Genomic DNA, 108,535 nt, shown 5'->3' on the forward strand with positions numbered 1-108,535 from the left:
GAGCGGTACCTCGTCCGCCACGACTGCCTGCTCCTGCCGCCGCTGCGGTACGCCGAGGGCGCGAAGTTCTGCCGCCTGCTCGCGCTCGACTCCTCGGCCCTGACCGGCTGTTACCGCGATCTCGTCGACGACGGGTACGCCGTGAGCGTCGAGACGAAGCGCGAGGTCGACTCGGTGACGCAGGACGGCCCGCTGCTCACGCTCCACGACGCCCTCCCGACGCTCACCCCGCGCCAGCGGGAGGTGTTCGCGACCGCCCGCGAGCGCGGGTACTACCGCATCCCGCGGGAGGTCTCGACGGCCGAGATCGCCGACGCCGTCGGCGTCGAGCGCCGCACCGCCGAGGAGCACCTCCGGCGGGCCGAGAACAAGCTCGTCGACGCGCTGGCCCCGTACCTCTGATAGGGATTATCGTAGCCAGCCGGATGTTCCGAAGCCTGTCCCTGGGTGGTGTCTCTCGGTTCTTCGCCGGGAATTCATGAACCCCTCCGATACTCCCTATGAGCGATCCTCCGCCCGAACGCGAACATCCGGGTCCTCCCTCTCCCGAACGTTCAGAGCAGTCCCAGCGCGTTCACCGCGTGCGTCATCGCCGCGACGAGCGGGACGAGGATGGCGGTCCGCAGGGCGAAGAGCGTCACGAGGTCGCGAAATCTGATCGGAACGTCCCGGAACATGTCCATCATCATCGGTCCGACGCTGGAGAAGAAGATGAGCTGCGAGACGGCGAGCACCGCGACGAAGAATCGCGCCATCGGCTCGGCCTCGGCGACGAGCAGGACCGGCACGTACATCTCCGTGATGCCGACGATCGTCGCCGGCGCGACCGTCTCGGCGTTCGGGATTCCAAGCAGGTCCACGAGGGGGACGAGCGGCGCGCCGAGGATCCGGAACGTGGGCGTGTACGCCGAGAGCAGCACCGCCGCGAGCCCGACCGCCAGGATGGTCCCCAGGATGAGGCTGGTCAGCCGGAGCCCGTCGACGAAGCCCCGGCGCGCGGCGTCGAGGAACGTCTCGCCCTCCTCGGCCTTCCTCACCGCCTCGCTGAGCGCGAAGCGGAGGTAGTCAGCGGTCGAGCCCTCGAACGGCACTTCGGGGTCCGGTTCGGCGACGTACGTCTCGGGGACGGCGCTGATCGGCGGCACCCGGACGAGGATCGCCGCGCAGACGACGACGCAGACGAAGTACGCGAGGAAGATGAGGGGAAAGAGCTCGAGCATGTCGACGGTCGCGGCCACCACGCCGACGAAGCCGATGCTCACCGTCGAAAAGCAGGTGGCGATGGTGAACACGTCCCGCCTGCTGTAGCCGCCGCGCTCGAAGACGTTCCGCGTGACGTAGAGGCCGACGCTGTAGGAGCCGACCCAGGAGGCGAGGCTGTCGAGCGCGGCGCGACCGGGCAGGCGGAACAGCGGGCGCATCACCGGCCGCGAGAGCGTCCCGACGAACTCCAGCCCGCCGAGTTCGACGAAGATCGTGATGAACACCGCGCCGATCGGGATGATGACGCCGACGCTGTAGATCAGCGTCCCCCACATGAACCCGCCGGTCCCCGGCGCGTGCAGCCACTCGGGGCCGAATTTGAAGAACATCACCGGCGCGAGGAGCGCGCCGGCGACGCGGAGGAACCAGAAGGCGGCCGAGCTCTCGAAGTAGGCGAGGTCGACGGGGAGATCCGCGCCGGCGACGCCGACGCCCCGCCGATCGAGTTCCGCGAGGGTCGTCAGCAGGCCGCCGGCGACGATGACCGCGAGGCAGTAGACGCCGACGGCGGTGGGAAACGATTCGGTGACGAGCGACACCGCGACGTCGAAGGGGACCGTCAGCTCCCCGCGCCACGGTACCGGAACGAGGAAGAACGTCGCCCCGATCAGGAAGGCCACGGCGAACTTCGCGACCGGACGGGCGTCGTACTCGGCGAGCGTCACGTCGTCGATGCTCCGCGCGGCGGGTTCCCCCTCCAGCGTCCACGCGTCGTCGTGCGATTCGGTAGCCATGAACGCACTAGTACGGTCGACGACGATGTACGGTCACCCGCCGCACGGCGTACCCTTTATGTCGATTCGGGTGCGGTCGTCTGACAAACCGTTAAGTGGTGAGCGCGACGTAGTGTCGATAGAATGGGCAACAAGAACAAGACCATCTCGTTCCGCGTCAACGAGGACGCGTTCGAGACGCTCCGCGAGATCGCCGAGGAGCGCGACATCTCCCTGTCGGCGGTGTTCCGGGATTACGTGGACACGCTCGTTGCCCACGACGGCCAGGTCCAGGTCGTCCCCGAGCACGAACTGCAGGAGCGACGCGGCGAGGAGAGCTTCCCGCCGACGGTGGAGGTGCCGAAGAGCTTCATCCGCGAGCACGAGCGGCTCGAACTCGAAGCCGACCACCTCCGCGAACAGCTGGAGGAGTACAAGCGGTACGTCACGTACCTCCGCGAACAGCTCGAAGACCCCGAGGAGGAGGAAGTGATCCAGCTGGAGGACTTAGACGGCGAGACGGACGAGCGTCCGTTCCGGCTCGGGTGAGCGGCCCGCCGACTCCCCGTCGACGGTCTCCGCGGTTCCCCGTCCCCTCCTCTAGCCGGAGAGCTCCCTCGCCGCCTCGGCGGCCCGCCGCTCCATCTCGTCGTCGCCCTCGACCTCGGCGAGCGCCTCGACGGCTTCCAGCGTCCGCACGGACTGGTCGAGGAACGAGAGGACGTCGCCCGGGTACGCGTACAGCATGTACTCGTCGGACATCACGTCGACGATGGCGTCCGGTCCGAGTCCCTGCGCTCGGAGTTCGAGCAGGTAGCGGACGAACTTTCGCTCCGGGTGGCCGCAGTAGGGGTTGTTGTCGCAGTCGCAGTCGAGAAAGTCCTCCGCGAAGTCCAGCACGCGCTCGCGGGTGGCCTCGTCCAGCTTCGCGAGTCCGTCGCCGGTGTAGAGCAGATCCAGCGTCGCCCCCTTGAACGCCCCCTTCGGGATGCTCGTCTCCAGTTGCGAGGCGAGCTGCCGGTGGTTTTTGACGTAGATCTTGTCCGTGATCGCCACTGTTGGTCGCCCTACGCGTCCGAGCCCGAAAAACGTCCCGGATGGCTCGGACGACGATCGCGCGGCGGTTCGACCGCTCGGCGACGTTTCGGCGACTCGGCGACGTTTCAGCGATTCGACAGGTTCGACCGAGCCAAACTCGGCCGCGAGTGTCGACCGCGGTTCGGCCGCTCAGGACTCGATCTTCTCGACGATCTGCTTCGCCTGCTCTCTCGCCTGATCTTCGTCGGCGTTGTCCCTGTCGATGAGGACGCTTTCTACCTTCCACTCGTCGCCGTCCTTCTCCTTGCCGGTGCGGACTTCGCTGCCCTCGGAGACGGAGTTCGCCACGTTCGCGGCCCAGTCCGGGGTCCGGATCGTGTCGAACTGGTCGGGGTCGCGGAATCGGACGTGGATGTACTCGTCCTCCGTCTCCACCGCCTGGACGTCCGGGATGTCTGCCATACCCGATGGTGCGACCTCCGAGCGCCTAAACGACGTGCCGGGATATCCCGGCGAACGGCGTCACCGCCTTTTGACGGTGCCGAGCGTCGTCTATTCGCACGCGGGCGAGGCCTTCCCGGGCCCGAAGTCGTAACGTATTTCAGTCGCTCCGAAGTAATGCGACGTGTGTCCGGGTTGGGGTAGTGGTCATCCTTCAGCCTTGTGGAGGCTGAGACGCGGGTTCGATTCTCGCACCCGGACCTTCTGACGACGAACGGACGTGAGGAGTCGAAGGCTCGTCGTAAGAGATCGAATCAGGGAATCGAGCAACCGTCATCCGCGAACGTCACAGAGCCCAGAACGACGATCCGTCGTCGGCGCTCTTAGCTGGCTTGTCACTGCAGCCTTAGAGACTACCCCGCTGGAGGAAATAACTCAATTCGGAGGAATGTCCCCTCGAACAGGTCCTCCGAAAGGGTCGAATACGCGAAGAAATGCCCGAACGCGACCTCCCTCCGAACGCGATCGTAACCTACTGCGACCGCTGTGATCGAAACACGGTTCACGAGGTATCGCTCGAACTCGAATCGACCACGGACGGGGCGGACGTCACCGCCGAGAACGCGAAATTCGCCAAGTCGCCCGCTCGACGGACCGTCTGCTGCGTGTGCGGCGCGCGGGCGCATCGAGAGCGATGCGCCTACGAGTGACGTTCGTCCGGCGTGTCTTTTCTGCAACGGGACAAACACCGTCACGAACGCTTTCTTCCGGGCGAACGTAGGAGCGGACAATGAGCGTCATCGCCGAGTTCACGGTCCCCGCCGAGGAGTTCGCGCTCGGCAGGGCCCTCAAGAGAGACTCGAAGATGGAGATCGAGTTCGAACGCACCGTGCCGTCGCGGACGGACCGACTGCCCTTCTTCTTCGTTTGGGACTGCAGCGATTACGAGGCCTTCGAGCGGGAAGCGCGCAAGGAACCCGAGATCGAGGAACTGGCCCTCGTGGAACGATTCGACGCCGGAGCGCTCTATCGGGTGAAGTGGACCGAACACGTCGACGAGTTCATTCAGGCGATCATGCAGGCCGACGCGACGATCGTGGAGGCGGTCGGAAACGACGAGACGTGGTCTTTCGAACTGCGCTTCCCCGACTCCGAAAACGTCTCGCGGTTCCAGTCGGAGCTGCGGGAGTACGAGATGGGCGTCCGCGTGAACCGGATCGCAACCGAACTCGACGCGAAGTCGGCGGAGAGCTACGGGCTGACGGATCCGCAGCGGGAAGCGCTGCTCGCGGCGTTTCGGCGCGGCTACTTCAGCGAACCGCGGGCCGTCTCGCTGAGCGACCTCGCGGCCGAACTCGGGATATCGAGCGCCGCGGCGACCGGCCGCATGCGGAGAGCGGTCCGGACCCTCATTGCGAACACGCTCCTGAGAGACGACGACGCTTGATCGCGGAGCGGCGGTAGCGGAATGTCTCGCGGGAGCGTCTTACTCGTTTTGCAGCCAACAGCGCTATCTTCGTCGATTACCACGCAGTAGTGCCATGAACACGACGCAAATCCGTCAACTCGACACCGTCGCGCTGGTCGAGCGACTGCTCGTCATCCAGGAGACGCTGGAGGCGATCGACGCCGGAACGTTCGACGGCATCGAAATACGGGATCACGAAAAAGATCGCGTGCGGGAAGCCGTTCTCGCGGCGCTCTGCGCGCCCGCGGTTCTCGCAGAAGCCGAGCGCCGGCAGTTCGGCGGAAGCGCCTATCGCGCCGTCCGGCGGCACCTCTTCCGACAGGGCGCTCCCCCGACGGGGATCTCCACCGGTTGAGAACGACGGCGCGTCGGTTTCGCGCAGCGCAGTCACCCGTCGCTCCCGACCACTTCCTCGTCGGTCACGCGCTGGAGAAGCGTTCTGAGCGCGCGGCGGAGGCGCTCGGAGACGGCCTGACTCGAAACGCCCAGCTCGGCGGCGAGTTCGTTCATGTCGGTCTCGCGCGGAACCGCGAAGTAACCGCGTTCGTACGCGAGCAGTAACGCCTCGTACTGGCTGTCGCTCAGCCCCAGTTTGCGCCTCGGCTCGGCGGCGTCCTCGTGGAGCGACTGCACGTCCACGCGAACCTGCTGGTCACGCAGTTGCGCGTGAAGTCGCCCGATCGTCGCTTTGTCGGGCACGCGAAGGCAGAGCTTCCAGCCCTCCGTCGTAATCGTCCCCGCGACGAGGATCATCGCGGATTCGCGACAGAGGAGCGCGTAGACGGGCGTCGAACCCTCGTCGTTCAGATCGGCTTCGTACAGCCGCTGGTGGTCCGTCGTGAGCGGAGTGAACGAGACTACCGTCGGGTCTTCTTCGACCGCCGCTTCGAACCGTTCGAACGCGTCATCGCCTCGCGTCCAGACGAGCAGCGGTTCGTACGGGACGAAACACTGGCCCGGCTCGAGATGCAGTTCGACGCCCGGGACGCGAGCGAGTGCCGCTCTGAACTGGGAAAATTCCACCGTGACTCGGGCGGTTATCATTGCCGATTATCTCCCTCAGAGGGTGGTCGCCCCTGGATTGCCTAGTCAGAGGGTGTGAGACGAGTTAACAGGACCGGTTACGTCGTTGAGCCGGCCGTTCCGAACCGGGAGGGAGCGATCGTCGGCGGGGTTCGACGTACCGGGCGAGAGGAGCCGCTGCCGTCCGGTCAGTCGAAGACAGTCGCCTAGTGAGGCGGCAGAACGCTCGTTTCCTCCGTGAGGTCGCTGTACACGCTGTGCCCCGTTTCGACGAAGTGATCGATCGCCAGCTTCGACAGCTCCATCGGCGAACGGTCGTTCTTCTCGACGGACCAGTCGCAGGTATCGCACCGGTACTCGGTCGGAGCAACCATTTCATCGCGTTCTAGCGGTACTCCCCCGATAGTTCTCTCCGTTAACGTGATAGCATCTTCTTTACGGGCGGCTCCGCGGGCCTCTCGAGCGGACCCCCGATCGCCTCGTCTCGTGACGGGTGCTCCGGATCCGCCGTTCGCCGCGGAGCGCGGCGTCCGTACTCCTACATAGTCCAACGCTGCGGAATATTACAACCCGAAGATAGTTTTAATATAAAAAATGAAAACTGAACGAATGGGCGATGACGAACCCCATGAAACGAACCTACCGACGACGTTCCGTCCTCCGCGCGGCGGCGTTCGGCGCGGCGGGGACGGCTGTCTCCGGTGTCTCAGCCACCGAACGCTCGGCGGACGGCGAGCGAACCGAAGTGATCACCGGGCACATCGAGGACGACACGCCGAACTGGCGGTACGTCCCGTTCGAGGTGCCCGGCGGAATCGCGGAACTGCACGTCAGCTACGACTACAACGACGTCGAGGGGAACGCCCTCGACATCGGCATCTTCGACCCGGACGGCTACGAACTCGGGAACGCCGACGGGTTCCGCGGCTGGTCCGGCGGCGCGCGGTCGGAGTTTTTCGTCTCCCGCTCTGAGGCGACGCCCGGGTACGTCCCCGGTCCGATCGAACGCGGAACCTGGCACGTCATCCTCGGGCCGTACAAGGTCTCGCCGGCCGGCATCGACTACGAGATCACGATCACGATGCGCCCCGGCGACCCGGGACCGGCGTTCGTCCCCGATCCCGCGCCCACCGGCCCGCTGGACGACGAGACCCGCTGGTACCGCGGCGACATTCACCTCCACACGGTCCACTCGGACGGCGAGTACACGCCCGAGGAGGTCGTCTCCTTCGCGGCGGACGCCGGACTCGACTTCATCTCGCCGACGGATCACAACACCGCGACGGCGAACCTCGTCTGGGGGCGGCACGCCCGCCCGGACCTCCTGGTCATCAACGGCGAGGAGCCGACGACCCGGGCCGGCCACTACAGCGCGATCGGACTCGAACCCGACCAGTGGATCGACTGGCGGTACCTCCCCGAGGACGGCGAACTCCCCCCGATTCGTCGAGGCGGTGCACGACGCCGGCGGCTTCACCGTCGCGCAGCACCCCTTCTGTCCGTACAAGGGTTGCGACTGGCGGTTCGGCTACGACCACGTCGACACGATCGAGGTGTGGAACGGCCCGTGGACCCCGGACGACGAGCGGTCCGTCGAACTGTGGGACGAACTGCTCCGCGACGGGCTTGCGATCCCGGCGGTCGGCGGTAGCGACTCGCACGGCCCCGACCGCGAGATCGGACACCCGCAGATGGTCGTCCGCGCGCCGCGGCTGTCCCCCGACGCGATCCTGCCCGAGCTGAAGGCCGGTCGATCGTACCTCGCCGCGTCGGCCGACGTCTCGCTCGACCTGTCGGCGGCGGCGGGTTCGGACCGCGCGGGCGTCGGCGAACGGCTCGACCCCGGACCGGGCGCGCGGCTCACCGTGCGGCTCGATGTCGGCGGTGCGCGGTGCGCCGTGGCGACGCTCCGCACGCAGGACGGCGTCGTCGAGGTCGCGCCGATCCGCGGGAACGAGGCGACGGTGGTGCACTCGACCGACGCGGGCGAGGTCGACTACGTCCGGGCCGAAGTCCGCGATCCGGACGGGACGATGCTCGCGCTTTCGAACCCGGTGTTCGTCGGCCGCCCGGCTCCCGAGTGATCGAACGGAACCGCAACGCGGTCGGCGGTCCCGCGGTCGACCGCGCCGTCACTCTCGGTCGACGGTTTCGCGTATCGCCTCGACGACGGGTCGCACCGGTTCGTCCGCGTCGAGCGTCATGAACAGCCCTTCGCGGGCGGAAACGTACACGCGGACGAGGTTGAACGCGTCCATCCCCGTGACCATGTACTCGACGCGCTCCGCGACCGGGAACAGGTCGGTGAACAGGTCCATCTCCGCGAAGTCGATGTAGACGTACGAGTGGATCTCCGCGAAGTGCGCGAGCATCCGCTCTTCGTCGTCGTAGAACGCCAGCGCGGCGTCGTCGACGTACAGCGGGTTGAACGAATCGGCGTCGTACTCGACGAGCGCCCAGAGCGATCCGTCGACCGCGTCCCGGATCGCCTCGCGCGCCGCCTCGGCGTCGAACGACACGACCGCGGACGGGTTCGAAAACGCCATCGGTACCGACTGACGGCCGGGCGCGCGCTTAAAACCACCTGTCGAGGCGTCCGGACCGATCCGCCGACGTTCGAGACGGGCCGCCCATCGACGGATCGACGAACCGACGAATCGACGGATAAACGGATAGACGGATCAGCGCGCCTCGACGCTCGGCTCGCGCCGCCGACGGATCTCCTCCGATCCGCTCGTCTGGATGATGTTGAACGCCGTCATCAGGTCCGTCCGCGAGACGATCCCCGCGAGGTCGCCCGCGGTGTCGATGACGGGGAGGCGGCCGACGTTGTGCTCCTGCATGACGGTGAGCGCGTCCATCGCCCCGGCGTCGGGCGTGACGCTGGCGATCTCCCGCGACATGACCTCCTCGACCCGGTAGGCGTCGCGTTCGACCTCCCTGACGGACCGGGCGTCGTTCAGCGTCACCATCCCGACGAGCCGTCCGTCGCGCATCACGGGGTACCCCGTGTGGCGCTCGCGGAACATCCGGTCCATGAGGTCCGAGATGCTCGCGTCCGCCTCGATCGTGTGGAGGTCCTCGCGGGGCGTCATGATGTCGCGGACGGTGACGTCCTGGAACGCCGCCTTCATCACCGTCTGCTGGGCCTCGCTCGACGCGCCGATGTAGATGAAGAAGGCCAGCGCGACGAGAAACAGGTTCTGGAACAGCCCGAAGATGCCGAGGAGGAAGGCGAAGACCTTCCCCACCTCGGCGGCGATCTGGGTCGCCCTCGCGTGGGGGCGATTCCGGGCCAGGAGCGCCCGCAGGACGCGGCCGCCATCCATCGGGAAGCCGGGGAGCATGTTGAACGCCGCGAGGACGACGTTCGTCAGCGCGAGGTAGCCGAGGACGAACTTCGCGGCGGCCTGGCTGCCCGGGAGGGCGAGGAATCCGACGTAGGAGACGACGCCGAGGAGGACGCTCACGATCGGCCCGGCGACGGCGATGGCGAACTCCTGCTTCCAGTCCTCGGGCATCTCGGTGAAGCGGGCCACGCCGCCGAACAGCCAGAGGGTGATGGAGTCGATCTCGTAGCCGTACCGCATCGCCACGAGCGAGTGACCGAACTCGTGGAGGAGCACGCAGAGGAACAGCCCGACCGCCGCGGCGGTCCCGAGGATCCACGGCATCGAGCCCGCGGTGAGCTCGTCGACCGCGATGGCGGAGCCGAACAGGTCGTTGATCACGGCCGCGAGGTTCGCTACGTCGGCGCCGATGAGCCACGCGAAGAGCGGCAGAACGAGCAGGAAGGTGAAGTCGAGCCTGATGGGGATTCCGAAGGCGCTCCCGATCCGAATGCCTCGCATACCGTCCCTTAGTGGCGGAAAGCTCTTAAACTCGGGCCCGTCCGCGCCCCGCTCCAGGTTCGCGTGACCGGGACGCCGCGACGCGAGCGGCGCTCGCACGACAACGCTTACGGGATCGCGGCCGTAGCGACGCCCATGAGCGACCGACCGACTCCGATCGTCCGCCGCGCGAACGAGATCGAGTACGCCGCGGTCGACGCCGCCGAGGGGCTGCGCAGGGGCGTTCTCGTCGACGACTCCGACGGCGCGCCGAACTTCGCCATCCGGCGCTTCACGCTCGACCCCGGCGCGTCGGTGCCGAAACACACCAACGAGGTCGAACACGAGCAGTACGTGCTCGACGGCTCGTACACGGTCGGACTGGGCGACGAGGAGTACGAGGTCTCCGCCGGCGACTCGCTTTTCATCCCCGCCGGTGTCGTCCACTGGTACCGCAACGAGGGCGACGAACCGGGGGCGTTCCTCTGTGCGGTGCCGAACGGGGACGACGCCATCGACCTCGTCGATCCCGGCGGCTCGGACGATTCCGGCGACTGAGCGCTCCGCCCGCGGCTACGGTCGGAGTTCCCGACCGTCTCCGGCGTTTTGATCTCGACCGTCCCCGGCTTCTCGATCCCCACCGTCCCCGGCTTCTCGATCCTCACCGTCTCCGGCGGGTCGCCGAGTTCGCGTCTCGTCAGCGCCCGTCCGATACGTGATCGTCGTCCCGCACTCGGGGCAGTCGTAGGCGGTTCGCGCCCCCCACCGCGTCGTTCGCGGCCGAACCACCCAGTCCCCGTCCGGCGGACTCTCGTGTCCGCACGTCGGGCAGATGAGCAGCGCCTTTCGCGGCGGCGGTGCGCTCGGCGCGTTTTTCTCCCTTGCAGACATATTCGATCGTAGCGACTCGACGGGGATATACGTGCCGGATCGACCGTCTCGACGCGTTTGCGCGTCGTTGACACTCCGAAAGTGCCGGAGGGGAATCACTTCTGGCGCGGGGATCGACCGGGCGGACGGAGGTGCACAATCGGCGGAGAGTCGCCTCCGGGGTGGCGAGCGCCTCCCGCCTCCGGACGGGAAACCGCCACTCCGGACGGTACCGTGCCGCTGAAATACCCCGTCCCCGTACCACGCAACGTGTCACAGCAGGTCGCCCAGGTCGACACCCTGTTCCTCCACGAGACGAACGGGAACTACCTGGTGGTCGTCACCCGCGACGGCGACCGGGTGTTCCGGGGGGTGCTCGAACTGGCGGAGACGAGCGCCGGCCCCCGCCCCGCGAAGTTCCGGGTCAAGCGCGGGTCGAGCGAGGAGCCGCGAAGCCCCGACCAGTTCGTCGAACTGGCCCGCCGAGCGGAGCGGATCCGAATCTCCGAGCAGACCTCGCGGGAGGGCCGAAACGAGCTCCGGGAGATGCTCGACGGCTACCAGCTCGACGCCCTGGTCGTCCGGACGTGTCGGTACTGCGCCTCGGGCGGCCGCTACTCGCCGATCACGGCGGAAACGGCGATCGAGACCAACGGCGAGTACGTCTGCCCCGACTGCGCCGTCCGGGAGCTCGAACGCGAGCTCTCCTTCGAAGGGGGGCTCACCCGGGCCGCACAGGAGCGGCTGGAGGAGCTGCTCTTCGAGGTGCGCGACCTCGACCGCATCACGAACCTCCTGCAGGGGGAGCTCGACCCCGACCTGACGAAGTTCGACGAGATCAGCGCGACCGTCGACGACGTCGACCCCGTCCGCACCGCCGACCTCGACCTCCACCCGAAACTCCAGAAACTCACCGAGAACCGGTTCGAGACGCTCCTCCCGGTCCAGAGCCTCTCGGTTCGCAACGGTCTCCTGGACGGCCGCGATCAGCTCGTCGTGAGCGCGACGGCGACCGGGAAGACGCTCGTCGGCGAGCTCGCCGGGATCGACCGCGCGCTGAAGGGCGAGGGGAAGCTCCTCTTTCTCGTGCCGCTCGTCGCGCTGGCGAACCAGAAGCACGAGGACTTCCGCGAGCGGTACGGCCACCTCGTCGACGTGACGCTCCGCGTCGGCGCGAGCCGCATCTCCGGCGGCGGGGAGCGGTTCGACCCCTCCGCGGACGTGATCGTCGGCACTTACGAGGGCGTCGACCACGCGCTCCGGACCGGCCGGGACCTCGGCGACGTCGGGACGGTCGTCATCGACGAGGTCCACACCCTCAAGGAGGACGAGCGCGGCCACCGCCTCGACGGCATGATCTCCCGGCTGAAACACTACTGCGAGGAGCGGGCGCGGGGGCGGAGCGGGGACGCCGGGACGCAGTGGATCTACCTCTCCGCGACCGTCGGCAACCCGGAGTGGCTCGCAACGCGCCTGGAGGCGACACTGATCGAGTTCGAAGAGCGGCCGGTCCCCATCGAGCGGCACGTCACGTTCGCCGACGGGCAGGAGAAGGTTCGCATCGAGAACCGCCTCGTCAAGCGCGAGTTCGACCGGACGTCCTCGAAGGGCTACCGCGGGCAGACCATCATCTTCACGAACTCCCGGCGGCGCTGCCACGAGATCAGCCGGAAGCTGGAGTACGACTCCGCCCCCTACCACGCCGGCCTCGACTACCGACGGCGCAAGAAGGTCGAGCGGCTGTTCGGCGATCAGGACCTCGCGGCGGTCGTCACCACCGCGGCGCTGGCGGCGGGCGTCGACTTCCCGGCGTCGCAGGTGATCTTCGACTCGCTGGCGATGGGCATCGAGTGGCTCTCCGTCCAGGAGTTCAGCCAGATGCTCGGCCGCGCCGGCCGGCCGGACTACCACGACCGCGGGACGGTGTACATGCTCGTCGAGCCCGACTGCTCGTACCACAACTCGATGGAGATGACCGAGGACGAGGTGGCGTTCAAGCTCCTCAAGGGCGAGATGGAGGACGTCTCGACCGTCTACGACGAGTCCGCCGCGGCCGAGGAGACGCTCGCCAACGTGGCGGTCGCCGGCAGGAGGGCAAAGCGTCTCAACGACCGGATGCTCGGCGAGATACCGACGACCCACGCCGTCGGCAAGCTCCTGGAGTGGGGGTTCATCGACGGCCTGGAGCCGACGCCGCTCGGCCGGGCCGTCACGCGGCACTTCCTCGCGCCGGACGACGCGTTCCGCATCCTCGACGGCATCCGCAACGGGCTGGACCCCTACGACATCGTCGCGGAGATGGAGCTCGCGGAAGACGAACTCTAACCGGGGCTTCGGACGGCGGCCGCAGTCGAGGCCGCGTTTTCGTTCGTCGCCGTCGTTCCGCCCGCGTTTTCCGTCGCCGTCGCGTCCGCCGTCGACGTCGCGGTTTCGCCCTCGCTCCGGTTCTCCGTCTCCGGACGGCTCTCGTTTTCGGCCGCGTGATCGACCCACGCGGGCCGGTGGACCGCGGTCGCCCCCAGCCGCTCGTAGCGGAGCGTCCACGACATCTCGATCGGCGTCCCGTTCAGCGTCGCGTCGTACGAGAGTCGCAGGTCGCGCACGATCCCGCTCTGGCCGACGAACGCCGTGAACGAGAGGTTCGAGGGGTTCGACACCCGTTCGTCGCGGACGAGCAGGTCCGGATGCTCGATCTCTGATCCGCGGATCCGCACCAGTCGGGTTCCGTCGCGGGTCACGGCCTCGACGTCGGTCGCGTTCACCGCCGCGAACGTCCGGTAAAGCTCGGTGCCGGACGTCGAGTCGAACACGAACGCTTCTCGCGGCGGAATCGGTCGCCCGTCCGGTCCGATCATCTCGTTTTCGACCACCACCGATCCGTTCGACGTCGTCCGGCGGAACGCGCGTTCGCCGTCGGCGAACCACTCCATCCGCACGTGATTTCCGCCGTACACCACTAACTTCTCGCCGTCCAGTTCGGTCGTCACGTGGTACCGCGTGCGGTTTTCGTCGATCCGACCGACTACCTCCGTCCGCGATCGGAGCGTCCCGTTCGCGTACCGCGCTTCGTACACTTCCGTCACCGTGTAGGAGATCCTGCCGAGCGCCATCGCGTGGGCGTTCCGGAGCTTCATCGGATCCGTGACGCCGCTCTCGGAGACGCCGGGGGCGGTCACGGGCGATTCCGACGACTCCGACGGCGGGGCGGTCGAGAACACGTCGCCGCAGCCGGCGAGGACGAGCAGGGCCGCGAGGGCGACGGGGAGGAGGGCGCGTCGATGCACGGCCGCCGTACTTTCGCGGCCGACATGTATTTTGTGCCGATCTTCGGTTCGAACGGATCGAACGTCCCGGAATCCTGTATTCTTTTGCCGCGCGCCTCCGTCGGCTCCCGCGTGGTCACGATCACGCCGGGAATCGTCGCCGTCTTCGCCGTCGTCCTCCTCGCGCTCGTTCTCTTCGTCACGGAGCCGGTGCCGGTCGACATCACCGCCATCGGGGTGATGGTGACGCTGCTTTTGATCGCGCCGGCGTCCGAGGCGCTGGTCGCCGTCGGCCTGCTCGGCGAGCCGATCGAGCTGCTCACCTACGAGCAGGGGATCTCGGGCTTCGCCAACGCCGCGACGATCACGGTGCTGGCGATGTTCATCCTCAGCGAGGGCGTCCAGCGGACCGGCGTCATCCAGATCCTCGGGTCGAAGATCGCCGCGCTGACCCGCGAGGACGAGACCCGACAGCTCGGGGCGACGATCGGCGTCGTCGCGCCGATCTCGGGGTTCATCAACAACACCGCGGCGGTCGCCATCCTCCTGCCGATGGTGACGGATCTCGCGGAGCGGGGGCGGACCTCGCCGTCGAAGCTCCTCCTGCCGCTGTCGTACGCGTCGATGTTCGGCGGGATGTTGACGCTCATCGGCACCTCGACCAACATCCTGGCGAGCGATCTGTACGCCCGGATCACCGGCGGACCGCCGTTCGGCATGTTCGAGTTCACCGCACTCGGGGCCGCCGTCACGGTCGTCGGCGCGGCCTACCTCCTTACGCTCGGTCGGTACCTCACGCCCGAGCGGATCAAACCCCGGACCGATCTGACCGAGGAGTTCCAGATGGCCGAGTACCTGACGGAGGTCGTCGTCCGCGAGGACTCCCCGCTCGTCGGCAGGCGGGTCGAGGACGCCCTCGCGGAGACGGCGTTCGACGTGGACCTGCTCCAGCTCATCCGCGGCGACGAGGTGTTCCTCGAACCGCTCGGCCCGAAACAGATCCAGGTCGGCGACGTGTTCGCGGTCAGGACCGACCGCGACGCCCTCTTCGAACTCATCGACGCCGAGGGGCTCGACCTGGTCCCGGTGACGGTCGACGAGCGGGAACTGGAGGCCGCCGACAGGGGGCAGAACCTCGTCGAGGTCGTCATCGGCCCCGGATCGTCGCTCGCGGGCGAGTCGCTCGCCTCCGCGAGCTTCCGCCAGCGGTACGACGCGACCGTCCTCGCGCTCCGCCGCGGCGGCGAACTCATCCACCGCCGGATGGACAACGTCCCGCTCCGCGTCGGCGACACGCTCCTGGTGCAGGCGACCGCCGACAGCGTCGAGCGCCTCGACACGAACCGAGACTTCATCGTCGCCCAGGAGATCGAGCGGCGCGACTTCCGCGAGTCGAAGATCCCGGTCGCCGTCGGCATCGTCGCGCTGGTCGTCGCCGCCGCGGCGCTCGACGTCGTCCCCATCGTCGTTTCGGCGCTCGCCGGGGCGCTGGCGATGGTTCTCACGGGCTGTCTCAAGCCGACGGAGGTGTACGACTCGGTCCAGTGGGACGTGATCTTCCTCCTCGCCGGCGTCATCCCGCTCGGCATCGCCATGGAGCAGAGCGGCGCGGCGACGCTCCTCGCCGGACTCGTCGTGGCGAGCGCCGACCTCCTCCCGCTTCTGGGGGTGCTCGCGGTGTTTTACCTCCTCACCGCGCTGTTGACGAACGTCATCAGCAACAACGCGAGCGTGGTGCTGATGGTGCCGGTCGCTGTCGAGGCGGCGAACGCGCTCGGCGCGAGCCCCTTCTCGTTCGTCGTCGCGGTCACGTTCGCGGCGAGCACGGCGTTCATGACGCCCGTCGGCTACCAGACGAACCTGTTCGTCTACGGGCCCGGCGGGTACCGGTTCAGCGACTACGTCCGCGTCGGCGCGCCGCTGCAACTGCTGTTCGCGGCCGTGACGACCGCCGGTATCGCGGCGATCTGGGGGGTTTAGAGGCTCTGCGCCGCGGAGATAGTCCGACGCTCGTTCGAGGCATCGAGCGAAACGCTTTACAGTCGATGCGCGCAATCGGGTAGTGCGGGACCGTGGGTTAGCCTGGTATACTTCGAGCCTTGGGTGCTCGTGACCCCGGTTCGAATCCGGGCGGTCCCATCTTTTGCGGAGCAAACGTGGGAACACGACGGCGAGTGAAGCGAGTCGTCGGCGGTCCCATTCTCGGCGGACGTCTCGGCGAGCGCCGCGCAGCGAGCACGTCTTGCTCCGGTTCGAATCCGGGCGGTCCCGCCGCGTTTCGCGGCGCGCCCCCGCCCTCGTTCTCCGCCGAAACTATAATATCCTTGTCCGTCGCACGAAACGACAGAGGTCGTCCGATACGAGAACGTCGGACCGTCGCACACGACACCCAGTCGAAACGATCGGAACCGACGACGCGAGCGGGGCCCACGCTTTGCTTCTCAGCTCTCTGTTGTAGTAAGCCCGAACGAAAAATATATTTTACTGAAAGGAAAAGATAAGAATCGAGATGTACGACCTGACTGGATTCCAACGTGACCTGCTGTACGTGATTGCCGGGCTGGACGAACCCCACGGGCTCGCGATCAAGGACGAACTCGAAGGCTACTACGAGACCGAAATTCACCACGGGCGGCTGTACCCGAACCTCGACACCCTCGTCGACAAGGGGCTCGTCGAGAAGGGCGAGCGCGACCGGCGAACGAACTACTACACCCTGACCGCGCGCGGCCGCCGCGAACTCCGGGCGCGCGAGGAGTGGGAACAGCGGTACATCGACGAGTTCGAGACCGTCGAAGCGTAGCGACCGACCCCGGGCCCGGTTCGCGCTGACCCACGAACCCGACCCATCCGCACTTTTCGTCGCGGCAGACCCGCACAGCCGCTGGTCCGACGCGTTCGCCCGTCGCGTCCGTCCCGTCGGTTCGATCGACCGCCACCCGAGCGGCGCGTCCGTCACTCCGGCTCCGCGTCGAGGAAGTTGCCCACGAGCCTCGCGTATCCCCGGCGGAGGCGCTCGGACAGCGCCTGCTCGGAGATGTCCAGCTCCGCCGCCAGGTGGGCCAACCCGGCCTCGCGCGGGATGCTGTAGTAGCCCCGGTCGTACGCGAGCACGAGCGCCTCGCGCTGCGCCGGCGTGAGGGCGTGCGAGAGGTCGGGCTTGGTCCGGCTCGCCGAACCGATGCTCCGGATCTGGAACGAGATCCGCCGCTCGGCGAACCACTCCCAGAGTTCCCGGAGCCCGTCGCGTCCCGGCACGCGCACGTCGACGTCCCAGCCCTGCGACGTACCCACCGCGCGCAGGAGCTTCGCGTCGATGTCGACGAGCTTGTCGTACGCGGACCGCGCGACGCTCTCCGCGGTACCGTCCGCACCGTAGAGCCGAGTCGTGCCGTCGTCGGTCACGACTCTGACGCCGTCGAACGCCGGTTCCGCCTCCAGCGCGGTCTGGAAGGCGGCGAGGTCGTCGCCGGCCGCCCAGAAGAGCACCCGCAGACTGTCGGCCGCCGTGACGAACGTGGCGTCGAGCTCGACGCTCGTCCCCGGGTTCCGTCGGAGCGCGTCGCCGAACAGCGGCGCGTCGGTGGTGAATCTGGCCAGTATCATCTCTCGTCGGCGGGTTCGGGCGTGGCATCACTCGGCGCCGTTCGGACGGCGTCTCCCCTCCCGGCGAACTGTCGTACTCGCAGTGAAATAAAGATTCTATGCGGTACAGTGCGGCCGCGTATAGACGGGACGGTATCTCTTTGTTCCCCTAGTAGACGGTCTCCGAGACGGTACGCCGCTCGAACGCTTTTTCCCCCTTCGCTCTTCGTCCCTCCCGCCGCGGCGCGCCGATCTCTCCGCCCCCCGGCCGCGTCTCCGCGGCCGTCGACCGGCCGATCACTTCCGGGACGAGGCGACACTTCTTACACTATGAGGTGCTAAGATGGGTTCAATGGCTCAGGCGCAGAACCAGGAGCTGACCGAGCGGTTCATCCAGTTCTACCGCAACTACTACCGGGACGCCATCGGTCAGCTCGCGCAGAAGTATCCGAACGAACAGCGGTCTCTGTACGTCGACTACGACGATCTCTACACGTTCGACCCTGATCTCGCCGAGGACTACCTCAGCCAGCCCGACCAGCTCCGGGAGTACGCCGAAGAGGCGCTCCGACTCTACGACCTGCCCGCGGACGTGAGCCTCGGACAGGCCCACGTCAGGCTCCGGAACATCCCCGACAGCATCGACATCCGCGGCATTCGGGTCCACGACAACCACGTCGGCAAGCTCGTGAGCGTGCAGGGCATCGTCCGCAAGGCGACCGACGTGCGCCCGAAGATCACGGAGGCGGCCTTCGAGTGTCAGCGCTGCGGAACGATGACGTACATCCCGCAGGCCGACGGCAGCTTTCAGGAGCCCCACGAGTGTCAGGGCTGCGAGCGCCAGGGCCCGTTCCGCGTCAACTTCGACCAGTCCGAGTTCATCGACTCCCAGAAGCTCCGGATCCAGGAGAGCCCCGAGGGCCTCCGCGGCGGGGAGACGCCCCAGAGCATCGACGTGAACATCGAGGACGACATCACCGGTCGCGTCACCGCGGGCGACCACGTCACCGTCACGGGCGTCCTCCACATCGAGCAGATGAAGCAGGGCAACGAGAAGTCGCCGATCTTCGACCTCTACATGGACGGCGTCTCGATCACCATCGAGGACGAGGAGTTCGAGGACATGGACATCACCGAGGAGGACAAGCGGGAGATCATCGAACTCTCGAACCACCCCGACATCTACGAGGAGATGGTCGCCTCCGTCGCGCCCTCGATCTACGGCTACGACAAGGAGAAGCTCGCGATGATCCTCCAGCTCTTTTCGGGCGTCACGAAGCACCTCCCCGACGGCTCCCGGATTCGCGGGGACCTGCACATGCTCCTGATCGGGGACCCCGGTACGGGCAAATCGCAAATGCTCTCATATATCCAGAACATTGCACCAAGATCTGTTTATACTTCAGGAAAGGGGTCGTCCTCCGCCGGCCTCACCGCCGCCGCCGTCCGCGACGACTTCGGCGACGGCCAGCAGTGGTCCCTCGAAGCGGGCGCGCTCGTCCTCGCCGACAAGGGCATCGCGGCAGTGGACGAACTGGACAAGATGCGACCGGAGGACCGGTCGGCGATGCACGAGGGGCTCGAACAGCAGAAGATCAGCGTCTCGAAGGCGGGGATCAACGCGACGCTCAAATCGCGGTGTTCGCTCCTCGGCGCGGCCAACCCCAAGTACGGGCGGTTCGACCAGTACGAGCCGATCGGCGAACAGATCGACCTCGAACCGGCGCTCATCTCCCGGTTCGACCTCATCTTCACCGTCACCGACCAGCCCGACCCCGACCACGACAGCCGCCTCGCGGATCACATCCTCCGGACGAACTACGCGGGGGAACTCCACACCCAGCGGACGCGGATGCCGCGGTCGAACTTCACGGCGGAGGAGGTCGACGCCGTCACCGAGGAGGTCGCACCGGAGATCGAACCGGACCTCCTCCGGAAGTACATCGCGTACGCGAAGCGGAACGTCTTCCCGACGATGACGCCGGAGGCCAAACAGACCATCAGCGACTTCTACGTCGACCTCCGGGCGAAAGGGGCCGACGAGGACGCCCCCGTGCCGGTCACCGCCCGAAAGCTCGAGGCGCTCGTGCGCCTCTCGGAGGCGAGCGCCCGCGTCCGCCTCTCCGACACGGTCGAACAGGAGGACGCGGAGCGCGCCGTCGACCTCGCCCGGTCCTGCCTCCAGGACATCGGCGTCGACCCCGAGACCGGCCAGTTCGACGCGGACGTGGTCGAGACCGGGCAGTCGAAGACCCAGCGCGACCGCATCAAGAACCTGAAACAGCTCATCGCCGAGATCGAAGACGAGTACGAGGAGGGCGCGCCCGTCGACGAGGTGCTCGAACGCGCCGGCGAGATCGGACTCGACCGATCGAAGGCGGAAGGGGAGATCGAGAAACTCCGCCGCAAGGGCGAGGTGTACGAGCCCCGGCAGAATCACCTCAGGACCACGTAGATGGACCGCATCTCCGCACTCCGGAACGTCGAGGAGGCCCTGCGCGCGTTCGAGGCCGGCGAGGCGGATCTCGAATCGACCGAGCGGCGGGTGGCGACCGTCCTGCGGACGTACGCGACCGAGTTCGAGGACGGCGACCTCGCGGCCTACAGGGCGAGCGGCGAAGGTCGCGCGGACGGGCTTGTCGTCGTCGCCGAATCGCCGACGGACGCCGAGCGCCGCCTCCGCGACCTGCTCGACGCCGAGTCGCTCGACGTCGACCTCGAACGACTCCGGTGACCGGTCGCGCCGCCTTCGTAAACGCTTTAGTCAGATAGCTGCATAGTCAGTTCAACCAACCGCTCGCGGCGGTGCGGGGTGTGACCGTGGAATTCTCCCACTCGAACGTCGAAGAGGCGCTCGCCGACGCGTCGAGCGTGCTGCTTCTCGCGCCGTCGCTCTTCGACGCGGAAAACGACGTCTGTATCGACCTCCTCCGTCCCGGAGACGCCGCGGAGGAAAACGTGCTCTGGGTGTCCTACACGCGGTCTCCCGACGCGCAGCTCCGCCGGTGGCGGGCGCGCGCGGGCGCGCCGCCGGCGAACCTCGGCGTCGTCAGCGTCGGGGAAACGGTGCGATCGACCGGCGCGGTCGCCGGCGAAACCCGCGCGGACGCCCGCCGCGGGGCGCCCGGGCCGATCGAGGCCGTGGCGAACCCGAACGACCTCACGGGGCTGGGAATCGCCATCAACGAGTACCTCCACGGGTGGGAGCACAACGGAAACCGGACCGTCGTCTGCTTCGACTCGCTGACGGCCATGCTCCAGTACGTCGAACTCGAGACCGCCTACGAGTTCCTCCACATCCTCGCCGGCCGGCTGTACGCCGCCGACGCCGTCGCGCACTTCCACATGGATCCGGGCGCGCACGACACGCGGGCGGTCGAGAGCGTCGCGTCGCTGTGCGACGCGGTCGTCGACCTGCGCGAGGACGGCGTCTCGGTCCGTCACCGGTAGCCGAGCGTGCGCTCGGTTCGCCCGGCGCGACCGACGGTACCTTTATGTTCGCGCGCTTCTCACCCGCGCAGGTGCTCCTGGTGGTCACGTATTCGCGGGCGGCGCGACAGACGCTCCGGAACGTCTGCCGCAGCCACGACGAGACGGTCGTCCGACGCTTCGGTCGCGCCGCGCTGTTCGAGGGGACCGAGTTCGGCGCGTTCCTCGCGCTCCGCCTCCGCGAGAAGCACGGCGGAGACGTGCAGATCGAGCGGACGACGCCGCTGAACGAGTTCGAGACCGTTCCCGAGCGGGTTCGGGAGGCCGCGGCCGCGTACGAGGCGCGCGAACACCCGAGCACGCCGTACGCGAAGTTCGCGGCGGGGACCGACCACCCCGGCCCGGAGCGGCTTCGCCGCCGCGAGCTGTGAGGGTCGCCGTCGACGGAGTCGTCCGCCGCGGCCGCGCGGTCGATCTCCGGGACCTCAATCCCGCCCCCGGGGCGGTCCTCGCCGCGATCCGCGCGGCGGGCACCGACGGGCCGACCGACGCCGACGGGCCGACCGACGCCGACGGGCCGACCGACGACCGTTCCGTCCGCGTCGATTGTCCGACCTCGAGCAGCGCCCACGACCGCCTCGGTCACGTCGCTGGCTCGCCCGCTCGGTCTCTGCGCGCGCTTCTCGCCGCGGCCGCCCGCTCCCGCGGACAGCGCGCGCCGCAGCGATCGGAACTGCGGTCGGTCCGCGACGCCCTCGCCGACCTGCACGTCCCCGAGACGGACCTGACCGACGAGCGGCGACGTGCCGCGAACGCCGGACGGGAGGAGGATCGACTCCGCGAGCGGGTGGCGGAGCTCCGCGGTAGGCTGCGGGCGCTCGACGAGACGGGCGCGGAGACGGACGCGGTTCGAGACGACCTTCTGGCCGCGATCGAGCGGCTCTCCGAGGTCGAGACCGAGCGCATCGCCGCGGCGCAGTCGCTCGAACGGGCCGAGCGACGGGCGCGGGAGGCCCGGAGCCGACGGGAGCGACGGCTCGAACTGGAGGACCGGGAGGCGAACCTCGAACGGGCGGCCCGCGCGCACCTGGCCGCCGCGATTTACGACGAGTTCGCGGCGGCGGCGCGCTCGCTTCCGGGCGCGGCCGAGCCGGGTGACGGTCCGGGCGCGTACGACGGCGATCCGATCACCGCGCACCTCGCGGCCGTCCGCGTCGCCGACCTCGACGCGCCGGTCGTGCTCTCCGTCCCGCGGTTCGACGGCGCCGAGGAGGCGTCCGCGCGGCTCGGCGTCCCCGTCATCCGCCTGTGAATTTAAATCCGGAGACGGGGCCAACGGACGTATGGACCTCGACTGGACGATCGATTCGTCGGCCGGCGTCTCGCTCGTCTCCGTGCGGCTGCGCAACCCGACGCCCGTGGACCGCCGGGTGCGGCTTCGGAACCGCCTCGACGGTCCCGCCCTCCCGCCGCGGACCGAGGGCGTCCCCGAGGCGGGATGGGACGCGGACGGATACGAGACGGTCGTGCCGGCCGGCGAACGGGTCGTCGCGGGCTACGCCTGCAGAGCGCCCCCGGCCGATCCGCCCGTCGAAGTGACGCTCGACGAACGCGCCGACGAGGTCGATCCCCCCTCCCCGGCTCCCGCCGACGCCGTCCGCCGGCTCGGCCGCGCCTCGCCCCCGCGCGACGCGGTGCCGGCTTCCGCGTCCGGGCCGGCTACCCGACCGGCGATCGACGCGCCGGACGCGACGGGTTCGGCGGTTGCGTCGGACGCGACGGGCGCGACGGAGACGACGGGCGCGACCAACGTGACGGATACGGACGACGCGGAGGAAACGGAGGACGCGGCTGACGCGATGGACGCGGAACGAACGACGGACGCCACGGACGGGGGAGCCGCGACGGACGCGACGACCGTTCCGGAACCCGTCGCCTCCTGGTTCGACGACGCGGAGGCGCGGATCGAACGCGCCGAGCGGCTGACGGACGCCTCGGTGCCGGAGGCGACCGCGGTGATGGAGGCGATGAACACCGAGTCGACGGTCGGCGGCCTCGACGGGATCGACCGGCTCGCCGCGGGGGTTGCGACGGACGCCGACCTGCTCCGATCCGTCGCCGCGCGCGCGACCGGCCTCGCGGAGCGGGCCGAGGCGGCGGACGTGCCGGTCGACGCGCTCCGGAGGCTGGCGTGATCCTCGCGGTCGCCGGCGGCAAGGGCGGGGTGGGCAAGTCGACCGTCGCGTACAACCTCGGCGCGGCGCTCCCGGCCGTCGTCGTCGACGCGGACCTCGGCATGGCGGATCTCCCCCGGGGCCGCGGACCCGACCTCCACGACGTGCTCGCCGGCCGCGCGGATCCGGTCGAGGCCGTCCGCGGTTCTCCGGTTCGGCTGCTGCCCTGCGGACGCTCGCTCGCCGGCGCGCGGGCGGCGGACGTGACCGCCCTCGCGGACGCCCTGCGCGCGGTCGAGCGCGAGTGCGGCGACGTGGTCGTCGACTGTCCGGCCGGCATGCGCGCCGACGCGGGGGTCCCGCTCGCCGTCGCGGACTGCTGCGTCGTCGTGGCGTCGCCGCGGCCGTTCGCGCTGGCCGACGCGGTCCGGACGCGGGCGCTCGCGCGGGAACTCGACGCCGGCCTCGTCGGGGTCGTCCTGAACCGGACCGTCGACGAGCCGCCGGTCGACGCGGTCGAACGGACGCTGGGCGCGCCGGTGACGACCGTCCCCGCCGATCCCCGCGTCGCCGCGTCAGTCGCGGACCGCGCGCCGGTCGTCGTCGCGGCCCCGGAGAGCCGGGCGGCGGCGGGAATCGAGGCGCTCTCGCGGGCCGTTCAGTCTTGCAGGCCGGCGTAAGTGCTCCGGAGGGTGACCGGCGTGACGCCCGCCACGTCGGCCGCCTCGCGCTGCGTCACCGACCGATCCAGCTCCCGCGCGGCGGCGTACAGGCACGCCGCCGCCACGCCGCTCGGGTTCCGCCCGTTCGCGATGCCCGCCTCGCGCGCCTCGGCGACGAGTTCGCGCGCCCGCCGCTCCGTCGGCGCGTCGAGGCCGAGTTCGCTGGCGAACCGCGGGACGTGCTCGGCGGGATCGATCGGTCCGGTCGGAAGCCCAAGCTCGCGGTTGAGCGCGCCGTAGGCGGCCCGGTGCTCCGCCTCGGTCGCCCTGGCGGCCTCGACCACCTCGTCGACGGTCCGCGAGACAGAGGCGACCCGGCAGGCCGCGTACACTGACGCGGACGCGAACCCCTCCAGCGACCGCCCGCGGAGCAGGTCCTCCTTCTGCGCCGAGCGGAACAGCGAGCAGGCGTGGTCACGAACCCGCTCGGGGAGCGACAGCGCCCCGGTGAGCCGCCGGATCTCGGTGAACGCGTACACCTGGTTCCGCTCGCGTTTCGTGGGGATGCGCGCGCGGTTGTGCTGCCGACGCAGCCTGGTCATCCGCCGGCGCTTTCGCCCCTTGATCCGCGTCGATCGGCCGATCTCGGTCGACAACCCCCGGTCGTGACGCGAGCGGGTCAGCGGTGCGCCGGTCCGCTCGCGGTTCCGCTCGTCGTCCGCGAACGATCGTCACTCCGGGCCGGGATCGATGCGGTTCTCCGCGACGACCAGCCCGCAGTTCGTGCAGACGGTCTCTCCGCCGTCGGCGCTCAGTCGCCCGTCGCACTCCGGACAGCCGCTCGAACGTGCCTGACTCATCACACTTCGAGCTTCGGCCCGATCGGGTATTTAAAGACAGGACGAATCGCCGGAACGACCCCGCCCTTTCGTCGCTGAAGGTACCGGTCACCGGTACCTTCTTTTCGCGCGCCCGCCCCGGATCGCTCTCCGAAAGAGTAATGGTAAGGATGTTGAGGTGTCAACTCACGTCTATGGGGCTGTCGGACATCGCCGCGGGGATCGAGGTCACGATGGAGCAGCGCGACCGCGGCGTCCCCACCGTCGACGGCACCGGCTCCGACCTCGGAGAGCGGCTCGCGTCCAGCGCCGAGTCGCTGCCGTGCGATCCCGGGGCGGCGGCGACGGTGCTCGAAACCCACGCGGCCGGGACGAGCGTCGGCGACAGCGCCCGGGAGGCGAACGTCGCGCCGGTGACGGCGGCGAAGGTCCTCCACCGGTGCGGCGTCGCGGGCGTCTCGCCGCTCTCCCCGGACGCGCGGCGGATCCTGCGCGACTGGCTGTCGGGGGACCTCTCCCGGACGGACGCGCTCGCGCTCACGGGCGCGAGCGACGCGGAGTTCGCGCTCGCGGCGTACATCGAGACGCACGACCAGGTCCCGGCGCTCGTCGAGGCGGTCGAGTCCGGGCGCGTTCCGGCGGCGAGCGCGACCGTCGAAAAGCGGGACGCGCTCCGCGAAACCATGAGCGACGCGACCGACCTCCGCTGAGGGCGACGGAGACCCACGGGCGCTACCGCCGGCCCGATAGGCAGCGTTGAGAGACGCGATTGCAGGCCGGATACCCGGCGCGGGGGCGTTCGAGGCGGTCTCCGTCTCGCTGTCGACTCCAACCCTCTGAGCTGAACAGTACCGGCCCGATACCGGCGAACCGCTATCGCCGATTCGAGACGTACGCCTCCGCGCGCTCCAGCAGTCCCGGCTCCTCGAACTCCAGATCCAGTTCCACGTCGAACAGCTCCGTCGCCGCCGCGGCGACCGCCGGCGAGAGCGGCGCCTCCGGATCGACGCAGACCGGCGCGTCGGCGACGGCGCTCGCCTCGCTCGCCGGCAGGTGCGCGTCGGCGGCGTCCAACTCGCCCCACGTCGAGAGCACGGCGTCCGCGGGCGCGCCCACGTCGCGGAGGCGAGCCCGCGTCCGCTGGAGGGCGTCCGTGCCGCGCGCGGTTGCCGGCGCGACAGCCACGACGCGGTCCGCCGCGTCGACCGCGGCGATCGACTGGTTGGCGGCGACGGGCGGCACGTCGACGAGCACGTGCTCGAACGCCGCGGCGGCCTCGGTGACGCGCTCTTCGAACCGCCGGGCGGCGTCGACCGCCTTCGCGCGGGCCAGCCGCTCGAACGGCGCGTGCGCCGGACAGCAGGCGACTCGACCCGGGATCGATTCGGGAAGCGCGAGCGGGTACAGTCCCGAAGCGAGCGGTTCGTCGGGGAGGTCCGCGAGCAGCGCGGTCGCGTCCGGATCGATCCGCCCCCCGACGTAGTGGGCGAGCCCCTGCGTCGCGAACGCCGCGTCCAGCACCGCCACGTCGCGCCCGTCGCGGGCGAGCGTCGCCGCCAGTTCGACCGCCGATCGCGTCGTCCCCGCGCCGCCGGTCGCGCCGACCAGCGCTGTCGTCGTTCCAGCCATGCGTCGGGATTGTGACCTGTCAGGATTAAAAACTCCCGGTTCGAACTCGACGCCGCCGTCGGACCGATCGGCGGCTCGGCGACGGTCGGCGCGACCGGCGGCGAGGATCGATCCGCGTCGCCGTCTACTCGCGGTGCGTCGCGGAGATCTCCGCCGCGAGGTCGGTGAGGTCGTCGTCCGAGAGGTCCGGCCGCTCGCCCGCGACGGCGTGGATGGGACCGCCGCCGTCACCCTCGAACCGGGGGACGATGTGGGCGTGCACGTGCGGCACCTCCTGGCCCGCCGCCTCGCCGTCGTTTATTCCGACGGTCGTCGCGTCGGCGTCGACGACGCTCTCGACGCGGGGGACGAGTTCGTACACCTCGTGGAACACCTCCGTCGCCACGTCGCTCGGCATGTCGCCCAGGCGCTCGTAGTGATCCTTCGGTACGACGAGGGTGTGCCCCGGCGCGAGGGGGTTCACGTCGAGGAACGCGAGCGTCGCGTCGGTCTCCCGGACGACGTTCGCGGGGATGTCGCCCGCCACGATCTTACAGAAGATGCAGTCGTCGGACATGGGCGAACCGTCGACCGCGCGGCGTAAGAAGATTTCCCGGACCGACCCTGCGCGGGGCCGCCGCCGACCTGATCAGGGGAGGTGCGACGCGATCGCCTCCCGGTACTCCTCGGGCGCGTAGCCGAGCCGGGACAGCCACACCTCCTGGTACGAGGGGTGCAGGATCGGGAGGAGGCGCACGCCGAGCGCGGGGCAGTCGACCGGGTCGAGGACGGCGTCGAGGAAGCCGTCGAGGTCGCGTCCCTCGAAGGCGAGCACCGTCCGCGTCGCGTGCTTGCCGGTGGCGACGACGACGGCCGGGTCGACCGCTTCGATCTCGGCTTCGAGGTGCGTCCGGCAGTTTTCGAGTTCCGCGCGCGTCGGCTCGCGGTTCGACCCGCCGTCGCCGCGCGGGAAGCACTTCACCGCGTTCGTGTAGTACGTCCTGTCGCCGTAGTCCAGGTCGTCGAACAGGGCGCGGATCCGCCGCCCGGAGTGGCGCGAGGTGTACGCGAACCCGGTGTGGTTGCCGCCCTTCCACGTCTCCGCGTCGGGGTCCCCCGCGCCGGGTGCCTCGCCGACGACCATCACGTCCGCGTTCGACGGTCCGTTCCCCCACGAGATGCGGGTCCGCGAGTCGGCCAGGGCGGGACAGCGGGCGCAGCCGGGTTCGAGGACGTTTCGCTCGTCCGAGCGCGGGTGCGTCGGCATCGGCTCACTCCGTGAGCGGAAGCGCGAGGCCGAAGACGAGCGGCGAGAGCAGCCCGATCAGGATGCCGAGCACTTCGAGGTCGAAAAACAGCGTCTCCTCCCAGGCGGGTATCGGCTGCAACACCGCGTGCCCCACGACCTGTCCGAGCACGCCGACGACGAACAGCGCGACGCCGAGGCCGAAGCCGGTTTTCGTCAGACGGGGGTAGTCGAGATTCCCGTAGCGACCGGTCATGCGTGCGTGTCGTCCGCTCCGGGGCAAAACGGTTACGCTCGCGGCCGAGCGAAAAGCTCACAACGCCCCGCGCGTTCCGCTACCCCATGCAGGAACTGCTCGCGGAGCTGCTCTCGGAACTCGTCGCCGTCGTCCTTCTGGCCCTCGGAACGGGCACCCTGACGACGGTCGGTCTCTACCTCGAACGGCTCAGCTTCGAAGCGTTCACCTCCGGAAGAGTCACGTTCGCCCTCTGGGTGGCCGGCATGGGTGCGCTCGCGCTGTACTTCGGCCCGTACCTGATGGGGTACACCGAACTCCTCCCGCGAATCCGCGCGCTCGCGGCCGGCGCGGCGGAGTGACGAAGCGACGGACCGGCCGAAAACTGGCGGGGCGACGGATCCCGCCGAATCGAAACCGAAAATCAGAGGTGCGCCGCGATCGCGGGCGCGACGCTCACGGCGCTCACGTCGCGTTCGATCGTGTCGGTTCCGTAGAGGGCCCGTATCCCCGCGCGTTCGAGCTTCGTCCGGGCGTTGCTCGCGAGCAGCGGATGGACGCAGGTGACGTACACGTTCGCCGCGCCGCGGTCGCGGAGCACGCCGATGGACTCGCTCATCGTCGACCCCGTGGCGATGATGTCGTCGACGAGGACCACGTCCCGTCCCTCGACGGGCGCGCCGCTCGGGCTGATCTCGATCTCCCCGGTGTCGTAGTCCCGCGCCTTCTCGAAGTAGTCGGTGTCGCCGTCGCCGTAGGCGTCGCGGACGGTCTCGGCGATCGAGATCGCCCCCGCGTCCGGCGACAGGAACAGCGGCTCGTCAAGGTCGTCCGGCAGCGGCTCGGCCAGCCGCGACGCGGCGTCGACGGCCTCGCACGGCACGTCGAAGAAGTCGGCGACGGACGGCTCGTGGGGGTTCACGAGCACGACCCGGTCGGCCTCGGCGCTGATCGCGCGGGCGACGGCGCGGGCCGAGGCGGGCTGGCCGGGCCTGAACGCCTTGTCCTGTCTCGCGTAGCCCATGTAGGGGACGACGGTCACCACCTCGTCCGCGCCCGCCTCGCGCGCGGCGTCCTGCAGCTGGAGCAGCTCGACGTGCGCGTCGCTCGTGACCGTCGAGGCGACGACGACCGCGCGGCCGCCGTCGATGTCGACCGGTCGGACGTCCGCTTCCCGCCCCTCCCCTTCGCCGGCGAGCGCGGGCGCGGAGACGAGCAGTTCGCCGTCCGGAAACCGCCGGTACTCCGCGACCGCGAGCGGTTCGTCGCACTCGGTCGCGAGCGTCGCAGCCAGGGCTTGAGAAGAGGACCCGGGGAGTATCATGTGTGAGGGCACTATGTCCGGCGTTAAACCCGTTTTCGTTGGCGCTCGGCTCGCTCCCCGATCGACTTTGACCGTTCGACTGGCGGGCGGTGCCGGTGCCAGCCGTCGCCCGCCGCCCGCGGCCGTCCCGTCACCGGACGGCCAGTCCGCCGACGCCGTCCAGCCCGAGCGCCTGCGAGCGCCAACCATCGCCCGCGTCGAGCAGGAACGTCCCGGCGTCCGTCACCGCGACGGTGGCGTCGGGGGAGTAGTCGACGTCGACGATCGGTTCGTCGACGGGCGGCTCGATCTCCGACCACTCGCCGTCCGTCCGGGCGTAGACGCCGCTCGCGGAGACGGCGTGGGCCCGGTCGCCGCCGTCTGAGCTCACCGCGCGGAAGTCCCCGCGGAGCGCGTCCATCCAGCCGTTGCCGAGCGCGTACAGCGCCTCGCCGGTCGCCGCGAGCGGGACGCCCCGGCCGGCCACGTCGCGCACGTCGTCCAGCCCCGCGTGCCGGAGCTCCCCGCCGGCGACGCGGTGGACGCCGTCCGCGGCGGCGACGACCCCCCCGTCGATGGCCCGGACGCTCCCAGCGGTTCCCAGGTCCGTCCACTCGCCGTCGGACCCGTCGCCGGCGGCCGCTTCGTATCGCGCGACTCGACCGTCCTCGCCGGCCGCCAGCACCCCGCCGTCGCCGTGTCCCACGGCGACCGCCGGGCCGAATCCCGTCCCCTCGAAGCCGTCCCCCGCCGAGACGAGCACGTCCTCGTCGGTCGCGACGACGACCTCGCCGCCCGCGGCCGCCACGTCGCGGGCGGCGCAGCGGCGCTCGACGCCGAATCCGCCGATCAGGTCGTCGGACACCTCCACGACGATGACGCCGATGGCGGCCGCGACGAACGCCTCGGTCTTGCCGCCCTTGTCGCTGTAAACCCGCTTTTCGTCGATCGTGCTCATCGGTCGTCGGGACACGCGCCGACGGCGAAAGCTTTCCGCTCGATCCCTCTCCCCCTCGCGGCGCGCCGACCGCTCGTCGGTAGTTCCCGCCGAGCGAGGTGGCACGGACCGCTCGCGCGTCCGAGTCGGTCGGAGAACGGAATCACTTCGCGCCGGAGTCGCTCACAGGAACTCGCGCACGTCCGAGTACCACATGTCGTGGTGATCGACCTCGCCGACCCGCTCCGCGATGGCGACCGCGAGGACGTGCCAGCACGCCTGCTCCGGATCGGTCGGATCGAGGTTGTACTCGCTGTCCTTGCACGTGCAGCCGCCGCCCTCGACGACGTACTCGTCGTCGTAGCCGACGACGACGGTGAAATCGCGGTACCGCTTCACCCGCCTCTCGGAGACGGCCTCGATGGCGCGGACGCCGCGGGACCCGTGGATGGAGACGATGGCGTCCGCTACCGGGGCGGTCAGCTCCCCGGCGTCTGCGAGCGTCGCGCGCCAGTCGGCCACCTCGCTCACGTCGGGTCGACCTAGCGTCGTCAGCACCAAAACACGTTCGATCGGCGAGCGAGCGGGTCGTATCGGGCGACTTTTCGCCGTCCCGTTCCCACCAGCACGCATGATCATCCGCGAAGGGGGCGTCGAGATCGACGTGCCGTCGGCCCGCGACGGCGCGAGCGAGGGCGCCGGCGACGGGGTGTTCTTCAACCCAACGCAGGAGCTGAACCGCGACGTGACGGTCGCGGCGCTGCGGGCCTACCGCGAGCGCGAGCCGCGCGCCGAGACCTACCTCGACGCGACGGCCGCGAGCGGGATCCGCGGGGTCCGCGCCGCGGCTGAGGGGTTCGACGTGACCTGCGCCGACGTCGACTCCGAGGCGGTCGAACTGGCCGAGGAGAACCTCGCGCGCAACGGCCTCGACGGGCGGACGCTCCGCCGCGACGCGAACGTCCTCATGCACCAGGAGGCGTTCGACGTGGTCGACGTGGACCCCTTCGGCACGCCGATGCCCTTCGCCGACGCGGCGTTCGCCCGGACCCGCAACCTCGTCTGCGTCACCGCGACCGACACCGCCCCGCTCTGCGGCGCGCACCTCAAAAGCGGCGTCCGCAAGTACAGCGCCGTCCCCAGGAACACGGACTACCACGCCGAGATGGGGCTCCGGATCCTGCTCTCCGCGCTCGTCCGGACCGCCGCCCGCCGCGACGTCGCCGCCGTCCCCGCGCTCTCGCATGTCTCCCGCCACTACGCCCGGACGTACCTCGAACTCGACCACCGCGCGACCGCGGCCGACGCCGCGATCGACGAACTGGGGCACCTCTACCACTGCGAGGACTGCCTCGCCCGCCGTCACGAGTACGGGCTCATCGCTCACCCGCCGGAGGAGTGCCCCGAGTGCGGCGGCGGTCGGGTGCTGACCGCCGGCCCCGTGTGGCTCGGGCCGACCGCCGACCGCGCGTTCGCCGATGCGGTCCGCGAGCGCGTCACGGACGACATGGGCGAGGCCAAGCGCGCGCGGAAACTGCTCGCCGCGATCGCCGCCGAGTTCGACGCGCCCACCCACTACGACCAGCACCGGCTCTGCAAGGAGTGGGGGCGGTCGGCGTCGGCGATGGACGAGTTCCTCGGGAAGCTCCGCGAGGCGGGCTACGAGGCGACTCGCGCCCACTACCACGGCACCGCGTTCAAGACGGACGCGACGGTCGAGGAGATCAGGGAGGCGACGCGGTGAGCGTCGTGAGCTCTCTCACGCGCTGAAACCGCCACCCCCCGCGAAACACGAGAGTTCAGCCCGCCAACGGTTACTTGTAGCTGTTCGCCGAACACAGTGGCGTGTCATCGACAGCCGTCAACCGTTCGCCCGGACCAGTCGGGACGGCGAAGTCCGTCGTCCGGGAGGTGCAGGACCGCGAAGTGACGTTTCTGGCCGCGAGCATCTCGTATTACGCGTTCGTCTCGCTCATCCCCCTGCTGGTGCTCTCGTTCGTCGTCGCGCTGTTCGTGGGCGGCGAGGGGCTCCGCGAACAGATCGAAGCGCTGGCCGGCCAGTACCTGCTGCCGACCGGCCAGGAGCTGATCACGGGCGCGGTGCAGAACCAGACGGGGCAGGGCGGCGTCGGCGTCGTCAGTTTCCTCCTCACGACCTGGGGTGCCCTCAAGCTGTTTCGCGGGGTCGACACGGCGTTCTCGCGGGTGTACGGCTCCGAGACGGGGGGGATCGTCGACCAGGTAAAAGACGGCGTCATCGTTCTCACCTCGATCGGGGCGGGCGTCGTCGGCGTGTTCGTCGTCGGCGCAGTCGCCTCGTTCGTCAACCTGCCGTTCATCGGGCTCGTGAGTTCCCTGCTGCTCTTCGCCTCGCTCGTCGTGGCGTTCTTCCCCCTCTACTACGTCTTCCCGGACGTCGACGTCACGCCCCGCGAGGTCGTGCCGGGGACGCTGTTCGCGGCGGTCGGCTGGGCGGTCCTCGCCGGGCTGTTCGGGGTGTACGCCGACGTCGCGGGCGGCAGCGTGGCCGGCGCGCTCGGCGCGATCCTCCTGCTCCTGACGTGGTTTTACTTCGGGGGGACGCTCCTGCTCGTCGGCGCCGTCGTCAACGCGGTTCTCGGTAACCGTCTCGCGGATCGGCAGGTACAACAGGCCGCGGGTAGACGTGAAAGTCAGACGGAGATGAGCGAGGACAGCGAGGATACGCCGGACCGGGAACGGGACGTCGAACCGGCGGGCGCGCCGGACATCAGCCAGCTCGAAGCGCGGGTCGAGGAGCTCCGCGCGGACCTCGACGCGTTCGAGTCCGACGTCGACGCCCGGACGGTGAAGAAGCCGGAACTGGAGTCGGAGCTCAAGCGGTACGTCCGCGCGCGCATGCGCCGCGGGAAAGCCCGCGGCTGGGGGCCGTATCTCGTCCTCCTCTACGGGACGCTCATGACGCTCGGCGCGTTCTTCTACGAGGACGGCCTCGTCGCCATCGGGGCGATGATCGTCATCTTCCTCTCGACGCTCGGGCTGTACGTGCTGTTCGTCATGGTCGGGGTCGGCCTCAACCTGCTCGACGTGCCCGGAAAGGCGGTCGACGCCGTCAAGGACCGCCGGCGATAACGCGGAGACGACGATGCCGACCGCGACACTCCCGCCGGCGGCGGCGACGGTCCGGACGTTCGGCGCGCTCGGTCCGCTCGCGGAGCTGTCGGACGCCGTCGTGTTCGTCTTCGCGCTCGTCACCCAGCTCGGCGACCCGTGGTTCCTGTTCGTCGGACTTGCGCTGCTCTACTGGTTCGGACCCGAGCGGCTCGGCGTGTCCCGACGGACGGGCGCGACCGTCCTCGCCCTCGCGCTCGGCGCGCTCGCGCTGACCGTCGGGCTCAAGAGCTTCTTCGCCTCCCCGCGGCCGCCCGGCGCGGGCCGGATCGTCCCGCCGACGTGGCTGCCCGCGTCGATCGCCCCGGCCTACGCCTCCCTCGCCACCGGCGACGGCTTCGGCTTCCCGAGCGGCCACGCCGTCGGCACGACGGTCGTCTACGGCGGCTGTGCGACGCTTCTGCGCGGCGGCGCGCGCGACCGGCGCTGGCTCGCCGCCGGCGCGGTCGTGGTCCTCGTTGGGCTCTCCCGGCTCGTCCTCGGCGTCCACTACCCGATCGACGTCGTCGTCGGCGTCCTCGTCGGTGCGACCTTCCTCGCGGGCGTCGTTCCGATCGTCCGGCGGCGACCCGACCGCGCCTTCGCCGTCGCGGCGGCCCTCAGTCTGCTTGCCGTGGGAATCGCGGCGGCCGGCGGCCACGCGATGGAGACGAAGGAGGCGGCCGCCGGCTTCGGCGGCGCGCTCGGCGGACTGGCGACGTGTCGCGCCGTCGAGATCCGGGACGGACGGCTCGGCGCGCCGCTCGCGCTCGTCGGCCTCGCCTTCGCCGGCGGCGTCTCGCTCGGGACCTACGTTCTCGCCCCGCCGGTGCCGGTGGCGGCGGGCGCGAACGCGCTCGTCGTCGCCTGCGTGCTCGCGCTGCCGGCGCTCGCGGCGCGGCTCGAAAAAAGCGAAAGCGGATCGGCTCAGAACGTCTCGAGGTAACGGTCCCTCAGAACGTCTCGAGGTAACGGTCCAGTTCCCACTCGGAGACGGAGACGCGGTAGTCGTCGAACTCCTGCGTCTTCGCCTCGACGAACTTCTCGTAGATGTGCTCGCCCAGGGCGCTCTGGACGGTCTCGTCCGTCTGAAGGGCCGAGAGCGCCTCGCCGAGGTTGGACGGCAGCGTGTCGATGCCGTACTCCCTGCGCTTTTCTTCGTCGAACTCGTAGATGTTCTCGCGGACCGGCGCGGGCGCTTCGAGGCCCTGCTCGATGCCGTCGAGGCCGGCGTGAATCATCGTCGCGAGCGCCAGGTAGGGGTTGCAGGACGGGTCGGGCGAGCGGAGTTCGATGCGCGAGGCGGCCGGGACGCGGGCGGCCGGCTTGCGGATGAGCGCCGAGCGGTTGCGGTCGGACCAGGCGACGTAGACGGGCGCTTCGTAGCCCGGCACCAGGCGCTTGTAGCTGTTGACGGTCGGGTTGCAGACGGCCGTGATGGCGGGGGCGTGTTCGAGGACGCCGGCGAGGAAGCTCTTTGCCGTCGCCGAGAGGTTGAACTCGTCGCTCTCGTCGTGGAAGGCGTTCTCGCCGCCCTCGGTGAAAAGCGACAGGTGCGTGTGCATGCCGGACCCGTTGATGCGCGCGATGGGCTTGGGCATGAACGTCGCGTGGAGGTCGTGCTCGGCCGCGATGGCGCGGACGACCGTCCGGAAGGTGGCGACGTTGTCGGCCGTCGAGAGCGCGTCGTCGTACTCGAAGTTGATCTCGTGCTGCCCCTCGGCGACCTCGTGGTGGCTCGCCTCGATCTCGAAGCCCATGCTCTCGAGCCCGTAGATGATGTCGCGGCGGACGTCCGACGCGAGGTCCTTGGGCGCGAGGTCGAAGTAACCCCCGGCGTCGTTCGTCTTCGTGGTCGCGCGGCCCTCCTCGTCCTCCTCGAACAGGAAGAACTCGGGCTCTGGCGCGGCGTTGACCTCGTAGCCCATCTCCGCGGCGCGGTCGAGCGCCTGCTTGAGCACGTAGCGGGGGTCACCCTCGAACGGCTCGCCGGTCGAGGTGTCGATCACGTCGCAGATGAGGCGGGCCGACGCGCCGCCTTCGCGTTTGCGCCACGGCAGGACGGCGAACGTCTCGGGGTCGGGCTTGAGCCGCATGTCGGACTCCTGAATGCGGACGAAGCCCTCGATGCTGGAGCCGTCGAAGTAGATCCCCTCCGTGAACGCTTTCTTGGCCTGCGTGGCCGGCACGGCCACGTTCTTCACCGTGCCGAGGATGTCGGTGAACTGCAGCCGAAGGAAGTCGACGTCCTCCGCTTCGATCTCGTCTATGACCGCCTGCGCTTCGCTGCTCAACCCGCCGTCTGGTACCATGTTTTCGTCCGTCATCTTCTGACCACGCTATGCAAATACACCCAGTATAAAGATTTTATCGACTAGTGCAAACTGCTCCGCCCACTCGGAGGAATTGGATATTCGTAAAATTCTAATGCCCCCAGTGAGTGGGCAACTGTAATGACGTACGAAAACCTGGATGCGAAGCTCATCAACGCGCTGTTAGGAGACGGCCGAGCGAGCCTCAGGAGCCTCGGCGAGAAGCTCGACGTGTCGGTGACGACCGTCTCGAACCACCTCCGCGACCTCGAAGACGAGGGCGTCATCGAGGGGTACACCCCGCGCGTGAACTACGAGGCGCTCGGGTACGACGTGACGGCGGTCATCCAGCTGAAAGTCGAAGGGAGCAAGCTGCCGGACATCACGGAGCGGCTCAGGAACGAAAAGCAGATGATAAGCGTCTACGAGGTGACCGGCGACTACGACGTGATCGCCATCGGGAAGTTCAAGGACACCGACGGCATGAACCGCCAGATCAAGGCGCTGCTCACGGACACGGACATCCGCGAATCCAACACCAGCGTCGTGCTCAACGCCGTCGTCGAGAACGAACAGTTCGAACTCGACATCGGCGAGTAACCCGAACTTCTCCGTCCCGCGCGAAGCGCGGCGCATCGAACGACTAGCGAGTGCGCCGTCGAACGCCCGGCGGGGAATCGTCACGTTCGCCCCCTTATCACCCGTCCGCCTGGGCTTCTCTCGAAGAGCGTTTCTGTGATCACTCTATACTCGAATCTGATTACTCCTATCCCGGATCGTGTCAATATCGACACGGCATTCTGTGAGGAGAATTAATCGTTCGCCGGTAACCACGGCGTAACCGCGAATAGTGGCGATAGGTGGTATTTTCGAGGCCGGAAGGACGGGGGTCGATCAGTCGAGATCTCGGGAGAAACGTTGCAAACGATTCGCCAAAACCCGGAGTTTTGAGGGGGTCACGGGCGATTACTGATATTCGATTGACGCTCGCGGGAACCGGCAGATATTCCCGTGTGTCGCCGCTATCCGGAAAAATCTCCCCGTTCCTTCTGTCATTCCCGAATTGGCCGCCCCGAGGGCGACGCAAACGGTGCTAACGGACCTCACGCTTGAAATAGGGTCGCGGTGTCCACGTCCTGTGGGTTGGTTCGTTCCGCGAATCGATCCCGAGGTTGCGGACGCGACCACGTAGCGCAGGGTAACTGCGTTCACCCCTCGACGAGAGGGATCACTGAAAGGTACAAAGACATGAACCGCAAAATAATGCTACTGACAGTCCTCGTCGTCGTCGGATTGACATTCGGCGGTGCCGGTCTGGCGACGGCGGGCGACAGCTACGACGAGAAAGGCGACGATAGAAAGGGCGACAACAAAGTCGACAAGGACGGGAAAAAGAAGTACTGTGTGATCCACAAGCCGCCGGGCAACCCGGAGAACGCCAAGAAGATCTTCGTCGGCAGTGAGCGGGCGTACAAGGCACACCTCGCACACGGCGACAAACCCTGCAAGAAGTACAAGAAGTAAATCTGTTAGCCGTCACGCGTACCGCTAGCCCGCTCGCAGAACGGCACGGCGAACCGACGCGAAAACATTCAACCGCGACTTTTTGGCTGTCCGCGACAGCTCGTTCGTCGCCTCTTCGTCCGCCGTCGAACGCTAACCCCCCCGGAGTAACACGTTCCGCCGTTTTGTCGCCGTATCGGCAACCGAGCGTATGGACGAGGACATCGACGGAAGCGTGTGCCGGAGCGATCTGGTCCACGAGCGATTCCGCGAACCTCTCGAAGCGCCTGCTGTACGTCGGGTTTCCGACCCCCCTCGGCGGCGGGGTGTTCGTGATGAGCCACGGGCCGACCATCGCCGCCGTGAACGATCCGACCGCGCTCGCGCTCGTCGTCAGCACCGTGGTGACGCTCGTGTTCCTCCCCTTCGTCGTCCTGCTCGTCTACACGTTCCGCATCGCGACGATCGCCAGGCGGACGGCCGACTTCGGTCCGTTCGTCCCGCGGGTCGATCTCGAGGGGTAGCCGACCGTCCCAGTTCCGCCTTTTACTCGCTCGTTCACTCGCTCACTCGTTCACCGCGTTCGCTTGCTCGCAAAAGCCGGACCGAAAACCCGCCGTCCGTTACCTACTCGAAGTCGTCCTCGAACACGAACGTGCCGTCGCGCTGGACTACTTCGCCGTCGACCTCGATGACCGAATCCTCCGACATGTCGACGATCATGTCGACGTGCTCCGCGCTCTCGTTCATCTCGTTCTCCTCGCCGACCGTCTCGGCGTAGGCGCTGCCGACGGCCATGTGGACGGTGTCGCCCATCTTCTCGTCGAACAGCATGTTGTAGGTGAAGCGGTCGATGTCGCGGTTCATGCCGATGCCGAGTTCCCCGAGGTAGCGCGCCCCCTCGTCGGTGTCGAGAATGCCGGTCAGGAGGTCCTCGTTGCGCTCCGCGCTGTGGGAGACGACCTTCCCGTCTTCGAACCGGAGGCGGACGCCCTCGATCTCGCGGCCGTAGCGGTACAGCGGCAGGTCGAAGTGGACCGTCCCGTTCACGCTGTCTCTCACGGGCGCGGTGAACACCTCGCCGCCGGGGAGGTTGTTCTCGCCGTAGTCGTTGATCGTCTCGTTGCCCGCGACGGACATGGTGAGGTCCGTCTCCCCGCCGCTGGCGATGCGGACCTCGTCCGCGCCGTTCACGATCTCGACCATCTGCGCCTGGAACTCCCGCTGTTCGTCCCAGTCCTTGTTGACGGCGTCCCAGACGAAGTTCTCGTACGCCTCGGTGCTCATGCCCGCCAGCTGGGCGTGGCCGGACGTCGGGAACTGCGTGAGACACCAGCGCTTCGAGAGTCGCTCCTGCAGGAGTGGCTTGTCGGCCCGGCGGAACGCGGCGTTCGTCTCCGGGGGCACGTCGCTCTTTTCGGTGACGTTCGCCCCGCCGCGGGCGACGACGTACACGTCCATCTCCTCGTAGAGCGCGAGCTTGTGAGTCGGCGTTTCGAACTCGTCGGCGGCGAGCTGGTACGCCCGCTCGGCGCGGTCGGAGTTGCAGAGGTAGACGGGGTTCGCGCCGCGGTCGCCCGCGAGTTCGTGCAGCGCGACGGCGAGGTCCTCGGCCTCCGCCGGCATGCTGATGACGACGTTGTCGCCGGGCTGGATGTCGGTGGAGTGGTCGGCGATGATCGCTGCGTGTTCGCGGATGCGCGGGTCCATACCCGGCCTTTCTACGGGTGGAGAATACCGCTTTCGGAGTTGGTCGCCGACTCCTCCCGGTCGCCGTCTCGGCGACCGCTCGCCTCGTCGCGTCCGTGGCCGGGACCCGCGGTTATATTCCGCCTCGCTCGAAACCGACGGCGTATGATCGACCTCCGCAGCGACACCGTCACGCGCCCGAACGACGCGATGCGGGAGGCCGCCCGGGACGCGCCCGTCGGCGACGACGTGTACGGCGAGGACCCGACCGTCAACGAACTCGAAGCCCGCGCCGCCGAAACGGTGGGCAAGGAGGCCGCGCTGTACGTCCCGACGGGGACGATGGGCAACCAGATCGCCGCGCGGGTCCACACCGACCGCGGCCAGGAGATCATCGTCGACGAGGAGGCCCACGTCGTGAAGTGGGAGCTCGGCGGGCTGGCGCAGCTGTCCGGCCTGCAGGTCCGCACGGTCGACTGCGGCCCGCGGGCCGTCCCGACGCCCGAACAGGTGCGCGAACGCTACGTCGCCGAAGACCTCCACCGGCCCGGCACCGGCCTCCTCGAACTCGAAAACACGCACAACAGCCGCGGCGGCGTGGCGATTCCCGCGGAGCGCGTCGACGCGGCGGCGGAGGCGGCGCACGAGCTGGGCGTCCCGGTTCACCTCGATGGCGCGCGCCTATTCAACGCGGCCGTCGCCCTCGACGAGGCCCCCGAGCGCCTGGTCGAGAACGTCGACTCGGTGATGTTCTGCCTGTCGAAGGGGCTCGGAGCGCCGGTCGGCTCGGTGCTCGCCGGCTCGGAGGAGTTCGTCGCGCGGGCCCGCCGGGTCCGCAAGCTCTTCGGCGGGGGGATGCGGCAGGCCGGGATCGTCGCGGCCCCGGGGCTGCTCGCGCTGGAGGACGCGGACCGCCTCGCCGAGGACCACGAGAACGCCCGCGCGCTGGCCGCCGGGCTGAACGAGATCCCCGGTCTCTCGGCGCCCGAACCGGATACGAACATCGTCGTCGCCGATTCGGCGGACGCGGGGCTCACGACGGAGGAGTTCGTCGCCGCCTGCGGGGAGCGCGGGGTCGCCTGCGGCGCGTTCGGCGAGTACGTCACCCGATTTTGCACGCACTGGGACGTGGATCGCGACGACGTCGACGAGGCGCTCTCGCGGGTCGAGGCGGCGGTCGAGGGAGCCTGATTCGATCGCGGGAACCTCGTCCGATCGAGGGCGCCGTACCCGGCCGGTCGTTCCGCACCGCCGGCCGCGATCTGCCGACGCTCAGGCGTTCAACCGCCAGAGCTCGTAGTTGAGGACGGCCGCGAACCCGACCCAGAGGAGGTACGGGACGAGGAGCGCCGCGGCCCGCCGGTCGACGCGGGCGAACGCGGCGAGGGTGCCGAGGAGGGCGACGAACAACAGGGCGATGACGCCGAGCCCGAGCGGCGGGCTCTGCAACCCGAAGAACGCCGGGGTCCAGGCGAGGTTGAGCGCGAACTGAACGCCGAACGCCGCGAGCGCGAGCCGGACGGCCCGGTTCGAGGTCCCGCGCCGCCAGACGAGCCAGAGGGCGATCCCCTGGAGGGTGAAAAGCAGCGTCCAGACGATCCCGAACGTCGCGGGGGGCGGGTAGAACCACGGCTTTTCGAGGGCGGTGAACCACGCGCTGCCGGGGCCGGCCACGAGCGACGGGCTCGCGCCGACGACGTTGACGGCGAGGACGAACGCGAGGGCGACGAGCAGTCCCCGCCGGGCCGGCGCGGCGGACCGAAGTGTCGACTCCATGCCGGAATCACGCGCGCGACGCGCCTGAGCCTTTCGCCGGCTCCGCGAGGAACTCGAACCGCGCGCCGCCCTCGGCCTCGGCCGCGTCCGTCGCCCGCACCCGCCAGCCGTGCGCCTCGGCGATCCTGCGGACGATGGCGAGCCCGAAGCCGTTGCCGGCGGCTCGCGTCGTGTAGCCGGTCTCGAACGCCCGATCGCGCTCGTCGGGGTCGATTCCCGGTCCGTCGTCCTCGACGTAGAAGCCGCCGTCGAACCCGCCGAGCCGGACGCGAACGTCGGGGCCCCCGTGCTCGACGGCGTTCCGAAAGAGGTTCGTCAGCAGTTCGGCGAGCCGCTCGGCGTCCGCCTCCAGCGCGCACTCGCTCTCGACCGAGAGCGTCGCGTCGGCGGTCGCGGTGTTCGCCCACGCCCGCCGGGCGACCGTTCCGAGGTCCACCGGTTCGCGCTCGCCGACGATCTGTCCCTTCCGGGCGAGCGTCAGCAGCCCCTCGATGAGGTCGCCCATCCGGTCCAGCGCGTCCGCCGCCCTCCGGAGCGCCGGGTCGTCGCGCTCCTCCCTCGCGAGCGCGAGGTATCCGTCGGCGACGGTAAGCGGGTTTCTGAGGTCGTGAGAGACGATGCTGGCGAACTCGTCGAGCCGCTCGTTCTGCCGCCGGAGCTCCCGCTCTCGCTCCTTCTGCTCCGACAGGTCGGTGTAGATGGCGTACCCGATCGCGCACCCGTCCTGCCGCCGCGCTGGAACGACGTGGAGCAGGAAGTCCTGGCGGCCGCGCTTCGTCAGCCGTTCGACCTCGGCCCGGACGGGTTCGCCGGCCCGCAGCCGCTCGCTGAACGTCCTCGCCTCCGACGCGTGCTCCGGCGGGACGATGTTCTCGTCCATGTCCTCGCCGACGATCTCCTCGGCGGCGTAGCCGAACACGCGCTCGAACGCCGGGTTGACCCGGCGGACGATCGCGGTCTCGCCGTCGAACTCGTAGGCCGCCGCGGCGTCAGGCACGTTCTCGAACAGCGCGCCCAGGCGATCCCGCTCCTCCCGGAGCTCCGCCTCAGCCTCGATTCTCTTCAACGTCTCGCGCGCGTGCGCGACGAGTAATTCGGCGAGCTCCAGGTCTGTCTCGTCGTACCCTCGCGGCCGCGTCGACACCGCCTGAAAGACGCCGCGGTCGCCGATCGGAACGCTGATCCCCGACCGGTAGTCGCTCCGCGTCGGGCTCGCCTCCGGGGTCTCCTCGACGGTCTCCACGAGCTGCGATTCCCCGGTCCGGATCGTCTTCCCCGCGATCCCCTCCGAGACGCGCATCGTCCGGACCGCGTCGCTCGGCGCCGTCTCCGACACCGCCCGGGGGACGATCTCATCGCCCTCGACGAGGCCGACGTAACAGAGGTCGAATTCGAGGATGCGCTCCGCGACGTCGACCGTGCGCGCGCACAGCCCCTCGACGGAGCGAGCCGCCGCAAGCCTCGCGGTCCCGTCGTGGAGGCGGGCGACGCGCCGCCGGTCCTCCCGGAGTTGCGCGCGCTTCCGCTCGTCGACCGCGCGTCGGAGCTCCTCGACCAGTCGGTCGACGCCGTCGGCCGTCCGCCTGACGTGGCCGTCCGCGCCGTCGGTTCCCTCGCCCGCCGAGGCCGGCGCGTCGGCGTAGACGATCACCGGGACCCCCCGGTCGCGGGCGGTGGCCGCCGCGGCCGCGGCGTGCTCGACGTCGAGGACGACGAAGCAGTCTGCGGGTTCCGCGGCGATCGATTCGAGACCGTCCGCGGGGTCTGCGGAGCGCGCGTCCACGCCCTCGACCGCCGCGAGCCGCCGGACGAGGTCGGCCTCGCTCTCCGGGGCGACGACGCGGACGCGGATTCGGTCGACGGCTGTCGGCGGTGGCACGGACGTGCGAGTGTCAGCGATCGGAACTAAAAGGGTTCCGGTGTCGCGAACCGCACGACGCCGCGGCGTCGCCGCGACGCCGGCGGCGGACCGAATCGACCTTTGCGGAACTGTTTTACCGCGTGGTTGGCGACATGATAGACAATGAGCGAACTCGAATCGGAGTATCGCCTCGAGTACTTCGAGGAAAACGATTTCGTCCGAAAGGAGTGCTCCGAGTGCGGGGCGCACTTCTGGACGCGGGACCACGACCGCACCACGTGCGGCGAACCCCCGTGCGAGGAGTACAGCTTCATCGACAACCCCGGGTTCGACGACGAGTACACGATGGAGGAGATGCGCGAGACGTTCCTGTCTTTCTTCGAGGAACACGGCCACGCGCGAATCGACCCGTACCCCGTCGCGGCGAACCGCTGGCGCGACGACGTGCTGCTCACCCAGGCGTCGATCTACGACTTCCAGCCCCTGGTGACCAGCGGGCGGACCCCGCCGCCGGCGAACCCCCTCTGCATCTCGCAGCCCTGCATCCGCATGCAGGACATCGACAACGTCGGCAAGACCGGGCGGCACACGATGGCGTTCGAGATGATGGCCCACCACGCCTTCAACGCCCGCGAGGAGGTCGGCGACCGGTACGCCTACTCGGGCGAGGTGTACTGGAAGGACCGCACCGTCGAGCTCTGCGACGAGCTGTTCGCGTCGCTCGGCGCGGACGTGACGGAGATCACGTACATCGAGGACCCGTGGGTCGGCGGCGGCAACGCCGGTCCCGCCATCGAGGTGATCTACCGCGGCGCGGAACTGGCGACGCTCGTCTTCATGTCGCTCGAACAGGACCCGGAGGGCGAGTACGAACTCAAGGACGGCAACCGCTACTCGCCGATGGACACGTACATCGTCGACACCGGGTACGGCCTCGAACGGTGGACCTGGATGAGCCAGGGGACGCCCACGGTGTACGAGGCGGTCTACCCCGACATGATCGACTTCCTCAAGGAGAACGCGGGGATCGAGCACACCGACGACGAGGAGACGCTCATCCACCGCGCGGCGAAGCTCGCGGGCCACATGGACATCGACGAGGCCGACGACATGGACGCCGCCCGCGACAACATCGCCCGCAAGCTCGACGTGAACAAGCACGAGCTGGAGAGCCTGATGCGGCCGCTCGAGGACATTTACGCGATCGCGGACCACTGCCGCGCTTTGGCGTACATGTTCGGCGACGGCATCGTCCCGAGCAACGTCGGCACGGGCTACCTCGCCCGGATGGTACTCCGGCGGACGAAGCGCCTCGTCGACAACGTCGGCATCGACGCGCCGCTGGACGAACTCGTGGACATGCAGGCCAAGCGCCTCGGCTACGAGAACCGCGACACCGTCCGCGACATCGTCCGCACCGAGGAGCGCAAGTACCGGAAGACGCTCGAACGCGGCGGTCGGCGGGTCAGACAGATCGCCGACGAGTACGCCGGCTCGGGCGAGCCGATCCCGACGGAGACGCTCATCGAGCTGTACGACAGCCACGGCATCCAGCCCGACATGGTGAGAGAGATCGCCGAGGAGCGCGGCGCGACCGTCCAGGTGCCGGACGACTTCTACTCGCTCGTCGCGGCCCGCCACGACTCCGAGCAGGCGTTCGAGGACGCCGACCGGGCCGACGACCGCCTGGCCGACCTCCCGGAGACGGAGAAGCTCTACTACGAGGACCAGGACCGGTCAGAGTTCGAGGCGGTCGTCCTGGACGTGTTCGAGCGCGAGGAGGGCTACGACGTCGTGCTCGACCAGACGATGTTCTACCCGGAGGGCGGCGGTCAGCCCGCCGACCGCGGGACGATCTCGACCGGCGACGTGACGGCCGAGGTCGAGGACGTTCAGATACGCGACGGCGTCGTCCTCCACCGGACGGACCGCGACCCCGGCAAGGGCGAGTTCGTCCGCGGGCAGATCGACGCGAACCGACGCCGGCGGCTCATGCGGCACCACACCGCGACTCACGTCGTCGGTCACGCGACCCGACAGGTGATCGGTGACCACATCCGACAGGCGGGCGCCCAGAAGGGCCTCGAGAGCTCGCGCTTCGACGTCACCCACTACGAGCGGATCACCCGCGAGGAGGTCAAGGAGATCGAGCGCGTCGCCAACGAGATCGTGATGGACAACGTGCCCGTCAAACAGGAGTGGCCGGACCGCCACGAGGCCGAGGAGCGCCACGGCTTCGACCTCTACCAGGGGGGCATCCCGCCGGGCGAGAAGATCCGCCTCATCCACGTCGCCGAGGACGTGCAGGCGTGCGGGGGGACGCACGTCCGGCGGACGGGCGACATCGGCGCGATCAAGATCCTGAACACGGAGCCGGTGCAGGACGGCGTCGAGCGCATCGTCTTCGCCGCGGGCGAGGCGGCCATCGAGGCGACCCAGCGCACCGAGGACGCTCTGTACGACGCGGCCGAGGTGCTCGACGTGAGCCCCCAGGAGGTGCCCGACACCGCGGAGCGTTTCTTCGCCGAGTGGAAGGAGCGCGGCAAGCAGATCGACCGCCTCAAGCGCGAACTCGCCGAGGCGCGCGCGGCCGCCGGCGCAGACGAGGTCGACATCGACGGCACGCCGGTCGTCATCCAGCGGCTCGACGCCGACTCGGACGAGCTCCGGGCGACAGCCAACGCGCTCGTGGACGAGGGGAAGGTCGCGGTGCTCGGCAGCGCCCGGGGCGGTAGCGCGCAGTTCGTCGTGAGCGTCCCCGACGGCGTGAACGTGAACGCCGGCGAGGTCGTCGGACGGCTCGCGGCGAAAGTCGGCGGCGGCGGCGGCGGCCCGGCCGACTTCGCGCAGGGCGGCGGCCCCGACGTCGACGCGCTCGACGAGGCGCTCGACGACGCCGACGACGTGCTTCGAACGGTTCTGAACGCGTAACGCGGCGTTTCCCTCGATTCCCGCGCTCCGGGAATGACGTTCCCGCTTGAAGGGGTCGGCGACCGTACGTTCACCCGTAAGGTGAGCAAAATGACTACCAACAAAGCCTCGGTCGACTGGCTCGGGGCGGAGAAGCCGTTCGAGTACGCCGAGTCGGCGGCGGGATACGTGACGGTGCTGATCAGACTCGTAACCGGGTGGTGGTTCTTCCACGCCGGATACACGAAGCTCGCGTTCGTCGCCGGCGAACCGTTCGACGCGTCGGGCTACCTGCTCAACGCGCCCGCGGCCTCGCCGCTCCAGGGCTTCTTCGCCTGGGCGGCCGGGACGCCCTGGCTGCTGGAGTTCACGAACGTCATGATTCCGGTGGGCGAGACGCTCATCGGCCTCGGCCTGCTCGTCGGGGCGCTGGTCCGTCTCGCGGCCCTGTTCGGCGGGCTCCTGATGGTGTTCTTCTACCTGGGGAACGCCGACTGGGAGCACGGCTTCGTCAACGGGGACCTGTTCGGACTCCTGCTGTTCGTGATCGTCGGCGTGTTCGCCGCGGGCCGGATCCTCGGCGTGGACGCCTACCTCGAACGGACGGAGTTCGTCCGCGAGCGCCCACGGCTGCGCTACCTGCTCGGGTAGCGCCGCGGTCGAACTCCCCGACTGTGTCAAGAGGGGTTCGGTCGAGGGATCCGCCGGGGCGGTCTCGAAAGCCCCGGCGACGGATTCAAATCCCTCCGACGACGATCGGTCGTCCATGAGCGCGAGCGACTGGCCGCGGGCCATCGGCGAACACCGCGTGACCGACCAGTGGGTCTGTGAGGTCTGCGGCGCGGACTTCGACTGCCTCTCGCAGTTCAGGGAGACGCCCTGCGAGCGGTGAGCCCCGCCCGAGATCGGAACCCTCTATCGGGATCGGAGCCGTAGCGTCGGCCATGCCAACCGCGCGAAACGGCGGCGTCTCGCTGTACTACGACACCGACGGGACGGGCGAGACGGTCGCGTTCGTCGGCGACCTCGGCTACGGCGCGTGGCAGTGGGGCTGGCAGCACGCGGCGGTCGCCGGCCCCTACCGGAGCCTCGTGACGGACCTCCGGGGTGCGGGCCGCTCGGACGCGCCCCCTGGTCCGTACACAGTCGGCGAACTGGCGCAGGACCTCGAAGTCGCGCTCGCGGACGCGGGCGTCCGATCTGCCCACGTCGTCGGCGCGGGGCTCGGCGGCGCGATCGCGCTGTGGGCGGCGCTCTCGTCGTCGCGGCCGGCGAGCCTGACGCTCCTCGGCACGGCCGCGTCGGGACGCGGGCTCGATCTCGAACCGCTGTTCGCCCCGCCGGGCGACCGCGACGCCCTCCGCCGGTCGCTCGACGCCGCCTTCTCCGACGCGTTCTTCGACGAGCAGCCCGAGGTCGTCGAGCGGATCGTCGAGTGGCGGGCGGCGGAGGACGCCTCCCGGGAGGCGTGGGAGGCGCAGGCCGCCGCGGCGGAGCGGTTCGACGTCCGGGAGCGGCTCCACGAGGTGACAGTGCCGGCGCTCGTGCTCCACGGCACCGAGGACGCGGTGTGGCCCGAGGCGCGCGGCCGCGAGCTCGCGGAGGGACTGCCCCGGGGGGAGTTCGCCCCGGTCGAGGGCGCGGGCCACCTCGCGCACGTCGAGCACTCCCGCGTCGTCAACGATCTCCTCCTCGACTTCCTGGGCGAGCCCGCCTTCGATTGACCTCTCGGCCTTCCGAACGAGCCCGTTCTCGACCGATTCCCGATCGAGGGGACGGCCGGTCCCTCAGGCGAACACGGTCCGGACGGCGTCGGCCATCGCGTTCACCCTGGTCGCGTGCTCGTACTCGTCGCGGATGCCGTTGGTGACGTACGCCATCGCCAGATCCGCCTCCGGGTCGGCCCAGCCGACGATGCTGCCGAGGCCCCCGTGGCCGAAGACCGCGTCGGGGCTCAGCGTCCCGTACTTGTCCCACGGCGTCCCGGCGCGCTCGAACCCCATCGCGTACCGCCTGGGCACGCCGAGGGTCCCGTCCCGCTCGACCTGGGCCTGCACGGCGGTCGCTCGTTCGACGGTCTCGGAGTCGAGCAGGCGGGTCCCGTCGAGTTCGCCGCCGGCGGCGAGGCAGGCGTAGAAGCGAGCCATGTCCCGGGCCGTCCCCGTGCCGCTGGCGGCGGGGATGACCGCCCGGTGGAACGACTCCTGGTTGAACAGGGCCGCGGCGGCGTCGTTGTCGACCGTGCCGAGGCCGACGTCCGGCTCCCGGCAGCGGTCGAACGCCTCGAAGCCGACGAGGGTGGCGACCCCGTCCGGCTCGTCCTCGGGGATGCCGACGTGGGTGTCGTCCATCCCGAGCGGTTCGAACACGCGCTCGCGGGCGAACTCGTCGATCGGCGTCCCGCTCGCCCGGCGGACGAGCTCGCCGACGACGAACCCGTAGTTGAGGGCGTGGTACGCCGCCGTCTCGCCCGGCTCGAACGAGAGCTCGATCTCCTCCATGGCCGCGACGGCGGCGTCCCAGTCGATCCACCGCGCCGGCTCCTCGTCGAACGGGCCGTGCGGGAACCCGCCCTGGTGGCTCAGGACGTGTCTCACCGTCACGTCCGCCTTCGCCGTCCCCGGCTCCGCGAACGCGGGCCAGTGCTCGCGGACGGCGTCGTCGTAGTCGAGCGCGCCCTCCTCGGCCAGCAGGTGGACGCAGGCACCGGCGTACGGCTTCGTGCAGGAAAAGAGGACGTGCTTGCGGTCGGGCGTCGTCGGCTCGCCGTCGGGGCCGGTCACCCCGCCCGCCAGGTCGAGGACGAGATCGCCCTCGCGGTACACTGCGAGCTGCGCGCCGTGGTGGAGACCCGCGTCGAGCTGGAGGTCGAACAGCTGCTCGATCTGTTCCGGTCCGTCCGCGTCGAAGACTTCGCTCATGCCAGCCAGTTACACGGGGAGTGACATATATTCTCGACCGCGCCGGCCGCGTCGGCCGACGCTGAGCGACGCCGACCGCTGACCACTGACCGCCACCCGCCGACCGTCGACCGCCGCCCGCCGATCGTCGACCGTCGCCCGTCGATCCGCGTTCCGTCGTCGATTCCGCTCCGCGTCCTCCGGCGCACCCGGTCAGTCCGAAAGGCCGGCAGAGCCCTCGCGTAGCGTAAGGTACTTCTCTACGAGTAAACTGTACTCGTACGATGAGTCGGCTGCGCTTCGCTCTCCTCGACGCGTCGCACAACGACGGCGACACGAGGCGGAACTTCCGTCGGGAACTCGACGTCGATCTCGCCGAATTCGACGCGAGCGGCGGCGACCTCCCATCCTCCTTCGACTTCGACGGCGTGATCGTCACCGGCTCGCGCGCGTCGGTCTACTGGGACGAGGAGTGGATCCCGCCGCTCGTCGACTGGGTCGCCGAGGCGGCCGACCGCGGCCTGCCGATCCTGGGCGTCTGTTACGGCCACCAGGTCGTCGCGGAGGCGCTCGGCGGCCGCGTCTCGGGCATGGACGACTTCGAGATCGGCTACCGCGAGGTGCGCCACCGGGGCGGCGACCTGTTCGACGGGATCGACGAGACGTTCACCGCCTTTACGACCCACGGGGACGCGGTCGCCGAACTCCCGCCGGGCGCGGAACTGCTCGCCGAGAACGAGTACGGCGTCCACGCCTTCCGGAAGGGCCACGCCTTCGGCGTCCAGTTCCACCCCGAGTACGACATGGAGACCGCGGAGCGCGTCACCCGCCGCAAGGAGTTCCTCGGCCGGGAGCGCGTCCGGTCCGTGCTCGACGGCATCACCGAGGAGAACTACGCGGCCGCCTGCGAGGCGAAGGCGCTGTTCGACAACTTCGTCGCCTACGCCGAGCGCGTCCGCGCCGAAGCGGCCGCCTGATCGGATCTGCCGCCTCCTCCGCCGTCGACCTGCAACGTTCACGGGACGCGGAGCGGTTCGGAGAGGTCCCACAGGCCGACCGCCGCCTCGCGGGCCTCCCGTTCGGCGCGCGCGAACGCCTCGGCTTCGGGGTGGTCGTCGTCGGTGGCCCGCGCGAGACCGCTCCTGAGGAGTTCGAGGTTCACGTTCGCGCTCGCGTTCGTCCCGCCGGCGAAGACGTAGGCCGGGGAGGAGATCTCCGGGACCCCGCCGTCGGCGTCCGCGTCCCGCGAGCGGATCAGCCGGAGCCCGACCCGCTCCCCGGCGAGCGCTGATCTGACCGCGGCGTCCGCCATCCACGCCCACGCGTAGAGGTACTGCCGCCCTCCGGCCGTGTCCGGGACGCCCTCGAACGCCGCCGGCGACTGCGCGGCCGACAGCTCCGGCGCGTCGACGCCCGCGAGCGACACGATCGCCTCGCTGCCGTCGTCGAGCTCGACGCGGAGCGTGTCGCCGTCGACGACCTCGCGGACCGTCGCGCGCAGCTCCGACCCGTCCGGCGGGACGTCGGCCGGCGTCTGTCCGGGCGTTCCGCTTCCCGGTTCCGACGCGGGCGGCGTCCCGGCCCCCGGTGCGGACGGGTCGATCGGATTCCGGGGCGATCCGTCCGGAGCCGGCGCTGACGAACCCGTCCGCGCGTTCGCGTCCGACCCCCAGCCGCCCCGGTCCGATCCGCGTCGGTCCGATTCGCGGTCGGGTTCTTCGTCCGCGACCGGCGGAGAATCGGCGGTCGACGCCGGCTCCGGCGTCGGGCTTCCGCGGTCCGCCGCTCCGTCGCGCGGCGTCCCGCCGTTCGGCGGCCGTTCGTCCGCCGGCCGTTCGTCCGCCGTTCGGTTTCGATTCGCCGACCGCCGACCGCCGCCGAGCACCTCCGCGCAGCCCGCTTCCGCCGCGCTCGCCGCGACCGCGGCGGCCCCGAGGATCTTGCGCGCGTGTCGACGCATGCGAGCCCCTTCGGGCGGGGACGGTTAAGCGCACGATATGCCGGGGGTGACCGCCGCCGGTATCCGATCGGTAAGCGCGGACGAGTCGTTTCGCCCGTCGAGACCGCCCCAAACGAATCGCTTTTGCGTCGCCGCTCCGGACGGTTGTACATGCTAGATTACGTGGAATTGGAGGCGGACCTGGGCGAGGAGGAGCGGCTGATCCGCGACACCGCCCGCCGGTTCGTCGACGAGAAGGTCCGCCCCGACATCGCCGAGCACTACATCGAGGGGACGTTTCCGACCGAACTCATCCCCGAGATGGGCGAGATGGGGTTCTACGCGCCGAACCTCGACGGCTACGGCCTGCCGGGTGTCAGCGAAACCGCCTACGGGCTGCTCATGCAGGAACTCGAAGCCTGCGACAGCGGTCTCCGCTCCATGGCGAGCGTCCAGGGCGCGCTCGTCATGTACCCCATCCACGCCTTCGGGTCCGACGAGCAGAAGGAGGAGTGGCTGCCGAAGCTCGGGGCGGGCGAGGCCGTCGGGTGCTTCGGACTCACCGAACCGGCGCACGGATCGAACCCGTCGGGGATGGAGACGCGCGCCGAGAAGGACGGGGGGGAGTACGTCCTCCACGGATCGAAGACCTGGATCACGAACTCGCCGATCGCCGACGTGGCGGTCGTCTGGGCGCGCGACACCTCCGCGGAGGGGCGACCCGTCCGCGGCTTCCTCGTCGAGACCGACCGCGACGGGGTGACGACGAACGAGATCAAGGAGAAGCTCTCGCTGCGGGCGTCGATCACGGGCGAGATCGGCCTGAACGACGTCCGCGTCCCCGAGGAGAACGTCCTGCCGGGCGTCGAAGGGATGAAGGGACCCCTCTCGTGTCTCACGCAGGCGCGCTACGGCATCGCGTGGGGCGCCGTCGGGGCCGCCCGCGACTGCTTCGAGACCGCCCGCCGATACGCGCTGGACCGCGAGCAGTTCGGCGGCCCGATCGCGCGCTTCCAGATCCAGCAGGAGAAGCTGGCGGAGATGGCGACGCAGATCACGACCGCCCAGCTGCTCGCCTACCGTCTCGCCGAGCTGAAGGAGCGGGGAGACCTGCGCCCCCAGCACGTCTCCATGGCGAAGCGAAACAACGTTCGCACGGCCCGCGACCAGGCGCGGGTCGCCCGCGAGATGCTCGGCGGTAACGGCATCACGGCGGACTACTCGCCGATGCGCCACATGGCGAACATGGAGACGGTGTACACGTACGAGGGGACCCACGACATCCACTCGCTGATCCTCGGGCAGGATCTCACCGGGATCGCGGCGTTCGAGTAGCTCGGTACGTGAGCCTCTGCGATCGCGGTGAGCAACCGGGACCGCGGCGTTCGGCGCTTCCGGCCCGGGTGCTCCGCACCGCGGCGATCGGACGGAATTCCGTCGCCGGAACCGCGCGCAGTAATACGTTTTTCGGTCCTGTGCGTCGTATGCCAACAATGAACACGCATATATACGCGGGGCACCCTACCTACGCCAAAGTGAGGAACACATGACCGCTTCGGCTCACAACCCCGCAGCACTCGATCTCACCCGCGAAGAGGCGTGGGTCGTTCACGCCGCCGTGCTCGCAGCGATCGAGCGCGAACTCGACGACGGGAACGACGCGCCGGACGAGCTCGCGCTCCTTCGGGCGCTCGAAGCCGACGACGGCTTCGAGCCCGATCAGCTGCGACTGCTCCGCCGCATCCTCTCACAGTATCTGACGGACGCGCCGGACAGGGACGACGAGCCGGGGCGATCGGTTCTGGACGACATCGAACTGGCGCTCAGCTGACGTCCCCCTCTCCGACCGCTCACGCCGACTCTCGGCGCAGAAATTGCCCCCACGTTCCCCGACGCCTCGCGACCCAGTGGTACGCCGCCTCCCGGAAGGAGGGGTAGCCCGGAACCCGCCTGAGGAGCGCCGCGAGCGCGCCGAGGCCGGCGTTCATTCGCGCGAGCGCCTGCTCCGTCGCCTCCCCGCAGGAGTAGACGGCGTCGTCGGTGAGAAGGTGGACGCAGGACTCGTAGTCGTCCGGGAGCCGCGCGCGCTGGTCCGGCGTGAGCTCCCCGAACCCGACGAGTTCGAACCGCCCGCGGCGGTTCGCCAGGGCCGCCGACCACGCGCAGAAGCCGCAGTCGTCGTCGTAGACGAGACGGGGCGGAGCCTCGTCTTCTCGGCTTCGACCGTCGCTCATACGGGCCCTTGGTCCGGCGGCGACAAGAGCGCACGGGCGGCCGTTCGCCGCGGATCGCGGTCGCCCCGTCACGCGGTTTTGATGGACTTAAATAGCGCACCGCCGGAAGTGAACCGGATGGGAATCGACCTGAACTTCGACGCGAACCGCGAGAAGGTCGGCGAGGAGAACGGCGTGGCCGTGTGGGGTCCCGTCGACCCGCCGGAGAGACTCGGCGTTCACGGCACCCACGTCGCCGTCGACTACGACGCCTGCGTCGCGGACGGCGCGTGCCTGGAGGACTGTCCGGTCGACGTGTTCACGTGGGTCGACACGCCCGGCCACCCGGAGAGCGACCGGAAGGTCGAACCGACCCGCGAGGACCAGTGCATCGACTGCATGCTCTGCGTCGACATCTGCCCCGTCGACGCCATCGACGTGGACGCGAGTCGGCAGTAGCAGTAGAGCGACTCGACCGTCCCGCGCTCCTTTCGGTCTCACTCGCCACGTCATCCCTTCTGCTCCGTCCCGCCAGATAGTATAAGCGGCTGGCGACCGCACCTAGGAACCATGACGTCCCAGGAGGTCACCGACCTGCTCCGCAAGGCGTACAACGACGAGATCGAGACCGTCATGAACTACCTGACGAACTCGATCGTTCTGGACGGGGTGAGCGCAGAAGAGGTCAAAGAGTCCCTGAGTCAGGACATCCAGGAGGAGCTCGGCCACGCGGAGATGCTCGGCCAGCGCCTCAAGCAGCTCGACGAGCGCCCGCCGGGCTCGGCCGAGTTCGAAGCGCGGCAGGACACGCTCCAGCCGCCGGCCGACACCACGAACGTCCTCGAAGTCATCGAGGGCGTGCTCGACGCCGAGAACGACGCCATCGAGACGTACCGGTCGCTCGTGAACGCGGCGCGCGAGGCCGACGACCCCGTGACGGAGGACTTCGCGGTGACGATCCTCGCCGACGAGGAGGCCCACCGGACGGAGTTCCGCGGGTTCCGAAAGGAGTACAGGTCGGACTGAGCGACGCCGACGCCTGACGCTCTCGTTCGCGCCGTTCTCTTTTGCCCGAGGCCCGATAGTCGCCGCGCGCGGAGCCGCGGAACGGGTCCGGAGGGGCCGGATTTTACTCGGTGCCGGTTCACTCGGCGGACATGAAGCGCGTCACCATCGGCGACGTGGAATCGGGCGCCGGCGGTGCGGACGTCGACTGCCGTCGGCTGTCCGGTCCGCTCGGCGCGATCGGCGTCGCGATCAATTACTACCGCATCGCTCCCGGCGAAGGGTTCCCCGGCGGGCTTCACGCCCACGCGGATCAAGAGGAGATCTTCGTCGTGATCGAGGGCGAAGCGATCTTCGAGACGCTCGCGCGGCCGAGCGGAGAGATCACCGTCGCCGAGGGCGAGGCGGTCAGGTTCGCCCCCGGCGAGTTCCAGTCGGGACGGAACGCGTCGAGCGACGATCTCGTGGCGTTCGCGATCGGCGCGCCCCGCGACAGCGAAGACGTGCGACTCCCGCTCGACTGTCCCGAGTGCGGCTGCGACGAGCTGCGCCTGGACGCGGGCGAGAGCGACCCCAAGCTCGTCTGCCCGGCCTGCGACGCCGAACGCATCCCCCGAGGGTGTCCGGAGTGCGGCCACGACGACCTGCGCGCCGCTCTCGGCGAGGGAACCCGGACTATCGTCGTCTGCCCGGCCTGCGACGCCGAGTTCGAAACGCCTCCGGTTCGGGAGTGACGTCGCCCGCGGGTCGACCACGACCGCGAACTGACGCCGCGCCGCCTCCGAGCCGCCGCCGACCGCGAGGCGTCGAACGCGGTCGCCGCCCGCGTCAGCCGCCGGCCAGCAGCTCCTCCGCGTGGCGCTTCCCGAGGGCGATCGTGTCGTAATCCTCGGTTCCGATTTCGAGCGTCGCGGTCCCCGACCAGCCGGCGTCCGCCAGCCCCGAGAGCGCCGCGGCGAAGTCGAGACGCCCCATCCCGACCGGGAGGTGCTCGTCGCCGCCGCCGCGGGTGTCGACCAGGTGGAGGTGTCCGATCCGGTCGGCGTGGTCGCGCAGGAACGCGGCCATCTCGGTCTCGTCCGCGCCGGCGAGCAGCGCGTGGCTGGTGTCGAACGTCATCGAGGCGTCCGGGTACCGTTCGAGCAGTTCCGGGAAGGTCGTCACGTCGTAATAGTCTGAGACGACGTTCTCGACGCAGGGATCGAGTCCGCGCTCGCGGGCCGCCGGGATCAGATCGTCGAGCCCCGCGTGGACGAATCTGCGGCGCTCCGCCTCGGTCCAGCCCAGCTCCCAGGCGTCCGAGGAGGGGTGAAACACGACGGTCTCCGCGCCGAGATCGGCCGCGAGATCCATCCCGGCGGTGAGTTCCGCCACCGCGCCCTCCCGGACGGGCGTGAACGGCGAGCCCGGATCGACGGCGAACGGGAGGTGGACGACGATGTCCCTCCCCGCGTCGGCGAGGGTCGCCCGCATAGTCTCTCGGCGGTCGGCGATGCGCTCGCGGGCGTAAGGACCGTCTAGCAGCAGTTCCACGAAGTCGAACCCCTCGTCCGCCGCCCATCGGACGGCCTCGTCGAACGCCATGCCGAGGCCGACGGTGAATCCGAGGTCGACATCGAGATCGAGGTCGAGTTTCCGGTCGGGATCGCCGTCTCGGTCGGTCCGGCCGTCGTCCGTCATGGAGACCACGGCGGGGGGCCTCGGAGATAGCCGTTCCGATCCGGGTCGGACGGTGACCTCCCTCGCCAAGAAACATGTCATCGATCCGCCTCGGCGTTCTCTTCCCGCCGCCGATCAATCCCGGGTTTTACGGGTGACGGTCCGTTTGCGGAGCGGGACGCGGGAGACGCACACAAAGCTTTTATCGTCCTCCTCTTTCGAATCGGACAGCACCATGGCGTGGCGAGACGTTCTGTTCATCGCGTTACTGCCGTTCCTGGTGGGGACCGGCTTCCTGCTCTGGCCCCAGGCGATGTTCCGTTTCCGCTTCCACGTGTCGGGCGACGGCCTCACGGCGGAAGGCGAACGGGCCTATCGGCGGTTCGGCGCCTTCTTGATCCTCTCGGGCGTCGGCTTCGCCGTCTGGGGGCTCTTCTTCCTGTAGTTCGAAACCCCTCGTGCACGAACTGGAAGGAACGGACCGCGACGACCGCCCGACAGGGCTCAGTCGGCCGCCGTGGAGCCGACACCGTCGCCCTCGGGTGCCGTCGTCGATCGCTCGCGGACTTCCTTCGCCTCCAGCGCCTCAATCAGGAGTTCGGCCACGTCGACGATCTCGATCTCGTCCTCGAAGTCCCCGGTCTTCCGGCCGTCCTCGTACATCGTCATGCACATCGGGCAGGCGACGACGAACTTCTCGACCGCGTCGCCGGCGGCGGTGTCTTCGAGCGCCTCGCGCAGGCGCTCCTCGCTCGGCTTGGGATCCTCCTCGAAGTCTATCCAGAGGCCGCCGCCGCCGCCGCCGCAGCAGAAGCTGTCCTTCCGGTTGCGCGGCATCTCGTACAGCTCGCAGCCGGTGGCCCGGATGAGCTCCCTCGGGGCCTCGTACTCGTCGTTGTACCGGCCGAGGTGACAGGGGTCGTGGTAGGTGACGGTGTAGTCGAGTTCGGTCCCGTCGAGGCCGAACCGCTCCGCCCGGACGAGCTGCTCTATCACCTGCGTCCAGTGGAGCACCTCCACCGAACCGTCCTCGTTCCAGTGACCGTCGTACTCGAACGGCATCACGGGGTCGTCGGCGAACTCGCCGAAGTCGATCTCCGGGTACTCGTTCTTCATCGTGTTGTACGAGTGGGGGTCGGTGCAGACGATCCGGCTGAAGTCGCACTCCTCGAACGATTCGACGTGGTGACCGGCCAGTTCGAGGTAGAGGAACTCCTCGCCGACGCGGCGGATGTCGTTGCCGTCGTACTTCTCGTCGTCGAAGAGGATGCCGTAGGAGACGCCCGCGCGCTCGAAGAGCGTCGCCAGCGAGCGGGCGACCTTCTTGTTCCGCTCGTCGTAGCTCGGGTAGTCGCCGACGTACCAGAGGTACTCGACGGGGCCCTCGCGGGCGTCCGCGAGGTCGAAATCGAGTTCGTCGGCCCAGTCGGCGCGCTTTCGCGGGGCCTCCCCGAACGTGTTGCCCTTCTGCATGAGGTTGCCGAACACGTCCTGCATGCTCGACCGCACGTCGCCCTGGTCCGTCATCTGCCGGTTCAGCCGGGTGAAGGAGTTGAGGTGCTCGATCTCGACGGGGCAGGCGTCCATGCAGGCCATGCAGGCCATGCACGACTCCATCGTCTCGGTGGCGATGACGCTCTCGCCGCCGTCGGCGATGATCGGCATCGGCTCGGTCTCGCCGGCGTCGAGGTCCATCCGGTACCGCTTCAGGTCGAGGATGACGTCCCGCGGATCGAGCGGGCGGTCAGACGCCTTCGCCGGGCACACCGCCGAACAGCGGCCGCACTTCGTGCAGGCGTCCTGGTCGAGCAGCTCCTTCCAGGAGAAGTCGTCGATGGACTCGGCGTTGACGTGGTCGAGGTCCGCCGGGACGCCGGGCAGGCGGCGTCCGGCGCGCTCGTCGCGGGTGACGACGTTGGCGAACGAGGAGATCATGTGGAACGGCTTGGCGTACGGGATCCACGCGATGAACGCGAGCGCGAGCAGGGCGTGTGACCACCAGCCCCACCAGTAGAGCGACTCGGCGGCGGCCGGGCTCATCCCGGCGGTCTGGAGGGCGCGCGCGCCGAACCAGCCGACGAAGCTCACCGTTTCGAACCGCGGGAACTCGGTGCCGAGGATGCGGAGCGCCTCGATGGCGTATCCGCCGACGCCGAGCAGAAAGAGCGTCCAGACGAACGCGTCGTCCTCGAAGCCGGTGTGCTTGCCCCGGAGGCGGTGGTTTCTGACCGCGTATCGACGGTAGAGCGCCATCCCGACGCCGACGACGAACAGCAGGCCGAGCGCGTCCATCACGAGCGAGTACGCGAGGTAGAAGTCGCCGACGAAGAAGGACCCCTGTCCGAGCGCCTTCGTCCAGATGTCCATGTCGATCGCCAGGATAGTCGTCCCAATGAGAAGCGTGAGAAAGCCCCAGAAGATGAACGCGTGCATCAGCCCGCCGTAGAGGTCCCGATCGAACTGCTTCTCGTTCGAGCCGACGATCTTCGCCGCCGCCGCGACGCGACCCGAGAGATCGTCGAACCGCTCGAACCAGTCCTCGGTGCCCCTGGCGTACCGAGCGAAGCGCCCGTACACCCCGTATAGGAAAACGAGAATGGCGACGGCCGAGAGATAGTAGAACGCGGCCTCCCCCACCGGACCGATGGTCCAGAACGTCTCCCGGGTGATCTCACCCGAGGCCTGCAGGACTATCATACTCAATCACCGGGGTAGCGGATGGTTAAATCTTGCCACCTTCGCACCCGCCGCCAGCCGCCGAAATACCGCGACGCGACGGGGTCAGACGAGCGAAAATGCGGCAATAATCACCGAGAGCGCAACGGCCGGCGCGTCGAGCCGCGAGAACCGCAGCGCGGGGAGCGTCGGGTTCCACGCGAAACAGCGGGCGCGGAGCGCCAGCGCCAGCCGGTCGGCGCGGCCGAACGCGCGGTTGAGCCCGGCCGTCGCCACGAGGCGCATCCGCTCTCCGAGCGGGCGTTCGTCGCCGAGCCGCGCCGCCATCGCCTCGCGGACCCGCGCGAGGTCGGCCCGCAGGACGGGGAGGAACCGGAAGACGAGCGCGACGCCGACGCCGAGGAACTGCCCCGGCTTCCCCGGCACCAGCCGCTGGATCGCCGCGCGGGAGTCGCGCACGGGCGTCGTCCGGACGTACGCGGCGCTTACGAGGAAGATCAGGAGGACGCGGTAGCTCGCCAACGCGGGCGGGACGGCGTCGCCCGGGACGACCCACGGCGGCCCGAGCGTCAGGGCTTCGAGGAGCGGCGCGGCCGCGAGGAACGGGAGGGCGAACCGGAACTCCCGGAGGGCGGTTCGCGGGGAGAGCTCCGCGGCGAGGAGGGCGCCGAGGGCGACGCCGGTGAGCGTCGCGAGGCCGCGCGGCGTCGTGTGCGCGAACGCGGTCCACGCGAAGGAGAGCTGAAAGAGGAGCTTCGAGCGCGGATCGAGGCGGTGGGCGAGCGAGTCGCCAGGCGCGTAGGTCAGCACGACTGCGTCCGCTCCCCGTCGCGTCGGTCGTCGACCGCGCCCGGCGCTCGGACGCCCAGATCCGGCAGCCGATCGACCGCCTCCGTCGGCGGCGCGTCGAGCGCCACGCGCCCGTCGGCCATCGCCACGACGCGGTCCGCGAGGTCGAACACGTCGCGGAGGTCGTGCGTGACGACGACGATCCCGGTCCCGTCGGCGCGCAGGTCGCGGAGGCGGGCGACGACCGACCGCCGGGCGGGATCGTCGAGGCCGGTGAACGGCTCGTCGAGCACGAGGTGGTCCGGCTCCATCGCCAGCGCCCCGGCGACGGCGACCCGTTCCTGCTCGCCGCCGGAGAGGGCGTCGACGCGCTCGGTCTCCCGCCCGCGCATCCGCACCGCGGCTAGCGCCTCGTCGACGCGGCGGTCGATCTCCTCGCGGGGGAGCCCGAGGTTCTCCGGGCCGAACGCCACGTCCGCGCCGACCGTGGCGGCGACGAGCTGGTCCCGCGGTTCCTGGAACACCATCCCCACCGCGGTCCGGGCGGCGACGAGGTCGTCGGCGACGGGCCGGCCGTTCACCAGCACCTCGCCCGCGTCCGGTTCGAGGAGGCCGTTGAAGTGGCGGACGAGCGTCGTCTTGCCGGACCCGTTCGCCCCCGCGAGGACGACGAACTCGCCGTCCTCGATCGTCAGGCCGACGCCGTCGACCGCGACGGAGTCGCCGTATCGGTGGACCAGGTCGCGGGTTTCGATCATGGCCGCGCCGTCACGACGCCGCGATGGCGTCGCTGCGGACGATGCCGACCGCGGCGGCGATCTTCACGGCCTCGAAGGGGACGAACGCGACCGCCGAGACGAGGAACGCCTCGACGAGGCCGACGTTCTGGACGTAGGCGAACCCGACGGTGCCGAGCGCGTATATCACGGCCGTTCCGAGCGTCATCGCGCCGACGAGGCGGACGACGCTCGCGTCCCGGTAGTCGCGCAGCGCGAATCCGCCGTGGACCGCCGCGCCGACGACGAACGCGGCGATCGGGTACGACCAGAGGTAGCCGGCCGTGAAGCCGACGAGCGGACCGATGCCGGACGACCCGCCGGCGAAGACCGGCGCGCCGACCGCGCCCGCGGCGAGGTAGAGCACCATCGCGGCCGCTCCCCACACCGGGCCGAGCATGATGCCGGCGAGGAACACCCCGAGCACCTGCAGCGTGATGGGGGACGGCGAGAGGGGGTTCGGAAACGAGACGTACGCGAACGCGCCCATCAGCGCGGCGAACAGCGCCGCCCGCGCGACGTTGCCGACGACCTCGTCGCCGACGAGGTCGACCGAATCGGTGGTGGTTGCCATAGGTCTCGTCGCTCGTAAACCCGCTTGTAATCTTCGGTTGACCGTGCGCCCGAGGTGACGCGTCCGGGATAGAGGCGCGGGAGACGGCGTGAGCCCGCCAGTAGGCTTTTGTACGCCCGCCGAGTCTAGACCCTGCCATGGATGAAAAAACCGCCGAGCTCCGGGACATCTTCATCGATGCGACGGGATCCGACACGGTGACGGAGAGCCAGGAGGAAAAGCGGGGCTCGCTCACCGACGACGAGGGGGAGGCGGACGAGCGCGTCGCCGAGATCATCTCGACGATGCGCGAGCGGTACGCGTTCGACTCCTCGCTCGACGACGGAGCGCTCCACCGGGTCGTTCGCGGCTTCTACGACGACGAGGGCGACAACGAGATCGCCGCCGACCTCGGCGTCGAGCCGCGGGAGGTGTTCGACGCGCGGATGGACCTCCACCTCGTCCGGGATGCGGACCGCGACGCCCCGTTCGACCTCGACAGACTCCGCTCGATGCTCGTCGAGAAGGTCCCGCTCGAAGAGCGTGCGGCGGCGCTGGACGCCGACGAACGCGTCGTCGCCAGGTTCAGCGAGGTCGCCGAGGCCGACCTCGAATCGACGCGCGCCAACGACCGCTTCCGCGACGAGTTCGAGGAGCTGCTGACCGACTCTGACCTCTCCGCCCAGCTCGCCAAGGACGCCCGCGAGGACGGGCTGAAGGAGGCGACCGAGGACATCGAGACGGACGTCTCGTTCTGAACCCTTTTCCGACGGCGCGACCGGCCGGGCAGTCACCGCTGGCGGCACCTGAAGGTTATATCCGAGGACGGGGCCAGTCCGCGGTGTGCCCTCGTTCGGAGACCTCGCCCGCGCCGCTTACTGCCCGCGCCAGCTGTACTACGCCCGCCGGGACGACCGCACTCCGCCGCCCGAGGCTACCGCCCGCAAGCGGCTCGCGCACCGGTACCCCGCGCTTCGGACGGCGGGCGACGAAACGCTGCGGTCGCTGCCGATCGATCTCGCGCCCGACGCCTACCGCGGCGCGCTCGACCGCCTCGCGGAGCGCGACGAGTGGGCGTCGCTGATCGATCCGGCAGAGACCGAGGCGTTCCTCGCCGGGCGCGACTGCCGCGGCGTCGCCGACAAGATCCTCGACGGCGAGCCGCCGATCCCCGCGCTCGTCTCGCCGGGATCGCCGCCTGACCGGGGCGTCTGGCGGCCGCAGGCCGTCAGGGCGGTCGCCGCGGCGAAGGTGCTCTCGTGGGAGCGCGAGCGCGAGATTCCGCGGGCGCTGGTCGAGTACCCCGCGTCCGCCGTCGTCCGCGAGGTCCGGCTGACGACGCGGCGGAAGGCGGCGTACCGCGAGGCGCTCAGGACGGTCCGCTCGCTCGACGGGCCGCCACCGCGGCTCCGGAACAGCGGCAAGTGCGGCCCTTGCGAGTACCGCGAAACGTGCGGCGTCCGGACGCGCTCTCTGAAGTCGCTGCTCGGGCTGTGACGGAGGATCGGCGTATCGGTAGTCCGCAGCCGCGTTTCCCGGCCAGCCGCCGCGTTCGTCGGTCCGCCGCCGCGTTCCCGTTCAGTCGCCGCGTTCCCCGGCCAGCCACGCCTCGATCTCGTCGGCCATCGCGCCGCGCCGGTGGACGACTCCCTCGCCGGGGTCGACGACGGTGCTCTCCGTCCCGGGCGTCTCGCCGCCGTCGACGATTGCGGCGACCCCCTCGCGGATGCGCTCGTCGAGGTCCGCCGGGCGGGTGACGCTCCCCGCCCCGCTGCGGTTCGCGCTGGTCGCGGTGATCGGCGTCGGTTCGACCGCTCGGAGGAGCGCCAGGGCGAGTTCGTGATCCGGGACGCGCACGCCGACGCGCTCGCGGCCGCCGGTCAGCACGTCGGGGAGCGCCTCCCGCCGTTCGACGACCACGGTGACCGGGCCGGGGAGGAACTCGCGCATGAACCGCTCCTCGCGCGGCGTCGGCTGAGTGTACTCCAGCGCGGCGTCCACGTCGGGGACCGCGAGCGAGAGCGGGTTGTCCCGCTCTCGCCCCTTCAGATCGAACACCCGTTCCACGGCGGACGCCGAGAGCGCGTCGGCGCCGAGACCGTACACCGTCTCCGTCGGGTAGACGACCGCCTCCCCGCGGCGGATCGCCTCGGCCGCGTTCGACAGATCTTCGCGCATGTCCGCGAGTCGGTCGCGGACGGAAAAAAGCGTACTGCGTTTGCCCCGTGCCTCGTCGGCCTCGAACGCCTGTCCCTCAGGTTCCGAACGTGCGTCCCGCCTACACGTTCGCCTCGATGGCGTCCTCGACCTCGTCGTAGTCGGGGAACTCCGGCCACTCGGTCGCGACCCACGCGTACTCTACGGTCCGGTCCTCGTCGAGCAGGAACACCGACGGCCGCGGTTCGCTTATCCCCGTCATCCCGTCGAGGTCGTGGTCGATCCCGTACTCGCGGGCGACGGCGTTCGACGGGTCCGAGAACAGCCGGTAGTCCATCCCGCGCTCCTCGATGAGCGTCTCGTGCTCGTACGGCGTCGAGATCGAGACGCCGACGACTGTCAGGCGGTCGCCCCACCCCCGGTCGCGGATCTCGTTCCACACGTACGTCGCCGGGAACGCCCCGTCCATCGTGTAGAAGACGAGGAGCACCGGCCCTTCGTCGGTGAGATCCGAAAGTGAGGCGTCTTCCCAGTACTCGGCGTTGACGAGCGGGCGGGTGAAGTCCGGCGCGGTGTCCCCCTCGTCGACGTGCTCCGTCTCGCCGAGGTCGACGACTTCGAAATCGACCATCAGGCGGCCCCCCCGTCCCCGTACGTCTTCTCCAGGTACTCGACGATGTTCGCGCTCTCGGACATCGTCAGGCCGGTGTTCTCGTCCACGATGGCGGGGACGGTCCGCTTGCCGCTGATCCGCTTTACGACGTTGCGGTCCGAGTGCATCGGTTCGACGAACCGCGATCGGTACTCGAGGTCGTACTCCTGCAGTTTGCGGACGACGCGCTCGCAGTACGGGCACGCCTGCAGTCGGTACAGCGTGATCGACGGCTGGTCGGCGGGCATGCGTCCCGGTTGGGGCGTTCCGCGCCTAAGGCCTTCGTTTCCGGAGGATTTCGAGGCCCCGCCGCGAGCGCCGGGAGAGGGCAACTCTTAATTCTGGGCCCGGTCAAGAATTCGTGTCACATGGGTTTGTCGCCGTCACTCGTGACCGCCAGTCTGTCCGCTCTGCCCGGACAGCTATCGCAGTTCGTCCCGATCGACCAGACGACGATCACGATCGGCGGCGTGCTCGCGATAGTCATCCTCATCGGCCTGTCGGCGTTCTTCTCCTCCTCGGAGATCGCGATGTTCTCGCTCGCGAAACACCGCGTCGAGTCGCTCGTGAACGACGGCGTCGGCGGCGCGGAGACGGTCAACGAGCTGAAGGAGAACCCCCACCGGCTCCTGGTGACGATCCTCGTCGGGAACAACATCGTCAACATCGCCATGTCGTCCATCGCGACGGCCATCGTCGGGTTCTACTTCGAACCCGGGCCGGCGGTGCTCATCTCGACGTTCGGCATCACCTCGCTCGTCCTCCTGTTCGGCGAGAGCGCCCCGAAATCGTACGCGGTCGAAAACACCGAATCGTGGGCGCTCACGGTCGCTCGACCGCTGAAGTACTCGGAGTACGTCCTCTTTCCGCTCGTCGTCACGTTCGATTACCTCACCCGGGTGATCAACAAGGTGACCGGCGGCCGGTCGGCCATCGAGACCTCGTACGTCACCCGCGACGAGATCCAGGACATGATCCAGACCGGCGAGCGCGAGGGCGTCATCGAGGAGGAGGAGCGCGAGATGCTCGACCGGATCTTCCGCTTCAACAACACCATCGCGAAGGAGGTGATGACCCCCCGCCTGGACATGACGGCCGTCCCCAAGGACGCCAGCATCGACGAGGCGATCGAGACCTGCGTTCAGAGCGACCACGAGCGCGTGCCGGTGTACGACGGGAACCTCGACAACATCGTCGGCATCGTCAACATCCGCGACCTCGTCCGGGAGAAGTACTACGGCGAGCGGGAGACGCGGCTGACGGACCTCGTCCACCCGACGCTGCACGTCCCGGAGTCGAAGAACGTCGACGAACTCCTCGCCGAGATCCAGGACAACCGGATGCAGATGGTCATCGTCATCGACGAGTTCGGGACCACCGAGGGGCTCATCACCCTGGAGGACATGGTCGAGGAGATCGTCGGCGACATCCTCGAAGGCGACGAGGAGGAGCCGTTCGAGTTCGTCGACGACAACACCTGTCTCGTCCGCGGCGAGGTCAACATCGACGAGGTGAACGAGGTGCTCGACCTCGAACTGCCCGAGGGCGAGGAGTTCGAGACGCTCGCGGGCTTCATCTTCAACCGCGCCGGCCGCCTCGTCGAGGAGGGCGAGGAGATCGAGTACGACGGCGTCACCATCTACATCGAACAGGTGGACAACACCCGGATCATGAAGGCCCGGATCACGAAGCCGGAGGAGCCGATCGCGGCCGACGAGGAGGGCGAGGGCGAGGGCGAGGAGGCCGAGGTCGAAAGCGGCGACTGACCGTCGGCCGACCGGATCCGCCTCTTCTGTCCTCACCGCCTCCCGGACTTCGTCCGCCTCTCCGACCTCGGCCACCTCCCCGACCCCGTTCGCCGTCTGTTCGGCCTACCGGCAGTCGTCTCCGCCCTCGTCCATCAGCGCGGCCTCCTCGGCCGCGCGGTACCGCGCGGCGACGTCGTCCCAGTCGACGACGTTCCAGAAGCTGTCGACGTACGCGCCGCGGTCGTTCTCGTACTGGAGGTAGTAGGCGTGCTCCCACACGTCGAGTACGAGCAGCGGCGTGGACCCCTGCACGGCGAGGTCGTTGTGCTTCTCCGCCTGGATCACGAGCAGCCCGTCGGAGAGGTGGTCGTAGACGAGCATGCCCCAACCGGACCCCTCGACGTTCTTTGCGGCCGCCGAGAAGTCGCTCTCGAACGCGTCGAGCGAGCCGAAGTCGTCCTCGATGGCGTCGGCGAGTTCGCCGCCTGGCTCGCCGCCGCCGTCCGGCGACATGTTCTCCCAGAAGGTCGAGTGGAGGACGTGCCCCGACAGGTTGAACGAGAGGTCGCGCTTCACGGCCTTGACGTCCCCGAAGTCGCCCGATTCGCGCATCTCCGCGAGCGTCTCCAGGGCGTCGTTCGCGCCGTCGACGTACCCCTGGTGGTGCTTGTCGTGGTGCAGTTCCATGATTCGCGCCTCGATGTGCGGTTCGAGCGCGTCGTAGTCGTACGGAAGCGGCGGAAGCTCGTATGTCATGTCGGTGGTGTCTGTCGGTTGCGTCGCGCGAGCCGTCGAAGCGCCCGTCACCGCGATCCCGGTGGCGATCCCGAACGCCCGGAGGTACGTTCGCCGGGTCGGCGAGGCGAACCCTTCGCGGATCCGCGTGCGGTCGCTGCTGTCGGTCATCTGTCGTCGGTACCTCAGCATAATACACTAACATACGCGTAAAAAATCAAGCGGCCGAATTTCTGGTTCGATCGTCGAATACGCCGTCACCCCGCGCCGTCGCCCCGGCGTCTCACGCGGTCCAGAACCGACCGAGAACGGTTCTCATAGGGAGTATCGTAGCCAGCCGCGGTTCCGAAGCCCGTCCTCGGATGGCGTCTCTCGGTCCTTCGCCGAGAATCTCTGAACTCCTCCGATACTCCCTGTCAGACCACCGCGTCGACGGCGAGGAACACGCCGTAGCTCACGGCGAACGCGAGCACGAGCGAACCGGCCCACGCTAACACGGTGTAGAGCATCTTCTTTCGGCTCACGCCGGAGCCGCCGGCGGCGTATCCGCTGCCGATGATCGCGCTGACGATGATCTCGTTGAACGAGACGGGAACGCCGAACGCCACGGCGATCTGGGCGATGGCGAACGACGGGATGAGCGCCGCGATCGAGCGCCGCGGGCCGAGCGAGGAGTAGTCCTGCGCGAGCGCCTTGATCATCCGCGGCGCGCCGGTCCACGAGCCCGCGAGCAGGCCCAGCCCGCCGCCGACGAGCAGCGCCCACAGGGGGACCGCGACCTGATCGAGCAGCGGGACCAGCGGACCGATGGCGAGGCCGACCTGGCTGCCGCCCGCGGAGAAGGCGACGAGCGCCCCGAGGACGAGCAGGAAGTATCGCTGGCCGGCGGCCGCGTCGTCGGCCATCTTCCGCGCGAGCGCGGCGGCCGCGAGCCCGCCGATCAGCGCGCTCACGACCACGAGACCGAGATCGACGCCGCGAACCGATGGCAGCCCCAGCGCGGAGCCGGCGACCCCCGCGATCGTCGACGGGCCGCCCTCCGACCCGAGCACCGCGAACTCGATGTTGGCGACGATGATCCCCACGACTCCGGCGAGGAGCGGAACGAACACTCGCTCGGAGGCGCGCTCGGCCCGGAGCAGTCGGGCCGTGCCGTACGCCGCGCCGCCGCCGACGAACGGAGTGAGTACCCAGAGGGCGAGGATCTGCTGGTACTTGAGCCACGCCGGCTCGCCGCCGAGGGCCAGTCCGACGCCGACGACCGCCCCGGTGACGGTGAACGCGGTCGCGATCGGGTAGCCGGTGAAGACGCCGACGGCGACGAGCGCGGCCGCGGCCAGGAGGCCGATCGCCGCGGCGGTCGCGGTGATGGGTGCGCCGCCGACGAGCTCCGTCCCCACGGCCTGCGTGACGTTTTCCCCCTGGAGAACCGCGCCGAGGAAGCCGAGGAGGCCGACGACGAACCCGGCGCGCATCACCGAGATGGCGTTCGCCCCCACGGCCGGCGCGAAGGGCGTCGATCCGGACGACCCCGCGCCGATGGCCCACGCCATGAACAGGCTGGCCGCCGCCGCGACGACGAGCGTGACGAGCGCCGCGACGGCTACCATCGCCCTCCCCCGCCGATCCGGTGAGTGCGTCCCTCGCGCATCGTCGGATCAGCGCCTGTCTCGCGCCTGCTCGTACCCCTCTCGGAGACCCAGCATCGTCCGCCGGACGAACAGATACGCGAAAAAGACGAACAGGAGCATGATCACGAGAAGCCCCAGAAACACGGGATCCAGGTTCTCGAGCGCGATGGCCACCATGTCCGCCCATATTTGCGGCGACGTGAAAGCCGTTTCGACGGCGAACGCAAGGAGGACAAAGCTCATGTCCCCGGCGAGGGAACCGGCGCGCGATGGCCGGCCTCCTGCCCTCCTCCCCCGACACGTCGGACGCGGGCGGCGGCGAGCCGCGAGTCGTCGGCGTCGACAGCGACGCGGCGGACGACCTGCTGTCGGCGCTCTCCTCGCGCACCGCCCGGCGCGTCCTCGCCGAACTCCACGAGGAGCCGTCCTCGCCGTCCGCCCTCGCCGACCGCGTCGACACCTCGCTGCAGAACGTCCAGTACCACCTCGGAAAACTGTCGGACGCCGACCTCGTCGAGGTCGTCGACACCGTCTACTCCGAGAAGGGCCGCGAGATGAAGGTGTACGCCCCCGCCGACCGCGCCCTCATCGTCGTCGCCGGACGCGAGGAGGACGCGACTGGCCTGCGGGCGACGCTCTCGCGCCTGCTCGGCGGCGTCGGCGCGCTCGCCGTCGCCAGCCTGCTCGTCGACCGCCTGCTCGGCGGGCCCACCGCGAACGTCTTCACGTCTCTGGGCGGCACCTCGGCGAGCGTCGACCGCGGCGCGTCCCCGGACGGTGGCGACGCCGGCGGTTCGTCCGCCGGAAGCGGCGGATCGACCGACATCGATTACCAGAGCCAGAATGCGGACGCGACCGACGGGACGGCGGCTTCGGCGGACGGAACCGCGAGCTCCGCCGACGGATCGGCATCGACTCCCGCTGATGGATCGACGGCGACTCCGACCGCCGACTCGACGGGGGCGGACGGTCCGGCGGCCGCCGACGCGACGCGGACGGAGGCCGCGACGACGGCGGACGCGGCGACAGAGACCGCCGCACCGGACGCGACCACGACCGCCGCGCCGGACACGACCACCGCGGCCCCGGACGGCGGCGGGTCGCCGACCGGGACGGCCGAGGCCACCGAGGCGGTCACCACCGCGTTCGACGCCGCCGACCCGGTCGCGACCGTCGACGCGCTCGCGGCCGCTCCCGGCGCGCTGTTCTTCCTCGGGGGGCTGACGGTGCTCCTCCTGGCGACGCTCGCTCTCGCATCCGGTAGGTAAAACGGTTGTTTGAGCTTACCGAGCGTATTTGATACGTCCGCCCCTACGCGTAATTGCGACGCCCGCTTCGGCCCTCCACCGCGGCTTTCCCGTCCGTCCCCGTCGACCCGTGCGTCCGGGCGTGCCCGGCGCCCGACCCCGAGTGTGCGTCCGTCTCGCCGATGCGGGCGGCGCGTGCCTCCGTTCTCCCGACGCGTTCCGTTCGCGGCGGCTCCGCGCCGATCTCAGCTTCCGCCCGCGACGCTCCCGTCCGTCGAGATCAGCCGATCGTCCCGGCGGCGGGGAGGTCGAACCGGTCGAACACCTCGCCGCCGGGCGTGCAGAACCGCCCCCTGAGACCGCCGTTGACGGGTTCGAGTTCGACGTGCGCCGCGCGGTACCCCCGCGGCTGGGCGTGGCTTCCCGGGTTGAGTAGCGGAATCTCCCCGGTCGCGTCGAAGGTCGGGCGGTGGCTGTGCCCGAAGACGACCGCGTCCGCGTTCCGCTCCCTGCCGAACAGCGAGAGCGCCGTCGGCCCGCCGCGCCGCGTGTGCGTCACCGCGAACTGGACCCCCCCGTACTCGACGGTCCGGGCCTCCGGGAGTCGCTCGCGGATCGCGCCGTCGTCGTTGTTCCCGTACACGGCCCGGAGCGTCCGGGCCTCCCGGTAGAACGCGTCGAGGACGGTCTCGGTCATGAAGTCGCCGGCGTGGACCACGAGATCCGCCTCCCGAACCGCCTCGAGGGTCCGTCCGGTGAGTCGGTGGCTGTCCCTGCCGTGGGTGTCGGAGACGACAGTGAGCATCGCCGACCGTACGACGCCCAGGAATAAACCACTCGTCCCTCCGGCACGGAGCGCGGCCGACGGCGGCCGGAGCGTCGAGCGGCCGCGCGGTGAACCGCCCCGACCGCTCCGCCGACCCACCGACCCGCCGATCCGCCTATCCGCCGATCGGCCGCCCCGACCGCTCCACCGACTCGCCGATCCGTCGACCGGGCGGAAGGTCTATCCGGCGCGCTCGTGTGGTGAGCGACATGGCAGGCGCAAGCACGTCGGTCGTCCTCGCCGCGCTCATCGCAAACGGCGCCATCGCGGTCATGAAGTTCTTCGGGTTTGTTCTCACGGGCAGCCCCTCCATGCTCTCGGAGACGTACCACTCCATCTCCGACACCGGCAACCAGGTCTTCCTGCTCTTCGGCATCCGGTACAGCGGTCAGGAGCCCACGCCGTCCCACCCGTTCGGCTACGGCAAGGCGCAGTTCTTCTACAGCTTCCTCGTCGCCGTGCTGCTGTTCGGCGTCGCCGGGTGGGAGAGCGTGAAGCACGGCTACGACGCCCTGACGCACGGCGGCCACGGCGGGGGCGGCCACCCGGTCGAGTTCCTCGGAATCGGCCCCTTCGACCCCATCTACGTGAACGTCGTCGTCCTCCTCGGGGCGATCGGGTTCGAGACCTACGCGTTCAAGAAGGCGAACGCGGAGCTCCGCCGCCAGATCGCGGAGTACGAGTGGAACGGGCTGGTCGACGCCTTCCGGAAGACGAGCGACGTGACGACGCTCACGGCGTTCACCGAGGACGCGATCGCGCTCGGCGGCGCGGCGCTGGCGCTCGTCGGCATCCTGCTGTCGGAGTTCACGGGCGACGAGACGTACGACGCGCTCGCGGCGCTGCTCATCGGGGTGATGCTGATGGGCTTCGCCGTCGCGCTCGCCTGGGAGAACAAGCGGCTCATCCTCGGCGAGAGCCTCCCGAGATCCGTCGAATCCGACCTCCGCGAGGTAGTCCGCTCGCACGAGACGGTCACCCACGTCGACGCCTTCCGGACGATGTTCGTCGGCGCAAACCAGGTGCTCGTCACCGCCGAGGTGAGTTTCGACCCCGACCTCGAAACCGACGATCTCGACGAGGACATCACGCAGATAAAGCGGAAGCTCCGGGAGGCGGACGACCGCGTCAGGATCGTCTACATCGAGCCGGAGATCTGAGAGCGGTCGCCGTTACCCGTCGAGCGCGACCGACGCGAGAAGCGCCTCCAGCTGCACCTTCTCGTTCGCGCCTTCCGTGATCCGGTAGTCGGCCTCGCCGATGCGCTCCAGGAGGCTGGCGGCCGCCCGCTCGTCGAGGTCGAAATCCCACACCGAGCGGTGTAGCTGGTCGATGATGTCGCCGCCGGCCATCCCCGTTTCGGTCAGGAGGCGGTCGAGCTTCGAGCGCGCCTGCGCGAAGTCGCCGTCGACCGCGGCCGCCACCATCGACTCGATCTCCTCCGGCCGGGCGGTGCTCGTGATCGTGTAGACGGCCTCGGCGTCGACGACCTCGCCGGTCGTGGCCGCGGCCTGCAGCGAGTTGATCGCCCGGCGCATGTCGCCGTCGGCGGCGTACACCAGCGCGTCCAGCCCCTCCTCCGTGAGCGATATCCCCTCGCTCTCGGCGATCTCGCGGGTCTGCGCCGCGACCGCCTCGTCCGACAGCGGCGAGAACCGGAACACCGCGCACCGCGACTGGATGGGGTCGATGATCTTCGAGGAGTAGTTACACGAGAGGACGAAGCGGGTGTTGTCGGAGAACTGCTCCATGGTCCGGCGGAGGGCGGACTGGGCGTCGGAGGTGAGCGAATCAGCCTCGTCCAGGAAGATGATGCGGTAGTCGTACCCGCCGAACGACGACCGCGCGAAGTTCTTGATGCGGTCGCGGACCACGTCGATGCCGCGCTCGTCCGAGGCGTTGAGTTCGAGGAAGTTCCCGCGCCAGTCGTCGCCGTACACCTCGCGGGCGATGGCGGTCGCGCAGGTGGTCTTTCCCACGCCGGCTGGGCCGGCAAATAAAAGGTGCGGCAGGTCGCTCTGCTCGATGTAGCTCTCCAGGCGGGAGACGATGTCCTCGTGTCCGAACACGTCGTCGAGAGTCTGCGGGCGGTACTTCTCGATCCAGATTTCCCGACCCGGCGACGGACCCTCGGCCTCGGCCTCGCTCATACCCGCCGTAGGGGCCGGTCGGGTGATAAAGTCCCCGAGATGGGGTCGCGCGGGTCGCCCGAACCGCGGGGCGGTTCGACGTGCGATCCGATAGAACGGCTCGCCCGCTCCGCCCCGCGAAGGCAACGCTGAAACCGCCGGACGTCCGACCGTCCCGCATGGACGTCACCGTCGAGGTCGTGGGGGAGGAGACCCGCGCGGTCAGGGTGGCCGACGACGCGACCTACGCGGACCTCCTCGCTCCGTTCGACCTCAGCCCGCACGAGGTGAGCGTGCTCGTCGAGGGCCGCCCCGTCCCCGAGGACCAGCCCGTCGAGACGGACCGCGTGAAGGTGCTGCGGCTCATCAAGGGGGGGTAGCGGCCGCGATGGGCGACGGACCGACGGCCGACGACTCGCCGAACGCGACGGTTCGCGAGGCCGACCCGGACGACCTCCTCGACGTCATGCGAGTTCTCGACGCCGCGATGCTCGAAGCCGACGCCGACGCGGTCCGGGAGCGGATCGCCGCGGGGGAGGCGCTCGTCGCCGAGGCGGACGGCGCGGTCGTCGGCGCGCTCGCGCTCGACGGCTCGCGCGTCGAAGCCGTCGCCGTCCGTCGCACCCGCCGGGGGCGGGGGATCGGATCGGCGCTCGTCGAGGCCGCGGCGGTTCGGACCGGGGACCTGACCGCCGAGTTCGACCCGCGCGTCCGGCCGTTCTACGAGTCGCTCGGGTTCGACGTCGAACCGCGGAGCAGGCGGCTGCGGGGGCGGCTGCGCCGCGAGCGGTGACCCGCTCTCAGGGCGAGTCGTCGCCGTCGACCGACCCGTCGGACTCGACGGATTCGACGGACTCGACCGATCCGCCTCCGGCGTCCGCTCTCATGCACGTCGCCGACTCGGGGCAGAGCGACGCGAACTGCGCCGTCTCCCGGATCGCCTCGGGCGCGTCGCTCCGGTCGATCCGCTTGAAGCCGAGTCGCTCGAAGAAGTCGGCGGCCGTCGTCGTGAGGAGGTACAGCGTCTCGACGCCCCGCGCCGACGCGTACTCCCGGAGCGCGTCGCACATCTCCCGGCCGTAGCCCGACCCCCGCCGCCGCTCGTCGACCGCGACCGAGCGGAGCAGCGCGTCGGAGCCGTACCGTTCGAGGCCGCCGACGGCGACGACGCCGGGTTCGGCGTCGACGGCTCCGACGAACAGCTCGACGCCCGACTCCCGCGCGTCGTCCGCCGGGAGGCCGCTCCGTTCGAGGAGCGAGACGGCGGCCTCCAGGTCCGACGCGGTCGCCCGACGGATCGTCATCGCGGTCCCCATCTCCGTCCCTCAGAGGACCGACTCGACGAGCTCGCGCCCGTCGGCCAGGAGTTCGCCCACGCTGTCTTCGCTGTCGGCCTCGGCGTAGACGCGCATCTTCGGCTCGGTGCCGCTCGGGCGGACGAGCAGCCAGGAGCCGTCGTCGAGGAGGAGCTTGAACCCGTCGAGCGTCACGACCTTCGCCACCTCGTGGCCGGCGACCGTCTCCGGGATCTCCGCTTCGAGGTCCGACAGCACCCGCTCCTTCTCGCCGTCGGGGCAGTCGAGGCTGACCTTGTCCGAGACGATGTCGCCGTGTTCGTCGGTCAGCCGGTCGACGCGGTCGTCGAGCGGCTCCTCGTCGACCGCCGCGGCGGCGAGCAGCGCCATGAGGACGCCGTCCTTCTCGCGGATGTGCCCCCGGACGCTGAAGCCGCCGGACTCCTCGCCGCCGACGAGGGCGTCGTGTTCGCCCATCGCCTTCGCGACCCACTTGAACCCGACCGGCGTCTCGATCACCTCCTCGCCGTGGGCCTCGGCGATACGGTCGATGAGGAACGTCGTCGGGACGCTCCGCACCGCCGGGCCGGCGTCGGATTCCAGGAGATAGTCGTACACCGCCGCGAAGAAGAGGTTCTCGTCGAGGTAGCCCCGGCCGGGCGTGACGACCGCGAGGCGGTCGGCGTCGCCGTCGTTCGCCACGCCGAGGTCGGCGTCGCGCTCGCGGACGGCCTCGACGAGCCCCGTCAGGTGTTCCGGGCTCGGCTCCGGCGACTCCCCGCCGAAGGTGGGGTCGCGGTCGGTTCGGAGGCGGACCACGTCCGCGCCGGCGGATTCGAGCAGGTCGTCCGTCACGCCCCGACCGCTGCCGTGCATGGCGTCGTAGACGACCGTGAGATTCGAGAGATCCCCGGCGTCCACGAGGTCGCGGGCGTGCTCGGCGTGGTCCGAGACGAGGTCGACGCGCTCCGTCGATCCGCGCTCGCCCTCCGGGAGGAGGTCGGGCTCGCGGAGGTTCGCCTCGATGCGCTCCGTCACCTCGGGGAGCGCGGGCGCGCCGTCCTCGGGGATGAACTTCACGCCGTTGTACTCCGGCGGGTTGTGCGAGGCGGTCACCATCAGCGCGCCCGCGAGGCCGCGCGAGACGATCCCCCAGGCGACCACGGGCGTGGGGCGGTCGCGCTCGGGGAGCAGCACGTCGAACCCGTTGCCGGTGAGCACCTCCGCGAGGCTCTCCGCGAACCCCTCGGAGGTCTCGCGAGCGTCGTATCCCACGAGGACGGGTTCGTCGCGCCCCTCCTCGCGGAGGTAGTCGGCGACGGCCTGCCCGACGACGCGCACTCGCTCGTCGGTGAAGGTGTCGAGCGTCGCCCGCCAACCGTCCGTGCCGAACGAAATCTCGTCCATATCCTACCCTCCCCCTCACCCGGTAAAAAACCATCTCACCGTCGGGTGGTAACGCCCCCGGCGTCGGGTGCTAGCGATTCTCGACGGCCGTACGTCGGGGTGACGGCGCGGCGGCGGGCCGTCTCGGGCACCTTTTATCCGCGCGTCCCCGAAAGGTGGACAATGACGACAGTCGTCGCCGTCAGCGGCAGCCGCCGCGAAGGAAGCTACACTCGCGCAGCGCTCCGGTACGCGCTCGACGCCGCCGACGAGGCGGGCGCGGACACCGACTTCATCGACCTCGGCGCGGTCGACCTCCCGCTGTACCACCCCGACATCGACGAACAGGGCGACTCGCCGGACCTGCTGCGCCGGGTGCGCGAGGCCGACGGCGTGATCGTCGGCTCGCCCGTCTACCACGGCTCGTACTCCTCGACGTTCAAGAACTTCCACGACTACTGCTCGTTCGACGAGTACGAGGACACCGCCGTCGGGCTGCTCGCGGTCGCGGGGGGCGGCTCCTACGGCAGCACTCTCGAACACCTCCGGAGCACCGTCAGGGGCGTCCACGGGTTCGTCATCCCCCACCAGGTCGGGATCCGGAGCGCCTACGAGAAGTTCGAGGAGGTCCCGTCGATCCAGGGGGACGGCGAGGGTATCGAGTACGAGTTCGTCGACGAACCGCTCCGAGAGCGCACCGAGAAGCTGGGCCGAAAGGTCGCAGCGCACGCCGCGCTCCTCCGGCGGCGGCCGGAAGCCGCTGACGCGAGCGAGTAGCCGTCGCTACCCCTCGCCGACCAGCCGCTCCTTCTGCCGCCGCGAGAGCGATTTGATCTCGTACTCGCGGCTCATCGCGGCCGACTTCGAGCGGTACGACTCCGCGTGGACGAGTTCCACCGGCGTCCGACCTCGCGTGTACTTCGCCCCAGTCCCGTCGTTGTGCTCCTCGACCCGGCGGTCTGGATCCGTCGTGTATCCGGTGTAGTAGGTGCCGTCGGCGCACTCCACGACGTAGACGTAGTGCACGGACGCGGGTACGGCCCGTCGGGAATAAGTCCGAGGGGTTCCGCGGCCGCGGCGGACAGAACAGCTTCGCGTGGTGGTCGTGTTGCGTTACCCGGTCAGCGGTCAGGCGTTGCGGGTGCGTTGGCGTGCGACTTCGGCGATTCCCGCGTTCGCGGAACAGTTGGGACAGGCGAACACTCGCCCGTACTCGTCTGCGAACACGCGCGCGAAGCGCTCAGACACGTGCGACCCGCAGTGGTCGCAACTTGGCATGTTCGTCCGGCATCCACCGTAGCCGGTACCCTGTCGTATGTGTCCCAGGCTCAAATACCCTTCCTCACGCGCGCACGCGCATGCGAACGACAAAAACCGCGTTCGAGGCGTGAACCAGTCCCGTTCGAGGAACGGACTACCGTTCGATCGGCGAACTAGCCGTCCGATCGCCTACTCGGTCGCCGATCCCGTTTCCCTCGCGGCCGCGACCGCCCGCGCGATCAGCCCGGCCTGCGCGCCCGCGACGAAGCCCGCGCCGACGTTCACGACCGACAGCACCGTACACGACTGCAGCATCCCGTACAGCGCGGCCTCGCCCTCGCCGGCCGCGCCGTACCCCGTCGGCACCGGGAGGCCGATGACCGGCGTGTCGACGAGCCCCGCGACCACCGTCGGGAGCGCGCCCTCGCGCCCCGCGGCGACGACGAGCACGTCGGCCGCCCGGAGGGCGTCGAGGTGATCCAGCACGCGGCCGAGGTGCGCGACGCCGACGTCGGAGATGAGCTCGACGGTCGCGCCCATCTCGCGCGCGATGACGGCCGCCTCGCCCGCGACCGCCGCGTCCGAGGTGCCGCCGGTGACGACGCGGACGGTCGCGTCCACCGACGGCGGTTCGAAGTCGGGGTCGCGGACGACGACTGTCCGCGCGCGGCCGTCGCGGGCCGCGGACGCCTCCGGGACCGCCCGCCGGACGGCGTCGACCGTCGCGTCGTCGGCGCGGGTGACGATCGCCCTGCCGGTCGTCTCGACCGCCGCGGCCGCGAGCGTCGCGACCTCGTCGGCCGTCTTTCCCTCCGCGAGGATCGCCTCCGGCACGCCCCGGCGCGTCTCGCGCGCCGCGTCGAATCGCCCGGCGTCGGTGGTCGCGTACCCCCGCAACTGCGCCTCCGCGGCCGCGGGAGAGAGATCCCCGCGTGCGACCGCTTCAAGGATGTCGCGCATGGTCGGCCTACGGGGGTCCGGTACTCGTAGGTGTCGCTCCCGGTCGCCCGTGAGGTCCCGCGGGCCCCTGCAGGGTCCTCGCAGCTATCAACGCGAGGGTATATGAATCCGTCGGCTAGATTCCGCCACATACCTGCGACACAAGGGCTGACGGTGCGATTTGGGAAATCTTATTAATAAGGGGGCGGTATGCGGGAATGCATGGCAGACCTCATTGTCAAAGCCGCCGTCAAGGAAGCGCTGCAGGACAAGAACGTCGCTTCGGACTTCTACGACGCGCTGGACGAGCAGGTGAAGGAGCTTCTCGACGACGCCGCTCGCCGCGCCGAGGAAAACGACCGCAAGACGGTCCAGCCCCGCGACCTGTAAGCAGGGTCTTCGGACCGAAGCTTCTCGATATTTTTCGCGCCCGAGCGACGGCGCCGCGCCGGCGAGTCCGGGACGACCACTCCCCGCCGAGCCGGGAGATTCTCACTCGTCGCCGAACCGATAGACCGTCGCGCGTCGCCGAATCAGCGGACCGTCACTCGCCGCCGAATCGGCGGACCGTCACCCCCTCGTCGGTCCCGACGTGGACCTCGTCCGCGAGGCCGACGAACAGCCCGTGCTCGACGACGCCGGGCGTCCCGGAGAGCGTCCGCGCCAGCGCGGCCGGGTCGTCGATCCGCCCGAAGTCGCAGTCGAGCACGAGGTTGCCGTTGTCGGTCACTACCGGTCCGTCCTTCCGCTCGGCGCTCCGGAGGGTCGGCTCGCCCCCCGCGCCCTCGATCGCGCGCGCGACGGCCGTCCGGGCGGCGGGGAGCACCTCGACCGGCACGGGGCGGTCGAGCGCGTCGCTCTCCTTCGAGGGGTCCGCGACCACGACGAACCGCTTCGCGGCGGCGTCGACGATTTTCTCCCGCGCGTGCGCCGCTCCCCCGCCCTTGATGAGGTCGCCGCCGGCGATCTGATCGGCCCCGTCGAGGGCGAGGTCGACCGACTCGACCTCGTCGAGCGCGACGAGCGGCACCCCGACCTCGCGCGCGAGTTCGCGCGAGGCGAAGGAGGTCGGGACGCCCCGGACGTCGAGCCCCGCGTCGACCGCGCGGCCGAGCGCCCGGATCGCGTGGGCCGCCGTGCTCCCCGTGCCGAGTCCGACCGTCATCCCGTCGTCGGCGAGCGCCGCGGCGCTCTCGCCGGCGCGGCGTTTCGCCCCGTCGCTTCCGCCGGTGTTCTTCATGTGGGGCGTGTTCCCGGCGCGGAGCAAAAGCGCTCGGGGTTTTCGGCCGTCGAGCGCGCCCGTTCGACGCCGGACTCCGGACCGGCCGAACAGCCGATCGGTTTCCGTGGCCGACGTATTGCCGGAGGGGGTTTATCCCCGCGGGCGACGGAGAGTGTGGTGAACGACATGAGGACCGGATTCGTCACGCAGACGCACACGGGCGACGTCGCCGCCTCCGAGGCCGCGGCGCAGGCCGCGGCGTTCGGGTTCGACTTCGTCGAGCTGTACATGGACGGCGCGACCGAGCGCACGCGGCTGGACCGCGCGGCGCTCTCGGAGGCGCTTTCGGACCGCGGGCTCGACCTCCTGGTCCACCTCCCGTTCGCGGATCTCGATCTGGGTTCGCCCCGGGACCGGATCCGCGAGGCGTCGATCGAAGAGCAGAAGGTGTGCATCGAGGACGCCGCCGGGATGGGCGCGGAGAAGGCCGTTCTCCACCCGAGTTCGGACGCGACGCCCCCCGAGTGGGAGCCCGAGGAGATCTACCCCGCGATCGTCGAGTCGGTGAACGACCTCGACGCGTTCGCCCGCGACCGCGGGCTGGAGATCTGCGTCGAGAACCTGCCGGGCGTCCCGCTCACGATCGACGAGTTCGACCTCGTGTTCGACGGGACGGACGCCTCGATGACGCTCGACACCGGCCACGCGCGGGTCGACGGGTTCGAGGCCGGGGACATCGCGGCGTTCCTGGAGGCGCACCTCAACCGCGTCTCGCACCTCCACCTCAACGACACGCGCGGTCCGCGCGACGAGCACCTCCCGTTCGGGTCGGGGACGCTCGACTTCCCGACGGCGCTCGCCCCGCTTTTCGACGCCGACTGGGACGGGACCGCCTCGCTCGAAGTGTACACGTTCGACGCCGACTACCTCGAACTCGGAAAGCGCAAGCTCGATGCACTGCTCGCCTGAGGGCCGGCGTCGGCGTGATCCGCCCCGCCGTACGCCGCCTGCAGGGGTCGCCCCATGCCCGTGAGCCCCCGCACCGTCGTCGGTCGGCTCCGCCGCTACTGCTCGCTCCTCGCCGAGGCGGTCGTCCACGCCGCCGTCGCGCTCGCCACCGGCGCGGTCGGCCGCGACGACGACCTGTGGGTCTTCGGCGCCCGCGGCGGCTCGACGTTCGGCGAGAACAGCAAGTACCAGTTCCTCCACGTCGCAGACCGCTGCCCCGGCGTGCGAGCGGTCTGGATCGCGCGCGACCGCGACGTGATCGGCGCGCTCCGGTCCCGCGGGTACGAGGCGTACCACCCCTTTTCGCCCCGCGGCGTCCTCCTGCAACTCCGCGCCGGCGTCGTCTTCCTGACCCACAACTTCCGCGACGTGAACCGCTGGACCGTCGGCGGTGCGACGGTCGTCATGCTCTGGCACGGCATCCCGATGAAGCGGGTCTCCTGGGACGCCGAACTCGGGAAACTGCCGCCGGTCGTCCGGTCGGCCTCCCGGTACCTCTACCGGCGGTACGACTGCGTCGCCCTGACCGGCCGGGGGACGCTCGACGTGTTCGTCTCCGGGTTCCGCCTGCCGCCGGAGCGGTTCGCGGTCACGGGCTACCCCCGGACCGACGTGCTGTTCGAACCCGTCCCGGACGCGGACGTCGGCGTGGCGACGGACGCGCTCGCGGAGATCCGCCGGCTCTCCGAGGGGCACGACGTGCTCCTCTACCTGCCGACGTTCCGCGAGGAGCCGGACGCGCGCGCGACCGAACACCTGGATCTCGACGCGCTCGACCGCCTCCTGGACGCCCACGACGCGTACCTCGTCCTGAAGCTCCACCCGGAGGAGCGCCTGGACCGCGACGTGTCGGACTACTCGCGGCTCCTCCGGCTCCCGTCCGAGTCCGACGTCTACCCGGTGCTCCCGCACACGGACGCGCTGATAACCGACTACTCCTCCGTGTTCTTCGAGTACTTGTTGCTCGACGAGCCGGTGATCTTCTACCCCTACGACCTCGGGGAGTACCGCGCCGGGCGCGGGTTCTACTACGAGTACGACTCGGTCACGCCGGGGCCGACGGCGACGGACGGCGACGAACTCCTCGCGGCGGTCGATCGGACGCTCGGGGGGGAGGACCGGTTCGCGGCGGAGCGGCGGGCGGTCCGGGACCGCTTTTTCGACCACCGGGGCGGCGGGCGGGCGGCGGCGGTCTGCGACGCCGTGAGGGACCGCCTTGATTGAGGGGGACGAATCAGCCCTTTCCGCACGGGCTATATAGTCATGGGTTGGTGTACTGTGTCGGGACAAGTGGTATGTATACCCAACAGACAGTTTGATATAGCGGATCGTTCTATGGTGGAACAACGCGATCACACATGGCGTGTCCAACGGGAGCCACCGACCGACCCGATTCTCTTCTCCAGACCGACGACGTCGCGTGCATCGCCCACCGCGGATTCGCGGGAATCGCCCCCGAGAACACGCGCACGGCCTTCGAACGCGCGGTCGGCGGGGCGTTCGGCGATCCGGCCGACGTGGTCGAACTCGACGTCATGCCGACCGCGGACGGCAAGATAGTCGTCTTTCACGACACGGACCTCGCGCGGCTCACCGACGCGCCCGCGCGGCTCCGCGAACAGTCCGTCTGGGAGACACCATTCGAGACACTTCGGCGCTTCGAGGTTCTCGGCAGCGGCGAGTCGATCCCGCGGCTCTCCGAGATCCTGGACCTCGTCCCGCCGTCGGTCGGCCTCAACGTCGAGTTCAAGAACCCCGGAACCGCGGCGGTCGAGTACGGGGCGCTCGACGCCGACGCGCTCGACCGCCAGCGACGCCGGTGGCACGACTTCGCCGCCGACGTGCTCGACGTGCTCGACGCGTACCCCCACGAGGCCCTCGTCTCGTCGTTCCACGAGGGCGCGCTCGCGGCCGTCCGGGAGATCGACCCGTCCGTGCCGATCGCCGCCGTCTTCTACGACTCCATCGCAGACGGGTTGCGCGTCGCGCGCCGACACGACTGCGAGGTGATCCACCCGCCCTGGAACATGATCTACGGCACGGAGCTCTTCAACGAGGAGTACTGCTCCGGCCCGTTCGAGCCCGTCGATCTCGTCGAGATCGCCCACGACGAGGGTCGCGCCGTCAACGCCTGGACGGTGAACAGCTGGTACCAGGCCGACCAGCTCCGCCAGGCGGGCGTCGACGGCATCATCACGGATTATCCGGGGCTCCTCGGATTCGACGCCGCGCCCGAAGGCGCGGCCGCCGGCGAACGGCGCGCCGATTCGATCTCCCTCCACTGACCGGCTCGCTCGCCGGATCGGGACTCCGGTTTTCCGCGGTCTTGTTCCTGTCTCCTTCCGAGTCTTTCGCCTTTTCGTGAACTACCCGAGAGAATTCCATTAATTACCGGAAAATACTCGCATTTATTGCGCCACCAGTGGTATCTCCTGTACAATGGCTCGCTGTTCACAGGCTGTCGTCTTAGCTGCGGGTATCGGTTCTCGGCTCAAGCCGCTGACGCTCCGGAAGCCGAAGTGCTGCGTGACGGTCGATTCGACGCCGATCCTGGCCCACCAGCTGCGCGCGTACGCCGAGGCCGGGATCTCAGAGGTGCACGTCGTCTCGGGCTACCTGAGCGACCACACCGCCCGCCTCTGCGAGCGCGTCGCGGCCGAGTACGAGGGCTTTTCGGTGTCGGTCATCGAGAACGAGGTGTACGCGAACACCGACAACCTCTACTCGTTATCTCTCGCGCGCGAGGCCGTGGACGGCGAGCCGTTCGTGCTGAGCAACGGCGACGTGGTGTTCGATCCCGGGGTGCCGGAGCGGCTCCTCGCCGCCGACGGCGACAGCGCCATCGCCTGCGACACCTCGACGTACTCCGACGAGGCGATGAAGATCACGGTCGACGAGGCGGGCCGCGTCTCCCACATCAGCAAGGGCGTCCCGCGCGAGGAGGCGCACGCCTCCTCCATCGACGTGTACCGCTTTTCAGCGTCGTTCTCGGCGGCGCTGTTCGACCAGGTGGAGCACCTCATCGATCGCGACCGGGAGTACTGCGGCTGGTCGGAGATCGCGATCGACCGGGTGCTCCGGACCGGCCGCCACGACGCTCGACCGGTCGACATCGCCGGGCTGCCGTGGGTCGAGATCGACACCGCGGAGGACCTCGTCCAGGCGGACCGGCGGTTCGCGTCGATCGGCGACCTCCGGTCGAAGAAACTCGCCTTCTTCGACCTCGACGGGACGATCTACCTCGGGGACGAGCTCGTCGACGGCGCGGAGGCGGTCGTCTCGGCGTTCCGCGACGGCGGGACCGACGTGTACTTCCTCTCGAACAACTCCTCGCGGTGGAAGACCGACTACGCGGACAAGCTCACCTCGCTGGGCGTCCCCGCGTCACCGGAGGACGTCATCCTCTCGACCGACGGCGTCATCGAGTACCTGCGGGAGGCCGCCGACGGGGCGTACGTCGTCGGCACGGAGGCGATGCGGGACGCCATGCGCGAGCGGGGCGTCGACGTCGACGCCGACGATCCGTCGCACGTCGTGGTGGGGTTCGACACCGAACTCGACTACGAGAAGGTCCGCCGGGCGACGCTCGCGGTCCGCGACGGGGCGGAGTTCCTGCTCGCGCACCCCGATCTCGTCTGCCCGACGGCGGACGGACTCGTCCCCGACTGCGGCTCGATCGGCGCGCTCGTCGAGGCCGCGACGGGCCGGTCGCCCGCGCGCGTCTTCGGCAAGCCCAACCCGGAGATGGTGTCTCACGTCCTCGACGAGCGGGGCGTCTCGCCGTCGGAGGCCGTCGTCGTCGGCGACCGACTCGGCACCGAGATGCGGATGGCCGAGCGCGTCGGCTGCGACTCGGTCTGCGTCCTGACCGGCGACGCGGACCGCGCGGCCGTCGAGGAGAGCTCCGTCTCCCCGTCGCTCGTGGTCCCGTCCGTCGGCGCGCTCGCGGAGCTCCTCTGATTGACCGCCGCCGCGCACTGTCGGCGCCCCTTACCAGTAGTTGGTAGTACGGTTTCTTTATTCAGTCTGACCTCTGAATCGATAGCAGCGCTTCTTTAAGTAGGCGTGCGTATCCATCACCCAGTAAACTCCTGCGTTATTTCTCGCCTTTAATCCCGATCTCCTTGTCAAAGCGTGCGAAGAACTCATTCATAAAGTCCCAGCGAGACTCACCAAGACGACGCCCAGGTGCGGTATATAGCAAGTCCAGACGTTCTCTGGCCCACTCCCTAAGCAATTCGATGTCCGGTCGTTCCGATGTGTCTCCTTCAGAAACGGATGCGTCGTCTATTGGGGCATAGCGGTCTCCTGCTCGCCCCGACCGCTCACCGACGATACAGGCTAAACGAACGATACCACGCGCCCCCGCGGCGTCCAGTTTGTCTGCGTCGAAGAGCAACTTCGCTTCGATAGTCTCCGGTTCGGGGGAACTGGCTCGAATACTATGAGTCGTGATGCAGTATTTGACCGCATCGATGAGGTCAGACGGGACCGCTTCTCTTTCAAGCAGTTCTACTGCTTTTCGTGCGCCCCATCTATCGTGGTCGTCAACCTCTCCGACTCGCTCACGGGGACGACCGATGTCGTGTAGCCACGTCGCCATAGAGAGTACGTCCAGGTCAACAGTCTCCTCACACTCAGTTGCTAAGCGGAGTGCCACATCGTGAACCCGCTTCGCGTGGAAAATGTCGTGCGCTGGGAGGGCGTCTTCGTAGTAGGGCACCGACAGCGTTCGAGCGAGGGAGTCTAAGTCCTGAGCCATACTTGTCGTCCGAGGAGAGAATTCACGAGTTTTTCTATCTATGGAATCCTGCACACTACCACATCAACCGAACTGCGCTATCGAGACTCACCGTCTGCTGAATTTACGCTCTGCATTTAACGATTGTTCTATGCTTTTGCTGACAAATGAGTTTCCAATAATTTCGGCCCGCGTGAGAACGAGTGAGCGACAGTTCTATGTGTACCACGCGAGTACCACGGTGTATGAGAACGGACACGGGCGAGAACAACGGCGAGATGGTCAAGCTCAACGTCAAAGTCCCCAAGCGGCTTCTGGAAGATCTTGACGAACTTGCCGAGGAGTTGAATTACACCAATCGGTCGGAGTTCATCCGTGAGGTGCTGCGCGACACGACGGAGCCGATTCTGACGCCCGGGGCGCAGGAGGGTGTCTCCCAGGGGTACGCGGACGTGGCAGCAGGACGGACGATGTCGATTACGGAAGCGAAGGACCGACTCGGCATCGAGGACGAAAGCGAGGGGTGAGGGCTGACGAGTGGCGCATGACGTCGTTCTGACCGAAACGTTCTTTTCGACGGTTGAGCAGTTCGAGACAGAAGACGCGAAGCGCGTCATCAACAAACTCGAAGACATCGGCGACTTCCCGGAGCACTTCCTCGACCGGTTGAAGAACCACCCGCGGTACAAGCTCCGTGTTGGTGATTTCCGCGTGCTGATCGACTGGGACAAGGACAACGAGACGATCTACGCCATCGACGTCTTCGAGCGGAAGAAGGAATACCGCGAACTCGGGAAATACCGCGAAGTCTGGGGGTCCTGGCGCGACGACGAATGACGAACCCGAGTGATGGGACAGAACAGTTTCTCGAAGCGGCGAGAGAGTACGTCGAGAAGAACGGCGAGAGCGGGGCCGAACGTCTCCCCCCGTACGACGAGACCGCGAACCCACGCCCGTCAGAGCAGCGCCGGACGGGAAGGGCGTGCCGCCTGTGACGGTCATTACGCGTGACCTCAGAGAACTCACGTATCCGTATCTTCAGTTCGACCGCGACGCGAGTACGATCCACTCGCTCGACTCGTTCCTCTCGCTTCTCGTGAGCGCGGCAGCACATGACGAGTTCGTCGAAGAGGCCTCGAACAACCAAGACCTCCTCCCGGATCGACGGACGCGCGGACGCGCTCGCGGACCGCGTCCGCTCCGACGCGGCCCCCGACGCCCTACCGTGGGCACGGACCGCGACGCGGTGCGTGACGCTTTTCGGTCCCGCGCCGCCGCGCGCCGCGGGACGGTCCGTCCGCGAGGAGGCGCACGTCGGTCCGATCGACGGCTCCGCGCCGAAGGGTTTTGCCGTTCCCGAGCGACCGCTCTTCATGGCCCGCACGGCAGTCGTCGCCGGCGTCGGACCCGGTCTCGGTGAATCGCTCGCCCGGAAGTTCGCGGCCGAAGGGTGCTCGGTCGCGCTGCTCGCCCGCTCGGAGGAGTACCTCCGACGCCTCGCCGCGGAGCTGCGGGACGCTCCGGGGGACGGAGAGGCGCTCGCGGTGCCGACGGATCTCGCCGATCCCGATCGGATCGCCCGCGCCTTCGAGTCGATCCGCGAGGAACTCGGGCCGGTCGACGTCCTCGTCAACCACGCCAGCGGCGCGTCCTGGCGGGGGCTGACCGACCTCTCCGTCGAGGAGTTCTGACCGCTCCCGCCGGGCGATTTACGGACGGCGGCGTCCTACTCGCCCGCATGGCGCTCCGGAACCTCCTCGCGGACGGCGGTACGAACGCCGCGGTCGCGTGGGCCATCCTGGCGTTCCTGTTCGCCGTCGCCGTCGCGGAGGCCGCGCTCGGCTCGTTCCTCTGGGCCGGGTTCGCCGTCGTCGCCGCGCTCGTCGCCGCCGTCCCGCCCCTCGCGGCCCGCGATCCGTCGGTGATGCTGCCGTGGTGGCTGCTCGCCGTCGTCGCCATCCCGCCCGTCGTCGAGCCGTTCGAGCCGCTCACGAAGGTCGCGGCGTACTTCGCGGTCGCCGCGCTCGCGCTCTCCGTCGCCGTCGATCTCCACGCCTTCACGGCCGCGAGGATGAGCCGCCGGTTCGCCGTGGCCTTCGTGGTTCTGACGACGATGGCGGTCGCCGGGGTCTGGACGACCGTCCGGGGGCTCGCCGACCTCTATTTCGGGGCGTCCTTCTTCCGCGGCCCCAACGACCTGATGTGGGATCTCGTCGTGTCGAGCGCGGTCGGCGTCCTCGGCGGTCTGGGGTTCGAGCGGTACTTTTACCGGGCGGACCACGGCGGCGTTCGGGGCCTCTCCCCGCGGGGGGACGGCGAATGACGCTCGCGGATCAGCTCGACCTGGAGACCTACGAGCGCACCGGGGTCAGGCTCATGCAGCTCGTTCTCGTCGGCATCGTCGGCTACGCCGCCGTCACGCTGAACGCCGGGTTGCTCTTCAACAGCGCCGTCCCCCTCGCCATCACGTTCGTCCCCGCCCTCCTGCGACGCGACTACGGCCTCCCGATGGACGCGGGACTGACGCTGTGGATCACGGCCGCCGTCTTCCTCCACGCCGTCGGCGCGCTCGGGCCGTACCGATCGATCCCGTGGTACGACCAGGTCGCGCACGCCCTCTCGGCGTCCGTCGTCGCCGTCAGCGGCTACGCCGTAATCCGCGCGCTGGAGATCCACTCGGACGACGTGCGGCTCCGATCGAAGGTGCGCGCGATCTACCTGATCGTTTTTGTGCTTGCGTTCGGCGTCCTCTGGGAGATCGCGGAGTTCGCGTCCGGCGGGCTCGCCGCCCTGATCGGTGGGCGGGCGCTTTTGGCCCAGTACGGACTGGACGACATCGTCCTCGATCTCCTGTTCAACGTCGCGGGGGCGGTGATCGTCGCGGCGTGGGGCGGCGGCGTCAGCGACGCCCTCTCGCGGGCGATCTCGCGCCGCGTTCTCGACGAGTAGCGGACCGGAAACGCGAATCGGGCGCGTTCCGCCCCGGCCGGCGGTCACAGCCTGTCGAGGACCGTCTCGGGATCGTACGTCAGCGACAGCGCCCGCGATCGCCCCCGCCCTTCGATGTCGGCGTACGTCGTCTCGATGATCCCGAGCTGGTCGAGCTTGTTGACGATCTCCGAGTAGCGGGTGTAGCCGAGGCCGGTCTTCTCGCGGAACGACTCGTACACCGCGCCGGCCTGTTCGCCGTTGTGTTCGGCGATGGCCTCCACGAGCGCGCGCTCGGAGTCGCTCAGCCCCCGCAGGCTCCGCGAGAGGTGGACGTACTTCGACTTCTCGTAGGCCGTCTCGACGTCGTCGACGCTTATCGTCTTGCTCGCGCGCATCTCGGCGGTGAGCCCCGCCCGCCGGAGCAGGTCGATGCCGACGCGCAGGTCGCCGCTCTCGGCGGTGAGCTCGGCGACGCGGTCGAGCACCTCCGACCCGATCACCCCGTCGCGGAAGCCGCGCCGGACGCGCTCTCGCAGGATGTCGACGATCTCCGGCGCGTCGTACACCGGGAAGTACACCTCCTCGGGGCGGAAGACGCTCTGGACGCGGCTGTCCAGCGCGTCGATCACGTCCAGCGAGAGGTCCGAGGAGATGATGATGACGCCGATTCGCGCGCCCGCGTGCGCCTCGTGCGCCCGGAGTAGCGAGTACAGCGTGTCCGACGCCTCGTTCTCGTAAAACAGGTAGTTCACGTCGTCGAGCGCGACGACGAGCACCTCGTCCTCCTCGACCAGCCGGTCCGTGATCTGGCCGAACAGCTTCTTGAACGAGATGCCCGAGGAGGGCGGTTCGTACTCGAAGATGCCCTCGAAGATGCGCGAGAAGACGGCGTAGCGGGTCGAGTCGACCTGACAGTTGACGTGGACCGTCCGGACGTCCGTCTGCGCGCGGAGCTCGCCGAAGATCCGCTGCACGGCGGTCGTCTTCCCGGTTCCCGGCGGTCCGCGGACCATCGTGTTCAGGGGCCGCGACCCGCGGACCGCCGGACGCAGCGCGTACTGGAGGCTCTGCATCTGGCTCTCGCGGTGCTTGAACGTCTCCGGGACGTAGTCGATCTCGAAGACGCGCTCGTCGCGGAAGATCGACTCGTCCCACGAGAGCATCCCCCCCTCGGGGTCGTCTGGCATCACTTTCACCACGCTCCGGCGGGTACTTAATGATTTGCCACCGGGCGGTCCGCAGCGTTCAGCCACGCAGATTCGATCGCGAGGTCGACGCTGACGTTCCCGAAAGCCCCCTCTCGCTCGACGGCTGCGCGTCGTTCGACGAATCGGCTACTCGCCCGCGAGGCGGTCGATCACGTCGCCGTAGTCCCCCGCGACGTGGAAGGCGATCGACTTCCCCTCCGAGAGTCGCCCGAACGTCCCCTCGTCGGTGGCGTACCGCCTCGTCAACCGCACGTCGCCCCGCCGACCGTGGTCGACGACCGCGCTGTACCCCGTTCCGGCCGCGTCGCCCGCCGCGCCTCCGCCCCCATCCGGCGCACCGAGGCGACGGACGGTCCCCCGCCGGACGATCCGGCTCGCGCCGGAGAGCCGCGGCCGCCCCGTGACGCCGAGCTGGAACCGGATGTCGTCCCCGACCATGAGGCGGTTGAACGTCGCTCGATCGGCGCTGTACCACGCGACGTCCCCCGCTCCGATTCCGTCGACGTGGTTCGCGTTCTCGTGTTCGACCCGGACGTGATAGAAGACCTCGTCGTACCGGTCGAGGAGGCCCTCCTCCGCCTCCGACGTCACCGTGACGTTCGCGGGTTCGTCCGCCCACGGCCCCGCCGGTTCGACGGTCGGGTCGACGCCGAACGCGTCCGGCTCGACCGTGAGCAGCGACGCCGACGAGTCGGACGGCGCGTCGGGCTTCCGCCCCGTCATCCCCTTACCGACGACCCGTCCGGCGATCGGCGGCAGGGGGTGGACCCTGTAGTACGTGTCCAGACACCCGGCCGACGATCCGGCGAGGGCGAGGGCGGCCGTTGCGAGCAGGGAGCGTCGGTCCATGCACTACGCTCTCCGTCTCACCCCATAAACAGCTTCGCTTCGATCGAGCGGGTCGCCGCGGCCGTCCGGCCCGCAGCCGTCCGGCCCGCGGTCGGCGTCCGGGTGCGCCGCGTGCAGCGGCGCGAGCGAGGCGCGGTCGCCGTCGCCGGCTACGCCAGCGGCGTCCGCTCGACGACGGTCCCGTTCACCGTCGGGTACTGTTCGACGATCTCGCCCCTCTCCACGTCGCCCTCCTCGACCATCTCCTCCAGCAGCCACCACGCGAGTTCGACGTGGTTCCGCTTCACCGTGTAGAACTCCCCGGGCACGCCGAGTTCCCTGAGGCGCTCTTCGGTCTCCCAGGTCTTCCCGTAGACGATCGTGCCGTCGTCCGTGACGTCGTCGAACTCGCGGCGGACGTTTCGGGCCATGCGCTTCAGCCGGTTGCGGTGCTGGGCCGCGTCCTTGAACACGCTCGTGCAGAAGTAGACGCGCGGGTGGTCGCCCATCTCGTCGAGGATGGCCGCCTTCGACCCGTCGACGGCGCTCATGTGGCCCTCCTGGAGTTCGTACCCCTGCTCCTGCATGCGCCGGTAGTTCCCCTGGCTCATCTCGAACTCGTTGACGTTGCAGAACTCGGCGGCCCCCTCGTCGAGAAACTCCAGGAACTCCGGTTCGGCCCGGATGCCGGGGATCTCGAAGGCGGGGGTGAGGCCCTCCTCGCGCGCGACGTAGAGGATCTCCTCCCACTCGGTCCCGTGGAGGTCGCCCCACAGTTCGTAGGGCGGGTGAAAGCGGATCTCGTCGAGGCCGGCGTCGGCGAGGCGGCGCATGTTCTCACGGCCGCCAGTGATGCCGGTGTACAGGTGCGTGTGGTGGTCCTCGCCGAACTCTCCCTTCAGAAGCGAGAGGTAGTGACAGGTCCGGTCGAGCGCCTCCTGCGGTTCGCCGCCGGTGATCGACGTGCCGAGGGCGTCCATGCGCTTTGCCTCCCGGACCACGTCCTCGTCGGACTCGACGAGCCGCTCGTTGGCGTACACGTCGGTGACGTTCTTGCGGTTCTCGCCGAGCGGGCAGTAAAAGCAGTCCCGCTCGTCGCAGTAGCCGTAGACGAACAGGACCATCTTCCCCCCCATGGCGCACTGTTCGCAGCCCTTCGAGATCATCGGTTGTCGATCCGTTGCCCGCCGAGCGGGAAAAATCGTGCGTTCCGGGCCGCCCGCGGAATCGGTCACCGCGCGGTCCGATCCGCGCCTCTCGTTCCGCCGGTCGGATCACGCGCCGACCGGATCGCGCGCCGATCGGATCACGCCGTCCGGGGGTCGCACGCCGCCTTCCGGTCGAGCGCCGCCGACGGACCGCGCCCGCGCGGTTCGGCGTCCCCGAAAACAAATATAGTCAGGCGTCATACCTCCCCCCGATGCTGCTCGTCCTCTGTGTGGATCTCGACGACGATCTCGGCCGGAAGACGGGCTTGCAAACGCCGGTCATCGGACGCGAGGCCGTCGAAGAAGCCGCGGTCGCGCTCGCGACCGCCGATCCCGAGGACTCCGACGTGAACGTGCTCTTTCAGGGGATCCACGTCCACGACGACCTGGCCGCGGAGGACGACGAGGAAGTGGAGGTGGCGGCGGTCACGGGGCTCCAGGGGAGCGACGTGAAGGCGAACCGCGCGGTCGGCGAGGAGGTCGACACCGTGCTCGCCAACCTTCGGACCGGCGAGAACGTCCGCGCGGTCGTCATCACCGACGGCGCGCAGGACGAGTCTGTCCTGCCGGTGATCCGGTCGCGCGTCCCCGTCGACGGCGTGCGGCGGGTGGTCGTCCGGCAGGCGCAGGACCTCGAATCGATGTACTACACGATCAAACAGGTCCTCGACGACCCGGAGACGCGCGGGACGATCCTGGTCCCGCTCGGCATCCTGCTCCTCATCTACCCGCTCGTCGTCATCGCCAGCTACTTCGACGTCCACGGGGCGACCGTGCTCGGGCTGATCTCGGCGCTGCTCGGGCTGTACGTCCTCTTTCGCGGGCTCGGACTGGAGCGCGTCGTCGACGACGCGGCCGAGCGCGCCCGGAACGTCCTCTACGCGGGTCGGGTGACGCTCATCACGTACATCGTCGCCACCGCGCTGATGGTCGTCGGCGGCGTCCAGGGTGTCGAGACGCTCGACGCCGTCAGGGCGAGTTTCGGCGGCGAACTCCCCCCGGGCGTGATACTCGCGGCGCTCGTCCACGGGGCCGTCCAGTGGTTCGCCGCGGCGGGCGTCACGAGCAGCCTCGGGCAGGTGACCGACGAGTACCTCGCCGATCGCTTCAAGTGGCGCTACCTGAACGCGCCGTTTTACGTCGTCGCCATCGCGCTCGTCCTGTACGCCGTCTCCGGGTTCTTCCTCTCGGACGTCGTGCTCCGATCGCCGGTCCCGTCGATCCAGCCGTTCTCCCTGACCGATCTCGCCGTCGCGCTCGTCGTCGGCACGCTCCTCGGGGTGTTCAGCACCCTCGCGTTCGCCATCGCCGAGTCGCGGTACCCGACGAGCGTCGAACCCGCCTGAGCCTCACCGCTCCCGCACGACCACGAACTCCGCCAGGTCGCGCAGGTACCCCACCGCCTCGCTCTCCGCCAGATCCGCGGTTCCGAGCGCCCGGAGCGCCCGGTCGGACTCCTCCCGCGCGCGGTCGTTCGCCTCCGCGGGCGAGAGGTCCGTGACCTGCACCAGCGACGGCCGATCCATCACCGCGTCCTGCCCGGTCGGCTTGCCGAGTTCGGTCGCGTCGGCGGTGGCGTCGAGCACGTCGTCGCGGATCTGGAAGGCGACGCCGACCCGCTCGGCGTACTCGCCGAACGCCTCGACCGTGAAGCCGTCCGCGTCCGCGGCGACCGCGCCGAGCTCGGCCGCCGCGCGGAACAGCGCGCCCGTCTTCCGGCGGGCGAGCTCCATGTACTCCTCCTCGTTCGTCGGCCGGTCGGCCAGCTCCGTCGCCTCGCCCTCGCCGAGTTCGACCATCGACTCGGCGACGGTCTGCATCGCCTGCTCGTCCGCCGAAAAGAGCGCGAACGCCTCGCCGAGCAGGCCGTCGCTGGCGACGATAGCGGGACCGTAGCCGAATTCCTTCCAGGCGCTCTGCGTCCCGCGGCGCACGTCCGAGCGGTCGATGATGTCGTCGATGACGAGCGACGCGTTGTGGACGAGCTCGACGCCGACCGCGAAGTCGACGGCGTCCTCCGGCGCGCCCCCGGTGGCCTCGCAGGCGAGCACGGTCACCGCGGGGCGAACCCGCTTGCCGCCCGCGAGCGCGACGTGAGCGAGTTCGTCCGAGAGCTCCTCGGGGTCGACCCCGTCGATGACCGCCGCGAGTCGGTCGTTGACCATCGCGACTCGCCGCTCCAGGTACTCCATCACCTGTGCGCTGGTGACGGCGACGCAAGTACGTGACGGAACGCGCCGATTCGACGGGTGAACGGTGCGCCCGCCTGACGCGGACGATCCGGCGGGGCGGCCGATCGCGTGAAGGTTCATATACGAACGCGGGGCCAGAACCCCCGTGACCTGACGACTCGCCGCGGGGCGGTTCGCGGGTGTGCGGTGCCCCGCCTCGCGCTCACCAGCGCCGCCTGTCCGCAATACGACGCGATGTCGGTCGTGCCGCCGCCGAGCCGCCGACAGCTCCATCTCCGCCAAAGCGCTCTCCCGCTCTGCTCTCTCGTTCCTCGGTTCGCCGTCCCGAGGATCGGAACAGCGTCCGCCCGGCGGAACCGTGGGCTCGAAAACGAGTACCGGTAGTCAGCCTTCGAACTCGTCGATGAGCGCCGGCACGACCTCGAACAGGTCGCCGACGATCCCGTAGTCCGCGATGTCGAAGATGGGCGCGTTCGAGTCCGTGTTGATCGCGACGATCGTCTCCGAGCCCTTCATGCCCGCGACGTGCTGGACCGCGCCGGAGATGCCGATCGCGAGGTACACCTTCGGCGTCACGACCTTCCCGGACTGGCCCACCTGGCGGTTCTTCGGGAGCCAGCCGTTGTCGACGATCGGCCGCGACGCGGAGAGAGTCGCGTCCAGCGCGTCGGCGAGCTCCTGTACGAGTTCGATGTTCTCCTCTTCCTCGATGCCGCGGCCGACGCTCACCAGCACGTCGGCTTCGGAGATGTCGACGTCGCCGCCGCCGGCCTCCTCGAAGCCGATGACGCGCGATCCGAGCGCGTCCTCGTCGATCTCGACGTCGAACGGCGCGATCTCGGCGTCGCCGGTCCCCTCGGCGCCGGGCCACTCGCCGCCGCGGATCGTGACCGCGACCGCCTCGGCGTCGACCTCGACCGTCGTCTCCACCTTCGAGTTGTACATCTCGCGCGTCGCCGCGAGCGCGCCGTCCCACTCGAAGGCGACGGCGTCCGTCACCAGCGGCAGATCGAGCGCGTTCGCGACCGCCGGGGCGTAATCGAGACCGTTGACGCTGTTCGGCATCAGGACGACCGCCGGATCGAGCTCCGCGTGGAGCGCCTCGACGGCGCGCACGTACACGTCGTGGTTGAACTCCTCGCCGCGGTCGACCGTGTGGACGTAGTCAACGCCCTTGCGGTTCACGTCCTCGGCGAACGCCTCCACGTCGCCGCCGATGACCGCGAGGTGGAGGTCGCCACCCGCCTCGTCGGCAAGCTCGCGGCCGGCGGTGACGAGTTCGTAGCTCACGTCGCGGAGGCCGCCGCGGCGGTGCTCCGTGACGGCGAGCACGTCGGAACTCATTCGGCGCCCACCCCCTTCTCCCGGAGGACCTGCGCGAGTTGCGCGGCGGTCTCCTCGGCGCTCCCCTCGAAGATCGTGGCGTCGGACTCGCTCTCGGGTTCGTACATCTCGGTCAGGCGGACGTCGGTTTCGACCGCCTCGGCGTCGAGGCCGAGGTCCGCGAGGTGCTTCTCGGCGATCTCCTTCCGCTGGGCCTGCCGGATGCCGCGGAGGCTGGCGTACCGCGGCTCGTTGATCCCCGTCTGGATCGTCAGCACCGCCGGGAGGTCGACCTCGGTGACCTCGTCGACGCCGCCCTCCAGTTCGCGGTGGACGCGGGCGACGCTCTCGTCAAGCACCGCGTCGACGTCGAGATCGTTCACGACGGCCGCCCACTCGAAGCCCACGGCGTCGGCGAGCGAGACGCCCGTCGCGCCGAAGCTGTCGTCGCCGGCCTGCACGCCCGTGAACACGAGATCGGGCTCTTCGGCTTCGACGACCGCCCGGAGGATCCGCGTCTTCGCAGCCACGTCGAGCAGGTCGGTCTCCGCGAGCGCGTCGTCCCAGACGCGGATCGCACGGTCGACGCCCTTCGCCAGCGCCATCCGGATGGTCTCCTCGCACCGTTCGGGTCCGATCGTCACGCTCACTACCTCGATGTCGTCGCCGGTCTCGGCGATCTGGACGGCCTCCTCGACCGCGTAGTCGTCCCACTCGTTCAGATCGTACTCGAGGTACCGATCGGCGATTCCGGTGCCCTCGATCTCGAAGTCCTCCTCCACTTCGGCGACCTCTTTGACGGTCACGAGAACCTTCATCATCGACCACTAACTCTACCCGCGGGTAAACCCTTTCGGGATCGGCATCAGGCGTCGGTTCCGGCTGCCCTTCGTTTCATGTCGGTGGCCACCGAACCCACGCGACACATGACAACAGGTGACGACGCAAACGTCGACAACGCCGGCGGCGGAGGAACCGACGCGCGCGTCGAGCGGCTGCTCGACCGGATGACGCTCGCGGAGAAGGTCGGACAGTGCTGCGGCGCGTTCGTCGGGACGCTGGGCGGGGTCACCAACACCGCCTCGGACGTCGAAGCGATGATCGATTCGCACCACGTCGGGTCGGTCACGCCGTTCGGGGTCGCCGTCTCGCCGTACGACACGCCGCGGGAGGCGGCGGCGCTCGCCAACCGGCTGCAGCGACACGCCGTCGAGGAGACGCGGCTCGGAATCCCGCTTTTCGTTCCGGTTGACGCCGTCCACGGACACGCCTACGTCGCCGGCGCGACCGTCTTCCCCCACAACCTCGGGCTGGCGGCGACGTGGAACCCCGATCTGGCGGAGCGCGCGGCCGCGGCGACCGCGGCGGAGCTTCGCGCCACCGGCGCGACGGGGAACTACGCCCCCACCTGCGACGTCGCCCGCGATCAGCGGTGGGGTCGAACCTTCGAGACGTTCGGCGAGAGCCCCCGGCTGTGCGCCGCGATGGCGGCCGCCGCCGTCCGCGGCTACCAGGGCGACGGCGTCGGCGGCGAAGGGACCGTCGCAGCCACGCCGAAGCACTTCCCCGCGTACGGCCAGCCCTCCCGCGGCGAGGACGCCGCGCCCGTCGACGTCTCCCCCACGACGCTCCGGCGCGTCTTCCTCCCGCCGTTCGCGGCCTGCGTCGACGCCGGGGCGGCGGCGGTCATGCCCTGTTACAACTCGATCGACGGGGAGCCGGCCCACGGATCGAAGCGCTACCTCGACGATCTCCTCCGGGGCGACCTCGGGTTCGAGGGGGTCGTCCTCTCGGACTGGAACGGCGTCGAGATGCTCCACGCCGACCACCGCGTCGCCGCCGACCGTCGGGAGGCGGTCCGGATGGCGGTCGAAGCGGGCGTCGACGTCGCCTCCATCGGCGGGCCACCCCACGCCGAGGCGCTCCTCGCGCTCGTCGAAGCCGGGGAGATCGACGAGGAGACGCTCGACGAGCGCGTCCGCCGCGTCCTGTCGCTGAAGATCCGGCTCGGCCTGTTCGACGACCCCTACGTGGACCCGGACGCGGCGCCCGCCGCGCTCGGAACCGACGAGCACCGCGAGATCGCCTACGAGGCCGCCCGGCAGTCGATGACGCTCCTCAAGAACGACGGTTCGCTGCCGCTGTCGCCGGATCTCGACCGGGTCCTGGTGACGGGACCGAACGCCGACGACCTCCACAACCAGTTCGGCGGCTGGAGCGTCTTCGAGGGCCCCGTTCCGGGGAGCGCGCCGGTGCCGGACGGGGGCGACGGGGAGGTCGAGCCGGTCGGTCTGACCGTCCGGGAGGGGCTCGAACGCGCCCTCGACGGCGACGCGACCGTGCGGTACGAGCGCGGCGCCGGCGTCCGCGACGTGGACGACCTCGACGCGGTTCGGGAGGGGGCGACCGACGCCGACGCGGCGGTCGTCGTCCTCGGCGAGGGCTGGTACCTCCACGAGTTCGGACCGCGGGAGCTCGCCGGCGGCGATCGGGGGACGTTCCCGACCCGGAGCGAACTCGGGCTTCCGGACGCCCAGCGGCGACTGCTGCGGACCGTGCACGAAACGGGAACGCCGACGATCCTCGTCCTCGTCACCGGGCGTCCGCTGTCGATCCCGTGGGCGGCCGAACGCGTCCCGGCGATCCTCATGGCGTACTACCCCGGATCGGCCGGCGGCCGCGCCGTCGCCGACGTGCTCTTCGGCCGGCGGGATCCGGGGGGCCGGCTCCCCGTTTCGATCCCCCGTTCGACCGGGCACCTCCCGACCCGGTTCAACCACCTGCCGCACCCGCACCCCATCGGCGACGAGGAACATCCGCCGTCGTACGACCCGCTGTTCGCCTTCGGACACGGGCTCAGCTACGCGGCGTTCGAGTACTCGGACTTCGAGGTGTCTCCCGACACCATCCCGCCGGACGGGACGGCGACGGCGTCGGTGACGGTCGAGAACGTCGGCGAGCGGTCGGGCGACGAGGTCGTCCAGCTGTACCTGCGCGACGACGTCAGCTCCCGGGTTCGTCCCGTCCGGGAACTCTGCGGGTTCCGTCGCGTCGCGCTGGAAGCGGGCGAGGAACGGCGGATCCGCGTGCCCGTCGACCGCCGCGCGCTCGCCGTCGCGGGTCCCGACGGGAGCCGGCGGGTCGAGCCGGGGACGTTTACGCTCACCTGCGGGGGGCGCGAAACGACGCTGACCGTCGAAACGTGAGGCTCCGACGGCGGGCCGAGCGGGCGCGTGAAGCCCTCAGTCGCCCTCGCCGTCCCCGTCGCCCCCCTCGTCCGCCCCGGCCTCGTAGTCGGGGAGCGAGATGAGGTTCTCGCGGCCGAGCCGGAGCTTCTCGACGCGCCCGTCGTCCGCCATCCCCGAGAGCAGCTGCGACACCTTCGCGTCGGACCACCCGGTCTCCTGGACGATGCTCGCCTGTCGCATCCGACCGCCGTTCCGTTCGAGGATGTGTTCGACCCGCTCCTCGTCGGAGAGCAGCGAGAGATCGACGTCGCCCTCCGGCTCGTCCTCGTCGCCCCCGTCGAGATCCGCGTCACCGGGCTGAACCCCGTCGGCAGACGCCTCCGTCTCCCGCGGTGCGATGGTCGCGCCGCCCTCGGCGAAGCCAGGGACGTCCGTCTCGCGCCGCTGGAGCAGCCAGACGCCGGCGACGACGAGGGCGACGACGAACCCGAGACCGGCGACGAGTTCGAGCGGGATTCCGGGATCGGCGATGAGCGCCCGCTCGTACGTCACGTCGATCGTTCCCGCTTCGAACCGTCGGGGACCGTCGACGACGAGCGATTCGTTCACCTGCCTCGCGCGGAAGTCGCTCTGCTGGATCTCGTAGCCCGGCGGCGTCCGGATGACGAGCGTCTGGTCGGCCGTGAGCCACGGCAGCCACGTGCCGCCGTCGGGCGACTCGAACGCGTCCCCCACGAGAAGCTGCCCGTCGCGCTCCTCGGCGAAGTTCGTCCAGGTGAACGACATCGTCAGCACGCCCGTCCCGTTTTTCACCTCGTCGTCGTAGGTGACGTTTCGAACCGCCATCTCGCGCCCGGTCGCCTCCGAGGCCCGTGCGACGACGTTCCGGAACGTCCGCTCGTCCGTCGTCGCGTTCGCCTCGCCGGCGCGGAGCCTCTCGGCCAGCCGCCTGAACGCGGCGGTGTCGTTCTCCGTCTCCAGCGGGTAGCGCGTGACGATCTTCCAGCGGGCGTCGGCATTCTTCCGGACGGCGATGACGATCTCGGTGCCGCTCGGGTCCGAAAGCGATTCATCGACTCGGCTGACCGCGGACGACGGCGGGTCGACGGCTCGTTCGACCGCCCCCGGCGCGGGACCGTCGGGACGGTCGGAGGGCGCGCCGGACGCGTCGACGAGGAGGGGGGAGAACCCGCCGCCGACGAGGACGAGAAAGACGAACGCGAGGGCGGCGTACCGCATACGCTGCGACCGTCTCCTTCGGGGATAAAAACACTTTCCATCAGATTATTTCGGGGTCGAAACACGTTCTGACGCGGGTACATTCTACCGTTCGCCCGGTTTCACGCAAGACATTTCAAACGAGGGTCTATTCTTTCGTACCGACCGGTTTTAATAGGAAGAGCGTATACCGGCCGCTCATGAGACTTCTCCCCGTGCTGGTGGTCGGTCTCCTCCTCGCGTCTTCCGCGGCGGGCGCGGCGCTGTCCCCCGACGGCGGAGCGGGGTCCGGCTACGGCGCGGAGTCAGTCCAGGTTCACCGGCTCGGGCCGTCCGCGACGACGGGGGCGGAGGTGGAAACGGTGTCCGGCTCCGCGAGCTCCGACAACATGACGAGCGTCCTCACGCTCGACGCCGGCGCGGTCGAGCGGACGAACTTCAGCCGGCCGAACGCGAACCTGAGCGCGGCGCTCTCGCTCCGGGAGGACCGCCTGAACAACCGGTTCGGCGCGCTGCGCACGCGGACGGAACTCAACGCCACCGCCGACGAGCAGCGCCGGAAGGCGATCATCCAGCGCGCGATGACCGAAGTCGAGATCCGCGCGGACGAACTCCGCGCGGCGGAGCAGGAGGCGCTCAGGCGACACGGGGCCGGGCAGCTCTCGACCGCCGACCTCCTCGTCACGCTCGCCCGAATCGACGCGACCGCCGAGCAGCTCTCCGCGAACGCGACGATGTTGAAAGCGGAGGCCGAGGACATAGCGGAGTTCGACGTCGACCGCCGCGCCGACATCGTCCGGATCGAACTCCGCGCGCTCCAGGGGCCGATCCGCGACCGCGTGGGCGACGTGCTTCGCGGCGACGGACCCCCGACTCGAATCTACGTCGAAACCGGCGACGACGCGCTCGTCCTCTCGACGATCGTCGACGGCGAGTACGTCCGCGAGGCGTACGACCGGACCCGCCGCCCGCAGGACGCCCAGCGGCGGATCGACATCGCGGAGCTCGAAGACGTGATGGAGCGGCACTACCCCGACCTGATGCGCCGCGGGAGCTTCAGCACCTCGTCGACGCAGTCGCAGGCGAGCGACGTGTTCGTCGGCGAGGTCTCCTACCGACGGGGGCAGCTCACGGCGTTCGTCCACCGCGGCAACGACGGGACCGTGTTCAAGGAGGAACAGCGTATCGCGCTCAACCGGACGCCGCCCGTCCGCCCGCTCAACCGGACGCGGGCCAACCTCGACCTCACCGTCTATCCGTCGTATCCCGGCGGCCCGATGAAGGTTCAGCTGAACGAGAGTCGGACCGGGGATCCGGTCAGCACCGGCATCAGCGTCTACCGACCGAACCGGCGGTCCGTGCCCGACTCGGTCGGGCGGACGGACGCCGACGGGACGCTCTGGATGATCTCGCCGCGCGGTAACTTCTCGGTGCAGGCGATCCGCGACCCGTCCGTGGTCTCCGTGCAGGTTGTCCCCCTCGAACCGAATCGGGTGGTGAACGAAACCGAAAACGGCACCGAAAACGGCACCGACGCCGGCGACTCGCTTCGCGTCGAGCCGGTCGCGCCGCCCGCATCGATCGCCCACCCGCCGCCCGCACCAGTCGCGCCCCCGCGTCGCTGAACTTTTTATCCGAAGCCGGGTCCACTCCGGACCGTGTCCGACCGCGCGAGCGTTCCGGCCGTCGCCACCGCGACGCTTCTAGCGGCGACGATACTCCTCGGAGCAGCCGTCTGCGCCGCGACGCTCGAAACCGTCCCCGAGGGTCCGCAGCCGTCCGCCGCGCTGTCGCTCTCGGCGTCGGAGAGTCGACTCTCGCTCGTCCACCGCGGCGGCGACGCGCTCGACGTGCGGACGCTCCGGCTCCGCGTCCGCGTCGACGGCGTTCTGCTGGCCCGCCAGCCGCCGGTGCCGTTCTTCTCCGCGCGGGGGTTCGTCTCCGGGCCGACGGGACCGTTCAACGCCGCCTCGGATCCGACGTGGACGGCGGGCGAGACGGCGACGCTCCGCGTCGCGGGGACGAACGACCCGCCGATCCGGCCCGGCGCGCGCGTCACGGTGCGGATCTACCGCGGTGACCGCCCGCTCGCGGCGCTCTCGGCGACGGTGCGGTCGGGGACCGGGTGAGCCGCGGTCGCAATCGTCGGCGGTCGGCGCCCGTCAGACGGCCGATCCCGGCGATTCCGCCCTCGGCTGATCCCGGTCTCGGCCCTACGCCTCGGGCGCGCGGGCGACGGTGGTGATGGCGCGGGGGCTGCCGGGGCGGGCCTGCTGGATGTGGTGTTCGACCTCGACGAAGCCCGCCTCGGCGAACATCCGGTCCGCCTCCGCCTCGTCGTAAAACAGCATGATGGCGTCGGCGAGCCGCTGCATCACCGTCGACTTCGGGTAGTCCGGCCCGACGACGAGCACCTGCCCGCCGGGCTTCACGACCCGGCGGAGCTCCCGGAGCGCCGCCACCGGGTTCGGCCAGTACTCGATCGACCCGGACGACCAGACGAGGTCGAACGATCCGTCCTTGAACGGGAGTCGCTCGGCGTCGCCGCGGTAGAACCGCACCGACCCGCGCTTGCCGAACTTCCGGAACGCCTTCTCCATCTGGTGGGCGCTCTGATCGAGGCCGTGCACGTCGTCGGTGTACTGCAGGAGCCCCTCGGTTCCGAAGCCGGTGCCGCAGCCGACGTCGAGCACGCGGTCGCCCGGTTCGATGTCGAGAAGCGAGAGCGCCTCGGCGCGCATCTCCTCGTTCCAGACGAAGGGGTTGACCCGATCGTACACCTTCGAGAGGTACTTGTAGAACAACCGCGCCCGCGCTTTGTTCTCGAGGACTCCCATCACGGCGGGCTTCGGAGGCGTCGGGCATAACGCTGCGGATTCGCGGCCGCCGCGCGGGCGGATTCGGCCCCGGGGCGGTCGACGAGAGGGCGGCGCGGCGGTCGCTTTTTCCGCCGCCGCGGCGGTTCCGCAAACACCTTATACGCAGGTTGTGCAAGTTCCGAATGATTAGTGAGTATGCCGAGACCAGAGGTTCTCGAACAAATCAAAACGGCCGAGGGTGAGGCCGACGAGATCATCGAGGAGGCCGAGGCCGAGCGCGAGCGGCTCATCGCCGAGGCCCGAGAACGCGCGGACGAGATCCGGGCGAACGCCCGGGAGGAGGCCGACGAGTTAGAGGGGAACCGCCTCGCGGAGGCTCGACAGGAGATCGAGGCGCGCCGCGAGGAGATCCTCCGGGAGGGCGAACAGGCCCGCGAACGGCTCGTCTCCGAGGCCGAGGGCAACGTTTCCGAGGCCGTCGAGTACGCGTTAGAGCGGTTCGAGGAGGCGGTGCATGCTCAGACCTGAGCAGATGAGCAAGGTCTCGGTGACGGGGTCCAAGGCCGTCATGGCCGACGTCATCGAGGCGGTCCACGAACTCAACCTCCTCCACGTCTCCGACTACGACGGCGGTTGGGAGGGTTTCTCCCCCGGCGACCCCGTTCCGGGGGCGGAGTCGGCGTCGGACAGGCTCGTCACCGTCCGCTCGATCGAGAGCATCCTCGACGTGGACGACGACGACGCGGGGCCCGCGCGGATCGTCACCGACGAGGCGCTCGAGGAGGAGCTCGAATCGGTCCGGGCGCGGGTGAACGAACTCGACGACCGGCGCGACGAACTGCGGTCGGAGCTCCGCGGGGTCGAAGAGGAGATCGACGCGATGGAGCCGTTCGCGGCGCTCGGGATCGACCTCGACCTGCTTTCCGGGTACGATTCGCTGCAGGTCGTCGTCGGCGAGGGCAAACGCGGTGTCGTAGAACGGGCCGTCGCCGACGCCGACGACCTCGATTCCTACGAAATCTTCGAGTCCGGCGGCGTGCTCGCGGTGTTCGCCCGTCCCGCCGAGGGCGCGGACGAGGACGCGCTCGCCGAAGCGCTCGTCGGGACCGACTTCGCCGCCTTCGAGGTTCCTGACGCCGAGGGGAGCCCCGAAGAGTACGTCGGCGAACTGAAGCACCGCCGCCAGCAGCTCAACTCGCGGCTCAACACCGTCGAGGACGAGCTGGAGGAGCTAAAGCTCGACATCGCGGGGTTCCTCCTCGCCGCCGAGGAGAAGCTCACCATCGAGGTCCAGAAGACCGAAGCGCCGCTTTCCTTCGCGACCACGGAGAACGCGTTCGTCGCCGAGGGCTGGATCCCGACGAAGCAGTACCCCCACCTGACGACCGCGCTCGCCGACGCCGTCGGCGACCACGTCGAGATCGAGGAGATCGAGCGCGCGAGCTTCAAGAGCGGCAGTCACGAGCCGTGGATCGAGCAGGTCTCGGAGAGCCCGAGCGAGCCGACCGCCGCCGACGGCGGGGACCGGGAGGCTCGCGCTGACGGCGGTGCCGAACGCGGTTCGGCGTCTCGTCGGGCGTCGCCCGACGGGGGCGCGGTCGTCACGAAGCGCGACTCCCCGCCCGTGGTCCAGAACAACCCCGAGCCGATCAAGCCGTTCGAGATCCTGACGAACGCCGTCAGCCGCCCGAAGTACAACGAGTTCGACCCGTCGGTCTTCGTCTTCCTGACGTTCCCGGCGTTCTTCGGGTTCATGATCGGCGACCTCGGCTACGGGATCATCTACACGCTCATCGGCTACTACCTCTACTCGAACTTCGACAGCACCGGATTCAAGAGCATGGGCGGCATCACCATCTGGGCCGGCCTCTTCACGATGCTCTTCGGCGTGCTGTACGGCGAGTTCTTCGGTCTGCACCTCATCACCGAGTACCTGTGGGTCGGCGCGCTCGGCCTCGAACATCCGCCGATCGAGAAGGGACTGTCGCCCGGCCAGGTCGACTGGGCGCTCGGGTGGCTCGTCGTGAGCGTGCTCGTCGGCATCGCCCACCTGAACGTCGGCTGGGTCCTCGACTTCGTCGAGACGCTCGAACTGCACGACTTCAAGCACGCCGTGTACGAGAGCGGGTCGTGGCTCCTGATGCTGAACGGCCTGTGGATCTGGATCTTCAGCGACGCCCTCGCGGGCACCGCCCCGGAGTTCCTCTACACGACGTTCGCGAGCGACGGCGTCATCCCGCTCGGGTTCAGCGGTTTCCCGGCCGTCGTCGGCTTCGCGGGGCTCGCCGTGTTCTTCGTCGGTCTCCTCCTGCTCGTCGTGGGCGAGCCCGCCGAGTCCATCGAGTTCCTGAACGTGCTCGTGAACGTGCTGTCGTACACCCGGATCGCCGCGGTGCTGCTCGCGAAGGCGGGGATGGCCTTCACGGTCAACCTCCTGTTCTTCGGGGCGTACCAGCACCACGGCGAGTTCCACTTCATGCTCAACTACGGCCCGGAGCACGTCATCAGCGAGTACGGCGCCGAGGCGATCATGTTCCCCGGCCTCGTCCACGGAAGCGCCGCGACGATCCTCCTCGGCGTCGTCGTGCTCGTCGTCGGGCACCTCCTGGTGCTCGCGCTCGGCGTCACCAGCGCCGGCCTGCAGGCCGTCCGTCTCGAGTACGTCGAGTTCTTCGGCAAGTTCTACGAGGGCGGCGGCGAGGAGTACAAACCGTTCGGCTACGAGCGGAAGTACACCACGCAGGACTGAGCCGCGCTCCGGGTTCGTTTCGCCCCCTTTTATTCGCCTCGCCGGAACCGTCGTCAGCTGCCAGCTCGACCGAGGTTCCGGCTACTATCACTCGACTTCTTTGGGAAGCTTTATGACCGCCGTGGGGTGAACTACGAACGTTCGGAGACGACTAATCGGTATCAGAGGACTTCCATCGACACATGCTCGAAATCGCCACAGAGTTCGCCAACGTTGTAGCGCAGTCACAAGGAGCGGGCGGTCCGGCCATCGATGCACAGGCTGCTGCCGCCCTTGCGGTCGGTCTCGCCGCGTTCGGCGCGGGGTACGCGGAGCGCGGCATCGGCGCCGCGGCCGTCGGCGCGGTCGCCGAGGACGAGGACCTCTTCGTCCGGGGCCTGATCCTCACGGTCCTGCCGGAGACGCTCGTCATCCTCGCGCTGGTCGTCGTGTTCCTGGTCGGTTAAACCGCCCTTCTTCCCTCTCACAATGAGTTTGGAAACAGTCGCCGAGGACATTCGAGACGAAGCCCGCGCGCGTGCGGAGGACATTCGTAGCGAGGGCGAGCGGCGCGCGGAGGAGATCGTCGCCGACGCGGAGGCGGACGCCGAGCGCATCCTGGAGGAGCGCGAGGCCGCCGCCGAGCGCCGGATCGCACAGGAACGCGAACAGGCCCTCTCCAGCGCGAAGCTCGAAGCCAAGCAGGAGCGGCTCGAGGCCCGCCGCGACGTGCTCCAGCGGGTCCGCGAGGAGGTCGAGACGGGCCTCGTCGAGCTCGACGGGACGAAGCGGGAGGAGCTCACCCGCGCGCTGCTCGACGCCGCGGCCGCCGAGTTCGACGGGGACGACGACGTCCGCGTGTACGGCCGAGCCGACGACGAGCAGCTGCTCACTTCGATCCTCGACGAGTACGACGGGTTCGGCTACGCCGGCGAGCGCGACTGTCTCGGCGGCGTCGTGGTCGAGAGCACCGCATCGCGCGTTCGGGTGAACAACACCTTCGACTCGATCCTCGAAGAGGTCTGGGAGGACAACTTGAAGGAACTGAGCGCCCGACTGTTCGAGCAATGAGCGCCGCCGGGAGCTCCAATCCGGAGTACGTCAACGCCCGCGTCCGAGCGCGACGCGGCGCGCTGTACAGCGACGAGGAGTACCGCAAGCTGGTCCGGATGGGCCCCGCCGAGATCGCCCGGTTCATGGAGGAGTCGGAGTACGAAACCGAGATCAACGCCCTCGGCGCGCGATACTCCGGCGTCGACCTCATCGAGTACGCGCTGAACCGCAACCTCGCAAAGCAGTTCGACGACATCCTCGACTGGGCGGACGGTCGGCTGTACGACCTCATCGCCCGCTACCTGCGGAAGTTCGACGCCTGGAACGTGAAGACGGTGCTCCGGGGGCTGTACTCGGATCTCGACCGGCAGGCGATCGAGGACGACCTCATCCGCGCCGGCGAGTTCGACGAGCGGCTCGTCAACCGGCTGCTCGAAGCGGGCTCCATCGAGGAGGCCGTCGACCTCCTCGACCGGACGATGTTCGGCGACGCGCTCGCCGAGGCGTACGAGGACTACGAGGACACCGGCGTGCTCGTGCCGCTCGAAAACGCGGTCGACCGCGCGTTCTACGAGAACCTCCTCGACGGGCTCGTCGTCGACGAGGCCACCCAGCAGTACCGGGAGTTCCTGCGCGCGGAGATCGACTTCCGCAACGCGCGGAACGCCCTCCGGCTCGCCCGGAGCGGCGCGGAGATCGACCCCTCGGAGTACTACATCGAGGGCGGCAAGCTCTTCAGAGCCGCCGAGCTCTCGACGCTGGCGCAGAACGCCGACGAGCTCGTGTCGCGCATCCGCGAGAGCTCGTACGGCGACGACCTCTCGGCGGCGATCGACGAGCTGGAGCGCGCAGACAGCCTCATCCGCTTCGAGCGGGCGCTCGAAGCGGCGCTGCTCGAATACTCCGATACCCTGGGGTACGTGTTCCCGCTGTCGGTGACGCCGATCATCTCGTACATCCTCGCGAAGGAGCGCGAGGTGGAGAACATCCGCGCCATCGCCCGCGGCCGGGAGGCCGGCCTCGACGCGGACGAGATCGAAGACGAACTGGTGATACTATGAGTCAGGAGATCGCCGTGGTCGGCAGTCCCGACTTCACCACCGGGTTCCGCCTCGCGGGCGTCCGCAAGTTCGAGAACGTCCCCGAGGAGGAAAAGGACGAGCGGCTCGACGACGCGGTCGAGCGAACGCTCGCGGACGACGACGTCGGCATCGTCGTGATGCACGACGGCGACCTCGATCACCTCTCCCGGAACGTCCGGCAGGCGGTCGAGACCAGCATCGAGCCGACGCTCGTCACCCTCGGTGGCGGCGCGGGCAGCGGCGGCCTGCGCGAACAGATCAAACGAGCTATCGGCATCGACCTCATGGAGGAAGACAACGAATGAGTCAGGCAACACAGGAGACCGTCCGCGAGGACGGTGTCATTCAGAGCGTGAGTGGTCCGGTCGTGACCGCCCGCGACCTCGACGCCCGGATGAACGACGTCGTCTACGTCGGCGACGAAGGGCTGATGGGCGAGGTCATCGAGATCGAGGGCGACCTCACGACCATTCAGGTGTACGAGGAGACGTCCGGCGTCGGCCCCGGCGAACCCGTCGAGAACACGGGCGAGCCGCTGACGGTCGACCTCGGACCCGGCCTCCTGGACACGATCTACGACGGCGTCCAGCGGCCGCTGGACGTGCTGGAGAGCAAGATGAACAGCGCCTTCCTCGACCGCGGCGTCGACGCGCCCGGCATCGAGATGGACAAGAAGTGGGAGTTCGTCCCCGAGGTCGAGGTCGGCGACGCGGTCGAGCCCGGCGACGTCGTCGGCGTCGTCGAGGAGACGGTCACCATCGACCACAAGGTGATGGTGCCGCCGAACTTCGAGGGCGGCGAGGTCGCGAGCGTCGAGGAGGGCGCGTTCACCGTCACCGAGACGGTCGTCGAACTCGACAACGGCGAGGAGATCACGATGCACCAGGAGTGGCCGGTCCGCGAGGCCCGCCCGTCGGCGGACAAGAAGACGCCGCGGACGCCGCTCGTCTCCGGACAGCGCATCCTCGACGGCCTCTTCCCCATCGCCAAGGGCGGGACGGCCGCCATCCCCGGCCCGTTCGGCTCCGGGAAGACGGTCACCCAGCACCAGCTCGCCAAGTACGCGGACGCGGACATCATCGTCTACGTCGGCTGCGGCGAGCGCGGCAACGAGATGACCGAGGTGATCGAGGACTTCCCCGAGCTGGAGGACCCGACGACCGGCAACCCGCTCATGGCCCGGACGTCGCTCATCGCCAACACGTCGAACATGCCCGTGGCCGCGCGCGAGTCGTGCATCTACACGGGGATCACCATCGCGGAGTTCTACCGCGACATGGGGTACGACGTGGCGCTCATGGCCGACTCCACCTCGCGGTGGGCGGAGGCGATGCGCGAGATCTCCTCCCGGCTGGAGGAGATGCCCGGCGAGGAGGGGTACCCGGCGTACCTCGCCGCGCGCCTCTCGGAGTTCTACGAGCGCGCCGGCTACTACGTGAACATCAACGGCACGGAGGGGTCGGTCTCCGCCATCGGCGCGGTCTCGCCGCCGGGCGGTGACTTCTCCGAGCCGGTCACCCAGAACACGCTGCGCATCGTCAAGACGTTCTGGGCGCTGGACGCCGACCTCGCGGAGCGGCGTCACTTCCCGGCGATCAACTGGAACGAGTCCTACTCGCTGTACAAGGACCAGCTCGACCCGTGGTTCATCGAGAACGTCGCCGACGACTGGGCCGAAGAGCGCCAGTGGGCGGTCGACGTGCTCGACGAGGAGGACGAGCTCCAGGAGATCGTCCAGCTCGTCGGCAAGGACGCCCTGCCGGAGGACCAGCAGCTCACCCTCGACGTCGCGCGGTACCTCCGCGAGGCGTACCTCCAGCAGAACGCGTTCCACGACGTGGACACCTACTGCCCGCCGGAGAAGACGTACCTGATCCTGACCGCCATCCACACCTACCACGACGAGGCGTTCAGGGCGCTCGACGCGGGCGTCCCCGTCGAGGAGGTCACGGCGATCGACGCCGCGCCGCGCATCAACCGCATCGGCGTTCAGGAGAACTACGAGGAGTACGTGGCGGAGCTCAAAGAGGAGATCACGGAGCAACTCCGGGAGCTGTACTAATGAAAGAGTACCAGACCATCACCGAGATCAGCGGTCCGCTGGTGTTCGCCGAGGTCGACGAGCCGATCGGCTACGACGAGATCGTCGAGATCGAGACGCCGAACGGCGAGACCAAGCGCGGGCAGATCCTCGAATCCTCGGAGGGCCTCGTGGCCATCCAGGTGTTCGAGGGGACCACCGGCATCGACAAGAACGCGTCCGTCCGCTTCGTCGGCGAGACGCTGAAGATGCCCGTCACCGAGGACCTCCTCGGGCGGGTTCTCGACGGCTCCGGCCAGCCCATCGACGGCGGCCCGGAGATCGTCCCCGAGGAGCGCCACGACATCGTCGGCGCCGCGATCAACCCCGTCTCGCGGGAGTACCCCGAGGAGTTCATCCAGACGGGCGTGTCCGTCATCGACGGGATGAACACTCTCGTGCGCGGGCAGAAGCTGCCGATCTTCTCCGGGTCGGGGCTGCCGCACAACGAGCTCGCGCTCCAGATCGCGCGGCAGGCGACCGTGCCGGAAGAGGCGGCAGAGGGAGACGAAGGCGGCTCCGAGTTCGCGGTGATCTTCGGCGCGATGGGGATCACGGCCGAGGAGGCCAACGAGTTCATGGAGGACTTCGAGCGCACCGGCGCGCTGGAGCGCTCCGTGGTCTTCATGAACCTCGCGGACGACCCCGCCGTCGAGCGGACCGTCACGCCGCGGATGGCGCTGACGACCGCCGAGTACCTCGCCTTCGAGAAGGACTACCACGTGCTGGTCATCCTCACGGACATGACCAACTACTGCGAGGCGCTGCGCGAGATCGGCGCGGCGCGCGAGGAGGTGCCCGGCCGACGCGGGTACCCCGGGTACATGTACACCGACCTGGCGCAGCTGTACGAGCGCGCGGGCCGGATCGAGGGCCGCGAGGGCTCCGTCACGCAGATCCCCATCCTCACGATGCCCGGCGACGACGACACCCACCCGATCCCGGACCTCACCGGGTACATCACGGAGGGGCAGATCTACGTCGACCGCGGCCTGAACAGCCAGGGCATCCAGCCGCCGATCAACCCGCTGCCGAGCCTGTCGCGGCTGATGGACGACGGGATCGGCGAGGGGCTCACCCGCGAGGACCACGCCGACGTCTCAGACCAGATGTACGCGGCGTACGCCGAGGGCGAGGACCTCCGCGACCTCGTGAACATCGTCGGCCGCGAGGCGCTGTCGGAGCGCGACAACAAGTACCTCGACTTCGCCGACCGTTTCGAGACGGAGTTCGTCGACCAGGGCTTCGACACGAACCGGTCCATCGAGGAGACGCTGGACATCGGCTGGGAGCTCCTCTCGATGTTCCCGAAGGCCGAACTCAACCGCGTCGACGAGGAGTTCATCGAGAGGTACTACGTCGAGTCCGAAGCCGAGGCGGAAGAGGAAGCCGTCGAGGCCCAGGCCTGAGCGGACTCCCTTCTTTCCCTTTCGTTTCTGTCCCGACGAGCGTCCGCGCGCGGGAGCGGTCGCGCTCCGCTCAGAAGCCGTACGTCGCCTCCGCGGCGGCGGGGACGGGTTCGAGATCCGGATCCGCCAGCACGCGGTCGCGCCAGATCGCGTAGGTCAGCAGGTTCCACGACTGGCGGCCGCTGCCTTCGAGCGCCCGCTTTCGCATCCGATCCGGGACGAACTCGGGGGCCTCGTACTTCTCGAAGGCGTTCCGAAGCGCCCCCTCCGCGCGGTACCGGCGGAAGGGGAGGATGCCCGCGCCCTTCTCCTTGCCGGCGTCGTAGGCGGGAAGCCGGCGTTCGAGGAGCTCCTTGAGGAGGTACTTCGGTTCCAGGTCGCGGATCCCGCGAAGTCCCCGGATGTACCGTCGCTCGACCGGGATCGACAGCGAACACCGCGTCGCGGTCTCCGTGTCGAACGGCGTGAGGAGCGGCTTGCCGTGCGCGTGCGCGAGCTGCCGGTACCGGCTTCCGATCCGGTGGCCGTAGAGGCTGGCGAGGTTGGCGTACTCGATCGGCCCGGCGAACCCGCCGCCCGCCGCGCCCGCGTCGACGACCCTGTTCCGGACGTAGTTCACGAGCCGCCGGCACCGCTGGGCGACGAGATCCTCCCCAAGGAACTCGCCGACGAGCG

118 protein-coding genes, 2 tRNA genes and 2 pseudogenes (2 of these 122 running past the window's edge) are annotated in these 108,535 nt (G+C 69.4%); 69 read left to right on the forward strand and 53 right to left on the reverse strand.

The genetic code is table 11. From position 1 onward, the window contains the following. On the forward strand, window positions 1-402 hold the 3' portion of the coding sequence (locus CNO20_RS05725; protein ID WP_101295734.1) for a helix-turn-helix domain-containing protein. It extends 246 nt beyond the left edge of the window; 402 of the gene's 648 nt are visible here — the last part of the coding sequence; the start codon falls outside the window, past its left edge; its stop codon occupies window positions 400-402. 152 nt (window positions 403-554) lie between these two features. Here CNO20_RS05725 and CNO20_RS05730 read toward each other — a convergent pair whose 3' ends face one another. Beyond that, window positions 555-1,997 (reverse strand): YjiH family protein, encoded by a 1,443-nt coding sequence (locus CNO20_RS05730; RefSeq protein ID WP_101295186.1) that lies wholly within the window; start codon window positions 1,995-1,997, stop codon window positions 555-557. Window positions 1,998-2,120: 123 nt separating this feature from the next. Here CNO20_RS05730 and CNO20_RS05735 point away from each other — a divergent pair, with 123 nt between their 5' ends. Then, a complete protein-coding gene (locus CNO20_RS05735) occupies window positions 2,121-2,525 on the forward strand; it encodes a DUF8146 domain-containing protein (protein ID WP_101295187.1) in 405 nt (134 codons plus the stop codon). A 51-nt stretch (window positions 2,526-2,576) separates the two neighbouring features. Here the strand turns inward: CNO20_RS05735 and CNO20_RS05740 are convergent, their stop codons facing one another. Together CNO20_RS05740 and CNO20_RS05745 are read right to left on the reverse strand one after the other, a co-directional pair. Continuing rightward, window positions 2,577-3,032, reverse strand: coding sequence for a DUF5814 domain-containing protein (locus CNO20_RS05740; RefSeq protein ID WP_101295188.1), 456 nt, complete (start codon window positions 3,030-3,032; stop codon window positions 2,577-2,579). 171 nt (window positions 3,033-3,203) lie between these two features. Next, window positions 3,204-3,476 (reverse strand): hypothetical protein, encoded by a 273-nt coding sequence (locus tag CNO20_RS05745; RefSeq protein WP_101295189.1) that lies wholly within the window; start codon window positions 3,474-3,476, stop codon window positions 3,204-3,206. Window positions 3,477-3,644: 168 nt separating this feature from the next. On the opposite strand from CNO20_RS05745, the gene CNO20_RS05750 reads away from it, so the two are divergent. From CNO20_RS05750 to CNO20_RS05765, 4 genes are all read left to right on the forward strand, one after another. Continuing rightward, window positions 3,645-3,716: transfer RNA gene (locus CNO20_RS05750), tRNA-His, on the forward strand. Window positions 3,717-3,949: 233 nt separating this feature from the next. Further along, window positions 3,950-4,165: a DUF7835 family putative zinc beta-ribbon protein gene (locus CNO20_RS05755; RefSeq protein ID WP_101295190.1), complete on the forward strand. Its 216-nt coding sequence runs from the start codon at window positions 3,950-3,952 to the stop codon at window positions 4,163-4,165. Window positions 4,166-4,245: 80 nt separating this feature from the next. Further along, window positions 4,246-4,902: a helix-turn-helix domain-containing protein gene (locus CNO20_RS05760; RefSeq protein WP_101295191.1), complete on the forward strand. Its 657-nt coding sequence runs from the start codon at window positions 4,246-4,248 to the stop codon at window positions 4,900-4,902. Between the two features lie 94 nt (window positions 4,903-4,996). After that, the gene (locus CNO20_RS05765) at window positions 4,997-5,278 is read left to right on the forward strand and encodes a hypothetical protein (RefSeq protein WP_101295192.1); all 282 of its coding nucleotides are present in this window, start codon (window positions 4,997-4,999) and stop codon (window positions 5,276-5,278) included. A 32-nt stretch (window positions 5,279-5,310) separates the two neighbouring features. Here CNO20_RS05765 and CNO20_RS05770 read toward each other — a convergent pair whose 3' ends face one another. Further along, entirely contained in the window at window positions 5,311-5,967 is a 657-nt protein-coding gene (locus tag CNO20_RS05770) for a helix-turn-helix domain-containing protein (protein ID WP_101295193.1), read from the reverse strand. A 185-nt stretch (window positions 5,968-6,152) separates the two neighbouring features. Continuing rightward, window positions 6,153-6,320, reverse strand: a complete 168-nt coding sequence (locus CNO20_RS22915) for a hypothetical protein (protein ID WP_158237368.1) — start codon at window positions 6,318-6,320, stop codon at window positions 6,153-6,155. 707 nt (window positions 6,321-7,027) lie between these two features. On the opposite strand from CNO20_RS22915, the pseudogene CNO20_RS23655 reads away from it, so the two are divergent. After that, window positions 7,028-8,030, forward strand: a pseudogene (locus CNO20_RS23655) (CehA/McbA family metallohydrolase). Between the two features lie 48 nt (window positions 8,031-8,078). Here the strand turns inward: CNO20_RS23655 and CNO20_RS05785 are convergent. Together CNO20_RS05785 and CNO20_RS05790 are read right to left on the reverse strand one after the other, a co-directional pair. Then, window positions 8,079-8,492: a DUF7522 family protein gene (locus CNO20_RS05785; protein ID WP_101295196.1), complete on the reverse strand. Its 414-nt coding sequence runs from the start codon at window positions 8,490-8,492 to the stop codon at window positions 8,079-8,081. Window positions 8,493-8,627: 135 nt separating this feature from the next. Beyond that, window positions 8,628-9,797, reverse strand: coding sequence for a M50 family metallopeptidase (locus tag CNO20_RS05790; protein ID WP_101295197.1), 1,170 nt, complete (start codon window positions 9,795-9,797; stop codon window positions 8,628-8,630). Window positions 9,798-9,932: 135 nt separating this feature from the next. Here CNO20_RS05790 and CNO20_RS05795 point away from each other — a divergent pair, with 135 nt between their 5' ends. Both CNO20_RS05795 and CNO20_RS05805 read left to right on the forward strand, forming a co-directional pair. After that, window positions 9,933-10,334: a cupin domain-containing protein gene (locus CNO20_RS05795; protein ID WP_101295735.1), complete on the forward strand. Its 402-nt coding sequence runs from the start codon at window positions 9,933-9,935 to the stop codon at window positions 10,332-10,334. A gap of 582 nt (window positions 10,335-10,916) precedes the next feature. Then, a complete protein-coding gene (locus CNO20_RS05805; RefSeq protein WP_101295198.1) occupies window positions 10,917-12,971 on the forward strand; it encodes a DEAD/DEAH box helicase in 2,055 nt (684 codons plus the stop codon). Here CNO20_RS05805 and CNO20_RS05810 read toward each other — a convergent pair. Next, window positions 12,968-13,930, reverse strand: a complete 963-nt coding sequence (locus tag CNO20_RS05810; RefSeq protein WP_101295199.1) for a DUF7537 family lipoprotein — start codon at window positions 13,928-13,930, stop codon at window positions 12,968-12,970. The two genes, CNO20_RS05805 and CNO20_RS05810, sit on opposite strands and share 4 nt — an antisense overlap. A gap of 111 nt (window positions 13,931-14,041) precedes the next feature. Here CNO20_RS05810 and CNO20_RS05815 point away from each other — a divergent pair, with 111 nt between their 5' ends. From CNO20_RS05815 to CNO20_RS05825, 3 genes are all read left to right on the forward strand, one after another. Beyond that, a complete protein-coding gene (locus CNO20_RS05815) occupies window positions 14,042-15,889 on the forward strand; it encodes an SLC13 family permease (RefSeq protein WP_101295200.1) in 1,848 nt (615 codons plus the stop codon). Between the two features lie 86 nt (window positions 15,890-15,975). Then, window positions 15,976-16,048, forward strand: a tRNA-Pro gene (locus CNO20_RS05820). A gap of 370 nt (window positions 16,049-16,418) precedes the next feature. Then, the gene (locus CNO20_RS05825; RefSeq protein ID WP_101295201.1) at window positions 16,419-16,712 is read left to right on the forward strand and encodes a PadR family transcriptional regulator; all 294 of its coding nucleotides are present in this window, start codon (window positions 16,419-16,421) and stop codon (window positions 16,710-16,712) included. Between the two features lie 152 nt (window positions 16,713-16,864). On the opposite strand, the gene CNO20_RS05830 is transcribed toward CNO20_RS05825, so the two are convergent. Next, window positions 16,865-17,515, reverse strand: a complete 651-nt coding sequence (locus CNO20_RS05830; protein ID WP_101295202.1) for a helix-turn-helix domain-containing protein — start codon at window positions 17,513-17,515, stop codon at window positions 16,865-16,867. A gap of 331 nt (window positions 17,516-17,846) precedes the next feature. Here CNO20_RS05830 and CNO20_RS05835 point away from each other — a divergent pair, with 331 nt between their 5' ends. From CNO20_RS05835 to CNO20_RS05865, 7 genes are all read left to right on the forward strand, one after another. Beyond that, window positions 17,847-19,949 carry a minichromosome maintenance protein MCM gene (locus CNO20_RS05835; RefSeq protein WP_101295203.1) on the forward strand — a complete coding sequence of 701 codons (2,103 nt, stop codon included), beginning with the start codon at window positions 17,847-17,849 and terminating at the stop codon, window positions 19,947-19,949. Then, window positions 19,950-20,228 (forward strand): DUF7854 family protein, encoded by a 279-nt coding sequence (locus tag CNO20_RS05840; protein ID WP_101295204.1) that lies wholly within the window; start codon window positions 19,950-19,952, stop codon window positions 20,226-20,228. A gap of 86 nt (window positions 20,229-20,314) precedes the next feature. After that, entirely contained in the window at window positions 20,315-20,944 is a 630-nt protein-coding gene (locus tag CNO20_RS05845; protein WP_199174746.1) for a DUF7504 family protein, read from the forward strand. 71 nt (window positions 20,945-21,015) lie between these two features. Beyond that, window positions 21,016-21,354, forward strand: a complete 339-nt coding sequence (locus tag CNO20_RS05850; RefSeq protein ID WP_101295737.1) for a DUF7855 family protein — start codon at window positions 21,016-21,018, stop codon at window positions 21,352-21,354. After that, the gene (locus tag CNO20_RS05855) at window positions 21,351-22,235 is read left to right on the forward strand and encodes a DUF7856 family protein (protein WP_101295205.1); all 885 of its coding nucleotides are present in this window, start codon (window positions 21,351-21,353) and stop codon (window positions 22,233-22,235) included. Before CNO20_RS05850 ends, CNO20_RS05855 begins: the two co-directional genes overlap by 4 nt. Before the next feature lie 31 nt (window positions 22,236-22,266). Next, window positions 22,267-23,118, forward strand: coding sequence for a DUF7857 domain-containing protein (locus CNO20_RS05860; protein ID WP_101295206.1), 852 nt, complete (start codon window positions 22,267-22,269; stop codon window positions 23,116-23,118). Next, a complete protein-coding gene (locus CNO20_RS05865) occupies window positions 23,115-23,777 on the forward strand; it encodes a MinD/ParA family ATP-binding protein (RefSeq protein WP_101295207.1) in 663 nt (220 codons plus the stop codon). Before CNO20_RS05860 ends, CNO20_RS05865 begins: the two co-directional genes overlap by 4 nt. Here the strand turns inward: CNO20_RS05865 and CNO20_RS05870 are convergent. Further along, window positions 23,756-24,619 (reverse strand): annotated as a pseudogene (locus CNO20_RS05870) (transcription initiation factor IIB). The gene CNO20_RS05865 and the pseudogene CNO20_RS05870 overlap by 22 nt on opposite strands. A 173-nt stretch (window positions 24,620-24,792) precedes the next feature. Between CNO20_RS05870 and CNO20_RS05875 the strand changes: the two are divergent. Further along, window positions 24,793-25,308 (forward strand): DUF7858 family protein, encoded by a 516-nt coding sequence (locus tag CNO20_RS05875; RefSeq protein ID WP_101295208.1) that lies wholly within the window; start codon window positions 24,793-24,795, stop codon window positions 25,306-25,308. A 163-nt stretch (window positions 25,309-25,471) separates the two neighbouring features. On the opposite strand, the gene CNO20_RS05880 is transcribed toward CNO20_RS05875, so the two are convergent. The 4 genes from CNO20_RS05880 to CNO20_RS05895 form a co-directional block, all read right to left on the reverse strand. After that, window positions 25,472-26,227, reverse strand: coding sequence for a P-loop NTPase family protein (locus CNO20_RS05880; RefSeq protein WP_101295209.1), 756 nt, complete (start codon window positions 26,225-26,227; stop codon window positions 25,472-25,474). Window positions 26,228-26,351: 124 nt separating this feature from the next. Then, a complete protein-coding gene (locus CNO20_RS05885) occupies window positions 26,352-26,783 on the reverse strand; it encodes an HIT family protein (protein ID WP_101295210.1) in 432 nt (143 codons plus the stop codon). A gap of 72 nt (window positions 26,784-26,855) precedes the next feature. Beyond that, a complete protein-coding gene (locus tag CNO20_RS05890) occupies window positions 26,856-27,473 on the reverse strand; it encodes a uracil-DNA glycosylase (protein WP_101295211.1) in 618 nt (205 codons plus the stop codon). Window positions 27,474-27,477: 4 nt separating this feature from the next. After that, window positions 27,478-27,708, reverse strand: coding sequence for a DUF7860 family protein (locus tag CNO20_RS05895; protein ID WP_101295212.1), 231 nt, complete (start codon window positions 27,706-27,708; stop codon window positions 27,478-27,480). An 86-nt stretch (window positions 27,709-27,794) separates the two neighbouring features. Here CNO20_RS05895 and CNO20_RS05900 point away from each other — a divergent pair, with 86 nt between their 5' ends. Then, window positions 27,795-28,049 carry a DUF8151 family protein gene (locus tag CNO20_RS05900; protein WP_101295213.1) on the forward strand — a complete coding sequence of 85 codons (255 nt, stop codon included), beginning with the start codon at window positions 27,795-27,797 and terminating at the stop codon, window positions 28,047-28,049. A 62-nt stretch (window positions 28,050-28,111) separates the two neighbouring features. Here CNO20_RS05900 and prs read toward each other — a convergent pair whose 3' ends face one another. The 3 genes from prs to CNO20_RS05915 form a co-directional block, all read right to left on the reverse strand. Then, the gene (gene prs, locus CNO20_RS05905) at window positions 28,112-29,011 is read right to left on the reverse strand and encodes a ribose-phosphate diphosphokinase (protein WP_101295214.1); all 900 of its coding nucleotides are present in this window, start codon (window positions 29,009-29,011) and stop codon (window positions 28,112-28,114) included. Between the two features lie 130 nt (window positions 29,012-29,141). Continuing rightward, window positions 29,142-29,948: an HVO_0234 family beta-propeller protein gene (locus CNO20_RS05910; protein ID WP_101295215.1), complete on the reverse strand. Its 807-nt coding sequence runs from the start codon at window positions 29,946-29,948 to the stop codon at window positions 29,142-29,144. 162 nt (window positions 29,949-30,110) lie between these two features. After that, on the reverse strand, window positions 30,111-30,485 hold the full coding sequence (locus CNO20_RS05915; RefSeq protein ID WP_233203938.1) for a metal-binding protein: 375 nt from the start codon (window positions 30,483-30,485) through the stop codon (window positions 30,111-30,113). Window positions 30,486-30,558: 73 nt separating this feature from the next. Here CNO20_RS05915 and CNO20_RS05920 point away from each other — a divergent pair, with 73 nt between their 5' ends. The 3 genes from CNO20_RS05920 to CNO20_RS05930 all read left to right on the forward strand — a co-directional run bounded on the left by CNO20_RS05920 (window position 30,559) and on the right by CNO20_RS05930 (window position 34,002). Next, on the forward strand, window positions 30,559-31,671 hold the full coding sequence (locus tag CNO20_RS05920; protein WP_101295217.1) for a tRNA (guanine(26)-N(2))-dimethyltransferase: 1,113 nt from the start codon (window positions 30,559-30,561) through the stop codon (window positions 31,669-31,671). Window positions 31,672-31,772: 101 nt separating this feature from the next. After that, window positions 31,773-33,038 (forward strand): YihY/virulence factor BrkB family protein, encoded by a 1,266-nt coding sequence (locus CNO20_RS05925; RefSeq protein WP_101295218.1) that lies wholly within the window; start codon window positions 31,773-31,775, stop codon window positions 33,036-33,038. Window positions 33,039-33,051: 13 nt separating this feature from the next. After that, window positions 33,052-34,002, forward strand: a complete 951-nt coding sequence (locus CNO20_RS05930) for a phosphatase PAP2 family protein (protein WP_101295219.1) — start codon at window positions 33,052-33,054, stop codon at window positions 34,000-34,002. A 7-nt stretch (window positions 34,003-34,009) separates the two neighbouring features. Here CNO20_RS05930 and glnA read toward each other — a convergent pair whose 3' ends face one another. Next, window positions 34,010-35,383 carry a type I glutamate--ammonia ligase gene (gene glnA / locus CNO20_RS05935; RefSeq protein ID WP_101295220.1) on the reverse strand — a complete coding sequence of 458 codons (1,374 nt, stop codon included), beginning with the start codon at window positions 35,381-35,383 and terminating at the stop codon, window positions 34,010-34,012. A 126-nt stretch (window positions 35,384-35,509) separates the two neighbouring features. On the opposite strand from glnA, the gene lrp reads away from it, so the two are divergent. The 3 genes from lrp (at window position 35,510) to CNO20_RS05950 (ending at window position 37,395) form a co-directional block, all read left to right on the forward strand. Then, entirely contained in the window at window positions 35,510-35,968 is a 459-nt protein-coding gene (lrp, locus tag CNO20_RS05940) for an HTH-type transcriptional regulator Lrp (RefSeq protein WP_101295221.1), read from the forward strand. Window positions 35,969-36,631: 663 nt separating this feature from the next. Then, window positions 36,632-36,892 carry a hypothetical protein gene (locus CNO20_RS05945; protein WP_101295222.1) on the forward strand — a complete coding sequence of 87 codons (261 nt, stop codon included), beginning with the start codon at window positions 36,632-36,634 and terminating at the stop codon, window positions 36,890-36,892. Window positions 36,893-37,206: 314 nt separating this feature from the next. Then, window positions 37,207-37,395, forward strand: coding sequence for a DUF7972 family membrane protein (locus CNO20_RS05950; protein ID WP_199174747.1), 189 nt, complete (start codon window positions 37,207-37,209; stop codon window positions 37,393-37,395). 103 nt (window positions 37,396-37,498) lie between these two features. Here the strand turns inward: CNO20_RS05950 and CNO20_RS05955 are convergent, their stop codons facing one another. After that, entirely contained in the window at window positions 37,499-38,581 is a 1,083-nt protein-coding gene (locus tag CNO20_RS05955) for an aminopeptidase (protein WP_101295223.1), read from the reverse strand. Between the two features lie 144 nt (window positions 38,582-38,725). On the opposite strand from CNO20_RS05955, the gene CNO20_RS05960 reads away from it, so the two are divergent. Next, entirely contained in the window at window positions 38,726-39,751 is a 1,026-nt protein-coding gene (locus CNO20_RS05960) for a threonine aldolase family protein (protein ID WP_101295224.1), read from the forward strand. An 81-nt stretch (window positions 39,752-39,832) separates the two neighbouring features. Here the strand turns inward: CNO20_RS05960 and CNO20_RS05965 are convergent, their stop codons facing one another. Next, the gene (locus tag CNO20_RS05965) at window positions 39,833-40,336 is read right to left on the reverse strand and encodes a TspO/MBR family protein (protein WP_101295225.1); all 504 of its coding nucleotides are present in this window, start codon (window positions 40,334-40,336) and stop codon (window positions 39,833-39,835) included. Window positions 40,337-40,343: 7 nt separating this feature from the next. Beyond that, complete coding sequence (locus CNO20_RS05970; RefSeq protein ID WP_101295226.1) at window positions 40,344-42,215, reverse strand: ATP-binding protein; 1,872 nt, start codon at window positions 42,213-42,215, stop codon at window positions 40,344-40,346. 144 nt (window positions 42,216-42,359) lie between these two features. Here CNO20_RS05970 and alaS point away from each other — a divergent pair, with 144 nt between their 5' ends. The 4 genes from alaS (at window position 42,360) to CNO20_RS05985 (ending at window position 46,831) form a co-directional block, all read left to right on the forward strand. After that, window positions 42,360-45,128 (forward strand): alanine--tRNA ligase, encoded by a 2,769-nt coding sequence (gene alaS, locus CNO20_RS05975; RefSeq protein WP_101295227.1) that lies wholly within the window; start codon window positions 42,360-42,362, stop codon window positions 45,126-45,128. 90 nt (window positions 45,129-45,218) lie between these two features. Further along, window positions 45,219-45,758, forward strand: a complete 540-nt coding sequence (locus CNO20_RS05980) for a TQO small subunit DoxD (RefSeq protein WP_101295738.1) — start codon at window positions 45,219-45,221, stop codon at window positions 45,756-45,758. 115 nt (window positions 45,759-45,873) lie between these two features. Then, a complete protein-coding gene (locus tag CNO20_RS24050) occupies window positions 45,874-45,999 on the forward strand; it encodes a hypothetical protein (protein ID WP_269844122.1) in 126 nt (41 codons plus the stop codon). 52 nt (window positions 46,000-46,051) lie between these two features. Then, window positions 46,052-46,831: an alpha/beta fold hydrolase gene (locus CNO20_RS05985; protein WP_101295228.1), complete on the forward strand. Its 780-nt coding sequence runs from the start codon at window positions 46,052-46,054 to the stop codon at window positions 46,829-46,831. Window positions 46,832-46,894: 63 nt separating this feature from the next. Here the strand turns inward: CNO20_RS05985 and CNO20_RS05990 are convergent, their stop codons facing one another. Next, the gene (locus tag CNO20_RS05990; RefSeq protein WP_101295229.1) at window positions 46,895-48,028 is read right to left on the reverse strand and encodes a serine hydrolase domain-containing protein; all 1,134 of its coding nucleotides are present in this window, start codon (window positions 48,026-48,028) and stop codon (window positions 46,895-46,897) included. A 263-nt stretch (window positions 48,029-48,291) separates the two neighbouring features. Here CNO20_RS05990 and CNO20_RS05995 point away from each other — a divergent pair, with 263 nt between their 5' ends. Beyond that, window positions 48,292-48,984 carry a type 1 glutamine amidotransferase gene (locus CNO20_RS05995; RefSeq protein ID WP_101295230.1) on the forward strand — a complete coding sequence of 231 codons (693 nt, stop codon included), beginning with the start codon at window positions 48,292-48,294 and terminating at the stop codon, window positions 48,982-48,984. 38 nt (window positions 48,985-49,022) lie between these two features. On the opposite strand, the gene CNO20_RS06000 is transcribed toward CNO20_RS05995, so the two are convergent. Then, window positions 49,023-49,967 (reverse strand): thermonuclease family protein, encoded by a 945-nt coding sequence (locus tag CNO20_RS06000; protein WP_101295231.1) that lies wholly within the window; start codon window positions 49,965-49,967, stop codon window positions 49,023-49,025. Window positions 49,968-50,117: 150 nt separating this feature from the next. Between CNO20_RS06000 and CNO20_RS06005 the strand changes: the two genes are divergently transcribed. Further along, complete coding sequence (locus CNO20_RS06005) at window positions 50,118-51,281, forward strand: acyl-CoA dehydrogenase family protein (RefSeq protein WP_101295232.1); 1,164 nt, start codon at window positions 50,118-50,120, stop codon at window positions 51,279-51,281. A 211-nt stretch (window positions 51,282-51,492) separates the two neighbouring features. Beyond that, window positions 51,493-51,777, forward strand: coding sequence for a DUF7853 family protein (locus CNO20_RS06010; RefSeq protein WP_101295233.1), 285 nt, complete (start codon window positions 51,493-51,495; stop codon window positions 51,775-51,777). Window positions 51,778-51,796: 19 nt separating this feature from the next. Here CNO20_RS06010 and CNO20_RS06015 read toward each other — a convergent pair whose 3' ends face one another. After that, complete coding sequence (locus CNO20_RS06015) at window positions 51,797-52,180, reverse strand: DCC1-like thiol-disulfide oxidoreductase family protein (protein WP_101295234.1); 384 nt, start codon at window positions 52,178-52,180, stop codon at window positions 51,797-51,799. A gap of 117 nt (window positions 52,181-52,297) precedes the next feature. Between CNO20_RS06015 and CNO20_RS06020 the strand changes: the two genes are divergently transcribed. The 3 genes from CNO20_RS06020 (at window position 52,298) to CNO20_RS06030 (ending at window position 53,898) form a co-directional block, all read left to right on the forward strand. Next, window positions 52,298-52,618: a 4Fe-4S dicluster domain-containing protein gene (locus CNO20_RS06020; protein WP_101295235.1), complete on the forward strand. Its 321-nt coding sequence runs from the start codon at window positions 52,298-52,300 to the stop codon at window positions 52,616-52,618. Window positions 52,619-52,729: 111 nt separating this feature from the next. Further along, complete coding sequence (locus tag CNO20_RS06025; RefSeq protein WP_101295236.1) at window positions 52,730-53,185, forward strand: ferritin-like domain-containing protein; 456 nt, start codon at window positions 52,730-52,732, stop codon at window positions 53,183-53,185. Between the two features lie 131 nt (window positions 53,186-53,316). After that, entirely contained in the window at window positions 53,317-53,898 is a 582-nt protein-coding gene (locus CNO20_RS06030) for a cupin domain-containing protein (RefSeq protein WP_101295237.1), read from the forward strand. A 94-nt stretch (window positions 53,899-53,992) separates the two neighbouring features. Here the strand turns inward: CNO20_RS06030 and CNO20_RS06035 are convergent, their stop codons facing one another. After that, the gene (locus tag CNO20_RS06035) at window positions 53,993-54,844 is read right to left on the reverse strand and encodes a sugar phosphate isomerase/epimerase family protein (RefSeq protein ID WP_101295238.1); all 852 of its coding nucleotides are present in this window, start codon (window positions 54,842-54,844) and stop codon (window positions 53,993-53,995) included. Between the two features lie 214 nt (window positions 54,845-55,058). Here CNO20_RS06035 and CNO20_RS06040 point away from each other — a divergent pair, with 214 nt between their 5' ends. Further along, window positions 55,059-55,268, forward strand: coding sequence for a hypothetical protein (locus tag CNO20_RS06040; RefSeq protein WP_101295239.1), 210 nt, complete (start codon window positions 55,059-55,061; stop codon window positions 55,266-55,268). A 59-nt stretch (window positions 55,269-55,327) separates the two neighbouring features. On the opposite strand, the gene CNO20_RS06045 is transcribed toward CNO20_RS06040, so the two are convergent. From CNO20_RS06045 to CNO20_RS06060, 4 genes are all read right to left on the reverse strand, one after another. Continuing rightward, complete coding sequence (locus CNO20_RS06045; RefSeq protein WP_101295240.1) at window positions 55,328-57,520, reverse strand: heterodisulfide reductase-related iron-sulfur binding cluster; 2,193 nt, start codon at window positions 57,518-57,520, stop codon at window positions 55,328-55,330. 84 nt (window positions 57,521-57,604) lie between these two features. After that, window positions 57,605-58,309 carry an energy-coupling factor transporter transmembrane component T family protein gene (locus CNO20_RS06050; RefSeq protein WP_101295241.1) on the reverse strand — a complete coding sequence of 235 codons (705 nt, stop codon included), beginning with the start codon at window positions 58,307-58,309 and terminating at the stop codon, window positions 57,605-57,607. Further along, window positions 58,303-59,046, reverse strand: a complete 744-nt coding sequence (locus CNO20_RS06055) for an energy-coupling factor ABC transporter ATP-binding protein (RefSeq protein ID WP_101295242.1) — start codon at window positions 59,044-59,046, stop codon at window positions 58,303-58,305. Before CNO20_RS06055 ends, CNO20_RS06050 begins: the two co-directional genes overlap by 7 nt. Before the next feature lie 10 nt (window positions 59,047-59,056). Then, window positions 59,057-59,638 carry a biotin transporter BioY gene (locus CNO20_RS06060; protein WP_101295243.1) on the reverse strand — a complete coding sequence of 194 codons (582 nt, stop codon included), beginning with the start codon at window positions 59,636-59,638 and terminating at the stop codon, window positions 59,057-59,059. Window positions 59,639-59,775: 137 nt separating this feature from the next. On the opposite strand from CNO20_RS06060, the gene CNO20_RS06065 reads away from it, so the two are divergent. Together CNO20_RS06065 and CNO20_RS06070 are read left to right on the forward strand one after the other, a co-directional pair. Next, a complete protein-coding gene (locus CNO20_RS06065) occupies window positions 59,776-60,375 on the forward strand; it encodes a conditioned medium-induced protein 4 (RefSeq protein ID WP_101295244.1) in 600 nt (199 codons plus the stop codon). Window positions 60,376-60,460: 85 nt separating this feature from the next. Next, window positions 60,461-61,114 (forward strand): CRISPR-associated protein Cas4, encoded by a 654-nt coding sequence (locus CNO20_RS06070; RefSeq protein ID WP_101295245.1) that lies wholly within the window; start codon window positions 60,461-60,463, stop codon window positions 61,112-61,114. 81 nt (window positions 61,115-61,195) lie between these two features. Here CNO20_RS06070 and CNO20_RS06075 read toward each other — a convergent pair whose 3' ends face one another. From CNO20_RS06075 to CNO20_RS06085, 3 genes are all read right to left on the reverse strand, one after another. Further along, complete coding sequence (locus CNO20_RS06075) at window positions 61,196-61,795, reverse strand: L-threonylcarbamoyladenylate synthase (RefSeq protein ID WP_101295246.1); 600 nt, start codon at window positions 61,793-61,795, stop codon at window positions 61,196-61,198. Between the two features lie 100 nt (window positions 61,796-61,895). Then, complete coding sequence (locus CNO20_RS06080; protein ID WP_101295247.1) at window positions 61,896-62,405, reverse strand: redoxin domain-containing protein; 510 nt, start codon at window positions 62,403-62,405, stop codon at window positions 61,896-61,898. After that, window positions 62,405-62,674 carry a glutaredoxin family protein gene (locus CNO20_RS06085; protein ID WP_101295248.1) on the reverse strand — a complete coding sequence of 90 codons (270 nt, stop codon included), beginning with the start codon at window positions 62,672-62,674 and terminating at the stop codon, window positions 62,405-62,407. Before CNO20_RS06085 ends, CNO20_RS06080 begins: the two co-directional genes overlap by 1 nt. 120 nt (window positions 62,675-62,794) lie before the next feature. Between CNO20_RS06085 and CNO20_RS06090 the strand changes: the two genes are divergently transcribed. Beyond that, entirely contained in the window at window positions 62,795-64,192 is a 1,398-nt protein-coding gene (locus CNO20_RS06090; RefSeq protein ID WP_101295249.1) for a hemolysin family protein, read from the forward strand. Window positions 64,193-64,297: 105 nt separating this feature from the next. Here CNO20_RS06090 and CNO20_RS06095 read toward each other — a convergent pair whose 3' ends face one another. From CNO20_RS06095 to CNO20_RS23225, 3 genes are all read right to left on the reverse strand, one after another. Next, on the reverse strand, window positions 64,298-65,080 hold the full coding sequence (locus tag CNO20_RS06095) for a superoxide dismutase (protein WP_101295250.1): 783 nt from the start codon (window positions 65,078-65,080) through the stop codon (window positions 64,298-64,300). A 245-nt stretch (window positions 65,081-65,325) separates the two neighbouring features. Then, a complete protein-coding gene (locus tag CNO20_RS06100) occupies window positions 65,326-66,519 on the reverse strand; it encodes an inorganic phosphate transporter (protein WP_101295251.1) in 1,194 nt (397 codons plus the stop codon). 48 nt (window positions 66,520-66,567) lie between these two features. Then, the gene (locus CNO20_RS23225) at window positions 66,568-66,717 is read right to left on the reverse strand and encodes a DUF7859 family protein (protein WP_199174748.1); all 150 of its coding nucleotides are present in this window, start codon (window positions 66,715-66,717) and stop codon (window positions 66,568-66,570) included. A gap of 92 nt (window positions 66,718-66,809) precedes the next feature. Between CNO20_RS23225 and CNO20_RS06105 the strand changes: the two genes are divergently transcribed. Next, entirely contained in the window at window positions 66,810-67,808 is a 999-nt protein-coding gene (locus tag CNO20_RS06105) for an ArsR/SmtB family transcription factor (protein WP_101295252.1), read from the forward strand. Between the two features lie 259 nt (window positions 67,809-68,067). On the opposite strand, the gene CNO20_RS06110 is transcribed toward CNO20_RS06105, so the two are convergent. Then, window positions 68,068-68,592, reverse strand: coding sequence for a metallophosphoesterase (locus tag CNO20_RS06110; protein ID WP_101295253.1), 525 nt, complete (start codon window positions 68,590-68,592; stop codon window positions 68,068-68,070). A 230-nt stretch (window positions 68,593-68,822) separates the two neighbouring features. Here CNO20_RS06110 and CNO20_RS06115 point away from each other — a divergent pair, with 230 nt between their 5' ends. Continuing rightward, complete coding sequence (locus CNO20_RS06115; RefSeq protein WP_101295254.1) at window positions 68,823-69,773, forward strand: cation diffusion facilitator family transporter; 951 nt, start codon at window positions 68,823-68,825, stop codon at window positions 69,771-69,773. Window positions 69,774-69,785: 12 nt separating this feature from the next. On the opposite strand, the gene CNO20_RS06120 is transcribed toward CNO20_RS06115, so the two are convergent. Continuing rightward, window positions 69,786-70,763 carry a replication factor C small subunit gene (locus tag CNO20_RS06120; RefSeq protein WP_101295255.1) on the reverse strand — a complete coding sequence of 326 codons (978 nt, stop codon included), beginning with the start codon at window positions 70,761-70,763 and terminating at the stop codon, window positions 69,786-69,788. 158 nt (window positions 70,764-70,921) lie between these two features. On the opposite strand from CNO20_RS06120, the gene samp2 reads away from it, so the two are divergent. Together samp2 and CNO20_RS06130 are read left to right on the forward strand one after the other, a co-directional pair. After that, the gene (gene samp2, locus CNO20_RS06125) at window positions 70,922-71,122 is read left to right on the forward strand and encodes a ubiquitin-like small modifier protein SAMP2 (RefSeq protein ID WP_101295256.1); all 201 of its coding nucleotides are present in this window, start codon (window positions 70,922-70,924) and stop codon (window positions 71,120-71,122) included. Between the two features lie 8 nt (window positions 71,123-71,130). Further along, the gene (locus CNO20_RS06130) at window positions 71,131-71,535 is read left to right on the forward strand and encodes a GNAT family N-acetyltransferase (RefSeq protein ID WP_101295257.1); all 405 of its coding nucleotides are present in this window, start codon (window positions 71,131-71,133) and stop codon (window positions 71,533-71,535) included. Between the two features lie 7 nt (window positions 71,536-71,542). On the opposite strand, the gene arsN2 is transcribed toward CNO20_RS06130, so the two are convergent. Beyond that, window positions 71,543-72,058, reverse strand: coding sequence for an arsenic resistance N-acetyltransferase ArsN2 (gene arsN2 / locus CNO20_RS06135; RefSeq protein WP_101295258.1), 516 nt, complete (start codon window positions 72,056-72,058; stop codon window positions 71,543-71,545). A 9-nt stretch (window positions 72,059-72,067) separates the two neighbouring features. Continuing rightward, window positions 72,068-73,444, reverse strand: coding sequence for a phosphoglucomutase/phosphomannomutase family protein (locus CNO20_RS06140; RefSeq protein WP_101295259.1), 1,377 nt, complete (start codon window positions 73,442-73,444; stop codon window positions 72,068-72,070). Window positions 73,445-73,606: 162 nt separating this feature from the next. Between CNO20_RS06140 and CNO20_RS06145 the strand changes: the two genes are divergently transcribed. Continuing rightward, a complete protein-coding gene (locus tag CNO20_RS06145) occupies window positions 73,607-74,200 on the forward strand; it encodes an NADPH-dependent FMN reductase (RefSeq protein ID WP_101295260.1) in 594 nt (197 codons plus the stop codon). Between the two features lie 6 nt (window positions 74,201-74,206). Here the strand turns inward: CNO20_RS06145 and CNO20_RS06150 are convergent, their stop codons facing one another. The 3 genes from CNO20_RS06150 to larB form a co-directional block, all read right to left on the reverse strand. Then, entirely contained in the window at window positions 74,207-74,449 is a 243-nt protein-coding gene (locus CNO20_RS06150; RefSeq protein ID WP_101295261.1) for a GIY-YIG nuclease family protein, read from the reverse strand. Between the two features lie 102 nt (window positions 74,450-74,551). After that, window positions 74,552-74,701, reverse strand: a complete 150-nt coding sequence (locus CNO20_RS24495; protein WP_449405038.1) for a DUF7563 family protein — start codon at window positions 74,699-74,701, stop codon at window positions 74,552-74,554. A 171-nt stretch (window positions 74,702-74,872) separates the two neighbouring features. Then, complete coding sequence (gene larB, locus CNO20_RS06155) at window positions 74,873-75,643, reverse strand: nickel pincer cofactor biosynthesis protein LarB (RefSeq protein WP_101295262.1); 771 nt, start codon at window positions 75,641-75,643, stop codon at window positions 74,873-74,875. Between the two features lie 201 nt (window positions 75,644-75,844). Here larB and CNO20_RS06160 point away from each other — a divergent pair, with 201 nt between their 5' ends. Beyond that, a complete protein-coding gene (locus tag CNO20_RS06160) occupies window positions 75,845-76,012 on the forward strand; it encodes a DUF1931 family protein (RefSeq protein WP_101295263.1) in 168 nt (55 codons plus the stop codon). A 154-nt stretch (window positions 76,013-76,166) separates the two neighbouring features. Here the strand turns inward: CNO20_RS06160 and rpiA are convergent, their stop codons facing one another. Continuing rightward, window positions 76,167-76,862 (reverse strand): ribose-5-phosphate isomerase RpiA, encoded by a 696-nt coding sequence (gene rpiA / locus CNO20_RS06165; RefSeq protein WP_101295264.1) that lies wholly within the window; start codon window positions 76,860-76,862, stop codon window positions 76,167-76,169. Window positions 76,863-77,030: 168 nt separating this feature from the next. Between rpiA and CNO20_RS06170 the strand changes: the two genes are divergently transcribed. The 4 genes from CNO20_RS06170 to CNO20_RS06185 all read left to right on the forward strand — a co-directional run bounded on the left by CNO20_RS06170 (window position 77,031) and on the right by CNO20_RS06185 (window position 81,812). After that, on the forward strand, window positions 77,031-77,813 hold the full coding sequence (locus CNO20_RS06170) for a sugar phosphate isomerase/epimerase family protein (protein ID WP_101295739.1): 783 nt from the start codon (window positions 77,031-77,033) through the stop codon (window positions 77,811-77,813). Window positions 77,814-77,867: 54 nt separating this feature from the next. Further along, window positions 77,868-79,076, forward strand: coding sequence for a CDP-glycerol glycerophosphotransferase family protein (locus tag CNO20_RS06175; protein WP_101295265.1), 1,209 nt, complete (start codon window positions 77,868-77,870; stop codon window positions 79,074-79,076). A 134-nt stretch (window positions 79,077-79,210) separates the two neighbouring features. Then, a complete protein-coding gene (locus tag CNO20_RS06180; protein WP_101295266.1) occupies window positions 79,211-80,137 on the forward strand; it encodes a glycerophosphodiester phosphodiesterase in 927 nt (308 codons plus the stop codon). A gap of 154 nt (window positions 80,138-80,291) precedes the next feature. Beyond that, on the forward strand, window positions 80,292-81,812 hold the full coding sequence (locus tag CNO20_RS06185) for an HAD-IIA family hydrolase (protein ID WP_101295267.1): 1,521 nt from the start codon (window positions 80,292-80,294) through the stop codon (window positions 81,810-81,812). A gap of 136 nt (window positions 81,813-81,948) precedes the next feature. Here the strand turns inward: CNO20_RS06185 and CNO20_RS06190 are convergent, their stop codons facing one another. After that, window positions 81,949-82,614 (reverse strand): HD domain-containing protein, encoded by a 666-nt coding sequence (locus tag CNO20_RS06190; RefSeq protein WP_101295268.1) that lies wholly within the window; start codon window positions 82,612-82,614, stop codon window positions 81,949-81,951. A gap of 224 nt (window positions 82,615-82,838) precedes the next feature. Between CNO20_RS06190 and CNO20_RS06195 the strand changes: the two genes are divergently transcribed. The 5 genes from CNO20_RS06195 to CNO20_RS06215 all read left to right on the forward strand — a co-directional run bounded on the left by CNO20_RS06195 (window position 82,839) and on the right by CNO20_RS06215 (window position 85,542). After that, window positions 82,839-83,120 carry a ribbon-helix-helix domain-containing protein gene (locus tag CNO20_RS06195; RefSeq protein ID WP_101295269.1) on the forward strand — a complete coding sequence of 94 codons (282 nt, stop codon included), beginning with the start codon at window positions 82,839-82,841 and terminating at the stop codon, window positions 83,118-83,120. A 10-nt stretch (window positions 83,121-83,130) separates the two neighbouring features. Then, the gene (locus CNO20_RS06200; RefSeq protein WP_101295270.1) at window positions 83,131-83,430 is read left to right on the forward strand and encodes a type II toxin-antitoxin system RelE family toxin; all 300 of its coding nucleotides are present in this window, start codon (window positions 83,131-83,133) and stop codon (window positions 83,428-83,430) included. A gap of 536 nt (window positions 83,431-83,966) precedes the next feature. Continuing rightward, window positions 83,967-84,284, forward strand: a complete 318-nt coding sequence (locus CNO20_RS06205) for an SDR family NAD(P)-dependent oxidoreductase (protein WP_101295740.1) — start codon at window positions 83,967-83,969, stop codon at window positions 84,282-84,284. A 47-nt stretch (window positions 84,285-84,331) separates the two neighbouring features. Then, window positions 84,332-84,916 carry a hypothetical protein gene (locus CNO20_RS06210; protein WP_101295271.1) on the forward strand — a complete coding sequence of 195 codons (585 nt, stop codon included), beginning with the start codon at window positions 84,332-84,334 and terminating at the stop codon, window positions 84,914-84,916. Beyond that, entirely contained in the window at window positions 84,913-85,542 is a 630-nt protein-coding gene (locus CNO20_RS06215; RefSeq protein ID WP_101295272.1) for a DUF2238 domain-containing protein, read from the forward strand. Before CNO20_RS06210 ends, CNO20_RS06215 begins: the two co-directional genes overlap by 4 nt. A gap of 44 nt (window positions 85,543-85,586) precedes the next feature. Here CNO20_RS06215 and CNO20_RS06220 read toward each other — a convergent pair whose 3' ends face one another. The 3 genes from CNO20_RS06220 to CNO20_RS06230 all read right to left on the reverse strand — a co-directional run bounded on the left by CNO20_RS06220 (window position 85,587) and on the right by CNO20_RS06230 (window position 88,726). Next, entirely contained in the window at window positions 85,587-86,711 is a 1,125-nt protein-coding gene (locus tag CNO20_RS06220) for an ORC1-type DNA replication protein (RefSeq protein WP_101295273.1), read from the reverse strand. A 147-nt stretch (window positions 86,712-86,858) separates the two neighbouring features. Beyond that, the gene (locus CNO20_RS06225) at window positions 86,859-87,581 is read right to left on the reverse strand and encodes a hypothetical protein (RefSeq protein ID WP_101295274.1); all 723 of its coding nucleotides are present in this window, start codon (window positions 87,579-87,581) and stop codon (window positions 86,859-86,861) included. Window positions 87,582-87,730: 149 nt separating this feature from the next. Next, window positions 87,731-88,726, reverse strand: coding sequence for a radical SAM protein (locus tag CNO20_RS06230; protein WP_101295275.1), 996 nt, complete (start codon window positions 88,724-88,726; stop codon window positions 87,731-87,733). Between the two features lie 254 nt (window positions 88,727-88,980). On the opposite strand from CNO20_RS06230, the gene CNO20_RS06235 reads away from it, so the two are divergent. Further along, window positions 88,981-90,114 (forward strand): DUF373 family protein, encoded by a 1,134-nt coding sequence (locus CNO20_RS06235; protein WP_101295276.1) that lies wholly within the window; start codon window positions 88,981-88,983, stop codon window positions 90,112-90,114. Window positions 90,115-90,117: 3 nt separating this feature from the next. On the opposite strand, the gene CNO20_RS06240 is transcribed toward CNO20_RS06235, so the two are convergent. The 3 genes from CNO20_RS06240 to CNO20_RS06250 form a co-directional block, all read right to left on the reverse strand. Next, window positions 90,118-90,960, reverse strand: coding sequence for a polyprenyl synthetase family protein (locus tag CNO20_RS06240; RefSeq protein WP_101295277.1), 843 nt, complete (start codon window positions 90,958-90,960; stop codon window positions 90,118-90,120). A 384-nt stretch (window positions 90,961-91,344) separates the two neighbouring features. Further along, window positions 91,345-92,304, reverse strand: coding sequence for an electron transfer flavoprotein subunit alpha/FixB family protein (locus CNO20_RS06245; RefSeq protein ID WP_101295278.1), 960 nt, complete (start codon window positions 92,302-92,304; stop codon window positions 91,345-91,347). After that, a complete protein-coding gene (locus tag CNO20_RS06250) occupies window positions 92,301-93,101 on the reverse strand; it encodes an electron transfer flavoprotein subunit beta/FixA family protein (RefSeq protein WP_101295741.1) in 801 nt (266 codons plus the stop codon). The genes CNO20_RS06245 and CNO20_RS06250 overlap by 4 nt, the downstream gene beginning before the upstream one ends. 108 nt (window positions 93,102-93,209) lie before the next feature. On the opposite strand from CNO20_RS06250, the gene CNO20_RS06255 reads away from it, so the two are divergent. Beyond that, window positions 93,210-95,489 carry a glycoside hydrolase family 3 N-terminal domain-containing protein gene (locus tag CNO20_RS06255; RefSeq protein ID WP_101295279.1) on the forward strand — a complete coding sequence of 760 codons (2,280 nt, stop codon included), beginning with the start codon at window positions 93,210-93,212 and terminating at the stop codon, window positions 95,487-95,489. A gap of 36 nt (window positions 95,490-95,525) precedes the next feature. Here the strand turns inward: CNO20_RS06255 and CNO20_RS06260 are convergent, their stop codons facing one another. Continuing rightward, window positions 95,526-96,710: a helix-turn-helix transcriptional regulator gene (locus tag CNO20_RS06260; protein WP_101295280.1), complete on the reverse strand. Its 1,185-nt coding sequence runs from the start codon at window positions 96,708-96,710 to the stop codon at window positions 95,526-95,528. A 179-nt stretch (window positions 96,711-96,889) separates the two neighbouring features. Between CNO20_RS06260 and CNO20_RS06265 the strand changes: the two genes are divergently transcribed. Then, window positions 96,890-98,314: a DUF7096 domain-containing protein gene (locus tag CNO20_RS06265; protein ID WP_143423152.1), complete on the forward strand. Its 1,425-nt coding sequence runs from the start codon at window positions 96,890-96,892 to the stop codon at window positions 98,312-98,314. A 33-nt stretch (window positions 98,315-98,347) separates the two neighbouring features. Continuing rightward, the gene (locus tag CNO20_RS06270) at window positions 98,348-98,818 is read left to right on the forward strand and encodes a type IV pilin (RefSeq protein WP_101295282.1); all 471 of its coding nucleotides are present in this window, start codon (window positions 98,348-98,350) and stop codon (window positions 98,816-98,818) included. 84 nt (window positions 98,819-98,902) lie between these two features. Here CNO20_RS06270 and CNO20_RS06275 read toward each other — a convergent pair whose 3' ends face one another. Beyond that, complete coding sequence (locus CNO20_RS06275) at window positions 98,903-99,526, reverse strand: methyltransferase domain-containing protein (RefSeq protein WP_101295283.1); 624 nt, start codon at window positions 99,524-99,526, stop codon at window positions 98,903-98,905. 177 nt (window positions 99,527-99,703) lie between these two features. Between CNO20_RS06275 and ahaH the strand changes: the two genes are divergently transcribed. From ahaH to CNO20_RS06315, 8 genes are all read left to right on the forward strand, one after another. Next, window positions 99,704-100,036 (forward strand): ATP synthase archaeal subunit H, encoded by a 333-nt coding sequence (gene ahaH, locus CNO20_RS06280; RefSeq protein ID WP_101295284.1) that lies wholly within the window; start codon window positions 99,704-99,706, stop codon window positions 100,034-100,036. Continuing rightward, a complete protein-coding gene (locus CNO20_RS06285) occupies window positions 100,023-102,257 on the forward strand; it encodes a V-type ATP synthase subunit I (protein ID WP_101295285.1) in 2,235 nt (744 codons plus the stop codon). Before ahaH ends, CNO20_RS06285 begins: the two co-directional genes overlap by 14 nt. Before the next feature lie 182 nt (window positions 102,258-102,439). Next, window positions 102,440-102,703 carry a F0F1 ATP synthase subunit C gene (locus tag CNO20_RS06290; RefSeq protein ID WP_101295286.1) on the forward strand — a complete coding sequence of 88 codons (264 nt, stop codon included), beginning with the start codon at window positions 102,440-102,442 and terminating at the stop codon, window positions 102,701-102,703. 22 nt (window positions 102,704-102,725) lie between these two features. Then, window positions 102,726-103,307, forward strand: coding sequence for a V-type ATP synthase subunit E (locus CNO20_RS06295; protein ID WP_101295287.1), 582 nt, complete (start codon window positions 102,726-102,728; stop codon window positions 103,305-103,307). Then, on the forward strand, window positions 103,304-104,350 hold the full coding sequence (locus tag CNO20_RS06300; RefSeq protein WP_101295288.1) for a V-type ATP synthase subunit C: 1,047 nt from the start codon (window positions 103,304-103,306) through the stop codon (window positions 104,348-104,350). The genes CNO20_RS06295 and CNO20_RS06300 overlap by 4 nt, the downstream gene beginning before the upstream one ends. After that, complete coding sequence (locus CNO20_RS06305; RefSeq protein WP_101295289.1) at window positions 104,347-104,676, forward strand: V-type ATP synthase subunit F; 330 nt, start codon at window positions 104,347-104,349, stop codon at window positions 104,674-104,676. The genes CNO20_RS06300 and CNO20_RS06305 overlap by 4 nt, the downstream gene beginning before the upstream one ends. Further along, window positions 104,673-106,433 carry an ATP synthase subunit A gene (locus CNO20_RS06310; protein WP_101295290.1) on the forward strand — a complete coding sequence of 587 codons (1,761 nt, stop codon included), beginning with the start codon at window positions 104,673-104,675 and terminating at the stop codon, window positions 106,431-106,433. Before CNO20_RS06305 ends, CNO20_RS06310 begins: the two co-directional genes overlap by 4 nt. Further along, entirely contained in the window at window positions 106,433-107,860 is a 1,428-nt protein-coding gene (locus CNO20_RS06315) for an ATP synthase subunit B (protein ID WP_101295291.1), read from the forward strand. Before CNO20_RS06310 ends, CNO20_RS06315 begins: the two co-directional genes overlap by 1 nt. Window positions 107,861-107,930: 70 nt before the next feature. Here CNO20_RS06315 and CNO20_RS06320 read toward each other — a convergent pair whose 3' ends face one another. Beyond that, on the reverse strand, window positions 107,931-108,535 hold the 3' portion of the coding sequence (locus CNO20_RS06320; RefSeq protein WP_101295292.1) for an asparagine synthase-related protein. Its footprint extends 1,111 nt past the window's final position; 605 of the gene's 1,716 nt are visible here — the last part of the coding sequence; the start codon falls outside the window, past its right edge; the stop codon is at window positions 107,931-107,933.

The organism is Halegenticoccus soli, from assembly GCF_002844195.1.
Lineage (GTDB): Archaea > Halobacteriota > Halobacteria > Halobacteriales > Haloferacaceae > Halegenticoccus > Halegenticoccus soli.

Bases quoted from the DNA above. Each gene is read 5' to 3' on its own strand.
- CNO20_RS05730 (WP_101295186.1), bottom strand. From the start codon at position 1,997: ATGGCTACCGAATCGCACGACGACGCGTGGACGCTGGAGGGGGAACCC.
- CNO20_RS05735 (WP_101295187.1), top strand. From the start codon at position 2,121: ATGGGCAACAAGAACAAGACCATCTCGTTCCGCGTCAACGAGGACGCG.
- CNO20_RS05745 (WP_101295189.1), bottom strand. From the start codon at position 3,476: ATGGCAGACATCCCGGACGTCCAGGCGGTGGAGACGGAGGACGAGTAC.
- CNO20_RS05755 (WP_101295190.1), top strand. From the start codon at position 3,950: ATGCCCGAACGCGACCTCCCTCCGAACGCGATCGTAACCTACTGCGAC.
- CNO20_RS05760 (WP_101295191.1), top strand. From the start codon at position 4,246: ATGAGCGTCATCGCCGAGTTCACGGTCCCCGCCGAGGAGTTCGCGCTC.
- CNO20_RS05765 (WP_101295192.1), top strand. From the start codon at position 4,997: ATGAACACGACGCAAATCCGTCAACTCGACACCGTCGCGCTGGTCGAG.
- CNO20_RS05770 (WP_101295193.1), bottom strand. From the start codon at position 5,967: ATGATAACCGCCCGAGTCACGGTGGAATTTTCCCAGTTCAGAGCGGCA.
- CNO20_RS22915 (WP_158237368.1), bottom strand. From the start codon at position 6,320: ATGGTTGCTCCGACCGAGTACCGGTGCGATACCTGCGACTGGTCCGTC.
- CNO20_RS05785 (WP_101295196.1), bottom strand. From the start codon at position 8,492: ATGGCGTTTTCGAACCCGTCCGCGGTCGTGTCGTTCGACGCCGAGGCG.
- CNO20_RS05790 (WP_101295197.1), bottom strand. From the start codon at position 9,797: ATGCGAGGCATTCGGATCGGGAGCGCCTTCGGAATCCCCATCAGGCTC.
- CNO20_RS05795 (WP_101295735.1), top strand. From the start codon at position 9,933: ATGAGCGACCGACCGACTCCGATCGTCCGCCGCGCGAACGAGATCGAG.
- CNO20_RS05825 (WP_101295201.1), top strand. From the start codon at position 16,419: ATGTACGACCTGACTGGATTCCAACGTGACCTGCTGTACGTGATTGCC.
- CNO20_RS05830 (WP_101295202.1), bottom strand. From the start codon at position 17,515: ATGATACTGGCCAGATTCACCACCGACGCGCCGCTGTTCGGCGACGCG.
- CNO20_RS05835 (WP_101295203.1), top strand. From the start codon at position 17,847: ATGGCTCAGGCGCAGAACCAGGAGCTGACCGAGCGGTTCATCCAGTTC.
- CNO20_RS05840 (WP_101295204.1), top strand. From the start codon at position 19,950: ATGGACCGCATCTCCGCACTCCGGAACGTCGAGGAGGCCCTGCGCGCG.
- CNO20_RS05860 (WP_101295206.1), top strand. From the start codon at position 22,267: ATGGACCTCGACTGGACGATCGATTCGTCGGCCGGCGTCTCGCTCGTC.
- CNO20_RS05875 (WP_101295208.1), top strand. From the start codon at position 24,793: ATGGGGCTGTCGGACATCGCCGCGGGGATCGAGGTCACGATGGAGCAG.
- CNO20_RS05880 (WP_101295209.1), bottom strand. From the start codon at position 26,227: ATGGCTGGAACGACGACAGCGCTGGTCGGCGCGACCGGCGGCGCGGGG.
- CNO20_RS05885 (WP_101295210.1), bottom strand. From the start codon at position 26,783: ATGTCCGACGACTGCATCTTCTGTAAGATCGTGGCGGGCGACATCCCC.
- CNO20_RS05890 (WP_101295211.1), bottom strand. From the start codon at position 27,473: ATGCCGACGCACCCGCGCTCGGACGAGCGAAACGTCCTCGAACCCGGC.
- CNO20_RS05895 (WP_101295212.1), bottom strand. From the start codon at position 27,708: ATGACCGGTCGCTACGGGAATCTCGACTACCCCCGTCTGACGAAAACC.
- CNO20_RS05900 (WP_101295213.1), top strand. From the start codon at position 27,795: ATGCAGGAACTGCTCGCGGAGCTGCTCTCGGAACTCGTCGCCGTCGTC.
- prs (WP_101295214.1), bottom strand. From the start codon at position 29,011: ATGATACTCCCCGGGTCCTCTTCTCAAGCCCTGGCTGCGACGCTCGCG.
- CNO20_RS05910 (WP_101295215.1), bottom strand. From the start codon at position 29,948: ATGAGCACGATCGACGAAAAGCGGGTTTACAGCGACAAGGGCGGCAAG.
- CNO20_RS05920 (WP_101295217.1), top strand. From the start codon at position 30,559: ATGATCATCCGCGAAGGGGGCGTCGAGATCGACGTGCCGTCGGCCCGC.
- CNO20_RS05930 (WP_101295219.1), top strand. From the start codon at position 33,052: ATGCCGACCGCGACACTCCCGCCGGCGGCGGCGACGGTCCGGACGTTC.
- glnA (WP_101295220.1), bottom strand. From the start codon at position 35,383: ATGACGGACGAAAACATGGTACCAGACGGCGGGTTGAGCAGCGAAGCG.
- lrp (WP_101295221.1), top strand. From the start codon at position 35,510: ATGACGTACGAAAACCTGGATGCGAAGCTCATCAACGCGCTGTTAGGA.
- CNO20_RS05945 (WP_101295222.1), top strand. From the start codon at position 36,632: ATGCTACTGACAGTCCTCGTCGTCGTCGGATTGACATTCGGCGGTGCC.
- CNO20_RS05950 (WP_199174747.1), top strand. From the start codon at position 37,207: ATGAGCCACGGGCCGACCATCGCCGCCGTGAACGATCCGACCGCGCTC.
- CNO20_RS05955 (WP_101295223.1), bottom strand. From the start codon at position 38,581: ATGGACCCGCGCATCCGCGAACACGCAGCGATCATCGCCGACCACTCC.
- CNO20_RS05960 (WP_101295224.1), top strand. From the start codon at position 38,726: ATGATCGACCTCCGCAGCGACACCGTCACGCGCCCGAACGACGCGATG.
- CNO20_RS05965 (WP_101295225.1), bottom strand. From the start codon at position 40,336: ATGGAGTCGACACTTCGGTCCGCCGCGCCGGCCCGGCGGGGACTGCTC.
- alaS (WP_101295227.1), top strand. From the start codon at position 42,360: ATGAGCGAACTCGAATCGGAGTATCGCCTCGAGTACTTCGAGGAAAAC.
- CNO20_RS05980 (WP_101295738.1), top strand. From the start codon at position 45,219: ATGACTACCAACAAAGCCTCGGTCGACTGGCTCGGGGCGGAGAAGCCG.
- CNO20_RS24050 (WP_269844122.1), top strand. From the start codon at position 45,874: ATGAGCGCGAGCGACTGGCCGCGGGCCATCGGCGAACACCGCGTGACC.
- CNO20_RS05985 (WP_101295228.1), top strand. From the start codon at position 46,052: ATGCCAACCGCGCGAAACGGCGGCGTCTCGCTGTACTACGACACCGAC.
- CNO20_RS05990 (WP_101295229.1), bottom strand. From the start codon at position 48,028: ATGAGCGAAGTCTTCGACGCGGACGGACCGGAACAGATCGAGCAGCTG.
- CNO20_RS05995 (WP_101295230.1), top strand. From the start codon at position 48,292: ATGAGTCGGCTGCGCTTCGCTCTCCTCGACGCGTCGCACAACGACGGC.
- CNO20_RS06000 (WP_101295231.1), bottom strand. From the start codon at position 49,967: ATGCGTCGACACGCGCGCAAGATCCTCGGGGCCGCCGCGGTCGCGGCG.
- CNO20_RS06005 (WP_101295232.1), top strand. From the start codon at position 50,118: ATGCTAGATTACGTGGAATTGGAGGCGGACCTGGGCGAGGAGGAGCGG.
- CNO20_RS06010 (WP_101295233.1), top strand. From the start codon at position 51,493: ATGACCGCTTCGGCTCACAACCCCGCAGCACTCGATCTCACCCGCGAA.
- CNO20_RS06015 (WP_101295234.1), bottom strand. From the start codon at position 52,180: ATGAGCGACGGTCGAAGCCGAGAAGACGAGGCTCCGCCCCGTCTCGTC.
- CNO20_RS06020 (WP_101295235.1), top strand. From the start codon at position 52,298: ATGGGAATCGACCTGAACTTCGACGCGAACCGCGAGAAGGTCGGCGAG.
- CNO20_RS06025 (WP_101295236.1), top strand. From the start codon at position 52,730: ATGACGTCCCAGGAGGTCACCGACCTGCTCCGCAAGGCGTACAACGAC.
- CNO20_RS06030 (WP_101295237.1), top strand. From the start codon at position 53,317: ATGAAGCGCGTCACCATCGGCGACGTGGAATCGGGCGCCGGCGGTGCG.
- CNO20_RS06035 (WP_101295238.1), bottom strand. From the start codon at position 54,844: ATGACGGACGACGGCCGGACCGACCGAGACGGCGATCCCGACCGGAAA.
- CNO20_RS06040 (WP_101295239.1), top strand. From the start codon at position 55,059: ATGGCGTGGCGAGACGTTCTGTTCATCGCGTTACTGCCGTTCCTGGTG.
- CNO20_RS06045 (WP_101295240.1), bottom strand. From the start codon at position 57,520: ATGATAGTCCTGCAGGCCTCGGGTGAGATCACCCGGGAGACGTTCTGG.
- CNO20_RS06055 (WP_101295242.1), bottom strand. From the start codon at position 59,046: ATGATCGAAACCCGCGACCTGGTCCACCGATACGGCGACTCCGTCGCG.
- CNO20_RS06060 (WP_101295243.1), bottom strand. From the start codon at position 59,638: ATGGCAACCACCACCGATTCGGTCGACCTCGTCGGCGACGAGGTCGTC.
- CNO20_RS06065 (WP_101295244.1), top strand. From the start codon at position 59,776: ATGGATGAAAAAACCGCCGAGCTCCGGGACATCTTCATCGATGCGACG.
- CNO20_RS06075 (WP_101295246.1), bottom strand. From the start codon at position 61,795: ATGCGCGAAGATCTGTCGAACGCGGCCGAGGCGATCCGCCGCGGGGAG.
- CNO20_RS06080 (WP_101295247.1), bottom strand. From the start codon at position 62,405: ATGGTCGATTTCGAAGTCGTCGACCTCGGCGAGACGGAGCACGTCGAC.
- CNO20_RS06085 (WP_101295248.1), bottom strand. From the start codon at position 62,674: ATGCCCGCCGACCAGCCGTCGATCACGCTGTACCGACTGCAGGCGTGC.
- CNO20_RS06090 (WP_101295249.1), top strand. From the start codon at position 62,795: ATGGGTTTGTCGCCGTCACTCGTGACCGCCAGTCTGTCCGCTCTGCCC.
- CNO20_RS06095 (WP_101295250.1), bottom strand. From the start codon at position 65,080: ATGACCGACAGCAGCGACCGCACGCGGATCCGCGAAGGGTTCGCCTCG.
- CNO20_RS06100 (WP_101295251.1), bottom strand. From the start codon at position 66,519: ATGGTAGCCGTCGCGGCGCTCGTCACGCTCGTCGTCGCGGCGGCGGCC.
- CNO20_RS23225 (WP_199174748.1), bottom strand. From the start codon at position 66,717: ATGGTGGCCATCGCGCTCGAGAACCTGGATCCCGTGTTTCTGGGGCTT.
- CNO20_RS06105 (WP_101295252.1), top strand. From the start codon at position 66,810: ATGGCCGGCCTCCTGCCCTCCTCCCCCGACACGTCGGACGCGGGCGGC.
- CNO20_RS06110 (WP_101295253.1), bottom strand. From the start codon at position 68,592: ATGCTCACTGTCGTCTCCGACACCCACGGCAGGGACAGCCACCGACTC.
- CNO20_RS06115 (WP_101295254.1), top strand. From the start codon at position 68,823: ATGGCAGGCGCAAGCACGTCGGTCGTCCTCGCCGCGCTCATCGCAAAC.
- CNO20_RS06120 (WP_101295255.1), bottom strand. From the start codon at position 70,763: ATGAGCGAGGCCGAGGCCGAGGGTCCGTCGCCGGGTCGGGAAATCTGG.
- samp2 (WP_101295256.1), top strand. From the start codon at position 70,922: ATGGACGTCACCGTCGAGGTCGTGGGGGAGGAGACCCGCGCGGTCAGG.
- CNO20_RS06130 (WP_101295257.1), top strand. From the start codon at position 71,131: ATGGGCGACGGACCGACGGCCGACGACTCGCCGAACGCGACGGTTCGC.
- arsN2 (WP_101295258.1), bottom strand. From the start codon at position 72,058: ATGGGGACCGCGATGACGATCCGTCGGGCGACCGCGTCGGACCTGGAG.
- CNO20_RS06140 (WP_101295259.1), bottom strand. From the start codon at position 73,444: ATGGACGAGATTTCGTTCGGCACGGACGGTTGGCGGGCGACGCTCGAC.
- CNO20_RS06145 (WP_101295260.1), top strand. From the start codon at position 73,607: ATGACGACAGTCGTCGCCGTCAGCGGCAGCCGCCGCGAAGGAAGCTAC.
- CNO20_RS24495 (WP_449405038.1), bottom strand. From the start codon at position 74,701: ATGCCAAGTTGCGACCACTGCGGGTCGCACGTGTCTGAGCGCTTCGCG.
- larB (WP_101295262.1), bottom strand. From the start codon at position 75,643: ATGCGCGACATCCTTGAAGCGGTCGCACGCGGGGATCTCTCTCCCGCG.
- CNO20_RS06160 (WP_101295263.1), top strand. From the start codon at position 75,845: ATGGCAGACCTCATTGTCAAAGCCGCCGTCAAGGAAGCGCTGCAGGAC.
- rpiA (WP_101295264.1), bottom strand. From the start codon at position 76,862: ATGAAGAACACCGGCGGAAGCGACGGGGCGAAACGCCGCGCCGGCGAG.
- CNO20_RS06170 (WP_101295739.1), top strand. From the start codon at position 77,031: ATGAGGACCGGATTCGTCACGCAGACGCACACGGGCGACGTCGCCGCC.
- CNO20_RS06175 (WP_101295265.1), top strand. From the start codon at position 77,868: ATGCCCGTGAGCCCCCGCACCGTCGTCGGTCGGCTCCGCCGCTACTGC.
- CNO20_RS06180 (WP_101295266.1), top strand. From the start codon at position 79,211: ATGGCGTGTCCAACGGGAGCCACCGACCGACCCGATTCTCTTCTCCAG.
- CNO20_RS06185 (WP_101295267.1), top strand. From the start codon at position 80,292: ATGGCTCGCTGTTCACAGGCTGTCGTCTTAGCTGCGGGTATCGGTTCT.
- CNO20_RS06190 (WP_101295268.1), bottom strand. From the start codon at position 82,614: ATGGCTCAGGACTTAGACTCCCTCGCTCGAACGCTGTCGGTGCCCTAC.
- CNO20_RS06195 (WP_101295269.1), top strand. From the start codon at position 82,839: ATGAGAACGGACACGGGCGAGAACAACGGCGAGATGGTCAAGCTCAAC.
- CNO20_RS06205 (WP_101295740.1), top strand. From the start codon at position 83,967: ATGGCCCGCACGGCAGTCGTCGCCGGCGTCGGACCCGGTCTCGGTGAA.
- CNO20_RS06210 (WP_101295271.1), top strand. From the start codon at position 84,332: ATGGCGCTCCGGAACCTCCTCGCGGACGGCGGTACGAACGCCGCGGTC.
- CNO20_RS06215 (WP_101295272.1), top strand. From the start codon at position 84,913: ATGACGCTCGCGGATCAGCTCGACCTGGAGACCTACGAGCGCACCGGG.
- CNO20_RS06220 (WP_101295273.1), bottom strand. From the start codon at position 86,711: ATGCCAGACGACCCCGAGGGGGGGATGCTCTCGTGGGACGAGTCGATC.
- CNO20_RS06225 (WP_101295274.1), bottom strand. From the start codon at position 87,581: ATGGACCGACGCTCCCTGCTCGCAACGGCCGCCCTCGCCCTCGCCGGA.
- CNO20_RS06230 (WP_101295275.1), bottom strand. From the start codon at position 88,726: ATGATCTCGAAGGGCTGCGAACAGTGCGCCATGGGGGGGAAGATGGTC.
- CNO20_RS06235 (WP_101295276.1), top strand. From the start codon at position 88,981: ATGCTGCTCGTCCTCTGTGTGGATCTCGACGACGATCTCGGCCGGAAG.
- CNO20_RS06240 (WP_101295277.1), bottom strand. From the start codon at position 90,960: ATGGAGTACCTGGAGCGGCGAGTCGCGATGGTCAACGACCGACTCGCG.
- CNO20_RS06245 (WP_101295278.1), bottom strand. From the start codon at position 92,304: ATGAGTTCCGACGTGCTCGCCGTCACGGAGCACCGCCGCGGCGGCCTC.
- CNO20_RS06250 (WP_101295741.1), bottom strand. From the start codon at position 93,101: ATGAAGGTTCTCGTGACCGTCAAAGAGGTCGCCGAAGTGGAGGAGGAC.
- CNO20_RS06255 (WP_101295279.1), top strand. From the start codon at position 93,210: ATGACAACAGGTGACGACGCAAACGTCGACAACGCCGGCGGCGGAGGA.
- CNO20_RS06260 (WP_101295280.1), bottom strand. From the start codon at position 96,710: ATGCGGTACGCCGCCCTCGCGTTCGTCTTTCTCGTCCTCGTCGGCGGC.
- CNO20_RS06265 (WP_143423152.1), top strand. From the start codon at position 96,890: ATGAGACTTCTCCCCGTGCTGGTGGTCGGTCTCCTCCTCGCGTCTTCC.
- CNO20_RS06275 (WP_101295283.1), bottom strand. From the start codon at position 99,526: ATGGGAGTCCTCGAGAACAAAGCGCGGGCGCGGTTGTTCTACAAGTAC.
- ahaH (WP_101295284.1), top strand. From the start codon at position 99,704: ATGCCGAGACCAGAGGTTCTCGAACAAATCAAAACGGCCGAGGGTGAG.
- CNO20_RS06285 (WP_101295285.1), top strand. From the start codon at position 100,023: ATGCTCAGACCTGAGCAGATGAGCAAGGTCTCGGTGACGGGGTCCAAG.
- CNO20_RS06290 (WP_101295286.1), top strand. From the start codon at position 102,440: ATGCTCGAAATCGCCACAGAGTTCGCCAACGTTGTAGCGCAGTCACAA.
- CNO20_RS06295 (WP_101295287.1), top strand. From the start codon at position 102,726: ATGAGTTTGGAAACAGTCGCCGAGGACATTCGAGACGAAGCCCGCGCG.
- CNO20_RS06300 (WP_101295288.1), top strand. From the start codon at position 103,304: ATGAGCGCCGCCGGGAGCTCCAATCCGGAGTACGTCAACGCCCGCGTC.
- CNO20_RS06305 (WP_101295289.1), top strand. From the start codon at position 104,347: ATGAGTCAGGAGATCGCCGTGGTCGGCAGTCCCGACTTCACCACCGGG.
- CNO20_RS06310 (WP_101295290.1), top strand. From the start codon at position 104,673: ATGAGTCAGGCAACACAGGAGACCGTCCGCGAGGACGGTGTCATTCAG.
- CNO20_RS06315 (WP_101295291.1), top strand. From the start codon at position 106,433: ATGAAAGAGTACCAGACCATCACCGAGATCAGCGGTCCGCTGGTGTTC.